The organism is Mucilaginibacter sp. MD40 (genome assembly GCF_002288635.1).
Taxonomy (GTDB): Bacteria; Bacteroidota; Bacteroidia; order Sphingobacteriales; family Sphingobacteriaceae; genus Mucilaginibacter.
Map to the genome: position 1 here is coordinate 746383 of NZ_NRSW01000001.1, position 115343 is coordinate 861725.

Genomic DNA, 115343 nt, shown 5'->3' on the forward strand with positions numbered 1-115343 from the left:
TTAAACTACGTAGCATCGCCTAACCAGAACCCCATAAGCAACCTATTTGATACGCGTGACGATTACCGCATCAGCAAAACCATTGTTGACCGCCTATTCGCCCTCAACGATCCGCGTTTACCGGTATATGCCAGCAAAACAAAGGATGCCACCGCGCAAACCTATGTGGGTATTCCGAATGGGCTATTAGTGGGCGATGCCAGCAACCTCGGTTTTACCAAAACCTCTAAACCGGGCACCTATTTCCTGGCGCCAACAGCGCCCGCGGTAATACTAAGCTATTCGGAATTATTGTTTGACAGGGCCGAGGCCGCCGCACGCGGTTTTACTACTGATAATGCTGCCGACCTGTATAAGCAGGCCATTACGGCGTCTCTTAAACAATATGGTATTGCCGATAACGATATTAACACCTACCTGGCCCAGGCCGCGGTACAATACGATGCCGGTAACTATAAAAAAGCGATAGGCAACCAAAAATGGCTGGCCTTGTTTGGTCAAGGTCTGGAAGCTTTCGCGGAGTGGCGCCGGCTGGATTATCCGCAATTGCAGCCCGCGGTTGCCGGTACGCTTGGCGGCAAGCTGCCACAACGGTTCATATACCCCGGTACAGAACAATCACTCAACGGGACTAATTACCAAGCGGCAGTAGCCAGCCAGGGGCCCGATGTGTTAACCACCAAACTCTGGTTTGATGTTAATTAAACCAAACAACAATGGCCGCTAATTGCGGCCATTGTTGTTATCATACATCACGTCCATATGCTAAACTCCCGCAGGCAGGCTAAAGCCAAAGGTACTGCCTTCGCCAATGGCGCTTTTTACCCATATGCGGCCGTTCTGGGCCTCAATAAAATCTTTAGAGATAGCCAGGCCCAGGCCCGATCCCGATTTGTTCTGCCCGTCTGTAGGCACCTGGAAGTAGCGGTCAAACAGGCGTTTCTGGTATTGCTCGTCAATACCTTTACCCGTATCTTTTACCAAAAACTCCACACTGTTGCCTTTATTTAAGATACTGATAGTAACTTTTGATTTTTCGGCGCTGTAACGTAAGGCGTTCGACAAGAAGTTTACCAGCACCCAGGCAGTTTTTTCCACATCGGCATTAACACCGGGTAATTTTTCGTCTTTAACCAATTCCAGCTTTACCCCTTTTTGTTCGGCCTGGAAATTCACCGCAGCTATAGCATAATCAACGATCTTTTGCGGCTCAACAGGCACAAAATTAAGTTGTATGTTACCGGTTTCTACCTGCGAGAGCTCCAGTAACTCGCTGGTGATCTTTAGCAGACGATCGCTGTCATCATTAATGTGTTCCAACAGTTGCTGCTGCTCCGCGTTCATTTCGCCTACACGCTTATCTTTCATAAGTTTAAGGCTCATCTTTATAGATGAAATAGGCGTTTTCAACTCATGCGATATGGTGGCAATAAAGTTGGTTTTGGCCTCATCACGCTCTTTAAACTCGGTAATATTGCGCAGGATATATACCTTACCTGCCGATTTTTTAGCGATACTAATAGCTTGCGTTTGTCCCGGCGATAAATTAGGCACATTGATCTCCCTGCTTTCTAACTCAAAGAAGGAGTCTTTACCATCTATCACTATCTTAAAAGGTTTACCGGTACGGCTATCGTGAATGATGGATTTAAACAGATCGTTATTTTTAGCTACATCTTCAACCAAACAGCCTTCAACCTTGCTGTTACCCAGATTAAGCACATTTTTAGCCGTAGTGTTAATGAATAGTATTTCCTGCTTCTCGTTAACACCCACAATAGCATCGTGCATTTGCTCAATAATAGTTTCAATGCGTAGCTTGTCAGACATGATCTTGGAGATATTGCTGTTCTCCCACTCATTTAGCCTGTCGGCCATTTCATTAAAGGCGTTGGCTACCTCGGCAAATTCATCGCTCTGCGTAAACTCAATATGCTGGTTATAATTTCTGGGGCCAATGGTACGTATTCCTGTAAGTAAAGCTTTAAGCGGGTTAAAAATAATGCCGGGGAAATTAACACTGAAACTAAACAACACCAAAAAGGTGAACGCGCCAACCAAACCCAGCAACACCAATGATCTGTCTACCGCTTTACGGGCAGCATCATTCTTATGTACAATGGCCTGCATGTTCAGCTTCTCAATACTTAGCAGGTGGCGCCGTATCTGCCGTTCCAGGTCCTGTTCTTCCTCAGCCGTATGTTTTCCCTGCATTTGGTCAAAAGTGTTCTTTAAAGCGGCTACCGCCTGGGCCTCACCACGCTCGGTGATGTTTTTTTCTTCTTTGGTTAGTTGCGCGTTAAACGCCTCCATAGCGCCGGAGTTGAGCGGCAGGGTATTCTCATCCAATATGCTACGCATATCCCGGCAGTAACTCAGGCTCTCGTAGTTATCTTTCAGGATTATTTTGGCGCTGTTGGCTATACGGTTCATATACAGCACGCAGGTAGCGCCAAAAAACAGCACCACTATAAATAAAAAGCCGAAGCCTATGCGCAGTTTATTTTTTACTTTCATGATAATATCACTAAATCTGTTTGTTTCGCCGCTATATTTTTAAGCAATTCGTTAAATACGGTTGTCCGCAAAATAACCTGGAAGAGGCTCAAATGCGGCTTACCAATACAAATAGTAGTTATTTCGCGCTCGTCGGCCACCTGCATAATGGTTTGGGTGATCTTATCGCTTTTCAGCTTTATCACCTCGGCACCAAGCTCTGTGGCCAGTTTAAAATTATTAATTAAGTGGCGTTGTTTATCGAGTTTGATGCGCTCCATGCTTTCGTCACTGCTTTGCACATACAACACAATCCAGGGCGAACGGTAGTAGGACGCCAGCCTGGCCGTTTTTCGTATCACGATCTTGGCCGTTTCCGCATTGGATGATATGCAGGCCAGGAAACGCTCGGGCCGCAGCTTAATTTGCTTGGGTACCTCAATATCAATCTTACGCTCCAGGTGATGGGCCACTTCTTTCAGCGCTATCTCGCGCAGTTGTAATATCTTATCGTTCTGGAAAAAGTTTTGCAGGGCCCGCTCTATTTTTGCTTTCTCATATATCTTGCCTTCCTTTAGCCGGTCAATAAGCTCGTCGGCAGTCAAGTCGATATTCACCACCTCATCTGCCATCTGCAAAATTTTATCGGGTATTCTTTCTGTTATGCTGATACCGGTTATTTCTTCTATCTCTTCGTTTAGGCTTTCCAGGTGCTGGATGTTTACGGCGGTGATCACGCTGATACCGGCTTCCAGTATATCTACCACATCCTGCCAGCGCTTGGCATTCTTGCTCCCTTCAATATTGCTGTGGGCAAGTTCATCCACAATTACCACCTCGGGGTGGCGGTTAAGAATAGCTTGCAGGTCCATTTCTTCTAATTCCTTGCCCTTATAAAAGATATGGCGCCTTGGGATAACGGGTAAGCCTGCTAGTAAAGCATGTGTTTCCGCCCGGTTATGCGTTTCAATATACCCTATCTGTATACCAATGCCGTTACGCATCAGCGCATGCGCTTCCTGTAGCATACGGTAGCTTTTACCCACCCCGGCGCTCATGCCTATATAAATTTTAAGCTTACCACGGCGCGAGCGTTTTACCAGGTCGATAAAATCTTTTACAGAATTACCACTACTTGCGTCTTCGGGCATATCTTTTATTTTTTAAACTGTAAGATCCGGGAAGTTTGTTCACCGCCCGGATCAATTAAATTAAAAAGAAACAGCAAAACTCGCGGTAACCAACGGACTGTTGTTGGTGAAACCTGTCTGTTTTTGAAATATCTTGTCTTTACTATCGTAAACTTTTCCTTCCAGGCGTATCAGCGCGTTCTTAATCGGGGCGTAATCCACGTTCAGCGAATACCCTTTAGTATCAAAGCCGTGAGGCGTACCGGTGGCAATAAACACACCGTTTTTATCCTGGTAGTACTCAAACCTGCCGGCCATTGCCCACTTTTCCGCAAGCTGATAACGGGCTATGGCTACCGGCGATATAATGTGGTTATAATCGCTGCTTCCCTTCGCCTTTTGCTGTACACCGTAATCAAACCCGGCGGTTAAGCCAAATTTATCAGTTAATTGGAATATGCCATAAAAGTTATGGTATACACGGCGCACCTGCACCGAGTCGGGCCCTTCGGCGCCAATATAATTACTGTAGTTTAACGTAATATTATCAATCAGTTTATAAGCCACCTGTAAACCGCCGGCGGGCTTGCTGTTGCCATCCTGCCGGTTAATGCGCTGCCAGCCGTTCAGGTACAGGCCGCTTAAAGTGAGCTTACCGTCATCGGTGGTGTAAGTAAGCTTGGCGCCTGTTTCATAATAAGGTGTATTTTCTGAGGCGATATTACGGGTAAGTACCCAGCAATCTTTTGAAATAGCGCTTTCAAAGCCTATATGTGAGGCGAAGATACCGGCATCAAACCAAAGGTTGGCGCTTTTGGATAGCTTGACACCCGCGTTGGCCTCAAAAACGTTCTTGAATACACCCTGTTCTGATGCCAGATTGGCGTTAGCGTAAGTACCTGCCATTAGCGCCAGGTTTGCCCTTATATTCCCGTTATCATAATTGGCTTTTATAAAGCCCAGGTTAAGGTTAACCTCATTATGGCGGTTATGCGAATACACAAAAGACGGACGGGTGTTGTTAGCAGGGCGGTTAAAATCAAACCCGTAATACAATTCGGCATAGCCGCTGATGGTTAAATTGCCGCTATTTTTAAGGCTATCCTGAGCGAATAATGGTTTACCGCAAAGGATAAGGAGATATATGATTAAAAGTTTTTTCATTTTGAGTATCTAACAGGTGCCGGCCGGTAATAAAGCATGGGCATAAATTACATTCACTATCGGATAGTAAATACCGGCCGGCACTCGTATTATTTAAGTTCGTCTAAAGCCACATTCAATTTCAACACATTCACTTTTTCGGGGCCAAAAAGCGGTTTTTCGGTATGTTCCTTTACCAGCACGGCAACCTTCTGCTCATCAAGCTTGCGAAATTGCGCTACGCGTTTTACCTGTATCTGAGCGCCTGCCGGAGAAATATCCGGATCAAGGCCACTGCCTGAAGCGGTTACCATATCAGCAGGGATATCCGAGCGTTTAAGATAAGGGTGGTATTTCAGCAAGGTATCTATACGGCTGTTTACCTCTTTCAGGTAATCCGGGTTGCTTGGGCCTTTATTAGAGCCCGCTGAACCGGCCGCGTTATAACCCACAGCCGACGGGCGGCTCCAGAAGTACTGCGGTTTATCAAACTTTTGCCCTTCATTGGCATAGCCAACTATCTTACCATTAAGGGTAATGGTTTCCCCATTACCTTTTCCTTTAGAGAATTTACCTGCAAAGGAAATTACAACGGGATATATGATGCATAACAATACGGTTAATACTATGGTTAACCTGATAGATTGTATGAGCGTTTTCATGATTTTTACTTGTTAATATTTAGCAGCTTATATAAAGTAGGCTATTAAAAGGTCAATTAATTTTATACCAATGAACGGTGCAATTACGCCACCTATACCATAAATAAGCAGGTTGCGGCGCAGCAGCGCGCTGGCACCTATAGGTTTATATTCCACACCCTTTAATGCCAGCGGTATCAGCATTGGGATAATAATGGCGTTGAATATCACTGCTGACAGGATAGCGCTCTCGGGGCTGTGCAGGTGCATGATATTGATAGATTGCAAAGCCGGTATAGAAGCGATAAACAGCGCCGGAACAATAGCGAAATACTTAGCCACGTCATTAGCGATGGAAAAGGTGGTAAGCGTACCACGTGTAATGAGCAACTGCTTACCAATTTCAACAATCTCTATGAGTTTGGTTGGGTCGTTATCCAGGTCAACCATGTTACCGGCTTCTTTTGCAGCTTGTGTACCGCTATTCATGGCAACGCCTACATCAGCCTGGGCAAGTGCAGGGGCATCGTTGGTACCATCGCCCATCATGGCAACCAGTTTACCCGCAGCCTGCTCATGTTTTATGTATTTCATTTTATCTTCCGGGCGTGCTTCGGCAATAAAGTCGTCCACACCTGCTTTATCGGCAATAAACTTGGCGGTAAGCGGGTTATCACCGGTTACCATTACCGTTTTGATACCCATTTTGCGCAGGCGTTCAAAACGTTCAGCTATGCCGGGTTTAATAATATCCTGTAATTCTATTACGCCTATCACCTTTTCGTTTTGAGATACTACTAATGGGGTACCGCCATTTGACGATATAGCCTTTACCCTATCTTCTATCGCGGTATCAAACTGGTTACCGGCATTAATGGTAAGGTTGCGGATAGCATCAAACGCGCCTTTACGGATGCGTTTGCCATCGGGCGTATTGATACCGCTGGCACGGGTTTCGGCAGTGAACTTAATAAACTCTGAACCATCCGGAGCGGTTGAAGAGATACGGGTATTACCTTGCTGTGCCAGCTCGATGATCGATTTCCCTTCAGGGGTTTCATCCGCAAGTGAAGCCAGCACGCAGGCTTTTACCAATTCGTCTTCGCTTACGCCTTCGGCAGGGTAAAACCGGGTTGCCTTACGGTTACCGATGGTAATGGTACCTGTCTTGTCCAGCAGTAATACGTCGATATCGCCCGCGGTTTCAACCGCCTTGCCCGATTTGGTGATCACGTTGGCACGCAGGGCCCTGTCCATACCGGCAATACCAATGGCCGATAGCAAGCCACCGATGGTGGTGGGTATTAAACATACAAACAGGGATATAAGCGCGGCTATAGTAATAGGGGTGTTGGCATAATCAGCAAACGGCTTCAGCGTTACGCATACAATGATAAACACCAGCGTAAAACTTGCCAATAATATGGTAAGGGCTATCTCGTTAGGGGTTTTCTGGCGGGCAGCTCCTTCAACCAAAGCGATCATCTTATCCAGGAAGCTTTCACCCGGTTGGGTAGTTACCACTACCTTGATACGGTCTGACAGTACTTTTGTACCGCCGGTAACAGATGATTTATCGCCGCCAGCCTCGCGGATAACCGGGGCTGACTCGCCGGTAATAGCCGACTCATCAATGGTAGCCAAACCTTCAATGATCTCGCCGTCGGTAGGGATAGTGTCGCCGGTTTCGCAGATAAACACATCGCCCTTCAGCAACTGGTTTGATGAGCGGGTTACTATTGAGCCATCTTCCAGCACTACATTAGCAGGGGTATCTTCCCTGGTTTTGCGCAAGCTATCGGCCTGGGCCTTGCCTCTCGCTTCGGCTATTGCCTCGGCAAAGTTGGCAAACAATAAGGTTAACAGCAGGATAGCGAATATCCAGCAGTTATAAGCGAATGAACCCTGGCCGGCATGCGTAAAACTGTATACCGTAACATATAACATTACCGCGGTACCAATCTCCACCGTGAACATCACGGGGTTGCGCATCATGGTTTTAGGGTTCAGTTTGATGAACGACTCCTTAAGCGCGGTTTGCACTAAAGCGGGTTCAAATAATTTATTTGATCTATTGCTCATTTCTTTATTCTTTATCTCTCGTTACAGAGCCTGTACTATTATTTAAGCATTGAAAAATATTCGGCTATCGGGCCCAGGGCCAAAGCGGGGAAGTATGACAATGCGTTGAGCACCATGATAACAGCAAACGTCATGATACCGAAGGTTACCGTATCTATTTTTAACGTACCTGCAGATTCGGGCACGAATTTCTTTTTGGCCAGTAAACCTGCAATGGCAACAGGGCCAATGATAGGCAGGAACCTTCCAATGAGGATCTCCAGACCGGTGATCACATTCCAGAAAATATTGTTATCGCCAAGGCCTTCAAAGCCCGACCCGTTATTGGCATTAGCCGAGGTGTTCTCATACAGCATTTCAGAAAAACCGTGATAGCCGGGGTTATTTAACCAGGATGATGGTTTAACTGCCCAGTTCGCGCTGCCATAATTATTGAACACATAGCTGGAAATAGCTGTTCCGGCAAGTATCAGGAAAGGGCTTAGCAGGGTGATGAGCGCGGCGATCTTTACTTCACGCGCCTCCACTTTATGGCCCATAAACTCAGGCGTACGCCCAACCATAAGGCCTGATATAAATACCGCGATGATGAGGTATATGAGGTAGTTAAGTATACCTACACCGCAACCGCCAAAAAAGGAGTTGATCATCATGCCGAGCAATTGCCATAAGCCTGTTAGCGGCATGGTACTATCATGCATACCATTTACGGAACCGGTTGATACAATAGTGGTCAACGTACTCCAGTAAGCGGTAGCCATTGGGCCTATTCGCACCTCTTTGCCCTCCATAGCACCTGTTGCCTGGCTAACGCCCATTTTAGCTATGGCAGGGTTACCACCAAGCTCACTGCTGATGGTTGGTATCATGAGCATGAACATACCCACCGCCATAACACCAAAAATTACCCAGCCCAGTTTTTTACGGCGGATGAAGTAGCCAAACGCCAGGATCATGGCCATAGGCACAATCATTTGCGCAACCACCTCGGTAATATTGGTTACATAGTTAGGATTTTCCAAAGGGTGGGCAGAGTTGGCGCCAAACCAGCCGCCGCCATTAGTGCCCAAATGCTTTATAGCGATAAACTGGGCGGCTGGGCCGCGCGATACATTAACGGTATCGCCTTGCAGCGAGATAAATTTATCCTTGCCGGCATAACTTGCAGGTGTGCCGTTAAAGGTAAGGATAAGGGCCACAACAACAGATAACGGCAATAACAACCGGGTGATAGACTTTACAAAGTATACCCAAAAGTTACCTACATCAGCAGTGGTTTTATCGCGCAGGGCTTTAAATACCGCAACCGCGCAGGCTATACCGGTAGCAGCGCTGGTAAACTGCAGAAACATGAATATAAAGTGCTGTATCAGATAGGTAGCACCTGTTTCGCCGCTGTAATGCTGCAGGTTACAGTTGGCAACAAAGCTGATAATGGTATTAAAAGCCAGGTCGGGTGTCATGCCGGGGTTGCCGTCGGGGTTAAGGGGCAATTTATCCTGGTACATTAATACGAAGAAGCCGTATACCAACCATAGCGAATTGATCACCATCATGGCTTTTAAGAACTGTTTCCAGTCCATTGGCTGGTTAGGGCTGATGCCTGATAATTTATATATGCCGTTTTCGATCGGCTTCATAAAATCCGTCCATACTTTTTCGCCAGCGAACATTTTGGCCAGGTATTTACCCAGCGGGATGCCTATGAGCAGCGTTATAGCGAACGAAACTAAAATTCCAGATAGTTCGGGGTTCATGTGTTAAAATTTTTCGGGTTTAAGCAGGACATACACCATGTATGCAAACACTGCAATGGAAATAATGAATAATGCGATCATGATATCTTCAGATTTTCTCGAACCAGTCGATGGATTTAAAAAATAACCAGCAGCAAATCACAAGCGCCAGTAATAAAATGGTTATAAGCATTTCTATTTGTTTTTCACGTGATGGTCAAGCGAAATGCCAAATACCTGAAATATATTTAATTCACTGTTATTCAGATATTTAAAATATTACAGAAATTGATTAAACAAAAAAACCCTTCCAAAATGGAAGGGTCCTGTTATCATTATGAAAAAGATCAGTTGATCTTATACTCGTCTATTTTACGATAAAGGGTAGTAAGGCCGATGCCCAAAAGCCGGGCAGTTTCGGTTTTATTGCCGTTGGTGCGGTCCAGTATACGTTTGATGTGCTGCCGCTCCACGCTGGCCAGATCAACCGCGTTGGCATCATCGGTTTCATAGTTAAACTCAGGCGGCAAAAGATCCGGGGTGAGTATACCCCCATCAGCCAGGATGGCTACACGTTCCATAACATTTTTAAGTTCTCGTATATTTCCCTTCCACTGGTGGCGGTTAAGCATGGTCAGAAAACCTGCATCCATTTTAGGTAAAAGTTTTCCGTGTTGCGCAAAAAACTCTTTAAGATAATAGTTGGACAGTAGCTCTATATCGTTAGGCCGTTCGTTTAATGATGGTAACGATATGGTGAATACCGACAGGCGGTAGTACAAATCAAGACGGAAGCGGCCCGCTTCGGCTTCTTTTTTCAGGTCGCGGTTGGTCGCGGCAATAATGCGGATATTAACTTTGGTGGTTTGCGTATCGCCTACCTTAATAAAGGTTTTACTTTCTAATACACGCAGCAGCTTAGCCTGCAGGTCCAGGTTCATTTCACCGATCTCATCCAAAAAAACAGTACCGTGTTTGGCTTCTTCCAGCAAGCCCTTTTTGTCTTTAACGGCACCAGTAAAAGCCCCGGCCTTATAACCGAATAATTCGCTTTCTAATAACTCGGCTGAAAAACTGCTGCAATTGATGGCTACAAATGGCATTTGGCGGCGTTCGCTCTCGTGATGGATGGCCGAGGCAAAAACCTCTTTACCGGTACCAGTTTCGCCCAATAGCAGTACCGTAGTATCTGTAACCGCTACTTTGCGGGCGAGAGATACGGCATCCTGTATCAGTTTTGAGTTGCCTATTATATTAGCGAAGCTGAATTTACCGGTTACCTTGCGCTGTTGTTCAAAAATACGTTGCTGCTGTATAGCCTTATCCATGGCCTGGTTTACCAGCGGGATGATCTTGTCGTTGTCATCACCTTTGGTGATGTAATTAAACGCGCCGTTTTGTATGGAGCGCACCCCATCGGCAATGGTACCGTAAGCCGTAAGATTAATTACCTCAACGTAGGGTTTTTTCTCTTTGATGGTTTTCACCAGATCAACGCCGTTAACATCGGGTAGCTTAACATCGCTCAATACCAATAAAACGTCTTCCTGCTGTAACAGCTTAAGGCCTTCTTTTCCTGTAAATGCCTGCAAAACAATAAAACCCTCAAGCCTGATGATCCGCGACAGCAGATCATTCAGCTTGGTTTCGTCGTCTATGATGAGTATAGATTGCGGCATGAGAAATAAAATGCAATACTATGGATTTTTTTGCTGCATTCTCAAGCGTTCAAATAATGAGGGGATGCGAAAGGGTTGTCTGTGTAGCTACAAAACTATTGCTGCCCTGCTTTTTCAACCCTTAGGCCCACATCTGTAACTTCGTGCAATGGGTTATCGCGCATGTTCTGCTCCAGCTCGAAATGCCATTTTCCACTTGCCGGAAACTTAAACCCTTTACGGAAAGGTATTTGATAACTGTACATATTACCGCTGCCACTGCCCAGCCACTCCCCGTCGGGGTTAGCTAATTTCAGTTCGTACCGTGTAACCAGGGTACGCTTACCGGGCGAGGTCATCCTCACCAGTATAAACATGTTTGAATAACGATAGCTGCCGGTAACCCTTAAATTAAAATAAAGGTTGTATGGTATGTTATTATCTGTGATATCCGCATCATATTTAACACGGTTAACGTAAGCCCAGTTATGATTGGCAATGGCGGTACTATCATCCATAACCCGCGATGCGTCGGTACAGCCCTGCAGCATAAGCCCCATTACGCATGCCAATATGAAAAACGATTGTTTAAAGCGTTTCATGGTTATTCCGGCCGGCTTGGGTTATTGTCGTTTCTCTGCTGCTGATCGCCTCTATTGCGGTTACGGTTATTGCGCCTGTTACGATTGCGATTATTGTTACCTCCCTCTGCCTTAAGCTGTCCATCCTGTGCCCCTTCGGCGCGCTCGGCTTGCGGCTGTGGTTTAGCCTGTGGCCTGTTGCCCGGTTGCTTATTAGGATTATCGCCCGGCTTACCATCAGGCCGGTTAGGCTTTTGCTGCTGGCGGTTATTGCCATCATTACGTTGTGCCTGCTGTTCGCCCCCAGGTCGGTTTTTATTCTTGTTTTTTTGCTTGTTTTTATTTTTGCGCTGCTCGTCCAACCGGGTAAGGCTATCCTGCCCAACTACGTTCTCATAGTCAAGCACCTTTACCGGTTTCGATTCCACTTCCACAATTTCGCCCAGGCTTTCAACCAACACACCTTCGCGGTTCATCTGCTGTATCTCTTTCACACGCTTAATAGGCAAAGGCACCCATGATTCTTCTCCGGGGTAGCTAAACCACATTACCCGTTTAAAAATGTCTGTTTTTTGCAGGCGCGCATCACCCTTTTCGGTCTTTAATACATTCACATTATCCGGAATATATTTCAGCGCGTCCATATAGGTATCCAGCTCGTAGTTAAGGCAGCATTTTAACTTACCGCACTGCCCCGCAAGCTTAAGTGTATTTAAAGAAAGGTTTTGATAACGCGCAGCAGCTGTTGACACCGTTTTAAAATCGGTAAGCCAGGTGCTGCAGCAAAGCTCACGCCCGCATGAGCCAATACCACCCAGACGGCTCGCCTCCTGGCGCATACCTATTTGGCGCATCTCGATACGGATGCGGAACGCCTCAGCCATTTTTTTGATCAGTTCTCTGAAATCCACACGGCCTTCGGCGGTATAATAAAATGTCGCCTTGGTTTTATCGCCCTGATAATCCACGTCGCTTATCTTCATGGATAAGTTGAGGTTTAACGCCAGCGTGCGCGATTTATGCATGGTTTCCCACTCAAGGTCTTTAGCAGCCTTCCATTTATCCACATCGGCAGGCGTAGCACGGCGATAGATCTTCTTCACCACATCTGCCTCTTTTACATGGCGCTTATGCATTTGCATGCGTACCAGTTCGCCTGTTATAGAAACATGGCCTATATCGTAGCCGCCAGTGTTGGTTTCCACAGCCACCAGGTCGCCTGCTTCCAGGTAAATATTATCGTTATTGTGGTAAAACTCCTTTCTCGAACCCTTAAATTTTACTTCAACTATCGAAAAAGGCTTATAATTTGTTGGCATGTCCATATGCGACAGCCAGTCGTGTACATCAAGTTTGGCGCAACCGTTTGTAAGGCATGAGCCGTTACTTTTGCACCCTGCCGGCGTACATCCGCCGGATGAGCAACTTCCGCATCCCATAATTAGTTCGGTATATAGTGATTCCCCTCAGGGACAATTTTCAAATGTAATATTTTTATAATCTGCAAAGATACGTCTAAAAACAAGATTTTAGGGTTTGCATTCCGCTCTATGTGATAATGGGCCTTTTCCAGCTCACTTATCACCGCTTCCGCCATCGCAAAGCTGATTACCTCTGCCATTTTTTTGGCGGTTTCGAGTTCATTTGCCGGCAACTTTACTATCCGGCCCACGCCAGCCCTTAGCAGGCAGCATTCGCGTAAAAAGCTGATACCATACCGAACGAAATTTTTCTGGTTTTCGCGCCCCATCTTGGCCACCTGTTCCACAAAATTCATTACCTCGAGGCCTTTGTTACCTACGCATAGTCTTAGCCACTGCACAAATAGCTCGTGGTAGTTTTTGCTATCCTGCTGCAGCATGGCTAATGCCTCTGTCATGTTACCATTGGCCAGGTAGGCAATTTCCGCTGCCGCGGTTTCGGTTTGGTGGTGGCGCGTAAGCATCTCTGTTTTTATATCCTCGTAATCTAAACAAGGGATCTTTACCAGTTGTGTACGCGAAAGAATGGTATTCAGTATTTGATCCTGGTTTTGCGCTACCAGTAAAAACAAAGTATTGGGCTGTGGCTCTTCAATTACCTTAAGCAGAGCGTTACCCTCTTTGTCCAGATATTCGGGCAACCATAGTATCAATATCTTGTAAGCAGACTCGAACGGTTTAAAGCTGAGTTTTTTGATGATCTGGTGGCACTCGGCAATGTTGATATTGGCTTGTTTATTTTCGGCATCCAGGTAGTTCCGCCAGATGTCCAGACTTAAATATGGGTTGGCGGTAAAAGCCTCGCGCCACTGCTCAATAAAAGTAAGCGCGTTATCGTCTTTATGCTTGGCAAAAAATGGATAGGAAAAGTGCAGGTCGGGGTGCATCAGTTTCTGGTATTTGCGGCACGATGCACAAACTCCGCAAGAATCACCTGGCTGCTTGTCCTCACATGAAACATATTGCGCATAGGCCACAGCCAAGGCCAAAGCCCCCGAACCCTCCGAGCCTAAAAACAGTTGCGCATGGCTTACCCTGTTCTCAATTACCGAATTAATAAGCCTTTGCTTAACCTCCTGCTGCCCTATGATCTCTTTAAACTGCATTTGGTGCAAAATAACGAATTGATTTTAGATGTACGATTTTAGATATTAGATTTAACACTGAACGCTCAATTGGTTTTAGATGTACGATTTTAGATATTAGATTTTAATCCCGGGCACTAAGGCAAATAATCCGACCTTTGCAGCTATTCATAGCATAGCCTGGCTTCAATCTAAAATCGCACATCTGAAATCTAATATCATCTGCATGCTTCAATCTAAAATCGTACATCTAAAATCTAATATCATCTGCATGCTTCAATTCAAAATCGTACATCTAAAATCTAATATCATCTGCATGCTTCAATCCAAAATCGTACATCTAAAATCTAAAATCCAATGAGAGTTATGGCTTTCGATTATGGCACCAAGCGTATCGGCATTGCCGTAACGGACCCTATGCAGATCATCGCGACCGGGCTGGATACCGTACACCCTATGCATATTATTGATTACCTGAAAAAGTATTTACAAACCGAAGCCGTGGAGCGCTTTATTGTAGGCGAGCCCAAGCAAATGGATAATACGCCTTCCCAATCGGCCATACATGTAAAGGGTTTTGTGAACCTGCTGAAAAAGAACTTTCCGGAGATACCCGTTGAAATGCTGGATGAGCGGTTTACTTCAAAAATGGCCTCTGCGGCCATAGCCCAAAGCGGCATGAATAAAAAAGCAAGGCAAAACAAGGAGCTAGTGGATACGGTATCGGCAGTGATACTGCTGCAAAGCTGGATGGAAAAGATCTGATCATCTGTTAAAATTTGTTAAGTTCCTGTGAAAGCGGTTTTTAAATAAATAGCTTTGGTGTAAGCTGTTTATAACGATGAAAAACCTTATCGCCTTGGCATATCTGCTAATAATATCCGTACCCCTATTTGCCCAATCGCAGGCAACGGATATTACTTATAATTTTGGCTTTGAAAATAACACTGAGGGTAAAGAATTACCTGATAAATGGATAGACCTCTTTCCAACAGAAAACTACACGGTAAAATCTGTTGGCGATGAAAGGCACAGTGGGAAGAGCGCTGCATTTATAGAACAAGTTAAACCGGGCACCACCCGTTCTTTCGGAAGTATTTCTCAAAAAATACCGGCAAAGTTTCTTGGTAAAACAATTGAATTTAAGGCCTGGATGAAAATGTCTAATGTTACCGGGTATGCTATGCTTACCGTTAGGATAGACAATGCCATACCACGCGTATCTGAATATAAAAATCTTTTTGGCCAAAACATTAAGGGAACCAGGGATTGGGCTGAATATACCTTGAAGGTTAACATCCCTATTGATGCACAAACTATGTATGTATCTGCGGTTTTAAACGGACCCGGTAAACTCTGGGTTGATGATGCTCAGATCTTGATTGACGGACAGGATATATCAACGGCAAAACTTAATCCTGACTACGACCCTAATGCGATAGCTTACGGTTATAACACTAAGGCATCGGGCAAAGTTAAACTGAAGGACGCCACACTTTATTATGAAACTTATGGACAGGGTGAACCGCTGCTATTATTACATGGCAATGGACACGAGATATACGCCTATAACTTCCAGATAAAGGATCTTGCTAAGAAGTTTAAAGTAATAGCAGTTGATACCCGCGGGCACGGTAAAAGTACAGATGAATCTGCCGGGCCGCTTACCTATGACCTTTTTGCTGAAGACATGAGGCAACTAATGGATTCATTACATATAAAAAGGACAAATATTTTAGGGTGGAGCGATGGCGGTAATACCGGGTTAATTATGGCTGTAAAATATCCGCAGTATGTAAATAAGCTTGCCATAATGGGTGCAAACCTTTTCCCGACAACTGATGCCTTGCCCGATACTGTACTTAACGAGGTTAAGCAAAGAATTGCGTATTACAAAACTAAAACCGATAAAGCATCGCAATTTAAACTACGCCTAAGCACGTTATTATTACAAGAACCGCATTTAACCTTTGATGAAATTCACAAAATCAAATCGCCGGTGTTGGTAATGGCTGGCGAACACGATCTTATCCTGGAAAAACATACCCGTGCTATTGCTCAAAACATACCCAAAAGCAAACTTATAATATTTAAAGGCGCATCGCATTATGCACCGTTTGAAATTCCCAAAGTTTTTACAGAGACCGTAATAGCGTTCATGAAGTAAAGTACCTCAATGACGCGTTTGGACGCCTAAAATCCATTAAAAATAAATTCCTTACCTTTGCCGCCATGGAAATTCTTGACGCGGCCCTGCAAGGCTACCTTGATAACCATTGCGACCCAGAGCCGTTAGGGTTGCAAAAGATAAACCGGGACACCCATCTGAAGATGCTAAAAGCTAACATGCTATCAGGACATTATCAGGGCCGGGTACTGAGCATGCTCAGTAAAATGATGCAGCCTAAACTTATTTTAGAAATAGGAACTTTTACCGGTTACTCTGCCATTTGCCTGGCCGAGGGATTGGTTGAGGGTGGCATTTTGCACACCATTGAGGTGAATGCAGAATATGAGGAAATGCTTAATTCACACTTTGAATCAACAAATGTGGATAAAAAAATCAAGCTACATATTGGCCCCGCAGAGGCCGTAATAGCTGATTTACAGGAAAATGATTTCGACATCGTGTTTATTGATGCGGATAAAAGAAATAATTTTAATTACTTTGAGTTAGTAATTAATAAAGTAAGGCCCGGAGGGTTGATAATAATTGATAATGTTTTGTGGAAGGGAAAAGTGTATGACGGCAACCAAAAAGACGCCGACACTGAAAGCTTTCGCAAACTAAATGAACAAATAGCTGTTAACACACAGGTTGAAAAACTCATACTACCTGTACGCGACGGACTGTTGCTCATCAGAAAAAAGTAAATTATGAAGAAACTCTTAATTATTGCTCTTCTTTCAGTTTCAGCATTAATTGCATCAACATCAGCCGTTTCGGCTCAAAGCGCTTCACAATCTTATATCGATAAGTTCAAAGATAATGCCATTCGCATTATGCATGAAACCGGCGTTCCTGCCAGTATTATCCTGGGAGTGGCTATGCATGAAAGCGGAAGCGGTAAAAGCGCTATAGCTAAAAATTTAAACAACCAATTTGGTGTAAAAGGCGGCGGCGGCGCGGTGTACTATAAAGGCAACAAAAAGGTGCGTACATCATACAAAAAGTACGACAGTGTATTGGATTCATTCAAAGATTTTGCCCGCATCATGACAGAGCGTAAGCAGTTTAGTCATCTGGCCGACAAGTTTACCCAGTATGATTATAAAGGCTGGGCAAAAGGCATCCAACGCAGCGGTTACTGCAGCAGTAAAAAATGGGCTGCACAGGTAATGGGCATCATTAAACACTACGGCCTTAATGAGTTTGACAGTGAAGAAGCCGTCAAAGATACCGCCTCTGCTAAAAAACCCGAACTGGCCAGCAACAATTAATATTATTGATTTTTAAACCTTAGGTTTGGCTCATCTATAAGCTAACTCATGCGTAAACTGGTCATCCTATTAATTGCTGCATTCTTCGTTACTTCCTGCGCGGCCAAAAAAGGCACTATCAGCAGCAGCAAAGCACGCAAAAACAACAAGGCCATACAAAAGCTTAACCGCGCAAGCATTGCTGCCCATAAAGACCTTACTTCCCTTGAGTATATCGAACGTTTTAAGGACATTGCCATACAGGAAATGAACACCTATGGTATACCTGCCAGCATTACCCTTGCACAGGGGTTATTTGAAAGCGGTGCAGGGAATAGCGACCTGGCAAAATTCGCCAACAACCATTTCGGCATCAAATGTGGCAGCACCTGGACTGGCGAAAGTTATTACAAGAACGATGATAACGAGAACGACTGCTTCAGGGTTTACGCTAACCCCGAAGAATCATTTCGCGACCACTCCGAGTTTTTGAAGAAAAAGAACTATGCCCGCCTCTTTGAGCTGGACAGGAACGATTATAACGGCTGGGCTTACGGCCTTAAGGCGTGCGGCTATGCAACCAACCCCAAATACCCGCAGCTGCTTATTAACCTCATCACCAAATACCAGCTTGACCAGTATGACCGCCCGGAAGGAGAGATAGCCAAAATTAAACGCGAGGACCGCGTATTGGGCGAAATAAACCAGAAAGTAAATACGCCCCAGCAGGATAGCATCACCAAAACCCCGCCTGATGATAAAATTTACACCGTTAAACAGGGCGATACACTATACAGCATTTCCAGGCGTTTTGGTATCACCGTTGACGACTTGCGTGAGCTGAATAAACTGCCTGATAACGGTATTAAAATTGGCCAGAAGCTGGTTGTAGTGAAATAGTGTTAAAGATTGTTAAAGTATAAATTACCCCGCTGCAAAGCCATAACTTTAAACTCTGTAATGAAGTTTTGGCTTACACTTTTTTTATTGGTATCCTGCTGTTCCGCGTTTGCCCAAGCGCCGGTAACTGGGATAGTATTTGACAAGAATAGCAGCGAGCGCATAGCCAAAGTTAATATTACCAACCTCAACAGCGGCAAAACCGCTTATAATGACCTCAAGGGTGAATTTAGCATAACCGCCAAAATTGGCGATCAGCTCGTATTTTCAAAACCCGATCACTTTAGTGATACCGTAAGCATTTCCAGTTACACGCCTTTGGCTATATATTTAAAGCCGGTGGCTATACAATTAAAAGAAGTAACCATCAAGGGAAAAAATCTTACACCCGAGCAGCAATTAGTCAACACTAAGCGCGAATACGCTAAAATTTATAGTCCATCCAGTAATCCCGATCTGCTTAATATGGGTAATGGCGGCGTGGGCCTCGGTATTGATGCTTTATATAATTTATTCAGCAAAAGCGGCCGTAATGCTGAAAAGTTAAGAGGGATAATTGACGACGAACAAAAGCAAAAAGTGATTGACTACCGGTTTAATAAAACGTTTGTACAGGGCGTTACCCATCTGGAAGAACCACGTCTTACCGATTTTATGCAGAAATACCGTCCGGGCTACTACCTCGTAACAACCGCCGGCGATTATGAGTTTATCGCTTACATCCGCACGAACCTTAAGCGTTATCTGCGGCATTCAAAAGCGCATGAGCTTCCGGCACTGCCAAAGGTTAAAGTAGACAACAATTGATCATCGTATTCCCATACATGCGCGTAGCCGGGATGGCTTTATTTCCATTTATCCTGGTGAAAAATGCTGCATTTAAAGCCGATGCCATACTCATTAACCACGAGCGCATCCATCTCCGGCAGCAGGCCGAGTTACTTATCCTTCCTTTTTATATACTTTACCTGTTAAATTACGTTATTAACATGTTGCGCTATAGAGCACATTATCCGGCTTACCGGAATATTGTGTTTGAGAAAGAAGCATATGACCATGAGGCGGATATGAATTATCTCGCTACGCGTAAATGGTACCGCTTCATGACCTATTTTTAATTAATACGATGAAATAACAGATTTTTACTTTTTATTTGTGTACATGTTTAAAACGGGTATTAAGCTTATCTTCCTGCTGGCACTCATCTACAGTGCAACGGCTTACGGGCAAACCACCGACACCCTTAAAAAGGACACTGTAAAAATTGACACGGCTTTACTGAATAAATACCGGATAAATTCCAGGAGAAATGCTATCCCTGTGCCACCGGCGCCCTTACAAATAAGGCAGGAACTTATACCGGTAACCATGCTGGATTATAAAGTAAGTTACTGGCGTAAATCCATCACTTTCGGCTTAAACTTTAACCAGTCTGCGTTTACAAATAATTATTCAGCGGGTGGTGTATCTTCAATAGCAATCGGCTCGAATTTTATTTATCATACCGAATACAATAAGGCACCTTTCAGCTATGTATCGGAACTCAACCTGCAATACGGTAAATCAAAAAGCAAAGGTTTAGGCTCACGAAAAACCAACGACCGTATTTTTTGGGATAATAAACTGGCCACGCAAATGGCCAAACACTGGTTTTTCTTTGGCGCGTTAAGCTTTGAATCGCAATTTGATAAAGGCTACACTTACGACCCTAATAATGTACTGCCACCAACGTTGATCTCAAATTTTATGGCGCCGGGTTACTTAACAGAATCTATCGGTTTTGAGTATAAACCTGCTTCGTATTTTGACCTGCGCTTGGGTACTGGTACCGCCCGCCAGACCTTTGTGCTGGACGATGCCATTTTCGCACCCGGACAAACCGACGCCTTTGGCGTAAAAAGAGGCAGAACCACCCGTACGGATATCGCCTTTCAGGCAGTAGCCATATTGGATAAGGATATTGCCAAAAACATGCACCTTAACGCCCGTTATGAAATGTTTGTACCTTACGGGCAACCTTTAAGTTATACCCGCCACCGTTTAGACGCAGTGCTGGCGGCCAAGGTAAACCGCTTGGTAAATGTATCATTAAACGGCACACTCCTGTTTGATAAAAACACCGGCATAAACGATATTCAGGGCACCGAAGGGTTGGCACTGGGTGTGTTGTATAAATTCCCCTGATCTTTAGTCAGCAGTTTGCGCTAAAGCGCTTACTTGCCCTTCCTTATTCCGTTGGCTGAAGCCAACGGCAATGATTTTGTCTTTTTAATCATTGCCGTCCCATACATGGGACGGGTAACAGGTATGTACAACATGTCTCTTGTTCAAATATCATCCGGCAATGATTTCTTCTTTCTATCATTGCCGTCCCATTCATGGGACGGATAACAAGCTTGAATGAACGGCTTCCTTCATTACCGTCTCATTCATGAGACGGAGAACTTGCATTTAAAAAATCAAAAGCTATATTTGCGCAATAAAATTCTCAAGGGGTGCCTTGCTTTGAGTAAAATCAAACTGAAAGACAGGCTGAGATCATACCCATGATCCCCCGGAACTCTGAATGGGAGCAATAAAACTCTAAAGTCGACTTAGGGTTATTCTGCTCCCCCTTTAGGGGGCCGGGGGGCGACACCTGATCCGGGTAATGCCGGCGTAGGGAGAGGTAAATAGTTAAGTATACTGCGGCTTTACCCTGGCGCGCAGCAAGTTTAACTCGTTATTGTTCATAAAATCTTGAAAAACCTATTCATGGCCATTATGGCCCTGCTGTTGCCCGTTGTTGCATCAGCCCAGTTTTCCATCAGCGGAAAAATCACCGATCAATCCGGCCAGGTTTTGGCCGGAGCTACCGTTTCCATCACTAATCCTGATGTAAGCGCGCAAACCAATAATCGCGGCGCGTACAGTCTTACCGGTTTATCCGCAGGCACTTACACGGTAAAAGCCAGTTACGTTGGTTTTACGCCGGTAACACGTAGCATCACAGTTAATGCTAACCAAACAGTAAATTTCACACTTACCAGTAATTTATTTACTACCGAAGAAGTAACCGTAACCGCTACACGCGCCAATAAAACGTCACCAACGGCGTTTACCAACCTGAGCAAAAAAGACATCCAGAAAAACAACTTCGGGCAGGATCTGCCTTATCTGCTTAACCAAACCCCGTCTGTGGTTACCACATCAGATGCCGGAGCGGGCGTGGGTTATACCGGTATCCGCATCCGCGGGAGCGATGCTACACGCATTAACGTAACCATCAATGGCATCCCTTATAACGATTCGGAAAGCCAGGGCTCGTACTTTGTAGACCTGCCTGACATCGCCTCATCTATCAACAATATACAGGTGCAGCGTGGGGTAGGTACATCAACCAATGGCGCAGGTGCTTTTGGGGGCAGTATCAACATACAAACCACTACCCGCCGCGATACCGGCTATGCCGACATCAGCAGCTCGGCTGGTTCTTATAACACCTTTAAAAATACCATTAACCTGGGTACGGGTTTATTGGGAGGTAAGTTTTCTGTAGATGGCCGCCTTTCGCAGATCACCTCTGACGGATACATTGATGCCGCCTCATCAGACCTTAAATCGTACTTTGTAAGCGGTGCTTATTACGGTAAAAACAGTACGCTACGGGCTAATATATTTTCAGGCAAGGAGCGTACTTTCCAGGCATGGAATGGTATACCTGATTATATTATCAGCGATAACTCGTTGCCCAATCACCGCACCTACAATGAGCTCGGCCTGATGCCAAACGGCCAGCGCTACCGCGACCAGGTAGATGATTACCTGCAAAACCATTACCAGTTATTATATGACCAAAAGGTATCGGACAAGTTATCATTCAGCGGGGCTTTACATTACACCCGAGGTAAAGGTTATTATGAAGAATACAAAGCCGGAGCGGCCGTTACTGATTACGGTTTAACACCGGTACATTATGGTACCGACACTATAAAAACCACTGATCTGGCACGCCGCCGCTGGCTGGATAATTATTTTTATGGCGTAACCTACGCCCTAAAGTATAACCCGCAAAGCAATCTTAATTTTACGCTTGGCGGTGCATACAACCAATATAAGGGAGCGCACTACGGGAATATTATTTATACAGAGCAAAGCGCGGGCATCCCGCCTAATTACCAGTACTACCGGGATGATGCAAAGAAGAATGACTTTAATATTTTTACCCGTGCTGAATGGCGCTTAGGCCAGGTGATCCTGAATGCGGATATGCAATACCGCCGCATTTATTACTCCTTCCTCGGTTTTGACCGCAACCTGAACAATGTGCAACAGGACGCTACCTTAAACTTCTTTAACCCCAAAGCTGGTATTACTTATCTGTTTAATGAAAATAACAACGTTTACTTCTCTTACGCGGTAGGTAATCACGAACCCAACCGCGATGATTATACCAACTCTACACCGGCAAGCCGTCCTAAGCCCGAGACACTGCATGATTTCGAGGCCGGATATCGCACGTCAGGCGATGTATTTAAAGGTGGCATCAACCTTTTTTACATGCTGTATAAAAACCAGCTGATCCTGACCGGCGCGCTTAATGATGTTGGGTCGCCCACCCGCGTAAACGTAGACAGGAGTTACCGTGCAGGTATTGAGTTTGACGGCAAAGTGCAGGCCACTAAACAATTAAGCATAGGGGCAACAGCTACTTTGAGTACCAATAAAATAGATAACTATACCCAATATTTAAGCAATACCAATGACAATACATTGGTGCCTATATACCTGCCTAAAACAGATATCGCTTACTCGCCTTCGTTCATTGCTTCGGGTGAGATAGCTTACAGCCCCGTTAAAGGTGGCGAGATCGCCTTGCTTAACAAATACATCAGCCAGCAATTCCTGGATAATACCATGAACACTAACCCGGCGGGCTTTCCGGCAACAGGTAACAACCGGTTTGTACGCGACAGGATGTTAAAGGGTTATTACGTTAGCGATGTGCGTTTGCGCTATAATTTCGCGGTTAAGCATGTAAAGAACATTGCTATAGGCTTACAGGTGAATAACATTTTCAATAGGGAGTACGAAGCAAACGGCGCTACGTACCCTGATATTGAAGGTGGCCAGGTAGTCAATTACAACTACTTTTTCGCGCAGGCTAAGCGCAACTTCATGTCATCGGTAACTATAAGCTTTTAACATGCAAAGCTGGGCACACCTATTTATTGAACAGGTTAGGGCCACTTCGCTGTTGGAGTGGCTGGCTGTGTTGTTAAGTGTTGCCGAGGTACTGCTGGCACGAGCCAATAAAGTGTGGCTATACCCCACAGGTATAGCCTCCACTTTAATTTCAGTTTATCTTTTACTAAATGTACATCTTTTTGCCGAAAGTTTGTTGAACGTATATTATGTGGTAATGAGCGTTTACGGATGGTATCACTGGGTAAAAAAGCGGCGCCTGACGCCTGTAAAAGTTAGCTTTGCCACACGTCGGGAATGGGTAATTACTTTATTGATCGTTTTTGCGGGCTGGGGAATACTTTATTGGCTGCTGGCCAGATTTACACCATCAACTGTTCCGCTATGGGATGCCTGGGTATCATCAACAGCCTGGGCGGGTATGTGGCTGCTGGCCCGCCGAAAGGTAGAGAATTGGCTACTGCTTAATGTAAGTAACCTGTTTGCTGTTCCGCTGCTGTTTCATAAAAACCTGGCGATGTTCGCGGTGTTAACGGCGTTTTTATTTATTGTAGCCATTTTCGGATATCTCGACTGGCGCAAAATAGCAAAAGAAGGTAAAGCATGAGCCAAATTCACCATCCATCAGAGATATTGCTGCCTGCGTGGGTTGAAACCATCAGAAAATACGCCGGCGAAGCAGAACAATCAGGCCGCCTGCACCCCAAACAGCTCGAACTGATCTACGAGCAGGAATGGTTTAATCTTTTAGCCCCGCAAATATATGGCGGGTTGCAAAAGAGCTTACCCGAAATTATCAGGACAGAAGAGGCCTTAAGCTGGGCCGATGGTAGTCTGGGATGGGTGGTTACCCTTTGCAGTGGAGCGGGCTTTTTTGGCGGCTATATTTCACCGGCTATTGCCCCCGGCATATTCGCAGACAAAGAAGTATGTTTAGCTGGCAGCGGCGCCGATACTGGTACAGCTAAAAGACACAAAGATGGCTATATCATTAATGGCAGCTGGAAGTATGCCAGCGGTGTGCACCACGCCACTTATATTACCATTAACTGCCGCATAATGGATAAAAGTGGGAATGAACTCTTAAAAGAAGGGATGCCGCTTATCCGGTCGTTTATCATCGACAGGGCCGACGTGCAACTACAACCCGGATGGAAGTACGTAGGAATGATCGCAACGGGCAGCGACGCATATAAAATTGAGAACATTTATGTGCCTGAAGACCGTTGCTTTGAGATTGCGCCACAGTCGGCGGTTGTTAAAGATCGACTATACCATTATCCTTTTTTGCAACTGGCAGAAGCTACGCTCGCGGCAAACCTATCTGGCATGGCGGTTAACTTTACAGATCTTTGCGGCGATGCCTTTGCTTATAAGGCCACTAACCTGCGCCGGGTAAGTTCAAAGAACGCCGATCTAATGATGGAGGAAAGGCAATACGCCGTTAATTTGTTAAACGACGCCCGGTTGGTTTTTCATGAGGCCGTTAACCTTTCATGGGGAGATATAGAGAATAAAGATTATTTAAAAGCCGTAAGCAGCGCCAGCCGCGTACTGGCCCGCATTGCCCGCGAAACGGTTGATGAGCTTTACCCTTACTGCGGCTTACTCGCCGCATCGCCAGATACGGAAATTAACCGTGTTTGGCGCGATATACATACCGCAAGCCAGCATTCCCTCCTTACCTTTCTCGAACTGTAACGTTAATCTTCTAAAAACGCTTTCAAGCTTTCCAGGGTATCTGCTTCCTCTTTAGGCTTGTCATGCCGCCAGCGTAGTATCCGTGGGAAACGAAGCGCTATGCCCGATTTATGCCTTGTTGACCTGTTGATGCCTTCGAAACCTATTTCAAATACCAGCTCAGGCTTAACCGTACGTACCGGACCAAATTTTTCGAGCGTGTTGCGCTTAACAAAGTAATCAACTTTATTGATTTCCGCATCAGTAAGGCCTGAATAAGCTTTGGCAAAAGGCACCAGTTTATCTCCATCCCACACAGCAAAGGTGTAATCCGTATACAGGTCGGCACGGCGGCCGTGGCCTTTTTGGGCGTATATCATTACCGCATCTACCGATAGCGGGTCTATCTTCCATTTCCACCAGTCGCCCCGGCGCCTGCCTACCTGGTAGGTGGCGCTTTTGCGCTTAAGCATAATACCTTCCGCTATCATCGCTCTTGATTGCTCCCTTATGCTCTCAAGCTTCTCCCAACTATTAAAATCTATCAGGGTAGATAACCTGAACACTTCCTGATAAGCAGAATTACCTTGAAGCCCCTCTAACAAACTCCGACGCTCAGCCTGTGTTTTGCTACGTATGTCTTCGCCCTCATATTCCAGGCAATCATAAACAATGGTAGCGACAGGGCTATCGGTTAAAATTTTCTTACTTAGATTTTTTCGGCCTATACGGGTTTGCAATACATTAAAAGGCAGCGGTTTTCCATCCCTGAAACTCAATATCTCTCCGTCAAGCACTGTACCATCGGGTAAGGCCTGTAGAAAGGAATGCAATTCAGGAAATTTTTCGGTAGCCAGATCTTCGCCACGGCTCCATATAAATATTTCTCCGCCGCGCTTGATCATCTGAGCACGTATACCATCCCATTTCCACTCTGCCTGCCATTGCTCCGCGTCGCCAAGCGAGGCTTCAACATCGGCCGCTGATTTTTGTCTTTCTGATGTTTCCTGTATGGGATATGCCAGGAAAAACGGGTAGGGCCTCGAAATATCGTCCGAAGCGGTTTGCTCCTGCACCAGTTGGTCAAACGTGTAATTCTCAGGCATCCATTTACCCATAATGCGATGGGTTAATGCCGGTGCCTCAATACCTGTGACATCGGCCAGTGCTTTTACCACCAGGTTTTGTGATACGCCTATACGGAAACTGCCGGTAAGTAATTTGTTAAATACAAACCGCTCCTGGCTATCCAGCATAGCCCATGAGGTCAACAGCCAGTCCTTCTTCTCCGCCTCGGTCTTATCCGCCAGGGCATTGATCTCGGCAATCCATTCGGTTAAGGTTTTACTGCTGCTGCTTTCATTTTCCGGCATCAGTAATGACATGGTTTCGGCCAGGTCACCAACTACATGATAGCTTTCCTCAAACAGCCAGGCCGGGATATTTGATGCCTCAATAGCCCAATGCCTGATGAGCGTAGCATTGATCTGGCGTTTGGGCCTGCGGCCGGTAAAAAGAGCCAGCATGTGCATTTTATCTGTATCCGGCACAGTAGCAAAGTAATTCTTTAAAACCTTTACCTTTTCGTTGGTTTTGTTGGTTTCGTCCAGAGAAAGAAAAAGTTGTGCAAATGCTTTCATTAAACCATCTCCTTTCTATCAGTTAGTTCCGCTGTTTCTTCCTTCTCCTCCTTTTCGGTAATGGTAGCGTCCTCTTCCTCTCCGCCGTAAAGGGTATGTACTTCCCGGGCGTTAAAACCGATCTCGTTGAGGTAACGTGTAAAAGAAGCGGTGTAGCCATGCGTAAGATATACGCATTCGCAGCCGGTGGCATCAATGGCACTAACCAGGCCATCCCAATCGGCATGGTCAGACATGATGAAACCTCTATCAGCAGCGCGCCTGCGCTTTGCCCCCCGCAGGGCCATCCACCCGCTGCAATAACCAAAACTATAAGGCCCAAACTTGCGCATCCATGGCGTACCAACTGCCGATGGCGGCGCCAGTATAATCCCTTTACGCACATCTTCTTTTACCGAAGCTTGTGTAATACGCTCTGTGGAGTTTAACACAACGCCATTGCGCCTTAACGCTTCGTTCGTATTCTCGATAACACCATGGGTGTATACTTTTCCAATATCCAGATCGAGGTTTTGTAATATACGCTGCGCTTTACCCAGCGAGTAACCGACAATGATGGTGGCGACACCATTTTCCTTATTGGTTTGCCACCAGTTATTAATATCCCTGAATAATTGCTGCTGCGGCTTCCAGGTGTACACCGGCATCCCAAAAGTACATTCGGAAATAAAATGATGGCACTTTACCGGTTCAAAAGGTGTGGATATGCCATCATCTTCAGTCTTATAATCGCCGGAAACCACCCACACCTGCCCTTTATATTCTATACGGATCTGCGCCGAACCAATCACGTGCCCCGCCGGGTGTAGGGATATTTGTACGCCATTTTTTACAACTGTTTCGCCATAACCAATGGTTTGCAGATTGATGTCGCCCAGGCGATATAACATCACCTCTCGTGAGAGATGATGTGCCAAATAGTTTTTATGCCCAAAATAAGCATGATCTGCATGGGCATGGGTAATCACGGCATCATCTACCGGCTTCCAAGGGTCGATATAAAACCTACCCTGCTCACAATAAATGCCTCTGTCTGTAAATTCCAGCAATGGTTTGGCCATAGTTTAGATAACCTACAGGAATTGAATAAGTTTTAAACAGGATATATCCTGCCGATAACAAGCATTTTTATACAAAACGGGCCACTGCATCAGCGGCCCGTTTTGTATAAATTTATAGTGAATTCTATTTCAGCACTTCGCCAATAGCGGTGCCTATATTGCCGCTCGGCGCCTGTATATGCAGCAATTCTGCAACGGTAGGGGCAATATCGGTCATATGGGTTTCGCGGGTAAGGCTGCCATGTTTTATACCCCAACCCATAAATACCAATGGTATGTGCGCGTCATAAGGGTTCCAGGTGCCGTGGGTTGTACCTGTTTGGCCATGGCCGCTGTACCAGCCGGGCTTCAACACAATTTGTATAGTGCCGCTATGTTCGGGGCTATAGCCATTTTGTATGCGCTCACGCAGTGCTGATGGTATGTTGGCTTCCTGCACACGCTGCATATCTACCGCGTAAGCTATTGCAGGCTGTGTCATCAGGTATTGTATGCAATCAAACTTCAGTGCTTCTTCGCTTACTTTCTGCTTTCTTATCTCGGCATAATTAAAGTTAACCTGGTAGTTATTAAAGCTCAACACGGCCCTTTTTAAGTTGTATTTTTCTTCCAATACTTTGTTAAGGCTGGTCAGGGCCACACCATCATTCCAGATACCGCCGGGTATGCGATGATCTTGCAGGAATGTAGCATTGTGCGCCGCGCCATGATCGGCAGTTAGGAAAACAGTATAATTACCTTTACCCAGTTTACCATCAAGGTAGGTAAAAAACGCGGCCAGGTCTTTGTCTAAACGCAGGTAAGTGTCCTCAGCCTCTACCGAATTAGGGCCAAACTGGTGGCCTACATAATCGGTAGATGACAAGCTAACCGCCAGGAAATCTGTAACGGTATTGGTACCAAGCTTTTCACCTTCAACCGCGGCACGGGCAAGGTCGAGCGTTAAACTGTTACCGAAAGGTGTAGAACGAATCATGCCCACATTGCCCTTATACAGCGTGGAGGTTTTAATAGGAAAAACGGGAGCATCCGTTCCGCTGAACTTTCCTTCATACGCAGGGCTGTTATCCGGCGCGCTTTGTACGTAGCTATTAACGGGATACAAAGTGTTCCAATCCTGGTTCAGGTACTTTTCCGCAGGCTTGCCGGCATTAAAGGATTTTACCCAGGCAGGCAGGTCGGTCATGTAATAAGTGCTGCTTATCCAGTTGCCAGTAGCATCATCAAACCAGTAAGCAGCATTTGCGGCGTGCCCGGCAGGTAATATCCCGCCACGGTCTTTCAACGCTATACCAATAACTTTTGAGCGGAAATTGGTTGCCAGCTTAAGCTCATCGGTAACCGTGCTGGCCAGCAAATTACGGGGTGACATTTTACCCGCTTTTGAGGTACTGCCAACCGCGGTAACGGTGCTGTCATCTGTGCAATAGATGGTTTTGCCGGTAGCCTGTATAATAAAATCGTTCCCGGCAATACCATGAATAGATGGTACTGACCCGGTGTAAATACATGTATGCCCGGCGGCTGTTACCGTAGGTATATATGGGATCAGTGTATTTTCGCAGGTAAAACCTTCGTTAAGCAGGCGTTTAAAGCCGCCGGTTTGGTAGCGATCATAATACCGGTACAAATAATCCCAGCGCATTTGGTCAACCACTACACCCACTACCAACTTAGGACGAGGCAGAGCAGCCTGAGCCGCGGTAAATTTTTTATTCTGGGCGGATGCGGTAAATACCACAGCCGCAAAACTCAATGAAAGCAGAAAAGATCTCTTCATGATACGTTTGCTGTAATAAAGGGCAAATATCATACTTTACATATGTAAACAATGTGATATTTATGTTATAAAGCCGTTACATAACCAGCTATTACAGCTTAAATTTCCCTTTTAAGGCGGCAAGCTTTAAGGCCATATCTGTTTCAGGTTCGGCTTTTTGCTGAGGCCTCGTGTTAAAATTCTTACCGGCAGGGCGGTTTTCTTTAGGGCGATTATTACTATTTGCAGCCTGCTCGCGCTTCTCCGTTTCCTTCATACTTAACGAAATACGCTTACGGTTAACATCAACTTCGGTAACGGTTACTTCCACGCGCTGATGAACTTTCAGGACCTCGTTGGGGTCTTTGATGAAACGATTGGTGATCTGGCTCAAATGCACCAAACCATCCTGGTGAACGCCTATATCCACAAAAGCTCCAAAGTTGGTAATGTTAGTGACGATGCCGGGCAGTTTCATCCCTACTTTAAGATCGCTAATGGCATTAACACCTTCGGTAAAGCTAAACGCCTCAAATTGCTCACGCGGGTCGCGACCAGGCTTGGCCAGCTCGGCCATAATATCGTTAAGGGTTGGTAAGCCCACGGTATCAGAAATATATTTCTGCAATGGGATGGAAGCACGCAGCTTTTGATCACGCATCAGATCGCGGACGCTGCATTTCAGGTCGGCAGCCATTTGTTCTACCAGGGCATAACGCTCCGGGTGAACGGCACTTTCGTCAAGCGGGTTCTCCGCTCCACGGATGCGAAGGAAACCGGCTGCCTGCTCAAAGGCTTTATCGCCAAGGCGCGCCACTTTCTTCAATTGGCTACGCTGCTTAAAGGCACCGTTCTGGTTACGATAGTCCACAATATTCTGTGCCAGTTGCGGACCAAGTCCTGATATATATGACAGTATTTGTTTTGATGCCGTGTTCAATTCAACACCTACGGCGTTCACACAACTGATAACGGTATCATCCAGCGATGTTTGCAGTTTATTCTGGTCTACATCGTGCTGGTATTGGCCAACACCGATAGATTTTGGGTCTATCTTAACCAATTCCGCAAGCGGGTCCATCAAACGGCGACCGATCGACACCGCACCCCGCACGGTAACATCTTGGTCCGGGAATTCTTCACGGGCCACTTCAGATGCCGAGTAGATGGATGCGCCGCTCTCGTTTACCATCACAATGGTAGTACCCGGTAGGTTTAGCTTACGAACAAAAACCTCTGTTTCGCGGCCTGCAGTACCATTACCAATGGCAATAGCTTCTATATCGTATTTTTTAAACAGGTGCTCAATTGTCTTTTCTGCTTCGCGTGCCTGGCCGACTCCGGTATGCGGAAAAATGGCGGTATACTCTAACAGCTTACCCTGCTCATCCAGGCAAACCACTTTGCAACCCGTACGGAACCCGGGGTCGATAGCCATCATGCGTTTCTGCCCAAGCGGGGCACTTAACAACAGCTGACGAGCATTCTCCGCAAATACGCGGATGGCTTCTTCATCCGCGTTCTTTTTAGTGAGCAGGCGTATCTCAGTTTCCATCGATGGCTTGAGCAAGCGCTTATAGCCATCAGCAATAGCCAGTTTCATTTGCGCAGCTGCTGCGTTGTTAGCAGTGATAAACTCGCGCTCTAACAGGTCAATGGCATCCTCTTCGGCCGGTTTGATATCCAACCACAGTATTTCTTCCTTTTCGCCGCGGCGCATGGCCAGCACGCGGTGCGATGGCGCGGATTTAACCGGCTCTGTCCAGTCGAAATAGTCTTTATATTTAATGCCTGTTTCCTCCTTGCCGGGAATAACCTTCGACTCAAATACGCCTTTTTCGGTAAATAACTGGCGCATCATAGCACGGGTTTCGGCATTTTCACTAATGTATTCGGCTATGATATCACGAGCACCGGCTAACGCCTCAGCAGTGTCTTTCACTCCTTTTTCTTCGCCGATGTATTTGGCCGCTTCGCCGTCTACGTCAAAAGTTTTTTGCGCAAGAATGGCATCTGCTAAGGGCTGCAAGCCCTTTTCGCGGGCTGCAGTCGCGCGGGTTTTGCGCTTTGGGCGGTAAGGCAGGTAAATATCCTCTAAGGCTACCATGGTTTCAGCCGCGTTGACCTGCTGCTGCAGATCGTCTGTTAACTTACCCATATCACTTAACGATTTCAGGATAGCTTCGCGGCGTTTATCCAGGTCGCGCAGTTGTTGTACACGGTCGCGGATGGCGGCTACCTGCACCTCATCTAAACTGCCGGTAAGCTCTTTTCGGTAACGCGATATAAAGGGAACGGTTGCGCCTTCATCAAGCAGGGCAATAGTTGCCGCCACCTGTTTGCTGCCAACAGAAAGTTCCTGTGCTATTTTAATATTGTATTCCATGGTTGTGTGATTTCACCGATTATTTAAGGATTGCTCCGATGTTGATTTTGTAATTCACTGAGGCAATTCAAAAATAACAGGATTGCGAAGTTGAGGGTAATTGAGAAGAAAAGCAATTGAAAAATTAAGGCAGAGCTGTCATGAACTCTGCCTTAAAGGATTATTTTTCGATTACAATATATTAATGCGCTTCCAGCCAATTTGATCCCGTGCCTATCTCAACCATAATCGGCACCTCTGTTTTGATGGCGTTCTTCATGTTCTCGGTGATGATCGGTTTGATAATGTCGAGCTCGCTTTTCACTACATCAAACACCAACTCGTCATGCACCTGCATGGTCATTTTTGACTGCAGGTTTTTGGCTTTCATTTCACGGTGAATGTTGATCATGGCAATCTTGATCATATCCGCAGCTGAACCCTGTATAGGCGCGTTGATGGCATTTCGCTCGGCAAAGCCGCGCACGGTTGCGTTGGCCGAATTGATATCGCGCAGATAACGGCGGCGGCCCATCAGCGTAGTCACATAACCGTTCTCGCGGGCAAAGTTCATGGTATCGCTCATGTATTGCTTAATGCCCGGGTACTGTGCAAAATATTGCTCTATAATATCTGCAGCTTCTTTGCGTGGTATGCCCAGGTTTTGTGATAGCCCGAATGCTGACTGCCCGTAAATGATACCGAAGTTAACCGCCTTTGCATTGCGGCGCTGTGTACCATCCACTTCCCCTAAAGCCACGCCATAAACTTTGGCAGCAGTAGCGGTATGGATGTCAACATTATCAATAAAGGCCTGGCACATGTTGGGGTCTTTACTTATCTCGGCGATGATGCGCAACTCGATCTGCGAATAATCCGCCGAAACGATGATGTGGTTTTCATCCCTTGGAATAAACGCTTTGCGCACTTCACGGCCGCGCTCTGTACGGATAGGGATATTCTGCAGGTTAGGGTTGGTTGAACTTAAACGGCCCGTTGCCGCTACCGCCTGGTTATATGAGGTATGTACACGACCTGTTTTGACATTCACCATGGTTGGCAGGGCATCTACGTAGGTAGATTTTAGTTTCTGCAACTGGCGAAAATCCAGTATATCACGCACAATGTCGCTCTTGGCAGCCAACGCCATCAACACATCCTCGCCGGTTTGGTACTGGCCGGTTTTGGTTTTTTTAGCTTTAGGGTCGAGCATTAGCTTTTCAAACAACACCTCGCCTAATTGCTTTGGCGATGCAATGTTAAAACGCACGCCGGCCTTTTCATAAACTGTTTTTTCCAGTTTGGCTATATCGGTTTCCAGTTCTTTGGAAAACTCACGCAGCGTATCGTTATCTATTCGAACGCCTTCGTGTTCAATATCGGCCAATACATATATCAGCGGATTCTCTATCTCGTGCAGTAATTTCTCTGCCTCTACTTCTTTTATTTTGGGCTCAAAAACAGTGCGAAGCTGCAGGGTTACGTCAGCATCTTCTGCTGCGTAATCTTTTATTTTCTCTATCTCTACATCGCGCATGTTGCCCTGGTTTTTACCTTTAGGGCCAATGAGCTCGGTGATAGAAACAGGTTTATAGTTTAAGTAGTTTTCAGAAAGGATATCCATGTTGTGGCGGGTATCCGGGTCGATCACATAATGCGCCATCATGGTATCAAACAAGTCGCCTTTCATTTCCACATCGTACCACTTCAACATCAGGATGTCGAATTTCAGGTTTTGGCCTGTTTTACCGATGGCAGGATCCTCAAAGACAGGTTTAAACTCCGCTACTATCTTCTTTGCCTCTGCTTCATCGGCAGGGACAGGTACATACCAGCCGTGGTGATGCTTAACAGCAAACGACAAGCCCACCAATTCGCAAAAGTTAGCATCAGTACCTGTAGTTTCCGTATCAAAGCAAATGTGTTTTTGCGCTTTTAATACGCTGATCAGTTCCGCGCGTTTTTCAAAAGTATCTGCCAGGATATACTCGTGCTCAATGGTATTGATATTCTTGATCTCTACCGGAGCGGGTGGCTCATAAATATCCTCAACATCAACCGTAAGTGTGGTACGGCCGCCTGCAACCGGGTTACCAAAAAGATCGGTTTGTACAGTCACCGCCCGTGTTTCGGTGATGCTGAAATCATCGCCGAATACCCTTCGGCCCAGCGTACGGAACTCCAACTCGGCAAATAGCGGCTCCAGCAAGTCTTTACTTGGCGCGCACATCTCCAAACCGGCCTCATCCAGTTCAACCGGAACATCTAACAGAATTGTAGCCAGTTTTTTGGAAAGCAAGCCCTGCTCGGCATATTTCTCCACATTCTCCCTCATTTTGCCCTTTAACTCGTGGCTGTGGGCAATAATGTTTTCCATGGAGCCATACTGTTTAATAAGCGCCTTGGCTGTTTTTTCGCCAATGCCCGGGATGCCGGGGATATTGTCCACCGCATCACCCCAAAGGCCCAATATATCAATCACCTGTTCAACATGTTCCACTTCCCACTTTTTGCAAACCTCTTCAACACCCAAGATCTCCATATCATTACCCATGCGGGCTGGTTTGTAAATCTTGATGTTTTCAGACACCAGTTGTGCAAAATCCTTATCGGGGGTCATGCAATATACCTGATAACCTTTCTTTTCAGCCTTTTTAGCAAGGGTACCGATAATGTCATCAGCCTCGTAGCCATCTGATGTGATGAGTGGTATGTTGAACCCAAGCACTACTTTAAAAATATAGGGCAGTGCCTTAGACAGGTCCTCGGGCATAGCCTCGCGATGGGCTTTGTAATGTTCGTAATCGGTATGGCGCTCGGTTGGGGCATCAGTGTCAAATACCACCGCCATGTGGGTTGGCTTCTCCTTTTTAAGCACATCAAGCAGGGTATTGGTAAAACCCATTACCGCAGAGGTGTTTAAACCACCCGATGTAAAGCGCGGACTTTTACTTAATGCAAAATGAGCCCGGTATATCAGGGCCATACCATCTAAAAGGAAGAGCTTCTTCATATTTATTGATGATTACACTGATTATTGATGCGATGTCACCGATTGCAGTGTCATGGCACCTAACTCAATGCGATTGTTCAGATTACTATGTTTTCAAAAATACGATTTATGGTTGATGAGTAACTAATCGGTGAAATCATTTTCAAGTCGGTGAAATCTTCTATCTGAAAGAGCACTCCGGCACATGATCATTCACCATACCCACCGCCTGCATAAAGGCATAACATATTGTAGTGCCGAAAAACTTAAAACCCCGCTTTTTCATATCCTTACTAATGGCATCAGACTCTGCAGTACTTACCAACGGACCATGGTAAGCCGTGATGGGTTTCTCGTTGGGCATAAAGCTGTACAGGTAATTATTAAAGGAGCCAAACTCTTTCTGCACATCTATAAATAATTGCGCGTTACGGATAGCCGAATCGATCTTTAAGCGGTTACGGATAATGCCTGCATCATTAAGCAAACGTTCTTTGTCCGCCTCCGTAAAGGCGGCTACCTTTTTCACAGCAAAATTGGCAAAGGCTTTGGCATAGTTTTCCCTCCGGCGCAAGATGGTTATCCAGCTAAGGCCTGCCTGTGCCGCTTCAAGCGTTAAAAACTCAAACAAAACCTTATCGTCATGAGTGGTTTTGCCCCATTCCTTATCATGGTATTCCATATACAGCGGGTCGGTACCGCACCAGAAGCAGCGGGTAAGTTCAGTTGGCAGTTTTGAGTTGGCAGTTGGCATAGTTCAATATTAATGTTGTCATTGTGAGGAGGGAAGCGACGTGGCAATATCAGAGGACATGTGGACATACTGAGATTATTGATGTATATACTTTAAGAATATTTGTATCAATGAGCTCCCTTCGGTCGGTTGTCCACGCTATCGGTCGCAATGACATGGTGAAGATTATAAATCGTTTAACTCATCCCAATATTCTACGGCACGGCGATAATGCGGAATAACAATAGAGCCGCCCACCAGGTTAGCTATCATAAATACCTCGTTCATTTCATCGTGGTTTACACCGGCTTCGTGGCATTTGCCAAGGTGGTATTTGATGCAGTCGTCGCAGCGTAGCACCATGGATGCTACCAGGCCAAGCATTTCTTTGGTTTTTACATCCAGCGCACCATCGGCGTAAGTGGTGGCATCCAGCGCAAAAAAGCGTTTTATGTTGGTGTTGGCGGTTTCCATTATCCTGTCGTTCATTTTTGTACGATAGGCTTCAAAGTCGTTTATCAGTTGTCCCATGAGATTTATTTTAGCGTCTCTAAAATGGGTTCTTTTTTGTTAATTAGCGCAAAATTTAATCAACCTTTACGCTCACATGAAATTTTTCAGCTCCTTGTTTGTTTTTAGCTTCCTTTTTATAACGAGTGTATTTTCTCAAAGTAATTTTAAGCCAGGTTATTTCTTAACTACTCAAAATGATACCGTAAAAGGATTTATCAACTACCGCGAGTGGGACCAAAACCCTAAACAGGTTATTTTTAAACCGGCCTTAAATTCGCCTTCGCAGAATATAACATTAAATAACGCGAACGGATTTGGAGTAAACGGATTTGAATACTACACCAAAGCAATTGTAAAGGTAAGCACAAGCCTGGAGAGCTTGGCCGAATTACCGCGGGATGTAGATACTACCTACCGTGTTGATACCGCCTTCCTTAAAATTGTTGTAAACGGCAGTAAACTCATATTTTATACCTACAACACGAATATAAAACCTGTTTACTATGTAGGCAACAGAAGCACAGGAGAAATTACACCACTGAAAAGGTATGTGTACCTTGATGAGAATGGAACTATAAAAAACTTAGATATTTTCAGGAGCCAGCTTATAGGTCTGGCTATGCTTAACCAGCCCGGTAACCAAAAGCTTCAGGATATAATTGCCAGCGTTAAATATGATGAGTATCAGCTGGCCAATATTGTAGCGTTAATTAATGGTTATCCTAAAACAAAAAAAGTAATAATCAATAACGGTGCAACACGTTTTTTTGCCGGGGCTGGTGTTGGGTTTTCAACGCTCAAGTTTAGCGGTGATGTAGCTCCATTTTCAAATGGTGCATCGGCGCGTTCAGTAACGCCAATCGTATCCGCCGGCTTAGATTTTTTAGTAAATAAGCAAACCGAAAAGCTAATCATAAGATTTGAGTTGACTGCCACAGGAAAGCATTTTTCAATTACAGAAATACCTCAGGAAAACAGGTCGAACAGCCTTGACTTTAAATATCTGAACCTCGGCTTTATCCCTCAATTGATGTACAATATTTATTCAACAGATAAATTAAAAGTATTCTTAAACGCGGGTTTAGGGTTTAATCTTAATACATACAATAAATATGCTTACGAATTAAATTTTCGTGGAGATATTACCCGAATGAATAAATTCCCGGAATTTGAAGGATTTGTTTTTACTATACCCATTAAAGCCGGGGTGCAGATTAACAAGCATGTACAAATCTATGGAGGCTATTCGCTACCTTCTGCTATAACAAGTTACAGTGCGTGGGATGCAAGCGTAGCTACGGTTAGCGGCGGCGTCAACTATTTATTTAAATAATGATCACCTTTACACGTGTCGACCATTTCCATATCTGCGTACCGCCGGAAAAACTGGAAGAAGCGAAAGCGTTTTATATTGAGATTGTTGGCCTTGGATTGATAGAGCGTCCGGATCACCTGTTTTCGTCCGCAGGTTATTGGTTTAACATCGGCAATGTACAGTTACACATTGGCGTTGAGCCGGCCCTGCCGCGCAGTATAAGGCATACTGCTTTTGAAGTGGAGGATGTTGATGCAGCGCGACAATTGCTACAGGAAAACAGCATTGAAATTATTGAAGAACCTGTGATACCGGGCAGGCGCCGTTTTGCCTTTATTGATCCGTTTGGCAACCGCATGGAATTATTACAACTTATATAACTATTCCGGTTGGTTGGCCCAGTTTATGTTTTTTCGCATAATAAAACGCGAATAATGAAACTGATATCTCCCAATCTGCATGGCATTATAGATTATTTTCTGATCATTTTTTTATTCCTTTCGCCCATAGTGTTTAATATGACCACCGATACAGGTGCGCAGATTTACACACTGGCTGTTGTACAACTAGTACTTACTGTTGCCACGAACTATAGTTTTGGCATATTTAGGGCTATTCCTTTAAAGGTACATGGCATTATAGAACTGTTGCTAAGCGCCGGTATGGTTGTGGCATCGTTCACCATACTGCAATACGATGAGCGTTCGAGAGGATTTTATGCTGGAGTGGGCATATTTTGGTTTATTGTGGTAGTATTTACCAATTACGATAAAAGCAAAGATGGCATTAAAGCGCCAATTCTATAGCCGGATCCCAAAACACGGCTTTAAAGTTTTGTACCTGGTTATCGGCAACCTCTATACCTTCGATTTCCAGCAACTGCTGCATCGTATTACCGCCGAAATGAAATTTGCCCGTAAGCAACCCGTGCCGGTTTACAACTCGATGTGCAGGTACTGGAGGGTTTGCTGTCCCCGCTACCTGCATGGCATACCCTACCACCCTTGATGATCTCTTAGCACCCAGGTACGCGGCCACAGAGCCATAGGAAGTAACCCTTCCCCTGGGTACCTGGCGTACTACGTCGTACACATTATCAAAAAAGTTGTAATCGGCCATTGCTTATCTTAAAACGAGAATTTAAGATAGTTAATGTTTTTGTTATCTGCCAGGTACTTTTTCTCATAATAAGTTTTTATAGCTAATACCTCGGTCACGTAAGGGGAATGATATAGGTCCTCTGTACGGATATGCAAGTGTAAACCGAGCTCCGCAATTTTTTCGGCGGTGTAGGCATGCAAGCCATCATTGTCTGTCTTAAGGTTTACATACCCACCTGGCTTTAACAGCTCTTTATATTTCTGCAGGAAACGCGGAGAGGTAAGTCGCTTCTTTTCTCGGCTAAGCTGTGGTTGCGGGTCGGGGAAGGTGATCCAGATCTCGTCAACTTCTCCTGGAGCAAAATAGTCCAGCAGGTTTTCTATCTGTATGCGTAAAAAGCCTACATTATTTACCCCTTCTTCCAGTGCGGTTTTAGCACCACGCCAAATACGGTTACCCTTATAATCAATACCTATAAAATTCTTATCGGGAAACATTTTAGCAAGGTTTACACTGTATTCGCCTTTTCCGCAGGCCAGTTCTAAAACCACGGGGTTGCCGTTTTCAAAGAAACCTTGCGACCAATTACCTTTTAATGGTTTGCCGGCATCTAATTGTAACACGTTACTAAAAGTCTCTATCTCAGCAAAGCGCCTTAACTTATCTTTTCCCATAAGGCTGCAAAAGTACAAAAAATCAGAGAGGGATAAACGCGCCGCGCTTATCCCTCTCTTTTACCATTTTTTGCAATAAGATATACTTTAATGCATATGTTTAAGCAACGGAGACTCCTCTACAACTTCCACCTTCACCTTAACCGGTTTCTCTTTTTTCTTAAAAAGACCATCAAAAAGGCCTTTAGCTTTGTGCCATACACTACTTACCGAATCTTCACTGATGTAAGATGATGCTTTTTGAGATAGCACACCCACAATAGTTTTTATAAGGAAGTTCGATTTTCTGAATAAGGTTTTATTAAGTGTGATGGGTAATACAAACCTTGATAGCAATCCTAAAAAGTCCTGTTTAAAAAATCCGGCATGTTTAATACCATCTACAGTGGCAGACCCGGGGAATAAAGAAAGCACGGTTGAAAATATAGCAGCAGGCCCACTAAACCGGGCTTTTAACGCCACAGACTGTTGTGCCTCTAATCCTTTTAACCTGGCTATTTCGGCGCGCAGATCAGTAATGTTATTTACAGGTAATTCCATTTTATTTAAAAAGCTTTTTAATCATGATGTTTATTAAAGGCCTTTGAACACCGCGCTTGGCAACCATCATAACAACGGCTATAAGTGCATAGAATACCGTAACACAACCAAAGCCCTGCCAGTATGAGTGTAACAGGCTGCCCACCCATAATGCAAGTGTGAAACTGAGAAATAAAAAGGCGAGCAAACACAACACTATGATTATTATGTCTGTAATAATATCTGCTATTATTGACGAACCCCGTTCAATCGCTTCATATTTAAATAGCTTAAGGCGCGTTTCAGCATACTCCTTAAGCTGTTCAATTATTGGGCGCACGGGCTGTTGTTCTGGTTCTTTTTCTTTTCCAGGTTCCATTGGTAGATGTTTAACACCGGGTTATCGGTAGAAGGAAACTATTTTTAAGCATGCTCAAGGTCGTCCTGATATTCTTCTTCAGCGCCTTTTACTTTATTTTTTATATTCTCAACAACCTTGTCCTTTAGGCCAACCAGTTTATCAATTTCTGCAGCGGCAGTTTCTTTGATAGAATCGCCAAGGTTGTTTAATGATTCGGTTAGTTTATCTCTTGTTTCTGAACCTTTATCAGGAGCAAATAATATTCCTAACGCCGCGCCTGCTGCTAATCCTGCCAGTAGGGCAACTACCACTTTTGTGTTATCGTTCATAGTTATATAAATTTTTAAGTTGGATAATTGTTTGCTTTATTATTAAATAAGTTGTGGCTTATGCTTCAATCAGGTGCTATTATACTAAAATTTACGGAGTTTCCGGACCTGTTCGCACGCGCTCAAGGCGGTCCTCAGCCATCCTGTTGGTTTCATATATTTCCAGCAGCAGCAGGAAATACGATAATAATACCGGCCCGAAAACGAGGCCCAATATACCAAACATCGGCAACCCAATAAATACACCTATAACGGTAATAATAGGATGTGTATTACCTACTCGCCGGTTAATGATCATGCGCAGTACGTTATCTACATTGCCTATAAACAGTATGCCATAAAGTAAAAGTATAACCCCCTGCACCTTATCACCGTTAGCGTATAATATAATACTGGCCGGTATACAAAGTGTTGGTGCGCCAACTACAGGCAGGAACGATATAAACGCGCCTATTACCCCCCAAAATATAGGGTCGGGGATGTTAAATATCCAAAACCCGTTAGCCAGTAAAGCGCCTTGTGTAATGGCAATTATACCTTGCCCAAGTACATTGGAGTAGGTTGAATTACGCAGCTCAGTAGCAAACTTCAAAGCATGCTGCTCACGAAATGGGGCATATTTTAAAAGCGTTTGCTCAAATTCGCGCCTTTGCACAAACATAAAATAGAGTAAAAAGTACATCACCAAAAGGGTGAGCACAATATTTGCCGCGCTGCTGAGTAAAGACGGAAACAGATCGGCTACGTAGGCGCCGAGTTTTTGCAGGGTACTTTCAGCAAACTTTGGCTGCCCCAGGTTGGCGGCGGTAAAATCATCTATTTTTTGCGTCCACTTATCAATTTGTAGCGACTCCCGGTTGATGTTGGATATCTTACCGATCACCATGATACTGATAAAAAGGAAGGGAATTACAATGACAATAAGTGATATAAAGATAATGATCATCGTAGCGAAGGATTGGTTAAACCCACGCTTTTCTACCATCCAGAGGTAAAACGGCCGAAAAATGGTAAACAAAACAATAGCGCCCAATATAGAGCTAAACAGATCACTTAAAGCATACAGCAAAAAGCAGCCAAGCACAATAATGCTTACCAGAATAATATTATTACGCTGTTTAATATTAAAAATGGACATAGGCTATGGCATGCGAACAATTATTTATTGTAAAGCGCCAAATAGCTAAAAAGTTTGGTGCTTTGTTTTAAGGTTTTGTAAAATCATTCAGCATAAGGTCAATGGCTTTTGCCGATTGTTCCAGGCTGCTGATGTACAAGGCCAGATCTTCGCTGGTATCTGCCTGGCATTCAAACTTTAAGCCCGCAATGGCCAGTTGTATGTTTGACAACTGGTTCTTAATATCATGCCTTAAGCGCAGAAAAGCAGTTGTGGATATGTTGCTGTTAACATCGCTGCTTTCCATACTATTATTTAAGGTTAATGGCCTTCATTTTATTATACAGCGTTTTGCGGTCGATATTTAGTATCTCGGCGGCTTTGGTCTTGTTAAAATTAACCTCGCGTAAAACCCTTAATATGGTTTCATGTTCAGCGCCCAGGGCCGCGTTTTTCAAGTCGTGCTTAGCTTCTTTCTGCTCGTTATTAGCGGCAGATGGTGATGATTCGAAGGCTGACACCCTGTAATTAGAAATTTCCAGTGGAAGGGTTTTCATGGTTATCTCATTGCCCTCGGTTAATAGTGTAGCGCGCCTTACCACATTTTTTAACTCGCGGATATTACCCTGCCAGCGGTAGTTCATAAAACACTCTACCACATCGGGCGAAAAGCTGGTAACATTCCGGTCAAGTTCCTGGTTGGCTACTTTAAGGAAGTGCTCGGCCAGCATCATAATATCATTCCCGCGTTCGCGCAGGGGCGGCATAAATATACTAAACTCATTAAAGCGATGGTAAAGGTCTTCCCGGAAACGGCCTTTGTTGATACCGTCCTGCAGGTTTTCGTTCGTCGCTATAATAATGCGTACATCCAGGTCGATTTCTTTAGTACTGCCAATACGTTTTACCTTGCGCTCCTGTACTGTTCGCAACAGTGCCGCCTGTATCTCATAAGATAAGTTTCCTACCTCATCCAGGAAAAGTGTACCCCCGTTAGCCATTTCAAAATGGCCAATTTTTGTGTATAGCGCGCCCGTAAATGAACCTTTTTCGTGACCAAAAAATTCACTTGCAGCAAGCTCTTTGGTTAAGGAACCACAATCCATAGCCACAAATGGCTCATTGGCCCGCGGGCTGTTCATGTGTATGCTCTTCGCAACTGATTCTTTACCGGTGCCGCTTTCTCCCAATATAATTACGCTGTAGTTGGTTGGCGCAACCAGTTCTATTTGGCGGTATAATTCTTTTGAGGCCTTGCTGGTACCTACAACAAACTCAGCTGTGAGCACTTGCTTCTTGTTTTCTTTTGAGCTGGCAGGTTTAGTGCTACTATAGTCGCTTCCCGCGCTTTCCTGCAGGGCGTATTGCGTTTCTATAGCCTTATTAATGGTATTTAATATCTCATCCGGATACAGCGGTTTGGTGATATAGTCATACGCCCCCATCTTGATGAGTTCAACCGCCATCTTTATATCCGAGTAACCTGTAATAATAATAACACCGGTTTTAGGATAGAGCGCCTTAATGTTCTTGAGCATTTCCCGGCCATCCGTGTCCTCCAGCCTGAAATCGCAAAGCACCAGGTCGTATTCCTCCTTTTTTAGGCATTCCATACCTGCACTGCCGTTGGCGGCGGTGGTTATTTCGAACCCGTTGCGCGTTAAAAACTTTGAGAGTAATAACCCAACGTTAACTTCATCGTCAATGATGAGGATTTTCTTCATATCACCAAATAGTATACAGGGTAAATGTAGTATTCGTATTAATATACAAATAATCGCTAAGTTATCAGAATAATTATTAATTAAGGGTAAAAATTAAAGTACAAAGCATAAAAAAAGGAGGCAATGCCTCCTTTTTCAATTGTTGAGTTTTGGTAAATGTTCTTAGAAACCGTAAGCTAAACGTAAACCTACAAATTTCACTTTGCTGTCAATGTTAGTAACGTAGTTTGAGGTTGACTCGTAACGGATACCGGCATCAATAAAGTTACCGCTTGCGCTAACAGGGAACTGTACACCAATTTGCGGAGCCCATACAAAAGCTGTTGACTTGTCGTTGTAGGTATCAGCTTTGTTTAATAAGAAAGCTGCACCTGCTTCACCCTGGATGTAGAAATTAGCAACCGGGAAGAATTTTAAACCTGCTTTAACCGGCAACAACTGTACATTAGGTAATTTTACATCTGCAACAGTTTTACCAAAGAAATTGTTAAAACCAGCGTTAACAGTAGCAAATAACTGGCTTGCAACCGGGATATCTGCCTGTACCGAACCACCAAGGTTCCATTTGTGGCTGTCTTTAAAGTTACTTACAGGTACACCAGTTTCTACACCAATGCTGTAGCGTATGCCGCTTGGGGTAGTTGTTGAAGTAGATGTAGGGGTTGTTTGAGCTTTAGCTGAGTATGATAAACCTGCAAATGCTAAAACTAATGCTGCGATTTTTAATGTGCTTTTCATGATTTTAAAAATTTAGATCGTGTGCTTTTTTCTTTTGCACGGCACAAAGTAAAGCACGAAAAAGCATTGGATTTTTCATCCAAAAGTCACAATTATTTAATCGTTTGATTAACAATAATTTAAATTTGACCATTTGGGTAATTTGGTCAACACACTGTCAATTATTGATGAAATTAAAATGAAAAAAGGCCCAATACGCATAGTACAGCGCCTTTTTGCTTATTTATCAAAGGATATTAACGGGACAGTTTTTATTTATTTGACCGAAAATTTGGTTGCCGTTTTTCCATAAATGCCGCTACCCCTTCTTTGAAATCAGCGGTGCTAAAACATTTTCCAAACTCATCTATTTCGGTGATATATCCTGAGCGGCTACCCTCTGTACCAGTATTAACAGCACGTATAGCCGCGGCTATAGCAAGAGGAGAGCGCGTCAGTATCTTATTCATTATTTCCTCTGCTTTGGGCAAAAGATCATCCTGGAAAACTACATGGTTAACCAGGCCAATTTGCAGTGCTTCAGCAGCGGTGATCATATCGGCAGTCATGATCAGCTCCAGCGCTTTACCGCGGCCTACCAATTGCGTAAGCCTTTGCGTGCCGCCATAGCCCGGTATTAAACCCAAAGTGACTTCGGGCAGGCCCATTTTGGCATTATCAGATGCGACGCGGATGTGGCAGGCCATAGCCAGTTCTAATCCGCCGCCCAGGGCAAAGCCATTTACAGCTGCAATTACCGGTTTAGTACTATTGGCGATCATATCAAAAACGGTAGTCTGTCCCCTTTCTGCAAGTGCGCGGCCACCTCCGTAATCCAACCCTTCAAATTCGGCTATATCTGCGCCGGCAACAAAGGCTTTTTTCCCTGTGCCGGTTATAATAATGCCCCCTATAGCCGCATTTTCCAATGCTACCGTAAGTGCTTCATGCAATTCGGCAAGTGTAAAGCGGTTAAGCGCGTTCAGTTTCTTTTCGCGATCAATAGTAATATATTGGATAAGGCCTTTTACCTCTACTTTTATATGCTCGTACTCCATAGCCCTTTCTGCATTAAAAATTACGGTGGGTATGCACCCAATTGGTTATATAACTTACAATATCATGTGTGCTGGTTCCGGGCGGAAATAATTCTCCGGCGCCCATGGCCTTAAGTTCGGCCATATCGTCGGCCGGGATAATACCGCCTCCTGTAAGCAAAACGTCGTTCATTTGCTTTTCTTTTAATAAGGCCAACACTTTTGGAAAAACTGTCATATGCGCGCCCGATAGTATACTGATGCCAATAGCGTCAACATCTTCCTGCAGGGCTGTGTTTACCACCATTTCGGGTGTTTGGCGTAAGCCGGTATAAATTACCTCCATGCCGGCATCACGCAGGCTGGTAGCAATAATACGGGCGCCACGGTCATGCCCGTCGAGGCCTACTTTTGCTACTAATACACGTATGGGGCGGTTAAATTGGCTGGCACTCATAGCTCGGTTTGCTTTTGGTAAATGTAGGAAATTTTCTCTATGGCGTAATTGCGAGGATAGCGCTATGAGACTTTATGGCCCGCAGAGAGTATAAAGTCTTTCTATTGTATTTCAACTTGTTATACAATAACATCTTTTAAAGTAAAGAATAGTAAATAAAAGTAAAATTTAGCCAAATTCAGTACTTTTACACCCTGTTTTAATATCATGAGCGAAGAAAGATCACTTAATTTTATAGAAGAAATTGTTGAAGCGGATATAGCCGCCGGCAAACATGACGGCAGGGTGCTTACCCGTTTCCCGCCTGAACCTAATGGCTACCTGCACATCGGCCACGCTAAATCCATTTGCCTTAATTTTGGCCTCGCCCAAAAATATAATGGTAAAACCAACCTGCGTTTTGATGATACCAACCCCGTAAAAGAGGATGTTGAGTATGTGGATAGCATTAAGGAAGATGTAAAATGGCTCGGCTTTGAGTGGGCCAATGAGTTCTACGCCTCAGACTATTTTGACAAATTATACGATTTTGCCGTCGAGCTCATTAAAAAAGGATTCGCCTATGTTGATGACAGTAACGCCGAAGAAATAGCCGCACAAAAAGGTACGCCAACAGAGCCGGGAACCGGTAACGAGTACCGCAATCGTAGCGTTGAAGAGAACCTGCGCCTGTTTGCCGAAATGAAAGATGGCAAGTACCCGGATGGTGCTAAAGTTTTGCGTGCCAAGATTGACCTGGCATCGCCCAATATGTTACTGCGCGACCCGCTGATGTACCGTATTAAGCACGCGCATCACCACCGTACAGGAGATAAATGGTGTATTTACCCGATGTATGATTTCGCCCACGGCCAGAGCGACGCCATAGAAGAAATCACGCATAGTATATGTACGCTGGAGTTTGTGCCCCACCGCGCGCTGTATGATCTTTTTATAGAGCGCCTTAACCTGTTCCCGAGTAAACAGTATGAGTTTGCCCGCCTTAACCTCAACTACACGGTAATGAGCAAACGTAAACTGCTGCAACTGGTTGAAGATGGCTTTGTTGATGGTTGGGATGACCCGCGCATGCCTACCATTAGCGGCTTACGCCGCCGTGGTTACACACCTGCCAGTATCCGCGAGTTTTGCGAGCGCATAGGGGTGGCTAAACGCGAAAACATGATAGATGTAGGTTTGCTGGAATTTTGCATACGCGAGGACCTCAACAAAACTGCGTGGCGCCGTATGGCCGTGCTTGATCCGGTGAAACTGATCATCGACAATTACCCTGAAGGACAAACCGATATTTTTAGCGGCGAAAACAACCCGGAGGTTGAAGGCGGCGATGGCAGCAGGGAGTTCCCATTTGGCCGTGAACTTTGGATTGAGCGCGACGACTTCATGGAAGAGCCTACTAAAAAATATTTCAGGCTGGGTATAGGCTTAATGGTAAGGCTGAAAAACGCCTACATTATTAAAGGTGAAAGCATTGTGAAAGACGCGGAAGGTAACATTACCGAGATCCATTGCTCTTACATACCCGAATCAAAAAGCGGGAACGACACCAGCGGTATCAACGTAAAAGGCACTATCCACTGGGTGAGTGTCGAGCATGCCAAAACCGCCGAAGTTAGGCTGTACGACCGCCTGTTTAAGGTAGAAGACCCAAGCAACGAGGATGGCGACTTTAAGGATTACATTAACCCTGATAGCCTGCAGGTAATTAAAACGGCTTACATTGAGCCAGACTTGGTTAACGCCGTTGCCGGCATACCAGTACAGTTCATGCGTAAGGGCTATTTTACGCTGGATAAAAATGCCACATCCGATAAACTGGTGTTTAACCGTACTGTTACCCTTAAAGATGGCTGGGTGAAGAAATAAACCCAATTTCTATAAAAAGAAACGCAAGGCTTTTAGCAGCCTGGCGTTTCTTTTTTAGGTACTAACTATACAAAATCCATCGCTCTGAAACCGGAGTTAAGCACTGTGCTGTTATTCACATTCAGCCACTTATCCAATAAGGTGGCATATATATTCCTGAAATCGATCTCGTATTTCAGGTCGCCGTTGTCTAACTGGGTCAAATCGGGCGCGTTGTTATAAATGCCTTGCTTGTTTAGCTTACCACCAAAAAGCATCACATTATTAGCCGTACCATGGTCTGTGCCGTCGCTGGCATTTTGCTCAACCCGGCGGCCAAACTCGGAGAAGGTCATTACTAAGGTATCATCCAGCCTGCCGGTTTGTTTAAGGTCTTTAATAAATGCCGCTACACCCTCACCGTATACTTTTAACTGGCGGCCCTGCTGGTTTATTTGAGTAGTATGCGTATCAAACCCGCTTAAAGAAACATAATATACCCGTGTTTTTAAACCCGAATTAATAAACTTAGCTACGCTTTTTAACTGGTTAGCAAACCCGGTTTGCGGATATTCTGCTTTTGTTTGATAGGTTTTTGATGTTTGCTGTATGTAATCGGCTGATGAATAGGTTTCAATCATGGTTTTATACAGGTAACCCAGGTTGTCTTCGTTCAAATTATCGTTGTGCTCGTTAACCAGTTCCTTAAAAAACGGTTCACGGGTGTTGCTGTATAATTTACCGGGGTTTTGCACGGCTATTCCCTTCATTTTAGAACCCTTAAGGGCCAGCGACAAGGTATCATCCACCTCGACAGCGGTATAAGGGTTTTTATTCACGGCGCAATTAGCGTCAAGATAGCGGCCTATCCAGCCGGTGGTAAGAAATTGGTCTGACGCGCTGGCGGTTTGCCATATATCCATAGAGCGAAAATGCGACCGGTCGGGATTAGGGTAACCCACGGAGTTAATGATACTCATCCAGCCCTGGTCGTAAAGTTCCTTAAGCGCAGCCAGGTTAGGGTTAAGCGCCTGCAAGTCATTTAACTTGATCAGATCAGGCTGTTTGATAGCTATGGTTTTTCGTTTCTGATAGTAAACATCATTACCGTAGGGTACAATAGTATTTAAGCCATCGTTACCACCAGACAGCTGTATGATCACCAGGTTTTTAAACCCGCTTAGCTCGTTTGATGCCATCGCCTCGAACGGTTTCAGGAATGATGGTATCAGAAACACGCCAGATGCCAGCGCGCTGCTTTTTAAAAAATCGCGTCTTTTCATAACTAACACAATTGATATTCCGGCGTAGATACCAGCTCTACCACCATTGATTTAATACTGCCCGATTGCACAATCACTGATTTTAAATTGCTGTTTACCTCCGGCGATAATAATACCTCAGCCACTTGTTCTTTAGTAGCCCCTTTAGGTATACCGGCCAAAAACTTATCCCAATCTGCGGTGGATTGTGCCTGGGTTTTTACCTGTTTACGGTTAGGCATACCTGCCAGCAGCGCTTCATCTTCGGGATCGGCTTTGCCGTGGAAATCTATGATGCCGTTGTTAAGTACAGTAGAAGGTATTTTTAAACGGTACATAAGCGATGAGCTGTCTATCCAGTTTTTACCACCCGGCCAACCGGCTACATTTGGCGGATAAAACAGCACCTGCCCAAGCGCCCGTTCGAACTGCATCATTACTTCGGGGTTGTTATAGGTAATGTAAAACTGGCGGTTGAGGCCTACAATGAGATCGATAGGTGATTTGATAAGGTTGCCCACATTGGCCGGGGCGTAAAACCAATCGGCTGTAAAAATATATTTCAGCACCGGGCTAAGCTCATAATTGCCGTTGTAAAGCAAATCAGCCATGGCGTTAACATGCGTTTTGTCAGGCGTATCATTCACCAGGTACCGGTATAACTTGGTACAGATAAATACAGCAGTTTGCTTTTTTTGCAACAAGATATCAATAATATCTTCTCCCTTGAAGTTCCCGCTCTGGCCCATAAAGGTTTTGCTGCCTTCATCGTGCTGGCCCGCACGCATCACAAACTCTCCATTATTATTGAAACCCCATCCGGTAAACGCCCTTGCCGATTCTTTAATATCCTGCTCAGTATAATTACCCCGGCCAATGGTAAAAAGCTCCATCAACTCGCGGGCGAAGTTCTCATTAGGATGGCCTTTTCTGTTTTGCTGGTTGTTGAGAAATTGCAGCATAGCCGGCGATTGCGACACCTGCAACAGCAGGGTTTTGAAATTTCCAAGCGCGTTATCGCGTTGTATATTGTTTAGCTGCTGCGCATACCACGGGTTTTGTGTACGGCAAGCAAAATGATTGTGCCAAAACAACACCATCTTCTCACGTAAAACGGCTTCAGTACTGCTCATCTGGTTCAGCCAGGCAAGGTTAAGGTCCTTTTCCTGCTGCCGCTGCTCCTGCAGGAACATTTTACGTGTAAGGGTATCTGTTTTATCTGCCCTATCGGCCATTTGGTACGTTTGGTTAGCCGTTAGTAAGCTAAGGGGCTGCGAAAAATCTGACGACTTAAACAGTTCATCAACAGCATGTTTAACCGATAGCTTCTGGTATTGCGCCAGCTTATCTACATTTAGCCCGAAACCCGCACGGGCATATAAATGCTTAATCTTTGCTAAACTATTCATTATCAAATAAGACAAGCCCCGCAGCAAGTGGTTTAGCGTGCAGGAAACTTTTTTTACCCTTACGGGCAATTTGATTTATGTGTACTACTACCTTACAATTAAATAACCATGTTATACCGGCTGCAAAGTATACCGAAATGCAGCAGTATATGGATAACATTGCCAAGGCACAAAATAAAAAGCTGGTGATACGCAAGAAGGCATAACTTTGCCTTTGATGATATACCGGCTTGATGAACGTTTGTTATTTCCCGACCCGGCGCTGGCCGATGACGACGGACTACTGGCCATAGGCGGCGACCTCTCTGTTGAGCGGTTGCTGCTGGCCTATCACAACGGCATTTTTCCCTGGTTCAGCGAAGACGACCCTATTCTGTGGTATTCGCCGCACGAACGGTTTGTACTTTATCCGCATGAAATAATGATTTCCAAATCCATGCGGAAAATAATGAACAGCAATATCTTTGAGATTACTGTAAACCAATGTTTTGATGAGGTGGTTAGTCACTGTTCAACAATAAACCGGCAGGGACAAACCGGCACCTGGATAACCTCCGGGATGAAAGAGGCATACTCCGCCCTGCACCAGCTGGGCCACGCCCATTCTGTAGAGGTTTGGAAAGATGGCCATTTAGCAGGAGGGCTTTACGGCGTAAATGCCGATAAGGTATTCTGTGGCGAGAGCATGTTTAGCCTGGTAAACAATGCTTCTAAAGCTGCACTCATCTGGCTCTGCCATAACAGCAACTACACCCTTATTGACTGCCAGGTATACACCGAACATTTACAAAGTATGGGTGCACGTACCATAGACAGAGCCGAATATTTGGATATACTGCATAATAAAGCCCTTTAAACAGTAGCTTTGCAACAGATGGAGCAGGCAAATGTAAAAGAACGCGTTATTTTAGGTATAGACCCCGGCACGGCTGTTATGGGGTATGGCTTAATACTCGAAAAAGGGAACCACATCCAGCTTATCAGCCTTGGAGTGGTTAAACTGGACAAGCTCGACGATCATATGCTTAAACTGCAGCGTATCTTTGAAAAAACGGTTGCTTTGATTGATCAATATAACCCCGATTGCCTGGCCATAGAAGCTCCCTTTTACGGAAAGAACATACAAGTGATGTTAAAATTGGGGCGGGCACAGGGAATTTGTATGGCTGCAGCACTTTCCCGTAGTATTGATATTACGGAATATTCTCCACGTAAAATAAAGCAATCTATAACTGGCAATGGCAGCGCGACTAAAGAGCAAGTAGCCGCAATGCTGCAAACCCTGCTAAAATTTACCGAAACGCCCGATTTTTTAGACGCCACAGACGGGCTTGCTGTAGCTGTATGCCATTCATTCCAGAAAATAAGCACCAAAGCCCCCAAAAGCGGCAAAAGCAAAAAAGCCTATTCAGGCTGGGAAACCTTCATTAAAGACAATGCCGACAGGGTGGTAAAAAAACCCACCTAAATATCAGTCGCCTACGGTTCCTGCAATATCTCAACCTCGGCTACCGGGCTAAAAAGGTAAATACGTTTAGTGCTCACCTCTACACATTTATAACGCTTACGCAGCTTTTCCTGCATACGGAAAACACGGCCGTCCTTCAGTTTAAAAACAGCGTTGGCAGGGAGTTTTTCCACGGTATGTACCGCCTCTTTCGGCGCGTCGTATTTCCGGAGCGAGCGATATAAATTAAGGTCGGAGCAGCTTGAAGCAGCGGGATTGTCAAGGTAATTCATGATCGCCGCTTTTACATCGGCCGGAAAAACATCCTTTTCAAAAAAAGGTTGCATCATTTTCTTAAAATTATTCTTCCATTCGGTGCCGTGTGGTTTAGCGCGCTGCTTGTGCTCGTTCCAGGTGTGTAAATGCGCAAACTCATGTACCGTTGTTACCAGGAAAGCGTAGGGATTAAGATCGTAGTTTACAGATATCCGGTGCCCCTTGCCACCAAAAGGTGCCCGGTAATCGCCAAATTTACTGTTGCGGTTACGCGATATTTTAAACTCGCACTTAAAGTAATCTATCCAGCGGCCAATAAGTGGTGCCGCGTCAGGCGGGAGATACTTTTCTAATACTTTTACTTTATCCAATTTCTACCTCTGTATCAAAGATAAGGGATTTGTTAATGGATATAATATCGAACACTGAATTTTGAATATAGAATGATGAAGTCTTACTTCGACGTTCATTATTTCCTATTAGATGTTAGCTATTAGATATTATTTCAGCAGGTGATATGCCAAAAACGCCATGGTGTAGGCAAGCACCGTCATATAGGCAAATTGCGCGGCAGGCCAGCGCCAGTTTTTAGTTTCGCGGTAAACTACGGCTACCGTACTGGCGCACTGCATGGCAAAAGCGTAAAACATCATGAGCGAGAAAGCCACAGCGAGCGTAAAAGCCGGCTGGCCTGTATTGGGGTTGCGTGCTTTGCGCATTTTATCCTGTACGGAGTCGATGCGGTCAGCATCGCCCTCTACGCTATAAATGGTGGCCATAGTGCCCACAAATACCTCGCGGGCGGCAAATGAGGTGATGAGCGCGATACCTATCTTCCAGTCGAAGCCGAGGGGTTTAATAACGGGTTCTATCACATGGCCCAGTACGCCTGCGTAAGAGTTCTCCAGTTTCTCGGTAGAGATAACCCTCTTGAGGCTGTCAGCCGTCATGCTTTGGGTAAATTGTGGCTGACTGTATTTCTGTTCTATCTTTTCAAAACGCTTGCCCGGACCATAGCTGGATAATACCCACAAAATAACTGATACGGCAATAATTACCTTGCCTGCCTGCAAAACAAATGTTTTAGAACGTTCAAACATAGACAGACCCACATTGCGCCAGCGTGGCATACGGTATACCGGCAGTTCCATAATAAAGTATCCGCGTTCACGGGCCTTTAGCACAAACTTCATAACAAAAGCTACCAACACGGCCGAAACTAAACTGAGCACATACATACCCGTAAGCGCCAGTCCCTGCAGGTTAAATATCCACCAGATGTTTTTGTTGGGTACCACCAGCGCAATAAGCAGTGTGTACACCGGCAACCTGGCAGAGCAAGCCACCAGTGGGGTTACCATAATGGTAATCATGCGGTCCTTCCAGTTCTCAATGGTGCGGGTACTCATAATAGAGGGTACAGCACAGGCAAAGCCACCTATCAACGGAACTACAGACTTGCCGTTTAAACCTACCTTACGCATGATCTTATCCATCATAAACGTAACGCGCGACATATAGCCGGTATCTTCCAGTATGGATATAAAAGCAAACAGGATAGCTATCTGTGGAATAAACACCAGTACCCCGCTTAAGCCGGCAACCACACCATCAACCAGCAGATCGGCCACCGGGCCAGGCGGCAGTATATCACGTAAAGCTCCCTCAGCCCAAACAAAACTGTTCTCAATCAACGACATAGGGTAGGCAGACCATGCAAATATGGACTGGAACATGAACAGCAGTACCATCATGAAGATGATAAACCCGAATACCTTGTGGGTAAGGATATGGTCTATACGGTTGCTCAGGCTTTCTTCATGTGCTGTTTGCGGTGTTTGTACGGTATCATACAACACATCATTAATATAATTATAGCGGGCTATAGTTTCGGCAGCCTGCGCTTTTTGCGAATGGAAGGAATGTTTCTTTTCCAGTTCCTCAATTCGGTTGCTCTGTTCTGTAGTCAGAAATTTAAGATGCTCGTGCTGGTGTGCCAGTTGTAAAGCAAAATAGGGGCTCGAGGCACCAATCTCTTCGGTAATATCATCTATTAAAGCAGGAGCCAGCGCATTCACATAAATACTATCCGTTTGTAGCGGAATTTGATTGGCGTAAGCGATCAGCTTTTTAAGGTCGTCAATACCTTGTTCCTTCCTGGCCGAAATAGGCACAACAGGTACACCTAACCTTTTAGCCAGCAGGTTAACATCTATATCTATCCCTGCCTTCCTGGCCATATCCATCATGTTTAGGGCGATGATAATGGGTATTTTCAAGTCGGCCACCTGAGTATATAATAGCAGGTTCCGTTTAAGGTTAGTAGCATCCAGTATTACTACTACGAGGTCGGGCGATAGATCTGACCCTTTTTCGGCCAGTACAGAAAATACGATAGACTCATCTTTACTTTTAGGGTAAAGGCTGTAAGTTCCGGGAAGGTCAATGATCTCGGCACGGCGGCCATCAGGAAGCGGGCAAAAGCCTGTTTTCTTATCAACAGTTACACCCGGAAAGTTTCCGATCTTTTGGTTTAAACCGGTAAGGGCATTAAAAAGGGTTGATTTACCGGTATTGGGGTTTCCTACAAGCGCAACTCTTATTTCAGCTTTCAATGATCAAATTATTGCAGTACAATAGTTGAGGCCTCAAAACGGCGCAGACTAAGCTGGTAGCCGGAAACATGTATAGCTATTGGGTCGCCAAGCGGCGCTACACGCGAAACTTTTATAGCCTCACCGGGAAGGCATCCCATCTCCATTAATTTAACAGACATTTCCAGATCGGTAAATTCCTTTACTATGCCTGTTTCTCCAACTTCGAGCTGCTCAAGTGTCATACCAGTAGTATTTTCTCAGGCACAAATTTAGCTTTATTTATAACAAATCCAAATAAGAATAGCCGTTGGTGATACTTTTTGACGAAAAAAAGAGAATTAAACGTAGCGGGTAGGCTTACTTGCAGAGGCAGACTTTCCAAAATGCGGACAGCCGCAATCTTTTTTAAATATTCCGCATGAGGTTGAACCGGCCAACAATATGATAAAGGCGCACAAATACTTTACTTTTTTCATTTATTACTGTTTATAGCATTTCCGGTAACGAGGACGGCAAATATGCCCATGCTGGCGCCAATGGTATCGGCAAGCAGATCGTGCCAGTCGCCAGTGCGCCACGTAAAAATACGTGATTGCAGCACTTCTATCAGTGCGCCGTAGCTCAGCAACACAATCGTATTTTTCATGGCTATTTCTATGCGGATATTACGGGTGTGCCATTTTCTGATACTACCGGTGCAGTATAAAACGGATAGCACGAAAAAAAAGATGCAATGCACCATCTTGTCAAAGCCGGCAAAGAACAATCCTTCTCCTTCTCTAACAGAAATGGGTATGGCGCATAATATTAAAACAAAGAGGGCCCACAATATTGCAGGCCCGTAATATTTAAAAGTACTTTTCATTAGTGCCCAATAACACCTTTGTACGCATCGGCGTCTAAAAGGTTGTCGGCATCAGCCGGGTTCTTAATGCTGATCTTCACCATCCAGCCTTCGCCGTATGGGTCTGAGTTTACCAGTTCAGGTTCGCTATCCAATTTGCTATTCACTTCCAATACAGTGCCATCAACCGGCATAAACAGGTCAGATACAGTCTTAACAGCTTCTACGGTGCCAAAGACAGCTTCTTTAGAAACTTCCTGACCCACGGTATTGATATCGATGTAAACGATATCACCTAACTCGCCCTGTGCAAATTCGGTTATACCTATGTAAGCTTCGTTACCTTCAATTCTGATCCACTCGTGATCGCTGGTGTACTTTAATTCTGCCGGAAAATTCATAACGTTTGTTTTGTGTGCCCAAAAATAGCAAAAGTTTAAACTATATAGAAGGCATTTTACAGCTGCCTGTTTATTAAAACTAAATGGCCAGCAGTTTGTTAGAAACAGTACAAAAACTAAAAATATCTATCAAAATGAAAAAGTTAAGCTTAGCAGCAATGATAGCCGTTGCGGCATTATCATTCCAGGCATGTAACAATGCCGCAAAAGACAGCAAAGAAACAGCTGACAGTGTAAACGCAGTAAAAGACACCACTACCAATGGTTCTACAGGTATTGCTGTAGATGAAAAAGACGCAAAATTCGCTACTGACGCCGCCAATGCGGGTATGGCCGAAGTTGCTGCCGGTAAAGTAGCCGCAGAAAAAGCTACTAATGCGCAAGTAAAAGAGTTCGCTAACATGATGGTAACCGACCATACCAAGGTTAACGAAGAGCTAATGGAAATTGCTAAAAAGAAAAATATTACTCTGCCTACAGCTCCTGATGAAGATCACCAAAAAATGCTGAGCGATCTATCTGCAAAATCTGGTAAAGATTTCGACAAAGCTTATGTTGACGCGATGGTAGATGGCCACAAAAAAGTTGAATCAATGTTAGAAGATGCTTCTAAAAATTGCAAAGATGCTGACCTGATGGCATTTGCTACTAAAACTTTGCCTGCTGTAAAAATGCACCTGGCAAAAATCGAAGCTATTCAGAAATCAATGAAATAAAATCAATAAAATTGATCTTTGAAAGGGAAGGGTATAATGCTCTTCCCTTTTTTGTTGCAGATAATTTGGCCAAATGCGGCATTAACTCATAAATTTACCACCATGTCAGCACCAATAGTTACAGGCCTGATGGCTTACGGTATGTCGGGCAGGATATTTCATGCACCGTTCATTCACACTAATCCGCACTTTACTTTAAAGGGAATTGTAGAACGGCATGAGAAAAAAGCATCAAAGCTTTATCCGGACATTACCGAATATAATTCGATAGAAGAATTGCTGAATGATAGCGAGGTAGAATTGGTAATTGTAAATACGCCCAGCAACCTGCATTTTGAGCATGCTATGATGGCCATGAAGGCAGGCAAGCATGTCCTGTTAGAGAAACCCGCCGCCGCAACTTCTGAAGAAGTAAAAACGCTCTTCGATACTGCAAAAGAGCTTAACCGGCACTTGATGGTTTATCAAAATCGCCGTTATGATAGCGGTTTTCTTTCTACCAAAGAGGTAATTGAAAGCGGCCGCTTGGGGCAACTAATAGAGGTAACCTTTCGGATGGACCGTTACAAGGCGGCCATAGGGGTTAAATCATTTAAGGAAACAAAGGGGGTGCCTGCAGGCGGCCTGGTTTACGATTTGGGCGCGCACCTGCTGGATAATGCCATTGCCTTATTTGGCCGGCCGTTATCCTTCCATAAAACCACCGGTATATATCGCGATGGCTCGGAAGTGCCGGATTATTTCCATTATCATTTACTATACCCTAATCAGCTAAATGTTTACCTTACATCGGGCTTGCAGATTGCCGGAGAAACGCCGGGGTTTTGGGTTAATGGAACGTTGGGCAGTTTTATTAAGAACCGTACAGATGTGCAGGAAGCGCAACTGGATAAAGGTATGCTGCCGACTGAAGATGCTTATGGGGTTGAACCGGCAGGGAATGAGGGTAAACTCACCATTGTGAATTTTGATAATGAGAAATGTACAGAAACAGTGCCATCGGTAAATGGCGATTATAACCAAATATTTGAGGCGGCCTATCATACCATACGCGAAAATGCGTTATTCCCTGTAACCGAAGAACAAATTGCCTGGCAGATAGAAATGCTGGAAGCTTAACTATCATACATAAATGACCCTGAATAAAATGAAAAGACTTGCTTTTGTACTATTGTTATTGGTGGGTGGCTTTGCCTGTACACAGGCGCAAACCATGCCTGCAACCATCGCGCCTTTCAAGATCCTCACCACAAAGGATCAAAACCTTACCCCGGCCGATCTGCCTAAAAACAAACCTGTGGTATTGATTTATTTTGCGCCAGACTGCCCGCATTGCCAAAAACTCATCAGAGAGTTGAAGCCTGATATGGATAAACTTAAGAAGTTTGAAGTGGTGATGATCACTTTTACCGATATCCGCATGGTAAAAACCTTCGAGAACGATTACGGGCTTGATAAATATCCTAATTTTATTTTAGGCACCGAGGGTTATACCTACACCGTGCAACGTTATTATCAGTTAAAACATACGCCTTTTGTAGCCATATATGGCAAAAATGGCCAGCTACAACAGTACTTTGATAAAGCACCTGAAGGTAAAGATGTGATAGCGGCTTTAAAGAAAGTATAATTCTACCCAAAGCGCTAAAAAATAAGGCCCGAATGTGATCTACATTCGGGCCTTATTTTTATAATATCTGCTCTTATTTAGCCATTACCGCTGTGATCATGGGTATGCTCTTCGCGGAAAAGCTTGGCGCTAAAGAAATCGTTATTCATACGGCTGATATTCATCAGCGTGATCTCTTTAGGGCATTCTGCCTCGCAGGCACCGGTATTGGTACAGTTACCAAAACCTTCTTTATCCATTTGCTTTACCATGGCCTGTACGCGGCTCCAGCGCTCAGGCTGGCCTTGCGGCAATAAGCCCAGTTGCGTGATCTTAGCCGAGGTGAATAACATGGCCGAAGCATTTTTACAAGCCGCTACACAAGCGCCGCAACCAATACAGGTGGCAGAGTTAAAGGCTTCATCAGCCACAACTTTAGGAATAGGTGTCGAGTTAGCATCAGGCACGCCGCCGGTGTTTACTGAAATAAAACCACCAGCCTGCTGTATACGATCAAACGCTGAACGGTCTGTAGCCAAATCCTTAATTACAGGGAAGGCTGCAGAGCGCCAAGGCTCAATGGTAACCGTGTCGCCATCGTTAAAGCTGCGCATATGCAACTGGCAGGTAGTAATAGCACGCTTAGGACCATGCGGCCTGCCGTTGATGTATAATGAACAGCTACCGCAGATACCCTCGCGGCAGTCGTGGTCAAAGTGGATAGGGTCTTCCTGTTTTTTGATCAGACTTTCATTCACCACGTCAAGCATTTCCAAGAACGACATATCCGGCGATATCCCTTCAGCTTTATAGGTCACAAACTTACCTGGAGTTTGTGTGTTTTTTTGGCGCCATACTTTAAGCGTCAAGTTCATATTTTCGTGACTCATACTTTAGTGAGTTGTGAGTGGAGCGTAGTGATTGGTTAACGCGGTGTATCTATTCACCACTAACCACTCACTACTCACCATCTTATTTATAAGACCTTTGTGTTAACTTAACATTTTCAAATACCAGCTCTTCTTTATGCAGCTCTTCTTCCTGGTTTTCACCTTTAAATTCCCATGCTGCAACAAACGCGTAGTTCTCGTCATCGCGAAGTGCTTCACCTTCTTCCGTTTGCGATTCGATACGGAAGTGGCCACCACATGATTCATTTCTCATCAACGCGTCGGTCACCATCAATTCGCCCAGCTCTATGAAATCCGCTACACGGCCTGCACGCTCAAGAGAAAGGTTCAACTCTTCGTTCTCACCTACCACTACGGCGTTTTTCCAGAAATCAGCTTTCAGCTCTTTTATCATCGCTTTAGCTTTGGTTAAGCCTTCTTTTGAACGGGCCATACCACAATACTCCCACATAATATGGCCAAGCTCGCGGTGGTACTCAACAACAGTTTTGTTTCCTTTAAGAGATAACAGTTTGTTCACGTTATCCAAAACATCCTGTTTGGTTTGCGCAAAGGCCGGGTGGTTTTTATCAACCGGTTTTGGACCAATGGTAGCCAGGTAATCGCCTAAAGTGTAAGGGATAACAAAGTATCCATCAGATAATCCCTGCATCAGCGCAGAGGCACCCAAACGGTTTGCACCATGGTCGCTAAAGTTACACTCGCCCAAAGCATATAAGCCCGGTACGTTGGTGCTCAGGTTATAATCAACCCAAAGGCCACCCATGGTATAGTGTACCGCCGGGTAAATACGCATTGGCTGTTTGTATGGGTTTTCATCAGTGATCTGATAGTACATGTCAAACAGGTTACCGTATTTGGCACGCACGGTATCTTCACCCATACGGCTAATGGCATCTGCAAAGTCCAGATAAACGGCAAAGCCTGATGTACCTACACCGCGGCCTTCATCAGCCATATCCTTAGCATTACGTGATGCCACATCGCGCGGAACAAGGTTACCGAAAGATGGATATTTACGCTCTAAGAAATAATCGCGATCTTCTTCCTTAACCTGTGATGCGGTGATCTCTTTGTTACGAAGTTTCTTAGCGATCTCTACGGTTTTAGGAGCCCATACACGGCCATCATTACGTAATGATTCAGACATCAGCGTAAGCTTGCTCTGGTGGTCGCCGGTAACCGGGATACAGGTTGGGTGAATTTGTGTGTAGCATGGATTAGCAAAGTAAGCACCACGTTTGTGTGCTCTCCATGCTGCTGTTACGTTTGAGCCAATGGCGTTGGTTGACAGGTAGAATACGTTACCGTAACCACCCGTACATAACAATACGGCATGTGCGGCATGCGTATCAATTGCACCTGTAACCAGGTTACGGGTAACAATACCTTTTGCATGGCCGTCTATCATCACCACGTCAAGCATCTCGTGACGAGTGTACATTTTTACCTTGCCCAGGTTGATCTGGCGGTTAAGCGCCGAATAAGCACCTAAAAGCAATTGCTGTCCGGTTTGGCCGCGGGCATAGAAGGTACGTGATACCTGCGCGCCACCAAATGAACGGTTATCCAACAAACCACCGTACTCACGGGCAAAAGGTACACCCTGTGCAACGCACTGGTCAATAATATTTACCGAGTTTTCTGCCAAACGGTGAACGTTGGCTTCGCGTGCACGGTAGTCGCCACCTTTAATGGTGTCGTAAAATAAACGGTAAACGCTGTCACCATCATTCTGATAGTTTTTAGCGGCGTTGATACCACCCTGTGCAGCAATTGAGTGTGCACGGCGTGGACTATCCTGAAAACAGAAAGCGGTTACGTTGTAACCCAATTCGGCCAATGAAGCAGCAGCTGATGCGCCTGCCAAACCGGTACCAACCACAATAACGTTGTATTTACGCTTGTTGGCAGGGTTAACCAGCTTTAAGTTAAATTTATGCTTGCTCCATTTTTCGGCTAATGGCCCTTGCGGAATGTTAGCATTTAAACTCATTTCTTTGTATTTAGAGCGGATATTCAAGATAGACTTGTTTCGTCTATATTGAACTATCCTTTTGTTTCTATTTAGTTTACTAAGTCTTGGTCCCTGATTCTTATATCCTGAATCTATTTACCCAAACTTTGGAAATAATAAACAATTGGCATCAAGGCAAACAGCAACGGTATGATAACCGCGAAAAGCCACGTACCGATAAATGATACAATGCCATCATATTTCTTGTGCACCCAGCCCAGCGTTTTAAACGCGCTTTGGAAACCATGCAGTAAGTGGAATGATACAGCAAACATGGCAATTACATAAAATACCACATACCATAAATGGCTAAAGCTCCATTGTATACGTGAGTGCAGGTCTTTTACGCGAACAATCTCCACGTTGTTCTCAACCGAGATCGAGCGTTCAAATGTTGGGACTTCCGGCTTGTATTCAGAAACTGTTGTTTCGTTAGTTGCCAGGTTGGTTCGGTACTCTTTAAAAGGAAGGATATCCTTGTATTTGTACGTGAACCAAAAATCGCCCATGTGAATAACGATGAACAATAAAAGAATTGAACCCAACAAGCCCATGTTTTTTGACGACCATGAGGTTGGAGATTTTGTAGTTACAGCATAACCCACCGGCCTCGCCCTGCGATTTTTAATAGTAAGCACCAATGCATACACAGAGTGCAGGATGATAAAGAAATAGAGGATGTATGCAATAACCTCTATCGGCGGGAAATGCGTTAAGAAGTTAGCATAGCTGTTAAATGCAAAACCATCATCGTGTTTAAACAACAGCAGGTTACCACCCACGTGTACGATGAGGAAGGTACATAAAAACAAGCCTGTTAAAGCCATAATCAGCTTTTTTCCCAGTGAGGAGTTAAAGGTTTGTTTAAATTCGCTCATTATTATTTGATTTATATTTTTCGCAAAAGTATCTATTAAAAGCCAAAAGATATAAATGGTTTCGGCTTAAAGGAGGGATAATAACTATTTAGAAACAATCTAATTTAGTCATACAAGAGTAAGTAAAGGTTATTTATCAACACATCTATTAATATTTATTAATTTCGGTCGTCCTTTCACAATGTATTATATATGAAACGTATTTTACCCTTTTTAGCAGGCCTTTTATTAGCATCGTGCAACAGCAATCCAAAGCTTAGCCTAAGCCTGAGCAACAGCGATATCAGTAGTGGAAAGATGATGCTTACACAGTATAACGAAACCGTGCTCACACAACCTGTTAAAGATGGCAAGGCCAGCATTGAGCAACCATTGCAGAGCCCGGGCTATTACGATATAGTGCTTATTGATGATACCAAACCGTTAAACAGCCAAAAGAAGTTTACACTGTACCTTGAGAATACGAATTACCTGATAGAGCCGCAAAACAACAACTACCCAAAAGTGATGAGCGGTTCTAAAACACAGCAGCAACTTACCGACTATTACCAGTTACAAAACCAGATGGCCGGGAAACTGGATGCAAAAATAGACTCGATGACTAAATACCTGGAAAGCCAGGAAGTAAAAAACATGCCGCCTAAACAGCGTGCCGCATTGTATGAAAAAACAAGAAAGCTGCAAACAGAACGGCGTAAACTGGAGCCAGAGATACTAACCAATTATTTAGAAGCCCACCCAAACAGCCTTGCCGCATCGCACATACTTGCAGAGCAGTATCTGGATGAATATGCCAGTCAGTACGCTGCTGTTTACGCCCGGCTTAGCGACTCTGCCAAAAACACCGACGATGGCATTAAAGTAGGCAATAAAGTTGCGGTACTTGTAAAACTGCTGCCGGGAGCTACCGCGGCAGATATAAAGGGGCAAACTCCTGATGGCAAAGCTTTTAACCACCATGATATAAAAGCCAAAGTAATATTGGTTGAGTTTTGGAAAAGCGGCAGCGTGGTGGCTAACCAAAACCATGCTAAAATGTCTAACGGGCTCATTATAACCCCTCGCGACAGGGAGCAATTTGCTACTGTTAGTGTTTCGTTGGATACCGATAAAGCTACCTGGTTAAAAAATGCGCCAAAAAGCACGGCAAAATGGATACAGGTTACGGATCTGAAAGGAAACGCATCGCCCAATGTAGCTAACTGGAAAATAAAAGCGGTGCCTACCTACTTTTTGCTTGATGGTAACTGGAAGCTATTACAAGCCAACATTAACCTGATTGATGTGGACCAGGCTGTGCATGATTATTTGAATAAGAAGTAGGGTCTGTATACCCGTAAACAACGGTTACTTATAATCAGCTATACTCAGTGTATTTGCACAAAAGCTGTATTCATGCTGTTGGTTCGAGCAAATAATGGTAAGGCGGCCTGCGCTGTATTGTTCAATTAAGCCCAGGTACCAGTCAATCCCCTGGTTATCCAGGTTGGCTGTGGGTTCGTCAAGCATCAGAATGGGGGTGTCGGCACAAAAAGCAAGCGCCAGCTTAAGGCGTTGTTTCATTCCGGAAGAGAAATAGCGGATAGCCTTATTGCGGCTGCCCTGTAAGTTCAGAATACCGGCCACGGCTTCTTTATCCATCCCCTGGCGATAGGGCTTAAACCTGAAATGAAAATCAATCATTTCATTCAGCGTAAAATCTTCTATTACTTCCAAATAAGGCGCGGCAAGGCTGAGGTAATTAAATATATCGCCCGGATCAATGTTTACAGTGCCGTTTGTATACTTAATTGTACCGGCAGATGGCACTAAGCTACCGTTGAGCACCTGTAGCAATGTAGATTTACCCGAACCATTTGCCCCCAGTACCGCGTAACTGCCCGTCTTATCAAAAGTATAATCAATACCCCTGAATATCCATTCGCGGTTAAATCGCCGGCCTATGTTTTGGAGAGAAATCTGCATTTTTTGACCATGTACCATGGACTATAGACCATGGTCATGTTTTAATTATACCGTGCTGAAACCTTTCATGATACCTCGTTGTGAGTTCTGCACGAAATTCACAATCTCGTCACGCTCAACGGTTGGGTTAAACTGGGCCTCAATAATATCAAGAGCTTTGGTGATATTGTATTTTTTAAGGAAAATGATACGGTATATTTCTTGTATCTCGTTAATGGTTTCCGCGGAAAACCCTCTTCGGCGCAGCCCTACAGAGTTGATACCAATGTAAGATAAGGGTTCGCGGCCGGCCTTGGTGAACGGTGGAACATCCTTACGCACCAGAGAACCGCCGGAAATCATGCTGTGCGCGCCAATTTCGACAAACTGATGTACTGCCGAGGTGCCGCCGATAAAAGCATAATCATACACGTTGATATGGCCTGCCAACTGCACAGAATTGGCAATAATCACATTATCGCCTATTACACAATCGTGCGCTACGTGTACATAGGCCATTAACAAGCAATTGCTGCCAATGGTGGTGGTATTTTTATCCAGCGCGGTACCACGGTTTAGCGTTACGCACTCACGAATGACCGTATTGTCGCCAATAGTTACGGTGCTGGGCTCACCCTTATACTTAAGGTCTTGCGGCGGAGCTGAAACTACGGCACCAGGAAATATGCGGCAGTTCTTACCAATACGCGCCCCATCCATAATTACCGAGTTTGACCCTATCCAGGTACCTTCACCCACTTCTACATCTTTATGGATGGTTACAAAGGGCTCAATCACTACGTTATCCGCGATTTTGGCCTGTGGGTGTATATAAGCTAAAGGCTGTATCATATTTACTTGTATTTAACTATTTGTGCCATTAGCTCGGCTTCAACCACAATTTTCTCACCTACCATACCAATACCTTTCATTTGGGCAATACCCCTTCTGATAGGCGCGATCAGGTCACAACGGAATATTAACGTATCTCCCGGCAAAACCTTATCCTTAAACCTTGCATTTTCTATCTTAAGGAAAAGCGTCAACCAGTTTTCGGGGTCGGGTACGGTATTCAGCACCAGTATGCCACCGGTTTGGGCCATGGCCTCAATCTGCAAAACGCCCGGCATTACCGGTGCGCCCGGGAAGTGGCCAACAAAGAATGGCTCGTTCATGGTAACGGCTTTTAAACCAACCACATGCGTTTTTGTGAGTTCCAATATCTTGTCAACCAACAATAACGGCGGGCGGTGCGGTAATATTTCCATTATCTGCACCGTATCGTAAACCGGTTTCATGTTTGGGTCATAAACCTTAACATGCTTGCGGCTACGCTCTTTCTTGATGAGCGCTTTTATCTTTTTAGCAAACGCCACGTTGGCTGCGTGGCCGGGCCGGGCCGCCATAATGTGGCCTTTTAACGGAACACCAACCAATGCCAGGTCGCCTATCATATCCAGCAATTTATGGCGTGCAGGCTCGTTCTGGTGGCGCAACTCAATATTATTCAGGATACCCTGCGGCGCAACGTTGATGTCTTTGCGGTTAAATAATTTGGCCAGGTGGCTCAATTCTTCCTGGTCAACGTCTTTATCCACCACAACAATGGCATTGTTCAGGTCTCCACCTTTGATCAGATCGTGCTTAACCAGCATTTCCAGTTCATGTAAAAAGCAAAAAGTACGGCTTGACGCGATCTCTTTTTTAAACTCTTTAAGAGAAGATATGGTCGCGTGCTGACTGCCTAATACCTGCGAGTTATAATCAACCATACAGGTAAAACGATAATCATCGTCTAAAGGCATGGCCACCATGTCAACCTTGCGGTCAGGTTCAGAGTAATGAATATTATAAGGAATATGATAGTATTCGCGGTCGGCGTCCTGCTCAACTGTACCGGTTTCTTCTATTGCGGTAATAAACTGTATAGAACTGCCATCCATAATGGGCGTTTCCTGTGCATCCATATCAATCAGCACATTATCTATCTCCAAACCCACCAAAGCTGCTAATACGTGCTCAACCGTGCTCACGCTGGCACCATTTTGAGTAAGCGTAGTGCCGCGCGACGTGTCAGTCACGTTATCACAGTCGGCATCAATTACCGGTTGGCCGGGGAGGTCAACCCGGCGAAATTTGTACCCATGCTTTTCCGGTGCGGGGTTAAAGGTCATGGTGACATTTTGGCCGGTATGCAGTCCAACACCGGAAATAGATACCGGCGCTTTGATAGTTCTCTGTTTTACGTTCATTTTATATTGCTCATTCGTTCATTGGTTCATTACATTATCGGTGTAAATACCGGTAAGCCTGAATCACTGAACATCCTTTTTTAAGTCTTTTATAATATTTTCCAGTTCACGTACGCGCTGCTCCAATTCAGGCAGTCGCCTTACATTAACATGGGCGCGAAGGTAATCTTTATAAGGCAGATGCGGAGAGCCTCCCCATTGTTTATCAATAACTTTAATAGAGCTATTAACCCCGGTTTGCGCACCAAACTGGCTGCCATCGGCTATGTTCAGGTGTCCTGCGAAACCTACCTGGCCACCAATAACTACCCTTGAACCAATTTTAGTGCTGCCGGAAATACCCGATTGCGCTGCCATCACCGTATGGCTGCCTATTTCAACATTATGGGCAATCATAACCAGGTTATCTATCTTGGCCCCTTTACGGATAACGGTTGAACCCATCGTGGCCCGGTCAACAGTAGTGTTTGAGCCTATCTCCACGTTATCTTCGATAATTACATTACCAATTTGGGCAATTTTGGTGTAGCTACCATCTGGGTTGGGGGCAAACCCAAAGCCATCGCTGCCAATAACCGCACCCGAATGGATGGTAACATTATTGCCAATAACACAATCAAAATATACTACAACACCAGGGAATAAGGTAACATTATCGCCAAGCGTAACGTTATCCGCTATATAACAATTAGGATATATCTTACAGTTTTTACCGGCTTTAACATCCTGGCCTATGTAAGCGAACGCGCCAATGTAGGCATTGTCACCAATCTGTGCAGTTTTATGTATAAAACTGGGCTGCTCGATGCCTTCCTTGTATAATTTAAAGGTGTTATATTTTTCAAGCAGGAGCGTGAAGGCGCTGTATGCATTCTCTACCCGTATGAGGGTAGCTTTTACAGGAGCGGTTAACTGCTGGCTGTTATTTACAATAACAATAGAGGCATCTGTAGTATACAGATATTGCTCGTATTTCAGGTTCGCTAAAAAAGAAAGTGAACCATTTTGGGCCTCCTCTATTTTCGCCAGCTGATTTACGGCAACTGTTTCGTCGCCCTCAACTGTCCCGTTTAGCAGCATGGCTATATCCTTGGCAGTAAATTGCATCGTACAAAGTTATATGTTAATACTAAAGCAACAAATTATTAAGTTTTAGCCTTTATACGTTCAAAGCCAGTTCTTTGGTGTAACAGAGTATATGTTTTTTTACGGTTTTTGACAAAGCTTCCAAATTGGAGTTATCGCTTGCGAGCGTAATATCAATTACACTACCGTCTTTTTTTAAGATATGTATGCTGCCGTCGCCTTTATTGTAGGCGTTATTTCTGATACTGTCAGTAAATACAAAGTAAGAGGCATCATGCTCATTAAGGCCATATTGCTGCTGTGCTTTATGCTTAAGTTCCTCTACCCATACGCTGTCTGGGTTTTCGGACGTAATGTCTACATGGTACAGCCTGCGATTAATAAAATTATGGCAAAGCGTAGCCAGCACCCAGTCGGTACTACCAGCCCATATTTTTACGGCGGCCATCACATCCGTATCATCAAGCAGCGCAAAAACCTTTAAATGCTCCGGGTTAGCCATAAACTCCTTGCGATCAATCTCGGTATTCAGGAAATAAGCCAGGGCAGGGGTAAGCGGAAAGCGTGTACCAGCCAGCGCCAGTTCACGCGCCCGGCAAAATATTTTACATAACAATTGCTCGGCGGCTATAACCGTTTTATGAAGATATACCTGCCAGTACATTAAACGGCGGGCGATAAGGAATTTCTCTATAGAATATATGCCCTTTTCTTCTACAACCACCATATCGTTCTTAACCGTCAGCATCTTAATGATACGGTCTGAGCTGATGACACCTTCAGATACGCCGGTAAAAAAACTGTCGCGGTTAAGGTAATCCATCCTGTCCATATCCAACTGACTGCTTACCAGTTGGTGCAGAAACTTTTTATGATACTCGCCCCTGAAAATGCTAATGGCCAGATCAAGTTTGCCATTAAACTCCTGGTTGAGCTTATCCATCAGCATTATGGAAATATCCTCATGGCTTATCTCTTCTACAATAGTATGTTCCAGCGCATGCGAAAATGGCCCGTGGCCTATATCGTGCAGTAATATGGCTATGATCAACCCTTCTTTTTCTTCAGGGCTGATATCTGTGCCTTTGTTGCATAGGGTTTCAATAGCCAGGCCCATCAAGTGCATGGCACCGAGGGCATGATGAAAACGCGTATGTAAAGCACCTGGATAAACTAAATGGGTCATGCCCACCTGTTTAATATAGCGTAAACGCTGGAAGTATGGATGATCTATCAGGTCGTAAACCAGTTCTGTCGGGATGCTGATGAACCCGTAAACCGGGTCATTTATGATTTTCTTCTTATTCAAAAGCAATACGTATTCTACCTGCAAAGGTGCCTAAATATGACAAAACAAGCACGTAGTATTTGTTAATAAATGTTAATGCTTTGTATATTTTTACAACAAAACATACAACCTAAAAGTTATTAGGGGATAAAAATAGAGATAATATGCAGGATACCACAATTCTTTGGGCCGATGACGAAATAGATCTGCTTAAACCACATATATTGTTTCTGGGCGAAAAAGGATATAAAGTAACTACCGTTACCAATGGTAACGACGCGATAGAGGAATTTAAGAACCACTACTTCGACCTGGTTTTTTTGGATGAGAACATGCCCGGACTAACCGGACTGGAAACACTATCACAAATTAAAAGCATTAATAATGATGTACCGATAGTGCTCATCACCAAAAATGAGGAAGAATACCTGATGGAAGATGCCATTGGCTCCAAGATTGACGACTACCTGATTAAGCCGGTACATCCCAAGCAGATACTGCTTACGATAAAGAAGCTTACGGAGAATAAACGACTGGTGACAGAAAAGACCACCATGGCTTATCAGCAGGATTTCCGTACGCTGGGCATGACCCTTAATGACCACCTGAGTTACCAGGAGTGGGTAGAGGTTTATAAAAAACTGATATACTGGGAGCTTGAACTGGAAGCCCTGCAAGACAGCGGCATGCATGAGATCTTAACCTTACAAAAAGCCGAGGCTAACGTACAGTTCTGCAAGTTTGTTGAGAAAAACTATATCAACTGGCTTAAAAACCCTGATAACGCGCCGGTGAATTCCCCGCAGCTTTTCAAGAAAAAAGTATTCCCCAAACTGGATAATAATAACGTACCGGTATTTTTTATCCTGATAGATAACCTCCGTTATGACCAGTTCCGTATCATCAACCCGCTGATATCAGAATATTTCAGGCTGGAAGAGGAAGACACCTATTACAGTATCTTACCTACAGCTACGCAATATGCGCGCAACGCCATTTTTTCGGGGCTTATGCCATTGGAAATGGAAAGCCGCTACCCGCAAATGTGGCAAAACGATGAGGACGAAGGCGGCAAAAACCTGTATGAGGCAAATTTCCTGGCAGATCACCTGAAGCGTGTATTACGCCGCGATGTGAAACACTCCTACAATAAGATACTAAACATAGATGAAGGGCGCGCACTTAATGAGTCAGTAAATAACCTCATGAATAATGAGCTGAATGTAGTGGTATATAATTTTGTGGATATGCTTAGCCATGCGCGTACAGACATGCATATGATACGTGAACTCGCGAGCGACGACGCAGCTTACCGCTCGTTAACGCTATCCTGGTTTGAGCACTCACCTTTATATGACCTGCTTAAATACCTTTCACAAAAACAGGTGAAGGTAATTATCACTACAGACCACGGCACTATCCGGGTAAAAAGCCCCAGCAAGATCATTGGCGACCGTAATACCAACACCAACCTGCGCTACAAACAGGGTAAGAACCTTAATTTTAATCCGAAAGAGGTATTCCATATCCGCAATCCGCATGATGCCCAGTTGCCTAAGCTACATGTAAGCTCAAGCTTTGTTTTTGCTAAAAGCGATAGTTACTTTGTGTACCCGAATAATTATAACCACTTTGTTAACTTCTATAATGAAACCTTCCAACACGGAGGTATATCATTAGAAGAAATGATTATTCCTATCGTAACTTATACTTCAAGGTAAGATATTTGGCATTTAAATTTTAACACTTTAAATGGATATACATACCACATCTCTGGCCGACCTGTCTGCGGCGGCCAGAAAGGTTCTGGAGGCTGGGGGCAGCAATCGCATATACCTGTTCTATGGCGAAATGGGGGCGGGTAAAACTACTTTGATAAAGGCCATTTGTAAAGAGCTCAGGATAACTGACGAGGTAACCAGCCCAACTTTCTCTATTGTTAACGAATATGAAGGAACAGACGGGCCGGTTTACCATTTTGATTTTTACCGCCTCAAACAACACAGCGAGGCGCTGGATATGGGCTATGAAGAATATTTTTACTCGGGCAATTATTGCTTTATTGAATGGCCCGAAAAAATAGCCGATCTGGTACCCGATAGCTATGCCGGCGTACGCATACATATACAGGATAACCAATCGCGGCTTATTACCGTTGAAAACTTTTAGCAACGCTGCTGTATTTTTACTATCTTCAACAGCCGGAAAAACTAACATACCATGAGCGCAGGGAAATACAGTGGGTTTACAAGCGTTGCCAGACAGGCCATGATGCAGCCGCAGGAATCAATGCTTGAAGTTAAAAGCAATAAAAAAAAGCTTTTCATAGGCATACCCAAAGAAACCTCTTTTCAGGAAAACCGTATCGCGTTAACTCCTCTTTCAGTAGCCTTGCTCATTAACAACGGGCACGATGTTTACCTGGAAAGCAATGCCGGGCAGGCTGCTAACTTTACTGATAATAATTACAGCGAGCAGGGCGCCCAGATTGTTTACGACACCAAAAAAGTATACGAAGCCGATATTATCATCAAGATAGCCCCGCCTACGCTGGAAGAGATCGAGATGATGAAACCAGGCCAGTTGCTTATATCAACACTACAGCTGGCCACCCTGAAAGCCGAAAGCCTGCATGCACTCATCAAAAAGAAAATTACGGCTGTTTGCTTCGAGCATCTGGAGGATGAAGGCGGCTCGCTTACCGTGGTACGGGCAATGAGCGAGATAGTAGGTGCTACATCGGTATTGATCGCTGCGGAATACCTCAGTAACATTTTTGAAGGTAAAGGCCTTATGCTTGGAGGTATTACTGGTGTACCACCTACCGAGATCGTTATTCTTGGGGCAGGTACTGTTGGTGAGTACGCCGCCCGCACCGCTATCTCTTTGGGTGCCGAGGTAAAGGTGTTCGACCCATCCATTTACAAGCTCCGTCGTTTACAAAATAATATAGGTGCAAGGGTATTTACCTCAGTAGTACAACCCATTGTATTGGAAAAAGCCATCACTACCTGCGATGTTGCTATTGGCGCCATGCGTGCCGAAGATGGCCGCAGCCCTTGCATTGTTTCTGAAGCTACCGTTAGTCGCATGAAGCCTAATTCGGTTATAATTGATGTAAGTATTGATCAGGGGGGCTGTTTTGAAACATCTGAAGTTACCAACCATACCCACCCCGTATTTCGCAAGTACGATGTAATACATTACTGCGTACCTAACATTGCCTCACGTGTAGCCCGTACAGCAACCTATGCGCTTACCAATATATTCGCGCCTATCTTATTAGACATTGGTGAACAGGGAAGCCTTAAAAATGTGATATGGCAAAAAGCAGGTATACGCAAAGCGGTATACATTTACCAGGGGCACCTTACCAACAAGCACATAGGTGAGCGTTTTAATATCCCAAGCAAAGACCTTGATTTGTTAGTGGTTTCAAATCATTGATATTGCTTAAAACAGCTTGTCATTTAAATGACGTAAGGACAATATATTAGCCTTAATAATTCGTAAACGGCCTTACGTTCTCAGGGTGGCTGATCTCGGGGAGATATTTTTCCGGTATATCATTCTCATGATGTTTTTGGCCGTAATAATCCAGATCAAGCTCAACATCCCCGTTTTCTTTTGCAGTCACTTTATATATAATATCGTAATCCTGCTCGCTTACCGCCGGGAATGGTGTATCTGCTCCAAGAGCACTCAACATAGGCATCAAAGTGTTGGCGTTACCAATAATGAGCACGTTGTTACCCTGGAAGTTTTTGATCAGCGCCTTGGCAAACTTCTTCAAACTGGTTGAATCGGTTTCATAAACCCGCGGTAGTATACGGGCCTTAACGGCTAATGGGCGGGCAGTAGCGCCGCTCCGTTTATCTTTAGTAACATATATGGCCTTAATGTGCTTCCCCTTTAGCAGTTTTGCCAGGTCATCAGCCCTTTGCTGGCCTGCATTGCTCAACGCGGGGTCGTCCGAATGGGGCATGGCAACTATTGTTTCGGCATGCCTTACAATATAAATCGTTGTTTTTTGAGCAAAGGCATTAAAATTGCTTACAAAACAACAGATAATAAGCAAAACGAAAATCTTTACCGGTTTTACTACATTTTTCATAATGGGCTGTTATCTGATAATAAAGGTACTTAACAAATATATTTCATTTTTGATATGAAGCTTTTTAGCAAAGAATATTTTAAGCGACTATGGAAGGTAATATTGGCTACATTCAGCGGTTTTTCTGATGATAATGGCCTTAAACTAAGTGCATCGCTGGCATACTATACTATATTTTCACTGGCGCCACTACTCTTGCTTATACTCTCATTGGCCGGTATTTTTTTAAAAGACCAAAGCTATAGGCAGGATTTTTATGACCAAGTACAGCAGTATATTGGTAAAGCCGGAACTCTACAAATACAAAGCACCATACAATCGCAGGATATTACTGGCAAAAGCGGCATTGGGTTGGCTATTAGTATTGTTACTTTATTACTTGGTGCCAGCAGTATATTCGTTGAGATACAAGATTCTCTTAACACCATTTGGCGCGTAAAGGCAAAGCCTAAAAAAGGATGGGTAAAGATGTTAAAGAACAGGTTTTTGTCTTTCTCACTTATTGTTAGCCTTGGTTTTTTGCTGTTAGCGTCGCTTTTAGTGAACATTATTATTAGCGCATTAAGTGATAAGTTGGTAGCTTATTTACCGCGCCTGCTGGGTAAAGATATAGCCGGTGTTGTTGGCGAAACCTTTATATTTTCGGTTAACCTGGCTATTACGCTGCTCGTTATCTCCGTGCTATTTTCTATTATATTTAAGGTTCTGCCAGATGTAAAGATCAAATGGAGCGATGTGCGGTCGGGGGCTATATTTACCGCCATATTGTTTATACTGGGCCAGTATGTGATTAGTTTATATATTCAGTATACTGCGCAAGGCTCAGCCTACGGTACGGCTGGTTCTATCATTGTAATTTTGGTCTGGATCTATTACACGGCAGCCATATTATACATAGGTGCCGAATTTACACAGGTTTATGCTGAGGCCAAAGGCAGCCATATTGAGCCGGCTGAATATGCGGTAGTCATACAACAAACCGAAGTTGAACGAAAGCTGCACACCGTACCCCTACAAAACCCTGAGCTGCATGGGGTGCTGAAGTGCGATGGTGATGATGACAAGAAAAGTAATTCGTAACAGGGTTAACGCGGATAAAGAAAATACCATAAATTTAGCTTAACCAATTTTAAGCTTTTGTTTTCTTTAGCCCGCAAATGTATTGTTATGAGGCATATATGGCTTTGCGCCATATTTTGTCTTTACGGCCTGTATGCCAATGGTCAGTTCTTTAGCCTGAAAGACAATCGCAAAAGCGTTGATATCCCTTTTAAGTTTCTGCGGAACCTGGTTATTATTCAACTGAACATCAACAATAAAGGGCCATATAACTTTGTATTGGATACAGGGGTGGGCCTAATGATCATTACAGACTCCTCGCTGGCCGACTCTATTAACATTGCAGGCACGCGCAAAATAAAACTTATCGGGCTGGGCGACGATGAAGAAGCTTCGGAAGCAATTGTTACACCCGCGCTAAATGTGGATATCCATGGGCTGATAAGCAACGGCGTTTCAGCGGCTATTCTTAAAACAGACATTTTTAATCTTTCGGGCTACACCGGGGTGCCCGTACATGGCCTTATTGGTTACGACTTTTTTAATAGCCTTGCTGTGAAGATAAATTTTAACGATAGTATTTTAACCGTCTATCCGCCCGGCAAAGCTAAACTGTTTAAAAAGAGCCAGCGGGTGCCTATTACTATTGAAGATAATAAACCGTATTTGCAGGCTTACATTACCATGCCTGATGGCAGCCGGGTGCTGAATAAATTAATTGTTGATCTGGGCGCCGGGCATCCCGTTTCCCTGGAAAGCAGCGCTAAAAAGTATGGAAATCTGCTGAACAAGATACCTGCGAATTTAGGTATCGCGCTCAATGGCCCTATATTCGGGTATATTGGCCGGATAAAAGAAGTGGAGATAGGCAAATATAAACTCAAGGATGTGATCGCTTCTTTCCCTGATGAAAATTACGAACAACGTACCAACATCCCTCGCGACGGAAACATTGGCGCAGGCATCCTTAAAAAATTTAACCTGCTGTTTGATTACAGCAATAATGCCCTTTATCTTAAACCTAATAATAATTTCAAGGCGCCGTTTGAACATGACATGAGCGGCATTGAGTATTATCTTACAGGAAATGATTTGTCTCACATGATCATCACCCGCGTTGCGCCTGATTCTCCTGCCGACGAGATAGGCCTTTTGCGGGGAGACGAAATTGTATCCATCAATTTTAAACCCATAGCTAAAATGACAGCCGGTGAAATTGATAATATATTTAAAACGCCTGGGCGCAGTTTACTTTTAGAAATATTTCATGACGGCAAGCATGAGCGCGTGGTAATAAATTTGCGACGAAGGATTTGATTAACCAAGAAGCGCCTAATAATTACTATATTCCCGCAATATTTACATTTAAACTCTAATTAATTAACTAATGATAACATCTCTACGGATGAAGGCGTGCGTACAAGCCACAGCGCTCGCTACCGCGGTGTTGCTGGCCAGCTCATGTGCCACTAAAAAAGAAGCAGCCCGCACAGTATCACTCAAAACCACTACTACACCTGGCGGTACAGCTACAGCAACCGCCACATTGGGCCCTCAAAAAAAAGAAGGTATTAAAAAGTTTAGCGATCTGGTGGGTAAAACCAAAGGCGATACCGGACTTTTTACCACTTATAAAGTTGACGGCAAATATTACTTTGAAATACCCGACAGCTTGCTGGACAGGGAAATGCTGGTGGTAACGCGCTTTGTAAAAACCCCCGTTGGTTTAAAATCTTTTGGCCAGCAATATGGTGGCGAAGAGGTGAACAACCAGGTTTGGAAATGGCAAAGGCACGATAAACAGGTATTTGTACGCGTACCCAGCTATTCTGTACGAGCCGATAGTACATCAGATATGTACCAGTCGGTTAAGAACTCTAACCTCGATGCCATATTAGCCTCCTTTGAGATCAAGGCTTATAATAAAGACACTACCGGCGTGCTGGTTGACGTGACCGACTTTTACAACGGCGACGTTGCTGCCATAAGCGCTCCTGACAATATTAAAAAGCAATATAAACTTGCCGGCATTGATAATAGCCGCTCTTATATTGATACCATAAAAAGCTTCCCTATAAATGTGGAAGTTAGGACATTAAAAACTTTCCGTGCAGGTGAGTCGCCTACGGATAACAGCAACGCGGCATTAACTTTTGAGTTTAACACCTCCATGCTGTTGCTGCCTAAAACACCTATGAAAGCACGCCTTAACGACTCCCGGGTTGGCTTTTTTGGTCAGCGCCAGGTAGATTATGGTACCGATGCTCAAAAAGCGGAAGTAACCGGCTATATCCACCGCTGGAGGCTGGAGCCGAAAGACGAAGCGGCGTATGCCCGCGGCGAACTGGTTGAGCCTAAAAAGCAAATTGTATATTACATAGATCCCGCCACACCAAAAAAATGGGTTCCGTACCTTATTGCCGGTATTAACGACTGGAACAAAGCCTTTGAAGCCGCAGGCTTTAAAAACGCTATTGTAGGTAAGGAGGCTCCCTCTAAAAAGGAAGACCCGGAATTTAGTACTGAAGACGCCCGCTACAGTGTGATACGCTATTTCGCGTCAGATGTACAGAATGCCTATGGCCCGCATATCTCAGACCCCCGCACAGGCGAAATACTGGAAAGCCACGTTGGCTGGTACCACAATGTAATGAGTCTATTACGCAACTGGTACTTTATACAAACCGCGGCGGTTAACCCGAACGTTCGTATAGCTAAGTTTACAGACGCTCAAATGGGCGAGCTTATCCGTTTCGTGTCTTCGCACGAAGTAGGCCACACCCTGGGCTTACCGCACAACTTTGGCTCAAGCTATGCCTACCCGGTTGATTCGTTAAGGTCAAAAACATTTACTGCCAAACATGGTACCGCGCCATCTATTATGGACTATGCCCGCTTTAACTACATTGCACAACCGGGCGACGGCGTAACACACCTTTACCCGCAAATAGGCGAGTATGACCTTTGGGCAGTAAAATGGGGCTACAGCTATTTCCCTGGCAACAAAACCGCGCAGCAGGAAAAAGAAACCCTTGATGTATGGACCAAAGAAAGAGCCGGTAACCCGCTTTACTACTATGGCCGCCAGGGTACGTCTATTGACCCTCGTCTGCAAAATGAGGACCTGGGCGATAACGCCATGAAGGCAAGTAATTATGGTATTGCCAACCTTAAAAGGATATTGCCTAACATAGAAAAATGGACCTACCAGAAAGGAGAGGATTATGATGATGTTGAAACCCTGTACAATGAGGTGTTGGGCCAATACAACCGCTATATCGGGCATGTTACCATGAATATTGGCGGTATGAACGAGAACTTTAAAACCTACGACCAAAAAGGCCCTGTTTATGGTTTTGTTAATAAAAACCTTCAGCACGATGCCGCTGTGTTTTTAAACCAGCAGGTGTTTACGACACCTACCTGGTTAATTAACCGTACTGAATTAAGCAAATTTGACAACGGTGTAACTCTTGGCCGCATTAAGTCGGTGCAGGTAAATGCAGTAGCAAATGTGTTAAACGCTTCGCGCTTGGCACGTATGTATGATAATCAGTCGAAAAACGGAGCTGCGGCTTATACGGTAAATAACCTGTTTGATGATTTGCGTGCTGGTATTTTTAGCAAAGGAAAGCCTGACGAGTTTAAACGTAACCTGCAACGCGGTTACATTGATAACCTGAAAGCATTGTTAAATGATGATGCTAGCAGGAGCTTCCCTGGAGTATCTCCTTCGCAATTGGCCGGCATGGGTTTAACCCCTATCAATATCGCTTTATCTGACATAAGGCCGATGGTAAGGCTTGAGCTGAACAAGATCAGCAAGAGCCTGCCTGCGGGTGGCGACGCGCTTACTGCCGCGCATTACGCCGACCTGCGTTTACGCATTAAAGAAGCTTTAAACCCAACACGCCCTGTTGTAAACATGAGCATCGGCATGATGGGCCGCGGATTAATTGATAACACTACAGAGCAGAAAAACAACTGCTGGCCAGCTACAACCTGGTAATGATAAAATACCCAATTCAACAAAAGCCGGGGCAATTGTCCCGGCTTTTTTGCGTAAAAGCACTGCCTCTATAATCACATACTATCCAATTTGTACCAAGGTTGAGCATGGAGGGGCGGAATTAATATTAATTTTAAATAACACCCAGGCTTTGTTTTTCATCTCAACTCCAGAATCTGCCGATAATATTGCGAAGTAAAATCCGCCTGAAGAGGCGGCATATCATACAGGCAATAATGGCAGCAGTTGTACCTCAAATTCACAGATCAGTTAAGTTTTTTAAATTTTTGCTTATTCCTGCGATGCTGCATTGCACAACAGCGGCAAAGGCTCAGGACAATTATGAGATACAGGTTTATGGTTCTGAAACCGTTGAAAAAGGACGAACAATGCTTGAACTCCATAGCAATTATACTATAAGCGGCAGTAAGGATGATGTTGCGGGCCAACTGCATACCAACCATGTGGAGCATGAAACCATTGAAATAACTCACGGCTGGACGCCATGGTTCGAAACCGGATTTTATTTTTTTAACGCTATTGGAAGCGGTGGGCGCACAGCCTACGTAGGTTCGCATATAAGGCCACGCGTAGCGGCTCCTACAAGCTGGAACTGGCCGGTCGGTGTGAGTATTTCAACCGAATTTGGCTTCCAGAAAAGTGCTTTTTCTGCCAATACCAGCACCCTGGAAATAAGACCTATTGTAGATAAAAAATGGCATAAGCTTTATATATCGCTCAACCCCACGCTTGAAAAGAGCTTTAAAGGGCCTGATGTTAATCAGGGCTTCACTTTTTCGCCTAATATTAAAGGTAGCTATGATGTTACCAAAGCCGTTGCCCTTGGGCTTGAGTACTATGGCAGTACCGGTCCTTTTTTCCATTATTACCCCTTTAAACAACAGGATCACCAGTTATTTTTAGCTACCGACCTGGATGTTGACCCGCGATGGGAACTTAACGCCGGCATTGGTTACGGCTTTACAGCCATTGCAGATAGGGCAATTGCAAAATTAATTGTTGGCCGCAGGTTTTAACCCCAAATATGCTTTATCACATATATTTGTAGGATAAAGCATACCCACATGAACAGTATAGCTCAATTTAAGGAGTCGCTGAGCCAAAGCATGCCTCCGCAGGATATTCCCGCGCCGTTAAAAAGCCTTTGGTACGATGCAAAAGGCGATTGGCACAAAGCGCATGCTGTGGTTGATCAACTACCTGGGGTAGAAGCAGCACATGTACATGCCTATTTACACCGCAAAGAAGGTGATATCTGGAATGCCGATTACTGGTATAGCAGGGCTAAGCAACAACGGCCGAATATAACGCTTGACGAAGAATGGGAAAAACTACTCTCTTTCTTTATTAAACGTGCCATTTAAGTGTGCTATAAAACATCCGCTACTTAAAATTTAAAAGCTAAACTTCTTTTTCATATATTCATAACATTAACCGGCTTACCTTGTTAATTGCCTGATATGAACGATCCTGCCAAAACCCGATCAATTGATTTAGAGCAGTTCTTTTACACAGCAAGGGATCTATTCTGTATAGCAGGATTTGACGGCTATTTTAAGCAAGTAAACCCTGCCGTAGTAGAAACACTTGGTTACACAGAAGAGGAGCTTTTTTCCCGGCCTATTAACTCATTTATTTATCACGAAGACCAGGCTATTACCGAGCAACGTCGTAATGATCTTCGAGAGGCTAAAGCTTTAAATAACTTTGAGAACAGATACGTCACCAAAACCGGCGAACTGGTGTGGCTTTCATGGACGTCCGTACCCGACCCCGGTCAGCAACTGGTGTTTGCGGTGGCTAAAAACGTTACACCTAAAAAAACAGCAGAAACTGAGCGTGAAAAAGCGCTGATGGATCTTAATCAATCGCAACTGGAACTAAAAGAATTGGTTTACACAGCCCTGCATGATCTGCGTTCGCCGGTTTCCAACATGATATCCATCTTTGATATCTGTGACGAGCTTAATTCACCGGCCGAACCGTATGAAGAATCTCTTAGAATCTTAAAAAACTCCATTGGAGAGCTTAAGGTTAAAATGGATTTTTTCCTTGACCGGGTTGTGAAGAATAAGGAAAAGGCTTCGCCTGCTATTGAAACAGCGTTTAAGTTGTCACTTATGCGGGTACTACAAACATTATCGGGGCAGGTCAATGAGGCAGGCGCAATCATCCGTCATGATTTCTCTAACTGTCAGGTTGTATGCTTTGATGAAACCTATCTGGATAGTATTTTTCTGAACCTTATTTCAAACAGCATCAAATATGCCGTGCCTCATGTATCGCCGGTAATTGATATAGTAAGTAGTATACAGGGCGATTATATTCAACTTGTATTTAAAGACAATGGGCAAGGGTTTGATATGGAAGCTTTAAACGGGCGGATATTTCAGGCACAGCAGCGCTTCCATAATGGAACCGATGGGAAAGGTCTGGGTTTATACCTGGTGAAAAGCCATCTGGTTAATTCGGGCGGCCATATCAAGCTTCATAGCCGTCCTGGTGAGGGCGCAACATTTACACTTTATTTTAAAAGATCATAAAGCACAAAACCCGGTTTAGAGCCGGGTTTTGTGCTTTATGAAATATACCAATACTACTAAAAGAATTTAAAGCCCACGCTTAGTGCCCAAAGGTTCTGGCGCTGCCCAAAATTCTGATTGATTTTAGTGAGCCCGCCTTCATACCTAAAATCAGCCGTAATATGGCCCACATCAATACCGGCACCAGCCTGAAAACCCAGCGTACTTTTCTTGTAATCGCCAAAATCGTTATAAGCACCGCTCACATTATCACTAAAGCTTTGGTTTTTATCAAGCACGTAACTGTAAATTGGTCCGGCCATTACCCTAAAATTAAGGTTATCACCACCAAAGCCCTTTCCTAAAAGCAAAGGAAGGTTAAGGGTGGTAAATGTTACCTTGCCATTGGTAGTAACCGTGCTATTATTATTGTTAAAATCAAATTTACCACCGCTGCTGCCAAGGTAAAGTTCGGGCTGCAAATACAGGCTACTGCCAAACCGTGCAAAAGCACCCACCTGGTAACCTGTTACCGATGACTCGTTCACATTATCGGCATTGATCTTCGAGAAATTGACCCCCGCTTTGGCGCCAAGGGAAAACTGTGCCTTAGCGCTAAAAACTGCCGCTAAAACAATGGCAAAACTTAAAAGATACTTTTTCATAGTTATTGTTGTTAGTTTAATTTTTACACGATGAAAGGTTTTTTTTCTCCTTATCGTTTTTATTTTGAACTTTTTTGATGCTTTTAGCTTGTTAAAGTTTAACCGGCCAAAACACATTAAACGTTCGCGGCCATGTATTTTTTATATTTTTGTTCAAATAATTTGTTTTATGGCAGAAGTAACAATAAGCAACAAGGATTGGCCGCGTGTTAAAATTAAATTGCAGCGAAAATACAACCATCTCACCGATCAGGAACTTCAATATAACGAGGGGCAGGAGGGCGCCTTAATTGAGAAATTAGCGGAGCTGGTAAACCGCGACAGGAACTATGTGGTTTTTACGCTAAAAAAAGCGTTAGTAAATATTGATAATAACCGGCTGTAATTAAAGTTATTTAAATACCGGGGCATTAGTATATTTACAGTTAAAGGCAAGCCTATGAATGATGGATGGAAAATAAACAAGCTTAGAAAACCTGCTATTATAGTAGGTGGTTTGGCCCTGTCTATTGGCTTGTGGAGTTTCCAGGACGATCTTTTCCAGATATCAAAGAACCTTGATGTTTTTGCCTCGGTTTACAAAGAAGTTAACATTAACTATGTTGATGATATTAACTCTGCCAAACTGATTAAAACCGGCGTAGATGCCATGCTTGACGGGCTTGACCCTTACACGGAGTTTGTTCCCGAGTCTGAAGTGGAAAATTATAAGCTGCACTACATTAGTACCCAGTATGGGGGCATTGGTGCAGGCATATTCCTGCGCAACGGCAAAGTTTATATATCTGATGTTTTTGATGGTTTCCCCGCGCAAAAGGCAGATATACGCCAGGGCGATCAGTTATTAAAGATAAACGACATTAGTCTCGATGGCAAATCTAACGACCAGGTAAGCAATTTACTCAAGGGCTCTAAAGGTGCCGCTATTAAATTATTGCTGAAGCGCGACGATGCCGAACCTGTTGTAAAAAACCTGGTACGCGATGAGATTAAACAGCCCAACGTGGCCTATTACGGCATGGTAGATGGCAACATGGGCTATATTAAACTCAACAAGTTTCTTGAAAATTCCGCAGCAGAGGTTACTGAAGCTGTAACAGCTTTAAAGAAGAATAACCCCAACGGTATTATTCTTGATCTCCGTTCAAACGGAGGCGGCATTTTGCAGGAAGCCGTTAAAATTGTTAATCTTTTTGTTCAAAAAGATGTAATGGTGGTATCGCAAAAAGGCAAGATCAAAGAAAAGAACTTTAGTTATAGTACTGTTTCTACTCCTGTTGAGCCAAATCTACCTTTGGTTGTTTTGGTAAACAGCCGTTCGGCTTCGGCCTCGGAGATCACTGCAGGCGCTTTGCAAGATCTGGACAGGGCTATTGTTATTGGCCAGCGCAGTTACGGCAAAGGCCTGGTACAGCAAACATTTAACCTGCCATACAACAGCCTGGTTAAAATAACAGTGGCCAAGTATTTTATCCCTTCAGGGCGCTGCGTGCAGGCGCTTGACTACACCCACCGTAAGGACGACGGCAGTGTGATTAAGGTGGCTGATTCGTCTATACATGAGTTTAAAACCCGAAACGGGCGATCGGTTTACGATGGCAGCGGGATATATCCCGATATCGCTGTTAAGCAGGAAAGGTTTGCCAATGTAACAGCTACGCTCATTAGCAAGCTATATATTTTTGATTACGCCACCAAATACCGCAATACCCACCCGGAACCGGTTAACCCCAAAACATTTAAATTGTCTGAAGCCGACTATACCGACTTCACCAAATATCTTGCAGGGAAAAATTATACCTATACCACTGTATCTGAAAAAATGCTGAGTAGCCTTAAAACAGAAGCCACTAAGGAAAAGCAATTTGGCCAGATAGAGGTAGAATATAATGCACTAAAAGCCAAACTGGATAACAGCAAGCAAAACGACCTGCAAATACACCGCGATGAAATAAAGCAAGTGCTTGAAAACGAAATAGTGGCGCGCTACACTTATGAAAAAGGCCGCTACGAGGCCAACTTTAAATATGATAAGGAACTGGCCCAGGCTATAAAAACCATGCAGGATAAAAACCAGCTTGCAGCCATACTAAAAGGCGAGGGTAATTTTAAAACCATCGGAAAACCGGTTTTAGCAATGGCCGGTAAAAAAGATCGCGACGATAACGATTAAACCCATAACCCGCATAAATTTCATTTTAAGGCGAAGCAAGGTGCTTCGCCTTTTTTGTTGCAGCAAATGTTGTAACAAGCCCGCTACAGAACTAAACCGTTAGCATTTAGCGCCGTCATACCTGCAAAACTTAACAAAACATGAAAAAGATAATTATAGCAGCCGCGGTATTTATAGGCGGTATTATATATCAGCACGAGGCAAAAGCCCAGATACGTTTAAATATTAATATTGGCAGTCAGCCCGACTGGGGCCCTGTAGGATACGATCATGTGGATTATTACTACCTGCCCGATGTGGGAGCATACTATGATGTACCTGCCCATGAATATGTATATCTGGAAAATAACGCATGGGTTAGGCGTACTTATTTACCGTCAAGGTACAGTAATTACAATATATACAACGGCTACAAAGTAGTTATTAACGAGCGCCGACCATGGCTGCGCGACAATGTATACCGAACCGAATATGCGAATTACCGTGGTCGTACCGGGCAGGTGATCATCCGTGATAGCCGAGATGTGAAATATAAAGACCATTGGATGGATAAGTCTTATAAGAAACAATTAAAACGGGAAGAGAAAGAGCAACGTAAAGAAATGAAACGTTATGAGAAGGACCGTAAACACGGCTTTCGTGATGATGATTAAGGCTATTGATTATAGGGTATTACAACGCACGTTAATTATCATTAACTAACCATTGTTGAAAACTAAGTTGACATCAACTGTAACTATTCCCTCGTAATTTTCGTTAAAGAATACAAACCATTAACCTATGGATAACTCAAAGACTTCTATGCATGCCCGCGTGCATACCTGGATGGATGCAATAGGCTTCACGCTCAACGCGTCGCAAACAAGTTTAAAAAATAGGGTAACCACTAACCACTATTTTTTTGAAACTTTTAATTTCTTCGAAAGAAAAAAAGGCAACGATCATTCAAGAACAAAATTCCTCTGTTTTGATACTTACGGAGAAAAGATACAGGTACGCACCCTGCTTGATCTGCAAACAGCTTTTTTTGATAATATAAGCCAGTTAAAATAAATAGCGCTTTAGCATAACAGCCGTTTACTAAAAGTAAACGGCTGTTATGTTTTGATATTAAGACCATTTTTTAGACGAGATAATCTGTTCTGTAAGAGCCGTGCATCTACTACAACTTTATCTAACGATTTTTTTAATGGTTAAGCGCAAACTCTACAAACAAAAAACCCCGGAAAGCCGGGGTTAAAAAAAACAATAAATCTATAATCGGTTAGAACGGAAGGTCATCGGCATCGCTACGGTAGCCTTCAGTATCGCTGCTGCGATTACTTGCACGTGTAACGGTTTCGCCTTCAAAATCGGTTTTGCGGCCAAGCATGGTAAAATTTTCTGCAACCACTTCTGTGGTATATTTTTTAATACCCTCTTTATCCTCAAAAGAGCGGGTACGCAATTTTCCTTCTATATAAACCAGCTTCCCTTTTTGTAAATATTTAGCGGCAACATCGGCCAAGCCACGCCACATAACAATATTGTGCCACTCGGTTTGCTCAACCTTGCGGCCATCCTTGTTAAATGTTTCGGAGGTAGCCAATGGGAAACTCGCAACGGCAACGCCGCCTTCTAAATGCCTTACTTCAGGGTCTTTTCCCAGGTGACCTACAAGTATAACTTTATTAATTCCAGACATGCCATAAATTAACGGAGAATTATTTAGAAATTAAAAATATTTTTTATAAATATAATAATACTCTTGGGCATAGCCAGTTTCTCCAGGCTGCTGATGTCTGCATAAAACCAATTACCATGCAGTTCAGGGGGGAAATCTTTTAACATCATAAACCGGATAAACAAATGCTGATGAGTTAAAATATGCTTAACTACACCCGAATTATCTAACAAGGTAACGTTTTTGCCGAATATTTGCATTTCGGGCAAAGCCATTACTTGCACAGGCTCCAACAGTTCGTCAGTTTCAATCATGGGCAGGTCATACATGTTTGCCCATATATCATTATCCCCGCGCTTATTCATTAATATCTTGCCATCGCCATAAATTAACATATAGTTAAAATACCTTTTGCGAACTTTTACTTTTTTTACCTTAACGGGTAATAATTGTGTGGCATTACTTTTAAATGCGGCACAGCCTGTACGCACCGGGCATATCCCACATGCGGGGTTGCGTGGCTTACACAACAAGGCCCCAAACTCCATCATAGCCTGGTTATGTAGCGCGGGGTGTTTTACATCTAACACATCATCAGCTATTTGCTGAAATATCTTTTTACCCTTAGGGGTGTTAATAGGCTCATCAATGCCAAAATAGCGGGCCAGCACACGGTAAACATTACCATCTACAACTGCCCTGGCCTCATTAGCAGAGAAAGACGATATAGCCGCTGCAGTATATTCTCCTACACCTTTTAACTTAATAAGCTGATCATAATCAGTTGGAAAAACACCCTGATGTAACGCCTCAACTAATTGAGCAGTCTTAAGCATGTTACGGCCACGGGAGTAATATCCCAGTCCCTGCCATAATCTAAGCACCTCGTCTTCTGATGCCGTTGCAAAATCACGCACGGTTGGATACCGCTCCGCAAAACGGTAAAAATAGGGTAAGCCCTGTTCCACGCGGGTTTGCTGTAATATAATTTCAGATAGCCATATCATATAGGCATCGGTAGTATTTCGCCAGGGCAGGTCGCGTTTATTTTGCTCATACCAGGCAATCAGTTCGGCGCTAAAGTTCATTCTAGTACAAAATAACAGTATATCAGCGCTGTATCATAATTTGTTAGGTAAAATTGATGTTTAAGCAGCGCCCCAAAGAAAATGCAGCAATTATTTTAAACTTTAATTTTAAAGTGATACTTTTGCAACCCCAAAACAGTTAAGTATTTATACAATTAAATAAAGGAAAACAGGATATGACCAAGGCAGAAATTATAGCTGAAATCTCATCTAAAACAGGTATCGAAAAAGTTGATGTGCAGGAAACTGTTGAGGCGTTTTTTAAAGTAGTAAAAAACTCTATGGTTGGCGGCGAAAATGTTTATGTAAGAGGTTTCGGAAGCTTTGTAGTTAAAAAAAGAGCTAAAAAAACTGCTCGTAACATCTCTAAAAATACTGCCATTATTATCCCTGAGCATTTTGTACCCAGCTTTAAACCGGCTAAAACTTTTGTAGAGAAAGTAAAAACCGGCAACAAAACAGCTAAAGCAAGCAAATAATTAAGGTATGAGGAAGAAACAAATAGTTGTAACTATAGCTGTTGTAGCTATCATGGGCTATTTGTATTCGTTACCTGTTAAAGGTTTTTTAAAGCCTAAAGAAAATACACAGGCAAGTGCTAAAATACCTGCAGCAAAGCCTAAAGTAACACTTAGTGCTGATGCGGTATCAGCTATGGCGAGACAGGGTTTAAGTACTGCTCAGTTACAGCAAATAAACGTTCTTGAAAATAAGTTAAAATCGGCAAACGGTACAGATAAACCTGCGCTGCAAAAGCAATTGGCCGAAGCTTGGGACAATGCCAATCAGGCAGCTCCCGCAGGCTTCAATTATTTAGCCATTGCCCGTGAGAGTAATGCGTTTGCTGACTGGATTGCTGCCGGCAACCGTTTTAACACTGCTTACAAGTTAACGCAGGACACCTCGGCACAGAGCACTTACATAGCCAATGCTGTGGAGGCCTTTAGCCATGCAACACAACTACAGCCTGAAAACCTGGAAGCAAAAACTGGTTTAGGAGTAGCTTATGTTAATGGTGGAGCCATGCCTATGCAAGGTATAGCACTGCTGCTTGATGTTGTTAAGAAAGACCCGAAAAACCATGAGGCATTACTAAACTTAGGAATGTTCTCCATGAAGAGCGGCCAGTTCGAGAAAGCTGTAGAAAGGTTTAAAACCCTCATAGCGCAAAAAGAAGAGGTAGAACCATACTTCTACCTGGCAGAAAGTTATAAGCAGCTTGGCAAAAAAGAAGAAGCCATTGCCGCTTATGAGCGATGCAAAGAGTTAATGGGCGACCCGGTTGCCGGCCAGCGCATTGATGAGTATATAAAGGAATTAAAAAAATAAGTTAATCACATTTAAAAATTATTACTATGCCAAGCGGTAAAAAACGTAAGAGACATAAAATGGCTACTCACAAACGCAAAAAGCGTTTAAGAAAAAACAGACATAAAAAGAAATAAGCTTTCTTAAAGGAATGCTTTATCCCGCCCTTGTGCGGGATTTTTCTGTGTGTTTTATCCACTTAATCACTGCGGTGCGTTTTACACGCGCCGCTTAAGAAATGGAGTAGCAATTGATAAAAGAATTAATTATCGATTCATCCCCCAACGGGGCTACTATTGCATTATTACAGGATAAACAACTTGTAGAACTCCATAAAGAGCAGATCACCAATAATTATACTGTTGGAGATATTTATTTGGGCCGCATTAAAAAAATTATGCCGAGCCTGAACGCTGCTTTTGTGGACGTAGGCTATGAGAAGGACGCCTTTTTGCATTACCTTGATTTGGGGCCACAGGTGCAAAGCCTGATAAAGCTTACCAAGCAAGTACGTAGCGGTGGGTATCAATCGAAGCTTTTAGATAACTTTAAGCTTGAGGCCGATATTAACAAGGCTGGCAAGATCTCTGAAGTGTTATCTAAAGGAATGCTTTTACCTGTACAAATAGCCAAAGAACCTATTTCAACAAAGGGGCCAAGGCTAAGTTCCGACCTGTCAATAGCAGGGCGGTATGTTGTACTGGTGCCTTTTTCTGAGGTAATATCTATCTCCAAAAAAATCAAAAGCAACACGGAGCGTAACCGCCTGCGTAAGGTGGTTGAAAGCATAAAGCCCAAACATTTCGGTGTAATTATTCGCACTGTATCTGAAGGGAAAGGCGTACAGGAATTGCAAAAGGACCTGTTAGACCTCATCTCTAAATGGGAGACCTTTGTAACCAAACTGCATGGCACCGAGCCTTCTAAAAAGGTATTGGGCGAAATTGGCCGTACATCAACTATCCTAAGGGATATTTTAAATCCCGACTTCCAGCATATTTATGTGAATGAGCAAAGTATGTTTGAAGAGGTGAAATCTTATATACATGAGATATCGCCTGATCTGGAGAATATTGTACGCCTGCACAAGGGAAAAGAGGTGATTTTTGAGCACCACGGCATTGAAAAACAGATAAAATCAGCCTTTGGCAAAACGGTTAATCTGGCAGGTGGCGCTTACCTGGTTATTGAGCATACCGAAGCACTGCACGTTATTGACGTAAACAGCGGCAACCGTACAGCCAACAAAGAGAACCAGGAGGAAAATGCGTTCCAGGTGAACAAAGAGGCTGCCCGTGAAATTGCACGCCAGCTACGCCTGCGCGATATGGGCGGCATTGTGGTGGTTGATTTTATTGACATGCACAAGCCCACCAACCGTAAAGAGCTTTTTGATTATTTGAAGGCCGAAATGAGCCATGACAGGGCCAAACACACCATTTTGCCACCAAGCAAATTTGGGTTGGTGCAGATAACGCGCCAGCGCGTGCGCCCCGAAATGAATATTGTTACAACCGAGGTTTGCCCTACTTGTAACGGTACAGGCACCATAAGGCCAACCATTTTGCTATTAGATGATATTGAAAACAATTTCAATTACATTCTGGAAGAGCAGAACGAGAAAAATATTACCCTTTGTGTACACCCGTACATTGAGGCTTACATTAAAAAAGGCTTATTCAACCGCCAGATGAAATGGTATTTCAAATATGGCCAATGGATAAAGGTAAAAAGTAACCCTGCCTACCAGATCACCGAGTTCAGGTTTTTCTCTGGTAAGGACGAAGAAATAAAGCTATAGTATTGATATGCAATTTGCCGCCAGGCAGATGCGCAGATGAAGGAAAGAGCAGCTATTTTAGAAATAGCTGCTCTTTTTTATATTAGATTATGTTCAACACCAAACTCAAATCGTCAATTAATGAAATTATTACGAAGGCCTCTTTATTCGGCCTTCCTCAGAAGGACGTTGATATAGCCTATGAATACATTAATTATAATGAACATGGACTTGCTATTAAACATATTGCAGATCAATTATTTGAGTTTGACATTAAGATAGATGAGCCTTTTTATCATTCCATTATTTCTATAGCTGATAAAATGACAATGGAGAAAATCCAATTGGATTTTCTTAAAAATTTGGTCGAAGAATAATTATCCAAGAAACATCACCGTTCCGTCACGCCGAATTTATTTCGCCATGACAGACGGTTTAATTAGTATGTTAGACCGTTGCCTGCACTACCTCGCGTATAAAGAGAATAAACTAACCTAAAGCCCCGCTCTGTTTTTTTGAAAACGCGAAAGTAAAAGCTAATTATGTAGAAAAACTGAAATCGGACAACCATTCTATCAAAAAAATCAATTCATAATTTGTCTAATTATCAATACCTTATGCCAAAAACATATGCTTTGTTTTCCGGTATTTAAGCTATGTCATTGAAAAAAACGAGAACGGATAAGAGCGATGCTCAATATGTATTACAAAAGGTTCAACCGGCCTTATTGGGCCTTATGGATGGATCTGTATCAACCCTGGCCCCGCTATTTGCGGCGGCTGGTCTTACACACCAGGCGCATAAGGCTTTCTTTGTAGGCCTTGCCGCATCACTTGGTGCCGGCATCAGCATGGGCTTAGCCGAAGCTTTGTCTGACGATGGAAAAGTTACCGGGCGCGGAAGTCCCGTATCGAGGGGTATTATTACCGGAGTTGCCACCACTATTGGTGGCATGTTACACACCTTACCTTTTTTGATAAGCGACATCAGTTCTGCATTGCATTTGGCTTACGGGGTGGTAGCTATCGAATTAGTAGTAATTGCAATGATCCGGTATAAGTTTATGAAGTCGCCTTTGTGGTCAACCATTTTACAAGTTATAGTTGGTGGGGCTATTGTTTTCTTCTTAGGTGTATGGTTAGGCAAATTAGGTATTAGCGATTAGATTAAACTTTTAATTTGGTGGCTTCTAAACCATAACTTCGTCAACTGATAAGTCCTTCAACATCTTGCATTTTATGAAGCCGAAAAAAATCAGACCCGCTAAAAAAAGTAAGTTCCTGAAATTTTTATCGATTTTGGGTCCCGGCCTCACTACGGGAGCGGCAGACGATGACCCTTCTGGTATAGCAACCTATTCGCAAACGGGCGCCCAGTTTGGGTACGGCCAGTTATGGACAGCGCTCTACATGCTGCCATTTATGATCGCGGTACAAGAAGCCTGCGCCAGAATAGGCCTGGTAACCGGGAAAGGGATATGCGCCGTTGTAAAAACGCATTATAGTAAAAGCGTGTTATACACAGTTGTAGGGCTGGTGGTTATTGCTAATGTTATTAACATTGGTGCAGATATTGGCGCTATGGCTTCAGCCGCGCAACTCTTGATCCCCGCCCCGTTCCTTTTACTAACGTTGGTTTTTACAGTCACTATTCTCCTGCTGGAAATATTTACCAGTTACCGGGTATACTCTAAAATATTAAAATGGCTTGCCGTTACATTATTGGCCTATCCTATTACTCTGTTTATTGTTCACCAACCCTGGGCAACTATACTTAAAGCGAGTGTTATTCCGCATTTTGAATTTAGCTTTACCTTTCTGTTTATTATTACAGGTGTATTTGGCACTACCATTTCACCTTATATGTTTTTTTGGGAAGCCTCCCAGGAGGTAGAAGAACAACGCGAAGAAGGCCGGATTTTTCATGGCAAACCTCAGGTAAGCTGGATCCATATAAAAAAGATGCGGTTAGATAACGGGTTCGGGATGATTTTTTCTGAATTTGCCACCTGGAGCATTATTGTAGTGGCCGGCACTGTTTTGCACAACAGTGGTGTAAAAGATGTAAAAACCGCGGCCGACGCAGCTAAGGCCTTAGAGCCGCTGGTAAATAGCTTCCCCAATGCAGGTTTCCTTGCCAAGCTTATATTTTCTGTTGGTATTATTGGTTTAGGGCTTCTTGCAGTGCCTGTCCTGTCCGGCTCTGCGGCATACGCGGTTTGCGAAGCTTTTCAATGGAAATCGGGGCTCAATTTAAAGTTCAAACGCGCTCCTGCATTTTACACAGTAATTTGTGTAGCCACTATTGTCGGGCTGCTCATTAACTTTATTGGCATTGACCCTGTAAAGGCCTTGGTTTATGCCGCGGTGTTAAATGGGGTAGCTGCAGTTCCGCTGTTGTTTTTGATCGTCAGGATCGCTAACAACGAGAAAATTATGGGGCAGTATAAAAATGGTTTGCTGGCTAAATTGCTGCTCTGGATCACCTTTTTTGTAATGGGCGGTGCGGCACTCGCCATGTTTTACACTATTTTAAAATAGCGCTGTTTCATTAAGTTATAGATTGTCAAATCTCTTGCGTAAGGGAGAAAATGCAAGCAGGCACCTTTCTGTTAAAAGGTGCTTGCTCGCGTTTCGCATTATTCTGCCTTGTTTTTTAACATCATTAGTAACGAATATGCCCCTTTGGTTACAAATCTGTCGCCGTCTGTATGCGACACATCTATCCTGCTGTATCCGTTTGGTAACTGCTCGTTTTTCACCTCAACCATTTCATAAGTTTTATCGCCGGCAACTTTAAATACATACGTTTTGCCTTCAAAATCAACAACAGCTTCTGCCGGCAGCGTATTGGCAACGATGTTTTTTACCTCTACTTCAGCATTCATATAAGTACCGGGAACGAGGGTTTTATCATAAGTTTCAAAATGACAATGTACATCGGCCGCACGATCTGCGGACAGGTCATGACCTATAAGAAGAATTTTACAATCATATTTTTTACCTGGATTATTGTTGGTATAAGCCAACACCTGTTGCCCCAATTGTAACTTACTCAAGTCTTTTTCAAATACCTTTAAAGCCAGGTGTATATCCGTAGGATTAACCAGTTCAAACAGTACGTCCGTAGGCGACACATATTTACCGATGTTAATGTTAACCTTTGATACGAAACCATCAATTGGAGAATGAATGTTTACGCTCCTTTCGATATGCCCTTCATTGATCCGCCCCGGATCGATCCCCGCAAGGCGTAGCTTTTCTGCCAAAGTGGTTACCAATATACGGTCGGCACGATAATCGCTTTCGGCCTGTTGGGTCACCTTATCACTGGCTGCCTGGCTGGCATTAAGTTCTTTCTGGCGCTGGTAGTCTTTTGCTAAAACACTCATTTTGGCTTTAGCCGTAAGATAATCCTGCTGGAGTTGGATATATTGCTGATCTTCGATCACAGCGATTGTTTCACCTTTTTTGACGTGCATACCCGGCAGCAGGTTGGTAGATTTCAGGTATCCACCCAATGGCACACTCACAGAAACCATATTTTGTGGCGGAACATCTATCTTTCCGCTTAACTTAAGCGTTCCAGAGATCTCTCTTTGCACCATGTCGCCGGTTTCAATACCTGCATTGCGCAGTTGTGCTTCTGTTAGCTTAACCGTGTTTTGATTTACAGCACCGGATGGGGTCTTTTCATCCGCAGTCTGTTTTTTATCGCCGCAGGCACCTAGTAAAAAAACTGCAGCGATTATAAATATATTGGCTTTCATGTACTTTCAAATTAATTATTAGTGATGTAGTTTAGTTGTATGGTAGCCTCGTTCAATTTTTTGAGCGCATCAGCATACTCATTACGTATATTAATTGCCTGGGTAGTAACCTGTACCCATTCCAGATAGTTAATGGTACCTGCGGCTAGCTGTTTGTTAGCGGTACTACTTATAAGGTCAGCATTTTTTAGATACTTTGACTCAAATGCCGCTACGTTATCTAATGCCGCCTGGTAACGTTCACGCGCCACAGCAAATTCTGTTTTAAAACTTTGCATACCGGTTTGGTAAGTTTCTGCCGCAATTTGGCGGTTAATACGTGCGGCATTTATACGGCCACGCTGCCCGCCGGAAAACAAAGGTATTCCTACTCCCACTAAAACCGAGTTAAAACGATAAGCCCCATTATAAAAACGATCATCAGCACCAAGCCCCTTAATACTGCTATTGGCATAACCAATAGACAGATCAGGCAGCAACTTGCTTTTTTCCAGTTTCCATGACGCATTTGCTGTCTCCTGCTGCTGGGCAAGCATTTGCAGCGCAGGGTGACGGATAACGCCCAGGGTATCGGCATCGGTTATTACGGGTGCGGTTATTTTTAATGCGCTATCAGGGCCGAAGGCTGTTTCGGTATTAAGCAGTAACTGAAATTGTAATTGTAATACTATCCTGTCTTGCTTAAGCTGGTTCTGCTGCATCTCAAGCTGCGCCAGTAATGCTTCTGCACTACTTTTTTCCAACACATTAGTTTCGCCTTTACTCAGGCGTAACTGCGCACGGTTATAAAAAGCCCGGTATAAACTATCTGTATAATTTAACAAACGCTGCTTTTGATTAAGGAATAGGAGCGCTGTATAGACCTGCCCGACCTGTCTTTTTAATTCGGTTTCTTTTACAGCCGTGTTTAAAACAGCAGTTTTCCATTCCTGCTTAAGTAAATCCTTTTGCCTTGCGTATACGGTAGGGAAAGCGAAAGATTGATTAATGGAAAGACGCGTATCCGTGTAAGCGCTGTTGATCTGCCCAATATCTGCCGATACATTGGTTTGCGGCAAAGTAGCTCCGCTTTTGATCAACAATTGCTGATATTTTGCCTTTAACTGCTCATTTTTTATCTGGCGGTTGTTTTTGAGCGCCGTGTCTGTAGCTGCCTTTAAACTGATAGGTACCTGTGCTGAAGCATTATTACCAATGGCGGTAAACCCTACAATCAAAAAAAGTGCAATTGTTCCTGGCGCTTTAGCCTTGATACCTTTTTCAAAAATCACATATAACACAGGGAGCACAAACAGCGTCAAAAATGTAGCAATCAACAAGCCACCAATCACTACTGTAGCCAAAGGCCGCTGCACTTCGGCACCGGCGCCGTTACTTACGGCCATTGGTAAAAACCCGAGTGACGCCACAAACGCGGTCATCAACACCGGTCGTAGCCGTACTTTGGTTCCCATTAATACAACGCGTTTCAGGTCATTCATTCCCGATTTTCTGAGTTGATTAAACTCAGCAATTAGTACAATACCGTTAAGCACCGCCACACCAAATAAGGCAATAAACCCAACACCGGCACTGATACTAAACGGCATTCCGCGCAAAGCCAAAAATAAAATACCGCCAATAGCGGATAGCGGGATAGCCGAATAGATGAGCAAACCTTGCTTAACGGAGTTGAATGCAAAATATAACAACACAAAGATGAGCAGCAACGATACCGGCACAGCTATCATAAGCCGCTGCTTAGCCGCGTTAAGATTTTCAAATGCACCGCCATAGGTAACATAATAGCCTGTAGGAAGCTTCAATTCCCGGTCGGCCTTAGCCTTTAATTCTTGTACAATGCTTTCCACATCACGCCCCCGTACATTAAACCCTACTACAATACGCCTTTTAGCATCCTCACGCTGGATTTGGTTAGGCCCGTTCTGTATTGCCACGTTAGCCAGCTGATATAGCGGCACCTGTATACCGGCGGGGGTTGCAATCAGTAAATTTTGTATATCTCTCAGATCTTTCTTTTGTTCGCCGCTTACACGTACCACCACATCAAAGCGCTTCTCGCCCTCGTACAACATACCGGCCCTTTGCCCGGCCAGTGCTGTATTGATGGTTTTGTTTACCTCATCAATGTTTAACCCATATTGAGCAATGGCATTACGGTTATAATCTACCACAACCTGCGGTACACCGCCAACGGCTTCCACATAAAGGTTTTTAGCGCCATTTACCGTACTGATGATCTTGCCTAAGCGGTTAGCATAGTGGGCCAGTGTATCCATGTCCTCGCCAAATATTTTGCAAACCACATCCTGGCGTGCGCCGGTCATCAGCTCATTAAAGCGCATTTGTACAGGGAATTGAAACCCGGCTGTAATCCCCGGAATGGCTTCAAGCGCAGTCCCCATTTTTTGTGACAGCTCAGTAAACGTCTTGGCAGAGGTCCATTGTGCCTTTGGTTTCAAAATAACCATCATATCGCTGGCATCCATCGGCATAGGGTCTGTCGGTACTTCGCCGCTGCCTATCTTGGTCACTACTTTTTCCACTTCAGGAAATTTTACCTTTAGCAAATGCGCGGCTTTCTGTGTATTGGCTATCGTAGTATTAAGGTTGCTACCGGTTAGCACCCGGGTATCTACAGCAAAATCTCCTTCCTCAAGTGCCGGAATAAACTCACCGCCCAAGGTAGTTAGCACCATCACGGCAGCAATAAACAGCCCGGCTACCACCATTACTACTGTTTTAGGAAACCCCAATACTTTTTGCAACGCATGCTGGTAAGCATGTTCTATTTTAGCCATCACACGGTCAGATAAGTTGGGAGCGTGTTTGATTTTCTTACTTAAAAAAACGGCGCTCATCATGGGTATGTAGGTTAGCGATAGTAAAAAAGCCCCGAGTAAGGCAAAGGCAACCGTTTGGGCCATGGGTTTGAACATTTTACCTTCGATACCCTGTAAAGTGAAAATGGGCAGATAAACCACCAGAATAATGATCTGCCCAAAAACCGCGCTGTTCATCATTTTCCCGGCCGATTCTTTTACCTCCGCATCCATTTGCGACTGCTCCAACTTATTGATGGTTGCAAAATGCTTGCTATGGCTAAGTTTATGCATAACTGCCTCTACAATGATGACTGCACCATCTACTATCAGCCCGAAATCAAGGGCCCCAAGGCTCATGAGGTTACCACTTACGCCAAACAGGTTCATCATAATAACAGCAAACAGCATTGCCAGCGGGATAACGGATGCGACTAACAGACCTGCGCGCAGGTTACCCAAAAAGATCACCAGTACAAAGATGACTATCAGGGCGCCTTCCATCAGGTTATGCTCTACGGTGCCAATGGCGTTGTTCACCATTTTTGTCCGGTCCAGAAAAGGCTCGATCATTATACCTTCCGGCAACGTCTTTTGTATCAACGCAACCCTGTCTTTTACATTTTTAATTACTTCGCTGCTGTTAGCGCCTTTTAGCATCATTACTATAGCGCCGGCAACTTCGCCCTGGTCATTATAGCACATAGCTCCATAGCGGGTGGCATATCCAGTGCGCACTTCGGCAACATCGCGAATAAATAATGGCTGCCCGCCGGTAATCGGTTTGATGATGGTATTACTGATGTCATCGACAGACTTGAATAGTCCTTGTGTGCGTATATACAGTACAGTTGGCCCCTTTTCAATGTAAGCCCCGCCTGTGTTATTGTTGTTACGCTCTACAGCGTTAAATACATCGCTGATAGTAAGACCGTGCGATTGCAGGATACCCGGATTTACTTCAACACTGTATTGTTTAAGTTTACCGCCAAAACTGCTTACTTCGGCTACGCCCTTTACCCCAAGCAATTGCCGTCGTACAATCCAGTCCTGAATTGTGCGCAGCTGCATAGCGTTGTATTTATTTTCATAGCCAGGTTTAGGCCTCACTACATATTGGTAGATCTCGCCCAGCCCAGTACTTACAGGGCCAAGTTCCGGGATGCCTACCCCTTGCGGGATATCTGCCTGCACTTTTTGGAGGCGTTCGGCAACCTGCTGCCGGGCCCAATAAATATCCGTGCCATCGTCAAATACAATAGTAACCAGCGACAGGCCGAAGCGCGAAAAACTCCGGATCTCTTTCATGCCGGGGATGTTGGTATTGGCTTGTTCTATGGGATAGGTAACCAGGCGCTCAATGTCGGTAGCGCCGAATGATGGCGCAAGCGTAATTACCTGTACCTGGTTATTGGTAATATCAGGCACGGCATCAATAGGTAAACGGTTGAGTTGGAAAATGCCGAACCCGATAAGTGCTATGAGAAAAAGCCCCACAATGAGCTTATTCCTCACAGAAAATTCAATAATTCTGTTAAGCATAATAAAATTTTAAAAAAATGAGAGAAACCGCCTATGAAATCCACAGACATTAGGAGCAAGACAAATGTCTTGTTCAATCAAAAATTAACAGATTAGCTTAACAAAATTTGGGAGGTTGCCAAACACCGGAATGGTAGCCGCTGTCGAAAAAACAGACATTGTAAATATTATTTACTTCGGTTCGAATCTCAAGGGGCTTAATCACCTTTGTAAATAATACAGGCAGTAAAAATATAGTAGGTTGCCCGGACTGACATTTATCAGCTGTTTTAAATGGAAGCTTCATATCCTCTTCATAGTCGCGGTCTTTGGGGCTGCCATGCATATAATGCAAATCCAGAAATGCAAAAAAAGATAGATGCGTGTTTTGCCGCTGGTGTTCGGCAAAATGAGTAAAAACATAGGGAATCCTCAACAACTGATGAGCCTCAGTTGAAGAAAATATAAATATCGTGAGGAACAATATGGCTATGTACCTTTTCAATATTGCAAAGTTAACAAATCTCTTAATTTGAAAAAGCCAAACATCATCGCTTCATTGTAAATATGTCTCTCCAAAGTTCAAGCTAAGTAAATAACTTAACCAGTTGAAAAAGCGAAACAGCTGTCACTACTGTTAAAACCATATACCGGAAAATTATTTCAGATGCATACTTTAAAATAACTTTCCCCAGATAACTTCCCACAATACTAATGGCGATCAAAAAAGGAATCAATACCAAATATTTACGATCAAAATAACCATTACTGACGTAAATTACCGCCCTACTGGTGTCAACGCCGAGATCGATAAATGCCGAGGTAGCTATGAATACTACTTTGGGCAATTGAAATGCTGCCAAAGTAATACCCCTTACCGCACCACCGGTTCCTGCTACGCCGGCCAAAAACCCAGAGGCTGCCCCTCCGACAAATAAATTTCCATTTGATTGTTGTATAGTGCGGTTGAAATTGAGCATCAAATAAATAGATAAACCAATCAGACCTATACTCATGATGGCTTCCAGCGGCTTTGCGGGTAGATAAGTGGTTAGCCATGCCCCTAATAATACAAATGCTATCGCCGGTAAACCCAATCTCCATGCTATAGTCTTGTTGATCCCCTGCCTAAAGAGGTAGATCTTGGCTAAATTGCTGAATACATGAAATACAGCTGTAATGCCCAAAACTGATTTAAAATCGAAGAAGAGGGAGGCCACGGGCACAAACAAAATGGAAGAACCAAAACCAGAAACTGTCCCGATGATCTCTGACAATAGCGCAAGAGCAACAAATGAGTAATAGTTATCCATATCACTCAAAATTACAAATAGTTAAGCTTGAATTGGCATCATTTTCCTGCACCCAAACAGTGCGGATCATAAATATAAACGGTTCGGATATCCTCTGATATAGCCTCCGACTAAAGTTGTTTTTAAACAAAAAAACTTGTGAGTCGCTGGATGGATTATAAATGCTGAAGTGTTTTGCGATTTTTGAGCATAAAAAAAGCGCTTAGAAGTTTAATCTAAGCGCTTTTGAGGGTTTAGCACCCTTTTGCGGAATGGACGGGACTGTCCAACCGTATGAAGTAGTCTCATTTAGAGATATATAAAGTTATATTTGATCAAGGTTACCCGATTTGGCACCCGAGATAGAAACTTCTATTAAATGGTCTTAGAAAGAACGTTTTGTTTATTCAAATCTACGAAATCGCTTTAAGAAAAACAAAGTCGATGACTTATTGTATGTTATGGAGATGTTGACCNAGCTAGTGTCACAGTTGTTGCAAAAGTATGCCTGGCCGTGTGGGTGGTCAATTCCTTTTTAATGCCACAGATATCAGCTATTTCTTTTAAATAAGCGTTGTATTTCTGGTTGCTGTTAATGGGGAGCAGCACATTGTGCTTAATACAATAGGGATCATTTTCGTATTTGGCGATTATTTCCTTAGCTATCGGCAATAATGGTACGTTCTCACTACAGATTGTGGTTGTTACCTTATCTCTGTTTTTAACTACCCAATCATCACCATCAAAATATGTAATTATATTGTCCCTAGTCAATAGGCTCGCATCTTTATAAGCGAAACCAGTAAAACACATAAATAAGTATGCATTTTTTACATTCTCCAGCCGTTCCACGGGCATTTTCTTGTGAAAAAGGATTAAAATTTCACTATCGTTAAGAATATCCTTTTCTGGCTCAATGTAGGCGCACTGATATGTTTTTAGTGGATTATTTGCTACCCAACCACTATCCACTGCTTTAGTTACAACCCCTCTGATTGTTTTAAGATATTTATTAGCCGTATTGCTTTTAATATTTTGCTCCAGCATAAGATAATCCACAAATTCTTCGGCAAATGATGGGGTCAGCTTATTAAGTGGAAGATCATCTTGTTCATAAGCATACTTAACGTAGGTAAAAGCTTTATCCCTTGTTGTATTCCATTTGGTAAGAGTACTGGGTGCACGAAGCTTTTTCTCTACTTTTACTTTAATCTTCGCAACTGCTAAATCAATTACTTCAATCAGACCTTTACATCTTTCCTTTTCGGAAGCCGTCCCTTTGTAAGCATCTTTTATCATTTGGGCCGAGACGAAGGCGTTGGTCAGTTTTAGGGCATCATAGTGCCGCCGTATGGCGATCTTAGCAGTGTCAATTGCATTGTTTATCAACCGTGCTTCCTGGGAATTTCCTTCAACACGCCCTCCGGCTTGATTCCACATCTTTTCAGTTACCTTTTGCCCCAATGAAATTTCACGGCGCTGGCCTTCGATTGTCAGACGAATAATGATTGGTGCTTTTCCGTCTTTGGTCATTTTTGGTTTTTCGAGCAGCACCAGTAAAGAAAGCTCTTCATTTACTTTCATAATACATTTGTTTAAGTGAACGATTAAATTTTTCGTTCAGTCCAAAACCCTTACTGGAAGCATCTTTCAACTTCAAGGGTACCCAAATGTGAGAAAAAAAACAGGGCACCCGAATAGGCACCCAATTAGTAAACGATGATCAATTAAACTAAACTAAAGATTTTTCGAAAATCCGCTGAAGCCAGCGTATTAAACGAAAAAAGCCTCACTAAGTGAGGCTCTTCGCGGACCGGACGGGTCTCTTAGCGGAATGGACGGGACTCGAACCCGCGACCCCATGCGTGACAGGCATGTATTCTAACCAGCTGAACTACCACTCCGTTTGGGACTGCAAATATACGCTTCGTTTTTTATTTCACAATTTTTTTTCAAAAATATCATTTTATCCTTTTTTCGGCTTTGTGGCCGTCAAAAACACAGTTTTTAAAAAATTAACTTAAATTCGTTTCCCGATACCCAATTATTAACCACGTCATCGCACATCTAATTTTATACCCATGCTGCTTTTAGGCATCGATATTGGTACGTCTTCTGTAAAGGTTAGCATTATTGATGCTCATAACCAAAGCGTTATCGCCTCTGCCCAATATCCCGATATCGAAGCGCCAATCATTGCGCTACAATCCGGCTGGGCCGAACAATCGCCTGATGACTGGTGGCTGCAAACACAGCAGGCACTTGCCCGCTGCCATAAAACCGGCAAATACAATCCAAAAGATATTGCCGCTATTGGTATAGCTTACCAGATGCACGGATTGGTTTTAGTGGATAAAAACCGAAACTTACTCCGCAACAGCATTATCTGGTGCGATAGTCGCGCGGTAGCCTTGGGCGACAGTGCATTTGAAACTATTGGCAAAGAGCAATGCCTAACGCATATGCTTAATTCGCCGGGTAACTTTACCGCCGCCAAGCTGGCCTGGGTAAAACAAAACGAGCCTGATATTTATGATAGGATAGACAAAGTGATGCTTCCGGGCGATTACATTGCGCTTAAGCTTACCGGAGAGGTTACTACATCGCCATCGGCTTTGTCTGAAGGTATCTTCTACGATTTTAAGGAGAATGATATCTCAAGCGATGTGCTAAACCATTTTGGGTTTGAAAAAAAGTTTTTCCCAGAGATAAAACCCGTATTTGCAGATCATGGTCGAGTATCAAAACAAGCCGCAGATCTGCTGGGTATAACCCCAGGTATACCGGTTGCCTACAAAGCGGGCGACCAGCCCAACAACGCCTTATCGTTAAATGTGCTTAACCCGGGCGAGGTGGCGGCCAACGCAGGTACCTCCGGCGTTATTTATGGCGTTAGCGACCAATTAAAGGCCGATAAACAATCGAGGGTAAACACCTTTGCGCATGTCAATCATCAAGACGATGAAAAGCGTTTGGGCGTACTACTTTGTATTAATGGCACCGGAAGCTTTTACCGCTGGATAAAGAATATGTTTGGCCAGTCGCTCTCCTACCAGCAGATGAATGCCGCAGCTGCAAAAAGCCCTGTAGGAAGTAATGGTTTGCTTATGCTTCCGTTTGGCAACGGTGCCGAGCGCATGCTAAACAACAAACAGATAGGTGCGCATATCCAGCATATAGATCTTAACCTTCATACGCCTGCAGATATCTTGCGAGCGGCACAGGAAGGTATAGCCTGTGCATTTAGGTATGGTTTTGATATTATGCGTGAAACAGGGATGAACCCAACTGTGATACGTGCAGGTAAAGCCAATATGTTTTTGAGCGATATTTTCACACAATCGTTTGTTGATGCTACGGGCGTACCAGTTGAGCTTTATGAAAATGACGGCAGCCTGGGAGCCGCCTTAGGTGCAGGTATCGGTGCGGGCATATTCGCCAGCCCTAAAGAAGCTTTCGGCGCTCAAAAGAAGCTTGCTACGATAGAACCACAAAATACACAAGGCATGGAGAAAGTTTACCAACATTGGAAAAGCCAGCTCAAAACCCATTTAGATAAAATTTAACATTTAATAACCACAAACATCGATATGAAAGTAGTAACAGGTAATAAAGAATATTTTAAAGGCATCAGCCAGGTCAAATACGAAGGTGTTGAAAGCCATAACCCACTGGCATTCCGGTGGTATGATGAGAACCGGATAATCGCCGGCAAAACCATGAAAGAGCATTTGCGTTTTGCCTGTGCTTACTGGCATTCGTTCTGTGGCAACGGTGCCGATCCGTTTGGCGCACCTACGCATCAGTTTCCGTGGGATGTAAACAGCGATGCGGTTGCTCGGGCAAAGGACAAGATGGATGCCGCCTTTGAGTTCATCACCAAAATGAACCTGCCTTACTACTGTTTCCATGATGTGGATGTGGTTGATTTTACAAACGATGTAAACGAGAACGAGCGTCGCCTACAGGTAATGGTTGAATACGCTAAGCAAAAACAAGCCGAAAGCGGTGTAAAGCTGCTTTGGGGCACATCAAACCTGTTTAGCAACAGCAGGTATATGAATGGCGCGGCTACCAACCCCGATTTTCATGTGCTTGCGCATGCAGGCGCACAGGTTAAGGCAGCTATTGATGCAACCATAGCCCTTGGAGGCGAAAATTACGTTTTCTGGGGAGGCCGTGAAGGTTATATGTCGCTGCTGAATACCGATATGGGCCGCGAGCAGGACCATCTTGCCCGTTTTCTGTATACGGCTAAAGATTATGCACGTAAACAAGGCTTTAAAGGTACCTTCTTTATCGAGCCTAAACCTTGCGAACCAACCAAACATCAGTATGATTACGATGCGGCAACCGTGTTGAGCTTTCTGCGCAAATACGACTTGCTGAATGACTTTAAATTGAACCTTGAAGTTAACCACGCAACCCTTGCCGGCCACACCTTTCAGCACGAGTTGCAGGTGGCTGCTGATGCCGGTTTATTAGGCTCGATTGATGCCAACCGTGGCGATATGCAAAATGGCTGGGATACAGACCAGTTCCCTAATGACATTACTGAGGTTACAGAGTACATGCTTATCATTCTGCAAGCAGGTGGTTTTGCAGGTGGCGGTATTAACTTTGATGCTAAGATCCGTCGCAATTCTACTGATCCAGCAGACCTGTTCTATGCTCACATTGGTGGTATGGACACCTTCGCGCGCGCTTTGGTAACGGCCGATAACATTTTGCAGAATTCAGATTATAAAAAGATCCGCCAGGAAAGGTATGCTTCTTTTGACAGCGGTAAAGGTAAAGATTTTGAAGCCGGAAACCTGTCATTAGAAGACCTGCGCCAGTTTGCCATAGATAACGGCGAGCCTGCGGTAACAAGCGGCAAACAGGAGTATTTAGAAAACCTGATAAACCGTTACATTTAATAAACCAGTAAAACCAAAATTATAGATGAAGACCTTATCAAACGGCGACTACATTGTATTCCTAATATACTTTGTGGTGGTAGCCGCTTACGGCTATTGGATATACATGCGCAAGCACAATGCCGATGCCACTTCCAAAGATTACTTTTTAGCCGAGGGATCGCTTACCTGGTGGGCTATCGGCGCATCGCTTATCGCATCCAACATCTCGGCAGAGCAGTTCATAGGCACCAGTGGTTCGGCTTTTAAAATGGGGCTTGCCATATCTACCTACGAGTGGATGGCAGCGGCCACGCTTATTGTGGTAGCCATATTTTTCATACCGATATATCTGCGCAATAAGATATTTACCATGCCGCAGTTTCTGCATCAGCGTTACAATGGCACCGTGGCTATGGTGATGGCTATATTCTGGTTGCTGTTGTACATTGTGGTAAACCTTATGTCTATCCTTTACCTTGGGGCATTGGCTATCAGTGGGATATCCGGCATAAATATCATCTGGTGCATCATTGCTTTAGCCGTATTCGCGGTTATCATTACCCTTGGTGGTATGAAGGTGATAGGTTATACAGATGTGATACAGGTATTTGTATTGATACTTGGCGGATTGGTTGCTACTTATCTTGCGCTTAACCTTATCAGCGAAAAATCGGGCACCACCGGTATGTGGAACGGTCTCAACATCATGCGCGCGGAGGCCAGCGATCACTTCCACATGATATTTGATAAGAGTAACCCCAACTACATGGATATGCCTGGCTTATCCGTTTTAATAGGTGGTATGATCATCGTTAACCTTAACTATTGGGGCTGTAACCAGTACATTACGCAAAGGGCTTTGGGCGCCAATCTAAAAACAGCAAGGGGAGGTATCCTGTTCGCGGCCTTTCTGAAATTACTGATGCCGATCATTGTAGTGCTGCCGGGTATTGCAGTTTACCTGCTTTATCAAAAAGGCATGTTCCACCAGGAGATGCTAAGTTCATCAGGCGTTAATGACCCTAATAAGGCTTACCCATCGCTATTAAACCTGCTACCTACCGGTTTAAAGGGATTATCGTTTGCGGCGCTTACAGCAGCCATTGTGGCCTCGTTAGCGGGCAAGGCAAATAGTATTGCTACCATATTTACACTGGACATTTACAAGAAAGCTATTAATCCTGCTGCTAATGACAGGCAGTTGGTTAACCTTGGTAAAATATCTGTTGCAGTAGCTATGGGTTTAGGTGTTGTGATGTCGTTACTCATAGGCGAACAGTTAATGGGCGAGGGTAAACAAGGCTTCCAGTACATCCAGGAATACACAGGCTTTGTATCGCCGGGCATATTTGCTATGTTCATTTTGGGTTTCTTTTGGAAAAAGGCCACCTCAAACGCGGCGTTATTCGCTACCATAGGCGGTTTTATCTTTTCGTGCATTTTCAAATTCCTGCCTCAGATAGCCGATCTTTCATTCCTGGCGCCATTTGGCTTTTCTAAAGACAATGGCAAAGGCGTTTACGAGATCCCCTTTATCGATAGGATGGGCTTCGTGTTTATCCTTTGCGTAATGGGTATGTACATTATATCCAAAATAGACCAGGCAAAAGGTGTTAAAACCAACGGCCTGGAGGTTGATGCCTCAATGTTTAAAACCTCACGTGCGTTTACAGCCGGTGCCGTTATTGTGGGCGGTATTATTGTAGCGCTGTATTCCTTCTTCTGGTAGTTTCACTCTTTATAAAAGCCAAAAGGCGGCCTAAATTAATTAGGCCGCCTTTTTTATTCATCTTATCCAGGGAAGCTGCGCTCTATGGCGACATAAACTTTTAGATAAGGAAATGTAAGCACTAATACTTCTGTTGTGTGCTGAATATCATGGGCTATGGTAGCATTTTGTAAGCTATAAACTTTGGGCAAACGGTAGTCAAAGAAATTTATTTTACTCCGAAGCAGTTTTTTTGAAACTTAATAAAAACTGCCGCCGTACAAAACACTCACACAAAAAATTCACACAATTACTTAGACACTTACAATAACACATGAAAAAACCAAAACTATTACTTACAGCTATAGCTTTATGCTTTTTGAGTTTAGGGGCATGTAAAAAATCTACTACCCCCGGGCCTCAGGGTCCAAAGGGCGATACCGGAGCCACCGGCGCTACCGGGCCACAAGGCCCGCAGGGACCACAGGGGGCTACTGGAGCTACTGGCGCAACAGGCGCCACGGGAGCTACCGGTCCACAGGGACCTCAAGGACCTAAAGGTGACACAGGGGCCGCTGGTGCAAATGGCGCTACTGGTGCCACAGGCGCTACCGGAGCAACAGGTGCTACTGGTCCACAGGGCCCGCAAGGACCAAAAGGTGATACAGGTGCCACGGGAGCCACGGGAGCTACCGGAGCCACAGGTGCTGCCGGTGCCGACGGAAAAGACGGCAATGCCAATATACAAAGCTTTTTACTTACCAACCAGGGCGTAACTTTAACTGGCTTTACCAGGCTGAATGTTCCGGCTATTACACAAGATGTTGTTGACAAGGGGCTTGTACTGGTATATTTCAGGGTAACAGGGCAAACGACCAACTACTTCTCATTGCCTTACAACGAAAGTGACCGCTCTCTTAGCGTTTCAAACTACGGGGTAGGCTATGTAGATATCAAAGCTAACTTTACTGCCGCATCGGGGCTTGATTTCCGTGTGGTAGTTATCCCGGGCACATCATTAAGTACGTTATCCGTTACCCATCCGGGGCTTAATGTGCGCAACTTTAGCCAGGTTGCATCTGTGTTCGGATTGAGGAATTAAGTATACTAAAAACAACAGTAATAAATCATCATAACCCCGCTATTGCGGGGTTTTTTGCTGCTATTTGTAACAATCATATGTATGAAATATTATAATATGTAACAATGATATGATTTTCAAAATATTGATATCAATAAAATGAACATTTGCACGGAAAATGTTATTTGCCCTTAAGTTACCTCTACATACAATTTTATGAAATACTTTTATTTAATATGGATACTGGTTGGTGTATCAGCATTTAACGCCAACGCGCAAAGCGGAAGATCACTGAACGGGTCGGTTGTGGACTCCACTAAACTTAGTTTACCCGGAAGCAGCGTTAAATATAAGAGCGAACTGGGCGACAGCTCGGTAACCAGCACAGATATAAACGGAAAGTTTAATTTTCAGGGTGTAAAGGGAACCAAAATAACGCTTACGATAAGTTCCATTGGCTTCGATGGCTTAATAAAACACTATACATTACAGCCGGGCACCAATCCCGTAACGCTTGACCCCATAGTACTAAAATCAGCAACAAGGCAATTGGGTGCGGTGACCATTGTTGGCGTTAACCCGGTTGTGTTTAAAGAAGATACCGTACAATATAGCGTAAGCGCCTACAAAGTGCGGGAGAACGCTCCTGTGGAGGATGTGCTGAAGAAAATACCGGGTATTGATGTGGATAAAGATGGCAATGTTACCGCTCAGGGTAAACAGGTAACCAAAGTACGTGTAAACGGTAAAGACTTTTTTGGCGGAGATGTACAAAGCGCAACCAAAAACCTGCCAGCCGATGTAATTGAAAGCGTACAGGTAATTGATGATTACGGCGATCAGGCAAACCTTACCGGAATTAAAACCGGCGAACCTAACAAAATACTGAACTTTACCATACGCAAGGATAAAAACTATGGCTACTTTGGCCAGGCTACCGCAGGCGATGGCCGCGACCTTTTGCCCAAACAAGCCGATGCCGATATCGAAAACAACAACAGGTACATTGGTTTGCTCAATTTCTTTAAGTTTAAGGGCGACCAACAAATATCAGTTCTGGGTAGTATTAATAATACCAATGTTAATACTTTTAGTTATGGTTCGCCTACCAGCGGCGGCGGTGGTGGTGGAGGCTTTGGCGGCGGCGGTGGCCGTGGCAACGCGCTTCGTGGTAGCAGCAGCTCAACAACCAACGCCAACGGTGTAACCAATGCGCACTCCATCGGTTTCAATTATCGTGACCAATGGGGCAAAACCTTGTCGGTATACGGTAGCTACAGCTTTAGCGACAATACTACATTTACCAATTCTACCGTCATACAAAAGAACAGTTCGCTGCAACAAAGTACCAGCAACCAGCAAAGCCAAACCACAGCGAACCCGGTAAACCACCGCTTTAATTTTAACCTGGAGTGGAAGCCCGATACCCTTAATTATTTAAAGGTAACACCTACTTTTAATTACGCGGGTAGTGATGTAAGCAGTTTTGAAAACTCGGTATCTCAACGTTCAAACGTTACCAACCTGGCCTATACCTCACAATCAACTTCTAACTCAACATCGCCCAGCTATGGTGTTTCCGGCTTTTTCAACAGAAGGTTTAAACATAGCAAACGCAACTTAAACATTGGTTTTAACGCTAACATTAGCCAAACCAACCAGTTTGATAATCCTATATATACCTACACTGCAGGAGCAGGCACAGCCCCGGCCAACCAGGTCACCTATACCGATAGCAAGAACAATACGGTAGGCATTAACGGTTCGTACCAGGAGCCTGTTGGCAAGGTATCCTTCCTGGAACTTAACTACGCTTTTAACCGGTCGTTCACATCAAGCGATAAAGAGGCCGATACCGTTTATGCATACAACCCAACCCGTTACCACAGGTATGACCTCTTAAGCAACCAATACCAGTATACTTTTATTACTAACCGGTTCGGTTTAAACTACCGCATCATCGAAAAAAAATACAACTTAACCCTGGGCGTGGGTGGCCAGCCATCACAACTGGATGGTGTTAACCTGTTAACCAATGTAAGAACAAGTGTTAATACCTTTAACATTATACCGGCTGCCAGCTTTAATTATATTTTCTCGCGCAGCCAGGCTTTCAGGTTCAATTATAACGGCAGTAATAACCAGCCAAGTTTTGATCAATTACAGCCGGTAATAGACTTTACTAACGCGCTTTACCCTGTACAGGGTAATCCTAACCTTAAGCCCGAGTTTACCAATAACCTTTCGGCAAGGTATAACGCGTTTAGTTTCCAAACCGGTAATATCTTCCTGATAGGGGCTAATTACACACAAACAGATCATAAGATAGTGCAAAACGTGGTATTTTATCCGGCCAGGTTCCTGCCTTCTGTACTGGCGGCTAACCCCGACCTGAAAAAATATCAGAACACCAACCTGGTGCAGTACCTCAATGCCGACGGCTATTATACCTATGGCGGTAACTTCCTGTATTCAAAACCTTGGAAAGAACGTAAATACACTCTGATCTTTGGTGGCCAGGTAAGTTACACCAACAACATTGGTTATACCCAAACTGTGGACTCGCTAAATAATGTTTCGGCAATGGCCAAAAACATCGCCAAGACACTCACCTTCGCACCGCAGTTACGTTTCAGGGTTAATGTGAATGATATTATTGATGCAGAGGCATTTTCAAGAATGTCTTTAAATAAAATAAGTAATAGCATTACCACCAACGGTAATCAAAACACCAACATCAGATCGTTTGACCTGGGTATAAATGGCAAAAACTATGTATGGAAAGACTGGACCTTTAGCTACGATTACACCAAAACCCTAAACTATGGGTACGATGCCAAGTTACAGGTGAAAAATCCCAACATATTTAATGCCTATGTAGAGCGCCGTTTCCTGAAGGATCACCGCGGCACGTTACGTTTAGCGGCATATGATATATTTAACGAGAATACCGGCTTTTCGGTAACCAACACCGGTAGTATACAAACAGAGACCAATGTAAATAAGCTGGGGCGCTATTTCCTGCTTAGCTTTACCTTTAGGCTGCAGAAATTTGCCGGCAAGGCTCCATCAAGTCCTGACAGGTTTATGCGTGGCGACAGGGGGCCTGGCGCCGGTGGTCCGCCACCTCCGCCACCAGGCGGCGGTATGTAGCCTCAATAGCATAGCTTAAATAAAAAGAGCGAACCTGTATGGGTTCGCTCTTTTTGTATATGTGGCTAAGTGTTTTAACCAAATATCTGGTTAAGTAAACCTGCAAGTCTTACCCCGCCTTTCAGTAACTGATTGTTAAGCGTTGCAATGTGGTCAAAGTTGTAACGGTATACATTTACTTTGTCGCCATCTTTAACACCGGCATAAATTTGAGCTGCAAGGTTGTTCGATTCAAATAACCACTGGCTCATGGGTGCCTTTTGCCACTCGGCGCGCTGCGCGATAGTGGTGTGATTGATCCATGTTGCATATTCGGTATAGCTCAACTGCTGGAAATCTATCAGCTGGCTATCCCATATCGAGTGCAGGTTAGTTGGCTCATTAAACCAGGTAAGCTTAATATCATTTCCGCCTTTGTCTGAAAAATGGCCGGTATGCATTGGCTGGTGCACATCCTCAACAATATGGATAAGCATGCGCAGCGCAAGCAGTTTTTTCTTTTGCGGCAAGTCCTTCTTCTTTAGCTCACCTACCAGGTAGTTCATTTTGGTGTAAGCATCAGCAACCGTATCCATTTTCAGGTATTCCTGCATTTCTGGGTAGGTTAACTGCTTTTCAATATTAATGAAATGCCAGTTGTACAGGTATTTGTATTCCGGGTCTGATTTTATAAAATCGGCCCAGTTGCTACTCATGGCGATAGATTCATTACCCAGTATAGCCTGTACCGCTTTACGGGCTTTGGGTGTAAGGTAGTTATCAGCGATTTGTCCGCATATACGGTGCCCGTTGGTACCCCAAGCCATAGCTTGTACCGGTAAATAAATAATAGCTAAACCCAAAATGAGTTTTTTTACTAACGATATTTTCATGTTTTTATAGTGGTTTTGGATTACAAGCAATTCTTTTTATCAATCGCAGATCAACCGGCAACACCCCGGAAGTAGGGCTGAGCGAGATCAGCGAATCGGTCTTTTTCTTTACTTTAAAATACTCTTCATAAACACCGGAGCGCAGGCAACCAGTTGGGTCCTTGTAGCTGTAATCGGCGTTACAAAACAGGCCGCGAACGTGCAGTGTATCATTTTTCTGTTCATAAACACCCTTTGCATACTCGGCCCAATGCCCGCTGCGTGTGCAGCTATCAGCGCCGGTATTTACTTTGCTAAAGGTATTTATCCGCACAAAAAACGAATCGCAGGTAAACTTAAGGTTATATAAAGAATAACTAACCAGTTGTTGCTGCATTGTTACACTATCCTGCTTCCACTCACCCTGCAGATATGCTTGCCCCGGAGTTTGCACATCGGGATTAAATTTGCAGGCACTGAAGCTTAAAGCAAAAAGCAGAAAGCAAAAAGGCAAGAAAAATATAAGCGATGATCTCTGCATAAACAAAAAAGCCCCTCTCCTTGTGGAGAGGGGTTATTAGGATGATTTTATTTTAAACTACCTATCATGTTCTCAGGCCGTACCCACTCATCAAATTGCTCATTGGTAAGCAAGCCCAGGCCAATGGCAGCTTCGCGTAGCGATGTACCTTCCTTAAGCGCTGTTTTGGCTATTTTGGCGGCGTTATCATAACCAATATGCGGGTTAAGGGCGGTAACCAACATCAGGGAATTTTCCAGATGCTTTTTAATACCCTCATAGTTTGGCTCTATGCCCACAGCACAATGATCATTGAAAGATACGCAGGCATCGCCAATTAAACGGGCCGACTGCAGGAAATTTGCAGCCATAACCGGTTTAAACACGTTAAGCTCGTAATGCCCGTTTGAGCCCCCTATTGAAATAGCCACGTCATTACCCATTACTTGTGCGGCCACCATGGTTACGGCCTCGTTTTGGGTAGGATTTACTTTACCCGGCATAATAGACGATCCCGGTTCGTTATCAGGTATGTGTATCTCGCCGATGCCTGAACGCGGGCCAGATGCCAGCATACGAATATCGTTAGCGATCTTCATTAATGATACCGCTATTTGCTTTAAAGCACCGTGACTTTCTACAATAGCATCATGGGCGGCAAGCGCTTCAAATTTATTTTCGGCGGTTATAAATGGCAGGTTGGTAAATTTAGCGATGTACTCCGCTACCTTAACATCATAACCATTCGGCGTATTGATACCTGTACCTACCGCCGTACCGCCGAGCGCAAGCTCGCTCAGGTGATCCAGGGTATTACGCAGGGCCTTAAGGCCGTGGTTAAGTTGCGATACATAACCCGAAAACTCCTGGCCAAGTGTAAGCGGAGTGGCATCCATTAAGTGTGTACGCCCTATTTTTACTACCGATTTAAAAGCTTCCGCTTTAGCGTGCAAGGTATCCCGTAGCTTTTCTATACCCGGTATGGTAACATCGATCAGTATTTTATATGCCGCAATGTGCATAGCGGTTGGGTAGGTATCGTTTGATGATTGCGACTTGTTCACATCATCATTGGGGTGAATGTATGTTTTTCCTTCGCCCAGTTTATTGCCCTGTAAAACATGCGCACGGTTGGCAACCACCTCGTTCACATTCATGTTTGATTGTGTACCCGAACCAGTTTGCCAAATTACCAGCGGAAACTCGGTATCCAACTGACCGGCCAGTATTTCATCACAAACCTGTGCTATCAGGTCGCGCTTGTCGGCAGGCAGTACGCCCAGATCTGTATTAGTATAAGCAGCCGCTTTTTTTAAGTAAGCGAAGGCTTCAATGATTTCCTTCGGCATAGATGCTTCCGGGCCAATTTTAAAGTTATTACGCGAGCGTTCTGTTTGCGCTCCCCAGTATTTGTCGGCCGGTACCTGCACCGCACCCATGGTATCATGTTCGGTTCTGAAACTCATAACGATAGTATGTTTTAGGGCAGCAAATTTAGGCTTTTATACCGAGTAAGCTAATACCATTTGGTTAATCTTTTCAGTATCACCGGAGAGGGTGTTAAACATTTTTACCTGTTAGAAAAGTTAGGTATTGGTTTGCCGGATAATAGAAGTGGTAAACTCATCTGTACAGTTAAAAGAGTAACCATTACTCCGCGCCCATAAAATAAAGTCCTTTAAACGGTGCAGCAATGCCTTACCGGAATTCCGGGTAATATATCCGGGCAGGCCCAATTCAGGCATCTTACTAATTTCCGCGAATTCCCAGGGATGGAAGTAGAGATTAAGATACCCGTCTTTCTTCAAGGCGGCGGCGCACAAGCGCTTAATTAACGCGAGTGGCAAGTTATGAAAGCTTAACCAAAACAATGGGATGCGCATCAGCGGAGATACAGAAGCTGGTAATTGCAGCACATCATCTTTATAAAACCAGGTGCGTGGTTCTTTAAGATGATTATACCTGCCGGGCAGCCATGTTGGGTTGAGCGAAGAGTTATATAAATAGCCTGCTTTTTTTATTTCCTTTTCATCAACAGGCATCATGCGGGCCATCCGGAAACCGGTAACTTTTTCGCCGGATATTTCTTCGAGCTTTATCCTCGATTGCAGGAGGTGTGCAGTATTAAAATCAGAATGGTAATATCCGTGCGAAGCGATTTCATGCCCATCAGCAACAATCTGTTTAATCATCCCGGGCCGGTTAACCGCATAGTTGGCTGTGCAATAGAAAGTAACCTTAACCGATAGCGCCTTTAGCAAATCAAGTACCGCTTGCGCACCAATAGTTGAAATAGCCAGTTGCTCCTCAAAATCGAGCTGCTTACCCAGTTCAAGCGGCAGATCAAACTCCTCCAGGTCGAAACCTAATAAAATCATTAATTAACGTTAATGTTGCTGCTCTCTTTAATATGGATGAGATTTGTTGAGCGGATAATATAATTTGGCCGACCTTTCGACTGCATAAAAATTTTACCTACATAAACCCCAATAATGCTCAGAAGCGCCAACTGCAAGCCGCCAAAAAAGTCGATAGTAGCCATAATTGAGGCCCATCCCGGTACGGCGTAACCTTCCATATAGCTAATAAGGATATATGGGAAATATAATATAGCCAACGCCGATAAACTTAAGCCAATCCCCGCGGCAATATATAAAGGGCGGGCGCTAAAGGCCATTATATTACCAATGGCAAATTTAAGCAGTTTGATAAATGAATAGCTGGCCGTACCCGCGTGGCGCTTGGCCGGCGTGTAAGGAATACCTATTTGCTTGTAGCCCACCCATTTTACAATACCTCTAAAAAATATCTCATACTCATCAAGGCTGCGCAACTGGTTCACTACTTTGGCATCTATCAGGCGGTAATCGGCAATGCCGTTTTCCAGTTTGATATCAGAAAGGGCGTTAATTACGCGGTAAAAAAGCTTTGAGGTAAACCGCTGGTAAAAACGTGCATGGCGGTTAACCTCCTCGCGATAGGTATAAACAATATCAAACCCATCTTCCCAATAATTAAGCATTTTTTTAATTAAGTGCGGGGGATGCTGCATATCGGCATCTATGGTGATCACAGCATCGCCTTTTGCAAGGCTTATGCCTGCTTTAAGCGCGTAATCTTTACCAAAGTTGCGGGCCAGTTCAATGTAATATACGTTGCTGTTAATTTGCGCGTTAAGCTTTATTTCGTTAAGGGTATTATCTTCACTGCCGTCGTCAACAAAAATAAGCTCGCACACATAGGGAGTGTTCCTGAAAATCTCGTTTATATGATCTGTTAATACAGTAATATTCCCTTCCTCGTTATGTGCGGGAACTATAACAGATACAAGCTTTTTGAGGGGCATTACAATGTAAAATTTAAATCAATCAGGGTCTAATACGATTATTTTGAACCGGATGTAACAGCCTGAGCCATATTTAGCTACAACTCAAAAATGTAACACCAATGTTACAAATATAAGTAAAAAACTAATCCATACACGCTGGACGAAATATTATATACCCGCCTTAATAAAAATTACTTTATTATGATAACTGTGGCTGCTTATTTTCTTCTACAGCAAAGTCGCGTGTGAACATTTCATAAATAATTTTAAGCCATATGATAAAGCAAGGAAGTGATTTGAGCTTATATGGCTGAATGTATTTAAGGTTAATGGCTTGGGGGAATAGATCAGATGGAGAGAAACTGGTAATGACAATGGCAAATACGAGCAGGAATATATCAAAACCGCTTACCGGGCGCCTCAGCGTCATGAACCAGATGCCCACACCTGGCAAAGCGATAATGTAAGTTGGCGACTCTGCTGAACTGCTGAATATAACTGTAAAAATGAGTACCGACGCCAATAGCAATAACCGGAAATTGCTATAACGATAGTTATTGATTTTAAGATAGGGTAGCGCGAATAACATTAACGCAGGTATTAATATATAAATATTATTCCACTTATTATTAAACACCCTGTGTATCATACCTAAAACAGAAATATCCTGCATCTTGGCATTCAGGTTTTCGGCGTTTTTGGCGATCAGATCATAATACCAGTTATGATAGGTTTGTAAGATAAAGCTTGGTGAAGAATACAGCATAGGTATTACCAACAACACCGCGAACCAAAAAATAAGGCTAAGGATAAGCTTGGGTTTATTTGCAGAGAAAAAGAAAAATGCCAGCCCCACAATGCCGTAAAGCTTAGTCATAGTTCCAAAAGCGATCATTAAAGCGGCCCAAAAATCTTTTTTATTTACAATAAAATAAAAGCTTAAAATAATAAAGGCAGCAATGCTCGGATTAAACTGGAAATACATAGATGAACCTACCAGCTCATTTGCGCATAAAAGAATAATGAGGTTGGACTGATTGGTTTTTATCGGTAAGCTTTTAATAGCGGCGAAAAGTATGGCGGCGTTAAACATTACCCATAAAATTACCCCTACACTATCAGGCATAAGGGCGAATGGCGCAATAATGAGTGAGAATATGGGTCCGTAATGGTTGCGGTCGTAATAATACTCAGGCTGTGGTGTGTAGAGGTCAAGTTGATGAAGAACATTTAAAAAGTTGTGCTTAAAAATCAGGTAATTGTTAAGCGACTGGTGCGATGTAACTGTTTTGGCTACAAAAAAAAGACTAAGCCCAAACCACAGGAAGTAAATAAAGTATTTGCCTGCGGCGACTTTAGTAAAAGTTTGTTTCATTTAATAAGGGGTATTATTTTAGGTAAGGTGTACCTTATCTATCATTTACAGAGGATTTACTGTCAATCTTTTTTAAAATATCGCAAATGGAGGTATCCATTATTGCGTTTGATGGCCCATCGTGATAGTAAAAGTCGTCCATCTTCCTTTTGATGGTATCGCTATCAGCCCTCCCTCGTTTTATTTTTTCCTGGTACTCATCAAGT

Annotated in this window: 106 protein-coding genes, 1 tRNA gene and 1 pseudogene (2 of these 108 only partly in view); 47 read left to right on the top strand and 61 right to left on the bottom strand. The window is 44.0% G+C overall.

Going from position 1 to position 115343, the window contains the following annotated elements; all coding sequences use genetic code 11:
* Nucleotides 1–705 carry the final stretch of a SusD/RagB family nutrient-binding outer membrane lipoprotein gene (locus CKK33_RS03330; protein WP_095702748.1) on the top strand. Its footprint begins 735 nt before the window's first position, so the window shows 705 of its 1440 coding nt (coding positions 736–1440); its start codon lies beyond the left edge, outside the window; it ends in the stop codon at nt 703–705.
* A gap of 60 nt (nt 706–765) precedes the next feature.
* Here the strand turns inward: CKK33_RS03330 and CKK33_RS03335 are convergent, their stop codons facing one another.
* The 11 genes from CKK33_RS03335 to CKK33_RS03385 form a co-directional block, all read right to left on the bottom strand.
* Complete coding sequence (locus tag CKK33_RS03335; protein ID WP_095702749.1) at nt 766–2517, bottom strand: ATP-binding protein; 1752 nt, start codon at nt 2515–2517, stop codon at nt 766–768.
* Complete coding sequence (locus CKK33_RS03340) at nt 2514–3647, bottom strand: sensor protein KdpD (RefSeq protein WP_095702750.1); 1134 nt, start codon at nt 3645–3647, stop codon at nt 2514–2516. The genes CKK33_RS03335 and CKK33_RS03340 overlap by 4 nt, the downstream gene beginning before the upstream one ends.
* 60 nt (nt 3648–3707) lie before the next feature.
* Entirely contained in the window at nt 3708–4790 is a 1083-nt protein-coding gene (locus CKK33_RS03345) for a porin (RefSeq protein WP_095702751.1), read from the bottom strand.
* Nucleotides 4791–4879: 89 nt separating this feature from the next.
* Nucleotides 4880–5434, bottom strand: coding sequence for a K(+)-transporting ATPase subunit C (locus CKK33_RS03350; RefSeq protein WP_198952515.1), 555 nt, complete (start codon nt 5432–5434; stop codon nt 4880–4882).
* A 24-nt stretch (nt 5435–5458) separates the two neighbouring features.
* Complete coding sequence (kdpB, locus tag CKK33_RS03355; RefSeq protein ID WP_095702753.1) at nt 5459–7492, bottom strand: potassium-transporting ATPase subunit KdpB; 2034 nt, start codon at nt 7490–7492, stop codon at nt 5459–5461.
* A gap of 38 nt (nt 7493–7530) precedes the next feature.
* Nucleotides 7531–9249 (bottom strand): potassium-transporting ATPase subunit KdpA, encoded by a 1719-nt coding sequence (gene kdpA, locus CKK33_RS03360; protein ID WP_095702754.1) that lies wholly within the window; start codon nt 9247–9249, stop codon nt 7531–7533.
* 3 nt (nt 9250–9252) lie between these two features.
* Nucleotides 9253–9330: a K(+)-transporting ATPase subunit F gene (gene kdpF, locus CKK33_RS19870; protein ID WP_095705731.1), complete on the bottom strand. Its 78-nt coding sequence runs from the start codon at nt 9328–9330 to the stop codon at nt 9253–9255.
* Between the two features lie 245 nt (nt 9331–9575).
* Nucleotides 9576–10907 (bottom strand): sigma-54 dependent transcriptional regulator, encoded by a 1332-nt coding sequence (locus CKK33_RS03370; RefSeq protein WP_095702755.1) that lies wholly within the window; start codon nt 10905–10907, stop codon nt 9576–9578.
* A gap of 95 nt (nt 10908–11002) precedes the next feature.
* A complete protein-coding gene (locus CKK33_RS03375) occupies nt 11003–11488 on the bottom strand; it encodes a gliding motility lipoprotein GldH (protein WP_095702756.1) in 486 nt (161 codons plus the stop codon).
* A gap of 2 nt (nt 11489–11490) precedes the next feature.
* Nucleotides 11491–12906, bottom strand: a complete 1416-nt coding sequence (ricT, locus tag CKK33_RS03380; RefSeq protein WP_095702757.1) for a regulatory iron-sulfur-containing complex subunit RicT — start codon at nt 12904–12906, stop codon at nt 11491–11493.
* Nucleotides 12907–12908: 2 nt separating this feature from the next.
* On the bottom strand, nt 12909–14054 hold the full coding sequence (locus tag CKK33_RS03385) for a hypothetical protein (protein WP_095702758.1): 1146 nt from the start codon (nt 14052–14054) through the stop codon (nt 12909–12911).
* 336 nt (nt 14055–14390) lie between these two features.
* Between CKK33_RS03385 and ruvX the strand changes: the two genes are divergently transcribed.
* The 11 genes from ruvX (at nt 14391) to CKK33_RS03440 (ending at nt 25238) form a co-directional block, all read left to right on the top strand.
* Complete coding sequence (ruvX, locus tag CKK33_RS03390; RefSeq protein WP_095702759.1) at nt 14391–14798, top strand: Holliday junction resolvase RuvX; 408 nt, start codon at nt 14391–14393, stop codon at nt 14796–14798.
* Between the two features lie 76 nt (nt 14799–14874).
* On the top strand, nt 14875–16200 hold the full coding sequence (locus CKK33_RS03395) for an alpha/beta fold hydrolase (protein ID WP_095702760.1): 1326 nt from the start codon (nt 14875–14877) through the stop codon (nt 16198–16200).
* A gap of 65 nt (nt 16201–16265) precedes the next feature.
* A complete protein-coding gene (locus CKK33_RS03400; RefSeq protein WP_095702761.1) occupies nt 16266–16907 on the top strand; it encodes an O-methyltransferase in 642 nt (213 codons plus the stop codon).
* A 3-nt stretch (nt 16908–16910) separates the two neighbouring features.
* Nucleotides 16911–17474: a glycoside hydrolase family 73 protein gene (locus CKK33_RS03405; protein ID WP_095702762.1), complete on the top strand. Its 564-nt coding sequence runs from the start codon at nt 16911–16913 to the stop codon at nt 17472–17474.
* Nucleotides 17475–17522: 48 nt separating this feature from the next.
* A complete protein-coding gene (locus CKK33_RS03410; protein ID WP_095702763.1) occupies nt 17523–18353 on the top strand; it encodes a glucosaminidase domain-containing protein in 831 nt (276 codons plus the stop codon).
* 60 nt (nt 18354–18413) lie between these two features.
* Entirely contained in the window at nt 18414–19160 is a 747-nt protein-coding gene (locus CKK33_RS03415; protein WP_095702764.1) for a hypothetical protein, read from the top strand.
* Nucleotides 19157–19471, top strand: a complete 315-nt coding sequence (locus CKK33_RS03420) for a hypothetical protein (RefSeq protein ID WP_233138138.1) — start codon at nt 19157–19159, stop codon at nt 19469–19471. Before CKK33_RS03415 ends, CKK33_RS03420 begins: the two co-directional genes overlap by 4 nt.
* A gap of 43 nt (nt 19472–19514) precedes the next feature.
* The gene (locus tag CKK33_RS03425; RefSeq protein WP_095702766.1) at nt 19515–20537 is read left to right on the top strand and encodes a DUF3078 domain-containing protein; all 1023 of its coding nucleotides are present in this window, start codon (nt 19515–19517) and stop codon (nt 20535–20537) included.
* A 555-nt stretch (nt 20538–21092) separates the two neighbouring features.
* Nucleotides 21093–23537 carry a TonB-dependent receptor gene (locus tag CKK33_RS03430; protein ID WP_369803529.1) on the top strand — a complete coding sequence of 815 codons (2445 nt, stop codon included), beginning with the start codon at nt 21093–21095 and terminating at the stop codon, nt 23535–23537.
* A 1-nt stretch (nt 23538) separates the two neighbouring features.
* A complete protein-coding gene (gene pnuC / locus CKK33_RS03435) occupies nt 23539–24144 on the top strand; it encodes a nicotinamide riboside transporter PnuC (RefSeq protein ID WP_095702767.1) in 606 nt (201 codons plus the stop codon).
* Nucleotides 24141–25238, top strand: coding sequence for an acyl-CoA dehydrogenase (locus CKK33_RS03440; protein ID WP_095702768.1), 1098 nt, complete (start codon nt 24141–24143; stop codon nt 25236–25238). The genes pnuC and CKK33_RS03440 overlap by 4 nt, the downstream gene beginning before the upstream one ends.
* A gap of 2 nt (nt 25239–25240) precedes the next feature.
* Here CKK33_RS03440 and CKK33_RS03445 read toward each other — a convergent pair whose 3' ends face one another.
* The 7 genes from CKK33_RS03445 to CKK33_RS03475 all read right to left on the bottom strand — a co-directional run bounded on the left by CKK33_RS03445 (nt 25241) and on the right by CKK33_RS03475 (nt 36298).
* Nucleotides 25241–26857: an ATP-dependent DNA ligase gene (locus CKK33_RS03445; RefSeq protein WP_095702769.1), complete on the bottom strand. Its 1617-nt coding sequence runs from the start codon at nt 26855–26857 to the stop codon at nt 25241–25243.
* A complete protein-coding gene (locus CKK33_RS03450; protein ID WP_095702770.1) occupies nt 26857–27918 on the bottom strand; it encodes a ligase-associated DNA damage response exonuclease in 1062 nt (353 codons plus the stop codon). The genes CKK33_RS03445 and CKK33_RS03450 overlap by 1 nt, the downstream gene beginning before the upstream one ends.
* Before the next feature lie 124 nt (nt 27919–28042).
* Nucleotides 28043–29698 (bottom strand): alkaline phosphatase PafA, encoded by a 1656-nt coding sequence (gene pafA, locus CKK33_RS03455; RefSeq protein WP_095705733.1) that lies wholly within the window; start codon nt 29696–29698, stop codon nt 28043–28045.
* A gap of 91 nt (nt 29699–29789) precedes the next feature.
* Nucleotides 29790–32063 (bottom strand): Tex family protein, encoded by a 2274-nt coding sequence (locus CKK33_RS03460; RefSeq protein WP_095702771.1) that lies wholly within the window; start codon nt 32061–32063, stop codon nt 29790–29792.
* Nucleotides 32064–32244: 181 nt separating this feature from the next.
* On the bottom strand, nt 32245–35055 hold the full coding sequence (gene polA / locus CKK33_RS03465; RefSeq protein WP_095702772.1) for a DNA polymerase I: 2811 nt from the start codon (nt 35053–35055) through the stop codon (nt 32245–32247).
* Nucleotides 35056–35215: 160 nt separating this feature from the next.
* Nucleotides 35216–35788: a DNA-3-methyladenine glycosylase I gene (locus CKK33_RS03470; protein ID WP_198952435.1), complete on the bottom strand. Its 573-nt coding sequence runs from the start codon at nt 35786–35788 to the stop codon at nt 35216–35218.
* A gap of 165 nt (nt 35789–35953) precedes the next feature.
* Nucleotides 35954–36298 carry a carboxymuconolactone decarboxylase family protein gene (locus tag CKK33_RS03475; RefSeq protein ID WP_095702773.1) on the bottom strand — a complete coding sequence of 115 codons (345 nt, stop codon included), beginning with the start codon at nt 36296–36298 and terminating at the stop codon, nt 35954–35956.
* 76 nt (nt 36299–36374) lie between these two features.
* Here CKK33_RS03475 and CKK33_RS03480 point away from each other — a divergent pair, with 76 nt between their 5' ends.
* From CKK33_RS03480 to CKK33_RS03490, 3 genes are read left to right on the top strand one after another with little or no spacing between them, the layout of a single operon-like run.
* Nucleotides 36375–37613, top strand: coding sequence for a hypothetical protein (locus tag CKK33_RS03480; protein WP_095702774.1), 1239 nt, complete (start codon nt 36375–36377; stop codon nt 37611–37613).
* Nucleotides 37613–37975: a VOC family protein gene (locus CKK33_RS03485; RefSeq protein ID WP_095702775.1), complete on the top strand. Its 363-nt coding sequence runs from the start codon at nt 37613–37615 to the stop codon at nt 37973–37975. The genes CKK33_RS03480 and CKK33_RS03485 overlap by 1 nt, the downstream gene beginning before the upstream one ends.
* A 54-nt stretch (nt 37976–38029) precedes the next feature.
* Complete coding sequence (locus CKK33_RS03490) at nt 38030–38401, top strand: hypothetical protein (protein WP_095702776.1); 372 nt, start codon at nt 38030–38032, stop codon at nt 38399–38401.
* Here the strand turns inward: CKK33_RS03490 and CKK33_RS03495 are convergent.
* From CKK33_RS03495 to CKK33_RS03545, 11 genes are all read right to left on the bottom strand, one after another.
* Nucleotides 38382–38714, bottom strand: coding sequence for an MGMT family protein (locus tag CKK33_RS03495; protein WP_095702777.1), 333 nt, complete (start codon nt 38712–38714; stop codon nt 38382–38384). The two genes, CKK33_RS03490 and CKK33_RS03495, sit on opposite strands and share 20 nt — an antisense overlap.
* Before the next feature lie 8 nt (nt 38715–38722).
* Entirely contained in the window at nt 38723–39370 is a 648-nt protein-coding gene (gene trmB, locus CKK33_RS03500; protein WP_095702778.1) for a tRNA (guanosine(46)-N7)-methyltransferase TrmB, read from the bottom strand.
* A gap of 87 nt (nt 39371–39457) precedes the next feature.
* Entirely contained in the window at nt 39458–39910 is a 453-nt protein-coding gene (locus tag CKK33_RS03505) for a hypothetical protein (protein WP_095702779.1), read from the bottom strand.
* A gap of 1 nt (nt 39911) precedes the next feature.
* Entirely contained in the window at nt 39912–40268 is a 357-nt protein-coding gene (locus CKK33_RS03510) for a phage holin family protein (protein WP_095702780.1), read from the bottom strand.
* Nucleotides 40269–40312: 44 nt separating this feature from the next.
* Entirely contained in the window at nt 40313–40579 is a 267-nt protein-coding gene (locus tag CKK33_RS03515; protein WP_095702781.1) for a YtxH domain-containing protein, read from the bottom strand.
* Nucleotides 40580–40670: 91 nt separating this feature from the next.
* A complete protein-coding gene (locus CKK33_RS03520; RefSeq protein ID WP_095702782.1) occupies nt 40671–41717 on the bottom strand; it encodes an AI-2E family transporter in 1047 nt (348 codons plus the stop codon).
* A 67-nt stretch (nt 41718–41784) separates the two neighbouring features.
* Nucleotides 41785–42003 carry a hypothetical protein gene (locus CKK33_RS03525; protein ID WP_095702783.1) on the bottom strand — a complete coding sequence of 73 codons (219 nt, stop codon included), beginning with the start codon at nt 42001–42003 and terminating at the stop codon, nt 41785–41787.
* 4 nt (nt 42004–42007) lie between these two features.
* Nucleotides 42008–43420: a sigma-54 dependent transcriptional regulator gene (locus CKK33_RS03530; RefSeq protein ID WP_095702784.1), complete on the bottom strand. Its 1413-nt coding sequence runs from the start codon at nt 43418–43420 to the stop codon at nt 42008–42010.
* A gap of 162 nt (nt 43421–43582) precedes the next feature.
* Nucleotides 43583–44158 (bottom strand): outer membrane beta-barrel protein, encoded by a 576-nt coding sequence (locus CKK33_RS03535; protein ID WP_095702785.1) that lies wholly within the window; start codon nt 44156–44158, stop codon nt 43583–43585.
* 251 nt (nt 44159–44409) lie between these two features.
* Nucleotides 44410–45195, bottom strand: coding sequence for an enoyl-CoA hydratase/isomerase family protein (locus tag CKK33_RS03540; protein WP_095702786.1), 786 nt, complete (start codon nt 45193–45195; stop codon nt 44410–44412).
* A gap of 13 nt (nt 45196–45208) precedes the next feature.
* Nucleotides 45209–45631, bottom strand: coding sequence for a cobalamin B12-binding domain-containing protein (locus CKK33_RS03545; RefSeq protein WP_095702787.1), 423 nt, complete (start codon nt 45629–45631; stop codon nt 45209–45211).
* 207 nt (nt 45632–45838) lie between these two features.
* Here CKK33_RS03545 and CKK33_RS03550 point away from each other — a divergent pair, with 207 nt between their 5' ends.
* Nucleotides 45839–47497 (top strand): glutamine--tRNA ligase/YqeY domain fusion protein, encoded by a 1659-nt coding sequence (locus CKK33_RS03550; protein WP_198952436.1) that lies wholly within the window; start codon nt 45839–45841, stop codon nt 47495–47497.
* A gap of 65 nt (nt 47498–47562) precedes the next feature.
* Here CKK33_RS03550 and CKK33_RS03555 read toward each other — a convergent pair whose 3' ends face one another.
* Together CKK33_RS03555 and CKK33_RS03560 are read right to left on the bottom strand one after the other, a co-directional pair.
* On the bottom strand, nt 47563–48759 hold the full coding sequence (locus tag CKK33_RS03555; RefSeq protein WP_095702789.1) for a DUF1501 domain-containing protein: 1197 nt from the start codon (nt 48757–48759) through the stop codon (nt 47563–47565).
* A gap of 2 nt (nt 48760–48761) precedes the next feature.
* Nucleotides 48762–50147: a DUF1800 family protein gene (locus CKK33_RS03560; RefSeq protein WP_095702790.1), complete on the bottom strand. Its 1386-nt coding sequence runs from the start codon at nt 50145–50147 to the stop codon at nt 48762–48764.
* 77 nt (nt 50148–50224) lie between these two features.
* On the opposite strand from CKK33_RS03560, the gene CKK33_RS19800 reads away from it, so the two are divergent.
* The 3 genes from CKK33_RS19800 to ruvC are packed head-to-tail and all read left to right on the top strand — an operon-like array spanning nt 50225 to nt 51615.
* Complete coding sequence (locus CKK33_RS19800; protein WP_255404594.1) at nt 50225–50353, top strand: hypothetical protein; 129 nt, start codon at nt 50225–50227, stop codon at nt 50351–50353.
* Between the two features lie 11 nt (nt 50354–50364).
* Nucleotides 50365–51003 (top strand): leucyl/phenylalanyl-tRNA--protein transferase, encoded by a 639-nt coding sequence (gene aat, locus CKK33_RS03565; RefSeq protein ID WP_095702791.1) that lies wholly within the window; start codon nt 50365–50367, stop codon nt 51001–51003.
* Between the two features lie 18 nt (nt 51004–51021).
* Nucleotides 51022–51615 carry a crossover junction endodeoxyribonuclease RuvC gene (ruvC, locus tag CKK33_RS03570; RefSeq protein WP_095702792.1) on the top strand — a complete coding sequence of 198 codons (594 nt, stop codon included), beginning with the start codon at nt 51022–51024 and terminating at the stop codon, nt 51613–51615.
* A gap of 11 nt (nt 51616–51626) precedes the next feature.
* On the opposite strand, the gene CKK33_RS03575 is transcribed toward ruvC, so the two are convergent.
* From CKK33_RS03575 to gcvH, 5 genes are all read right to left on the bottom strand, one after another.
* Nucleotides 51627–52241, bottom strand: a complete 615-nt coding sequence (locus CKK33_RS03575) for a SprT-like domain-containing protein (protein WP_095702793.1) — start codon at nt 52239–52241, stop codon at nt 51627–51629.
* Between the two features lie 129 nt (nt 52242–52370).
* Entirely contained in the window at nt 52371–54485 is a 2115-nt protein-coding gene (gene feoB, locus CKK33_RS03580; protein WP_095702794.1) for a ferrous iron transport protein B, read from the bottom strand.
* A gap of 8 nt (nt 54486–54493) precedes the next feature.
* A complete protein-coding gene (locus CKK33_RS03585) occupies nt 54494–54709 on the bottom strand; it encodes a ferrous iron transport protein A (protein ID WP_095702795.1) in 216 nt (71 codons plus the stop codon).
* 230 nt (nt 54710–54939) lie between these two features.
* Complete coding sequence (locus CKK33_RS03590; protein WP_095702796.1) at nt 54940–55332, bottom strand: VanZ family protein; 393 nt, start codon at nt 55330–55332, stop codon at nt 54940–54942.
* Nucleotides 55332–55712 carry a glycine cleavage system protein GcvH gene (gcvH, locus tag CKK33_RS03595; RefSeq protein WP_095702797.1) on the bottom strand — a complete coding sequence of 127 codons (381 nt, stop codon included), beginning with the start codon at nt 55710–55712 and terminating at the stop codon, nt 55332–55334. Before gcvH ends, CKK33_RS03590 begins: the two co-directional genes overlap by 1 nt.
* Nucleotides 55713–55846: 134 nt before the next feature.
* Here gcvH and CKK33_RS03600 point away from each other — a divergent pair, with 134 nt between their 5' ends.
* The 3 genes from CKK33_RS03600 (at nt 55847) to CKK33_RS03610 (ending at nt 58058) form a co-directional block, all read left to right on the top strand.
* Complete coding sequence (locus CKK33_RS03600; protein WP_095705735.1) at nt 55847–56428, top strand: DUF4142 domain-containing protein; 582 nt, start codon at nt 55847–55849, stop codon at nt 56426–56428.
* Between the two features lie 102 nt (nt 56429–56530).
* Entirely contained in the window at nt 56531–57547 is a 1017-nt protein-coding gene (locus CKK33_RS03605) for a Gfo/Idh/MocA family oxidoreductase (RefSeq protein ID WP_095705736.1), read from the top strand.
* Nucleotides 57548–57560: 13 nt separating this feature from the next.
* Nucleotides 57561–58058: a thioredoxin-like domain-containing protein gene (locus tag CKK33_RS03610; protein ID WP_095702798.1), complete on the top strand. Its 498-nt coding sequence runs from the start codon at nt 57561–57563 to the stop codon at nt 58056–58058.
* A gap of 77 nt (nt 58059–58135) precedes the next feature.
* On the opposite strand, the gene CKK33_RS03615 is transcribed toward CKK33_RS03610, so the two are convergent.
* From CKK33_RS03615 to CKK33_RS03625, 3 genes are all read right to left on the bottom strand, one after another.
* Nucleotides 58136–58927, bottom strand: coding sequence for a succinate dehydrogenase/fumarate reductase iron-sulfur subunit (locus CKK33_RS03615; protein WP_095702799.1), 792 nt, complete (start codon nt 58925–58927; stop codon nt 58136–58138).
* A gap of 82 nt (nt 58928–59009) precedes the next feature.
* The gene (locus tag CKK33_RS03620; protein WP_095702800.1) at nt 59010–60944 is read right to left on the bottom strand and encodes a fumarate reductase/succinate dehydrogenase flavoprotein subunit; all 1935 of its coding nucleotides are present in this window, start codon (nt 60942–60944) and stop codon (nt 59010–59012) included.
* A 113-nt stretch (nt 60945–61057) separates the two neighbouring features.
* Nucleotides 61058–61843: a succinate dehydrogenase cytochrome b subunit gene (locus tag CKK33_RS03625; protein WP_095702801.1), complete on the bottom strand. Its 786-nt coding sequence runs from the start codon at nt 61841–61843 to the stop codon at nt 61058–61060.
* Between the two features lie 192 nt (nt 61844–62035).
* Between CKK33_RS03625 and CKK33_RS03630 the strand changes: the two genes are divergently transcribed.
* The gene (locus CKK33_RS03630) at nt 62036–63166 is read left to right on the top strand and encodes a DUF4369 domain-containing protein (protein WP_095702802.1); all 1131 of its coding nucleotides are present in this window, start codon (nt 62036–62038) and stop codon (nt 63164–63166) included.
* Between the two features lie 24 nt (nt 63167–63190).
* On the opposite strand, the gene CKK33_RS03635 is transcribed toward CKK33_RS03630, so the two are convergent.
* The 5 genes from CKK33_RS03635 to CKK33_RS03655 form a co-directional block, all read right to left on the bottom strand.
* Nucleotides 63191–63808 carry an ATP-binding cassette domain-containing protein gene (locus tag CKK33_RS03635; RefSeq protein WP_095705737.1) on the bottom strand — a complete coding sequence of 206 codons (618 nt, stop codon included), beginning with the start codon at nt 63806–63808 and terminating at the stop codon, nt 63191–63193.
* A gap of 45 nt (nt 63809–63853) precedes the next feature.
* The gene (gene lpxA / locus CKK33_RS03640) at nt 63854–64639 is read right to left on the bottom strand and encodes an acyl-ACP--UDP-N-acetylglucosamine O-acyltransferase (protein WP_095702803.1); all 786 of its coding nucleotides are present in this window, start codon (nt 64637–64639) and stop codon (nt 63854–63856) included.
* Between the two features lie 2 nt (nt 64640–64641).
* Nucleotides 64642–66039 (bottom strand): bifunctional UDP-3-O-[3-hydroxymyristoyl] N-acetylglucosamine deacetylase/3-hydroxyacyl-ACP dehydratase, encoded by a 1398-nt coding sequence (locus tag CKK33_RS03645; protein ID WP_095702804.1) that lies wholly within the window; start codon nt 66037–66039, stop codon nt 64642–64644.
* Between the two features lie 63 nt (nt 66040–66102).
* Nucleotides 66103–67146: a UDP-3-O-(3-hydroxymyristoyl)glucosamine N-acyltransferase gene (lpxD, locus tag CKK33_RS03650; RefSeq protein WP_095702805.1), complete on the bottom strand. Its 1044-nt coding sequence runs from the start codon at nt 67144–67146 to the stop codon at nt 66103–66105.
* A 52-nt stretch (nt 67147–67198) separates the two neighbouring features.
* Nucleotides 67199–68434 (bottom strand): HD domain-containing protein, encoded by a 1236-nt coding sequence (locus CKK33_RS03655; protein WP_095705738.1) that lies wholly within the window; start codon nt 68432–68434, stop codon nt 67199–67201.
* A gap of 143 nt (nt 68435–68577) precedes the next feature.
* On the opposite strand from CKK33_RS03655, the gene CKK33_RS03660 reads away from it, so the two are divergent.
* Genes CKK33_RS03660 through CKK33_RS03670 form a run of 3 tightly spaced genes read left to right on the top strand, consistent with a single transcriptional unit; the run spans nt 68578 to nt 71860 of the window.
* Nucleotides 68578–70134: a bifunctional response regulator/alkaline phosphatase family protein gene (locus CKK33_RS03660; RefSeq protein WP_095702806.1), complete on the top strand. Its 1557-nt coding sequence runs from the start codon at nt 68578–68580 to the stop codon at nt 70132–70134.
* 31 nt (nt 70135–70165) lie between these two features.
* Nucleotides 70166–70582 carry a tRNA (adenosine(37)-N6)-threonylcarbamoyltransferase complex ATPase subunit type 1 TsaE gene (gene tsaE, locus CKK33_RS03665; RefSeq protein WP_095702807.1) on the top strand — a complete coding sequence of 139 codons (417 nt, stop codon included), beginning with the start codon at nt 70166–70168 and terminating at the stop codon, nt 70580–70582.
* Nucleotides 70583–70633: 51 nt separating this feature from the next.
* Nucleotides 70634–71860 carry an alanine dehydrogenase gene (locus CKK33_RS03670; RefSeq protein ID WP_095702808.1) on the top strand — a complete coding sequence of 409 codons (1227 nt, stop codon included), beginning with the start codon at nt 70634–70636 and terminating at the stop codon, nt 71858–71860.
* 52 nt (nt 71861–71912) lie between these two features.
* Here CKK33_RS03670 and CKK33_RS03675 read toward each other — a convergent pair whose 3' ends face one another.
* Nucleotides 71913–72527, bottom strand: coding sequence for a phosphoglycerate mutase family protein (locus tag CKK33_RS03675; RefSeq protein ID WP_095702809.1), 615 nt, complete (start codon nt 72525–72527; stop codon nt 71913–71915).
* 54 nt (nt 72528–72581) lie between these two features.
* Here CKK33_RS03675 and CKK33_RS03680 point away from each other — a divergent pair, with 54 nt between their 5' ends.
* From CKK33_RS03680 to CKK33_RS03705, 6 genes are all read left to right on the top strand, one after another.
* Nucleotides 72582–73607: a YihY/virulence factor BrkB family protein gene (locus tag CKK33_RS03680; protein WP_095702810.1), complete on the top strand. Its 1026-nt coding sequence runs from the start codon at nt 72582–72584 to the stop codon at nt 73605–73607.
* An 87-nt stretch (nt 73608–73694) separates the two neighbouring features.
* Nucleotides 73695–74903 carry an aspartyl protease family protein gene (locus CKK33_RS03685; RefSeq protein WP_095702811.1) on the top strand — a complete coding sequence of 403 codons (1209 nt, stop codon included), beginning with the start codon at nt 73695–73697 and terminating at the stop codon, nt 74901–74903.
* Nucleotides 74904–74973: 70 nt separating this feature from the next.
* A complete protein-coding gene (locus tag CKK33_RS03690; protein ID WP_233138139.1) occupies nt 74974–77595 on the top strand; it encodes a zinc-dependent metalloprotease in 2622 nt (873 codons plus the stop codon).
* Nucleotides 77596–77831: 236 nt separating this feature from the next.
* Nucleotides 77832–78632: a hypothetical protein gene (locus CKK33_RS03695; RefSeq protein ID WP_233138140.1), complete on the top strand. Its 801-nt coding sequence runs from the start codon at nt 77832–77834 to the stop codon at nt 78630–78632.
* A 48-nt stretch (nt 78633–78680) separates the two neighbouring features.
* Complete coding sequence (locus CKK33_RS03700; protein ID WP_095702814.1) at nt 78681–78980, top strand: hypothetical protein; 300 nt, start codon at nt 78681–78683, stop codon at nt 78978–78980.
* 96 nt (nt 78981–79076) lie between these two features.
* Nucleotides 79077–80159, top strand: a complete 1083-nt coding sequence (locus CKK33_RS03705; RefSeq protein WP_095702815.1) for an ATP-binding protein — start codon at nt 79077–79079, stop codon at nt 80157–80159.
* A 56-nt stretch (nt 80160–80215) separates the two neighbouring features.
* Here the strand turns inward: CKK33_RS03705 and CKK33_RS03710 are convergent, their stop codons facing one another.
* Complete coding sequence (locus CKK33_RS03710) at nt 80216–80803, bottom strand: porin family protein (RefSeq protein ID WP_095705739.1); 588 nt, start codon at nt 80801–80803, stop codon at nt 80216–80218.
* A 169-nt stretch (nt 80804–80972) separates the two neighbouring features.
* Here CKK33_RS03710 and CKK33_RS03715 point away from each other — a divergent pair, with 169 nt between their 5' ends.
* From CKK33_RS03715 to CKK33_RS03730, 4 genes are all read left to right on the top strand, one after another.
* On the top strand, nt 80973–81188 hold the full coding sequence (locus CKK33_RS03715; RefSeq protein WP_095702816.1) for a hypothetical protein: 216 nt from the start codon (nt 80973–80975) through the stop codon (nt 81186–81188).
* Between the two features lie 54 nt (nt 81189–81242).
* The gene (locus CKK33_RS03720) at nt 81243–82976 is read left to right on the top strand and encodes a S41 family peptidase (RefSeq protein ID WP_095702817.1); all 1734 of its coding nucleotides are present in this window, start codon (nt 81243–81245) and stop codon (nt 82974–82976) included.
* Between the two features lie 140 nt (nt 82977–83116).
* Nucleotides 83117–83629 carry a hypothetical protein gene (locus tag CKK33_RS03725; protein ID WP_095702818.1) on the top strand — a complete coding sequence of 171 codons (513 nt, stop codon included), beginning with the start codon at nt 83117–83119 and terminating at the stop codon, nt 83627–83629.
* Nucleotides 83630–83756: 127 nt separating this feature from the next.
* On the top strand, nt 83757–84029 hold the full coding sequence (locus CKK33_RS03730; protein WP_143822893.1) for a hypothetical protein: 273 nt from the start codon (nt 83757–83759) through the stop codon (nt 84027–84029).
* Nucleotides 84030–84240: 211 nt separating this feature from the next.
* On the opposite strand, the gene CKK33_RS03735 is transcribed toward CKK33_RS03730, so the two are convergent.
* Together CKK33_RS03735 and mutY are read right to left on the bottom strand one after the other, a co-directional pair.
* Entirely contained in the window at nt 84241–84660 is a 420-nt protein-coding gene (locus CKK33_RS03735; protein WP_233138141.1) for a single-stranded DNA-binding protein, read from the bottom strand.
* A 23-nt stretch (nt 84661–84683) separates the two neighbouring features.
* Complete coding sequence (gene mutY, locus CKK33_RS03740; protein ID WP_095702820.1) at nt 84684–85727, bottom strand: A/G-specific adenine glycosylase; 1044 nt, start codon at nt 85725–85727, stop codon at nt 84684–84686.
* Nucleotides 85728–85903: 176 nt separating this feature from the next.
* On the opposite strand from mutY, the gene CKK33_RS03745 reads away from it, so the two are divergent.
* The 6 genes from CKK33_RS03745 to CKK33_RS03770 all read left to right on the top strand — a co-directional run bounded on the left by CKK33_RS03745 (nt 85904) and on the right by CKK33_RS03770 (nt 91356).
* Complete coding sequence (locus tag CKK33_RS03745) at nt 85904–86206, top strand: HU family DNA-binding protein (RefSeq protein WP_095702821.1); 303 nt, start codon at nt 85904–85906, stop codon at nt 86204–86206.
* A 7-nt stretch (nt 86207–86213) separates the two neighbouring features.
* Entirely contained in the window at nt 86214–87056 is an 843-nt protein-coding gene (locus CKK33_RS03750; protein ID WP_095702822.1) for a M48 family metallopeptidase, read from the top strand.
* A 229-nt stretch (nt 87057–87285) separates the two neighbouring features.
* Nucleotides 87286–88836: an Rne/Rng family ribonuclease gene (locus tag CKK33_RS03755; protein WP_095702823.1), complete on the top strand. Its 1551-nt coding sequence runs from the start codon at nt 87286–87288 to the stop codon at nt 88834–88836.
* 89 nt (nt 88837–88925) lie between these two features.
* On the top strand, nt 88926–89192 hold the full coding sequence (locus CKK33_RS03760) for a MafI family immunity protein (RefSeq protein ID WP_095702824.1): 267 nt from the start codon (nt 88926–88928) through the stop codon (nt 89190–89192).
* 279 nt (nt 89193–89471) lie between these two features.
* Nucleotides 89472–89981: a VIT1/CCC1 transporter family protein gene (locus tag CKK33_RS03765; protein ID WP_095702825.1), complete on the top strand. Its 510-nt coding sequence runs from the start codon at nt 89472–89474 to the stop codon at nt 89979–89981.
* 73 nt (nt 89982–90054) lie between these two features.
* Nucleotides 90055–91356, top strand: coding sequence for an NRAMP family divalent metal transporter (locus tag CKK33_RS03770; protein ID WP_095702826.1), 1302 nt, complete (start codon nt 90055–90057; stop codon nt 91354–91356).
* A gap of 98 nt (nt 91357–91454) precedes the next feature.
* Here CKK33_RS03770 and CKK33_RS03775 read toward each other — a convergent pair whose 3' ends face one another.
* The 6 genes and pseudogenes from CKK33_RS03775 to CKK33_RS03800 form a co-directional block, all read right to left on the bottom strand.
* Nucleotides 91455–92585 (bottom strand): efflux RND transporter periplasmic adaptor subunit, encoded by a 1131-nt coding sequence (locus CKK33_RS03775; RefSeq protein ID WP_095702827.1) that lies wholly within the window; start codon nt 92583–92585, stop codon nt 91455–91457.
* Between the two features lie 11 nt (nt 92586–92596).
* Complete coding sequence (locus CKK33_RS03780) at nt 92597–96949, bottom strand: CusA/CzcA family heavy metal efflux RND transporter (RefSeq protein WP_095702828.1); 4353 nt, start codon at nt 96947–96949, stop codon at nt 92597–92599.
* Nucleotides 96950–97046: 97 nt separating this feature from the next.
* Nucleotides 97047–97433 carry a hypothetical protein gene (locus CKK33_RS19385; protein ID WP_143822894.1) on the bottom strand — a complete coding sequence of 129 codons (387 nt, stop codon included), beginning with the start codon at nt 97431–97433 and terminating at the stop codon, nt 97047–97049.
* A gap of 82 nt (nt 97434–97515) precedes the next feature.
* Nucleotides 97516–98241, bottom strand: a complete 726-nt coding sequence (locus CKK33_RS03790; protein ID WP_095702830.1) for a sulfite exporter TauE/SafE family protein — start codon at nt 98239–98241, stop codon at nt 97516–97518.
* A gap of 456 nt (nt 98242–98697) precedes the next feature.
* Nucleotides 98698–99804, bottom strand: a pseudogene (locus CKK33_RS19875) (site-specific integrase); the annotation flags it as partial.
* Nucleotides 99805–100050: 246 nt separating this feature from the next.
* Nucleotides 100051–100124, bottom strand: a tRNA-Asp gene (locus CKK33_RS03800).
* Between the two features lie 177 nt (nt 100125–100301).
* Between CKK33_RS03800 and CKK33_RS03805 the strand changes: the two genes are divergently transcribed.
* The 5 genes from CKK33_RS03805 to CKK33_RS03825 all read left to right on the top strand — a co-directional run bounded on the left by CKK33_RS03805 (nt 100302) and on the right by CKK33_RS03825 (nt 109063).
* On the top strand, nt 100302–101786 hold the full coding sequence (locus CKK33_RS03805) for a xylulokinase (protein ID WP_095702832.1): 1485 nt from the start codon (nt 100302–100304) through the stop codon (nt 101784–101786).
* Between the two features lie 24 nt (nt 101787–101810).
* Nucleotides 101811–103139, top strand: coding sequence for a xylose isomerase (gene xylA, locus CKK33_RS03810; protein WP_095702833.1), 1329 nt, complete (start codon nt 101811–101813; stop codon nt 103137–103139).
* Between the two features lie 25 nt (nt 103140–103164).
* Nucleotides 103165–104850, top strand: coding sequence for a sodium/solute symporter (locus tag CKK33_RS03815; protein ID WP_095702834.1), 1686 nt, complete (start codon nt 103165–103167; stop codon nt 104848–104850).
* Between the two features lie 313 nt (nt 104851–105163).
* The gene (locus CKK33_RS19845) at nt 105164–105931 is read left to right on the top strand and encodes a hypothetical protein (protein ID WP_095702835.1); all 768 of its coding nucleotides are present in this window, start codon (nt 105164–105166) and stop codon (nt 105929–105931) included.
* A gap of 195 nt (nt 105932–106126) precedes the next feature.
* Nucleotides 106127–109063: an outer membrane beta-barrel protein gene (locus CKK33_RS03825; protein ID WP_095702836.1), complete on the top strand. Its 2937-nt coding sequence runs from the start codon at nt 106127–106129 to the stop codon at nt 109061–109063.
* Between the two features lie 74 nt (nt 109064–109137).
* On the opposite strand, the gene CKK33_RS03830 is transcribed toward CKK33_RS03825, so the two are convergent.
* The 7 genes from CKK33_RS03830 to CKK33_RS03860 all read right to left on the bottom strand — a co-directional run.
* Nucleotides 109138–109935 (bottom strand): S1/P1 nuclease, encoded by a 798-nt coding sequence (locus CKK33_RS03830; RefSeq protein ID WP_095702837.1) that lies wholly within the window; start codon nt 109933–109935, stop codon nt 109138–109140.
* Between the two features lie 4 nt (nt 109936–109939).
* On the bottom strand, nt 109940–110455 hold the full coding sequence (locus CKK33_RS03835) for a fumarate hydratase (protein ID WP_095702838.1): 516 nt from the start codon (nt 110453–110455) through the stop codon (nt 109940–109942).
* A 47-nt stretch (nt 110456–110502) separates the two neighbouring features.
* A complete protein-coding gene (gene fumC / locus CKK33_RS03840) occupies nt 110503–111900 on the bottom strand; it encodes a class II fumarate hydratase (protein ID WP_095702839.1) in 1398 nt (465 codons plus the stop codon).
* Nucleotides 111901–112020: 120 nt separating this feature from the next.
* Nucleotides 112021–112812, bottom strand: a complete 792-nt coding sequence (locus CKK33_RS03845; protein ID WP_095702840.1) for a polysaccharide deacetylase family protein — start codon at nt 112810–112812, stop codon at nt 112021–112023.
* Nucleotides 112812–113780 (bottom strand): glycosyltransferase family 2 protein, encoded by a 969-nt coding sequence (locus CKK33_RS03850; protein ID WP_095702841.1) that lies wholly within the window; start codon nt 113778–113780, stop codon nt 112812–112814. Before CKK33_RS03850 ends, CKK33_RS03845 begins: the two co-directional genes overlap by 1 nt.
* A gap of 181 nt (nt 113781–113961) precedes the next feature.
* Nucleotides 113962–115137, bottom strand: coding sequence for a glycosyltransferase family 87 protein (locus tag CKK33_RS03855; protein WP_095702842.1), 1176 nt, complete (start codon nt 115135–115137; stop codon nt 113962–113964).
* Between the two features lie 34 nt (nt 115138–115171).
* Nucleotides 115172–115343 carry the end of a glycosyltransferase family 92 protein gene (locus CKK33_RS03860; protein ID WP_095702843.1) on the bottom strand. 671 nt of this gene lie beyond the right edge of the window, so 172 of the gene's 843 nt are visible here — the last part of the coding sequence; its start codon lies off the right edge, out of view — the gene reads right to left on this strand; the stop codon is at nt 115172–115174.

What these genes read in the sequence shown, in the direction of transcription:
- CKK33_RS03335 (WP_095702749.1), bottom strand. Translation starts at nt 2,517, where the DNA reads ATGAAAGTAAAAAATAAACTGCGCATAGGCTTCGGCTTTTTATTTATA.
- CKK33_RS03340 (WP_095702750.1), bottom strand. Translation starts at nt 3,647, where the DNA reads ATGCCCGAAGACGCAAGTAGTGGTAATTCTGTAAAAGATTTTATCGAC.
- CKK33_RS03345 (WP_095702751.1), bottom strand. Translation starts at nt 4,790, where the DNA reads ATGAAAAAACTTTTAATCATATATCTCCTTATCCTTTGCGGTAAACCA.
- kdpB (WP_095702753.1), bottom strand. Translation starts at nt 7,492, where the DNA reads ATGAGCAATAGATCAAATAAATTATTTGAACCCGCTTTAGTGCAAACC.
- kdpA (WP_095702754.1), bottom strand. Translation starts at nt 9,249, where the DNA reads ATGAACCCCGAACTATCTGGAATTTTAGTTTCGTTCGCTATAACGCTG.
- kdpF (WP_095705731.1), bottom strand. Translation starts at nt 9,330, where the DNA reads ATGATCGCATTATTCATTATTTCCATTGCAGTGTTTGCATACATGGTG.
- CKK33_RS03370 (WP_095702755.1), bottom strand. Translation starts at nt 10,907, where the DNA reads ATGCCGCAATCTATACTCATCATAGACGACGAAACCAAGCTGAATGAT.
- CKK33_RS03375 (WP_095702756.1), bottom strand. Translation starts at nt 11,488, where the DNA reads ATGAAACGCTTTAAACAATCGTTTTTCATATTGGCATGCGTAATGGGG.
- ricT (WP_095702757.1), bottom strand. Translation starts at nt 12,906, where the DNA reads ATGGGATGCGGAAGTTGCTCATCCGGCGGATGTACGCCGGCAGGGTGC.
- CKK33_RS03385 (WP_095702758.1), bottom strand. Translation starts at nt 14,054, where the DNA reads ATGCAGTTTAAAGAGATCATAGGGCAGCAGGAGGTTAAGCAAAGGCTT.
- ruvX (WP_095702759.1), top strand. Translation starts at nt 14,391, where the DNA reads ATGAGAGTTATGGCTTTCGATTATGGCACCAAGCGTATCGGCATTGCC.
- CKK33_RS03395 (WP_095702760.1), top strand. Translation starts at nt 14,875, where the DNA reads ATGAAAAACCTTATCGCCTTGGCATATCTGCTAATAATATCCGTACCC.
- CKK33_RS03400 (WP_095702761.1), top strand. Translation starts at nt 16,266, where the DNA reads ATGGAAATTCTTGACGCGGCCCTGCAAGGCTACCTTGATAACCATTGC.
- CKK33_RS03405 (WP_095702762.1), top strand. Translation starts at nt 16,911, where the DNA reads ATGAAGAAACTCTTAATTATTGCTCTTCTTTCAGTTTCAGCATTAATT.
- CKK33_RS03410 (WP_095702763.1), top strand. Translation starts at nt 17,523, where the DNA reads ATGCGTAAACTGGTCATCCTATTAATTGCTGCATTCTTCGTTACTTCC.
- CKK33_RS03415 (WP_095702764.1), top strand. Translation starts at nt 18,414, where the DNA reads ATGAAGTTTTGGCTTACACTTTTTTTATTGGTATCCTGCTGTTCCGCG.
- CKK33_RS03425 (WP_095702766.1), top strand. Translation starts at nt 19,515, where the DNA reads ATGTTTAAAACGGGTATTAAGCTTATCTTCCTGCTGGCACTCATCTAC.
- pnuC (WP_095702767.1), top strand. Translation starts at nt 23,539, where the DNA reads ATGCAAAGCTGGGCACACCTATTTATTGAACAGGTTAGGGCCACTTCG.
- CKK33_RS03440 (WP_095702768.1), top strand. Translation starts at nt 24,141, where the DNA reads ATGAGCCAAATTCACCATCCATCAGAGATATTGCTGCCTGCGTGGGTT.
- CKK33_RS03445 (WP_095702769.1), bottom strand. Translation starts at nt 26,857, where the DNA reads ATGAAAGCATTTGCACAACTTTTTCTTTCTCTGGACGAAACCAACAAA.
- CKK33_RS03450 (WP_095702770.1), bottom strand. Translation starts at nt 27,918, where the DNA reads ATGGCCAAACCATTGCTGGAATTTACAGACAGAGGCATTTATTGTGAG.
- pafA (WP_095705733.1), bottom strand. Translation starts at nt 29,698, where the DNA reads ATGAAGAGATCTTTTCTGCTTTCATTGAGTTTTGCGGCTGTGGTATTT.
- CKK33_RS03460 (WP_095702771.1), bottom strand. Translation starts at nt 32,063, where the DNA reads ATGGAATACAATATTAAAATAGCACAGGAACTTTCTGTTGGCAGCAAA.
- polA (WP_095702772.1), bottom strand. Translation starts at nt 35,055, where the DNA reads ATGAAGAAGCTCTTCCTTTTAGATGGTATGGCCCTGATATACCGGGCT.
- CKK33_RS03470 (WP_198952435.1), bottom strand. Translation starts at nt 35,788, where the DNA reads ATGCCAACTGCCAACTCAAAACTGCCAACTGAACTTACCCGCTGCTTC.
- CKK33_RS03475 (WP_095702773.1), bottom strand. Translation starts at nt 36,298, where the DNA reads ATGGGACAACTGATAAACGACTTTGAAGCCTATCGTACAAAAATGAAC.
- CKK33_RS03480 (WP_095702774.1), top strand. Translation starts at nt 36,375, where the DNA reads ATGAAATTTTTCAGCTCCTTGTTTGTTTTTAGCTTCCTTTTTATAACG.
- CKK33_RS03485 (WP_095702775.1), top strand. Translation starts at nt 37,613, where the DNA reads ATGATCACCTTTACACGTGTCGACCATTTCCATATCTGCGTACCGCCG.
- CKK33_RS03490 (WP_095702776.1), top strand. Translation starts at nt 38,030, where the DNA reads ATGAAACTGATATCTCCCAATCTGCATGGCATTATAGATTATTTTCTG.
- CKK33_RS03495 (WP_095702777.1), bottom strand. Translation starts at nt 38,714, where the DNA reads ATGGCCGATTACAACTTTTTTGATAATGTGTACGACGTAGTACGCCAG.
- trmB (WP_095702778.1), bottom strand. Translation starts at nt 39,370, where the DNA reads ATGGGAAAAGATAAGTTAAGGCGCTTTGCTGAGATAGAGACTTTTAGT.
- CKK33_RS03505 (WP_095702779.1), bottom strand. Translation starts at nt 39,910, where the DNA reads ATGGAATTACCTGTAAATAACATTACTGATCTGCGCGCCGAAATAGCC.
- CKK33_RS03510 (WP_095702780.1), bottom strand. Translation starts at nt 40,268, where the DNA reads ATGGAACCTGGAAAAGAAAAAGAACCAGAACAACAGCCCGTGCGCCCA.
- CKK33_RS03515 (WP_095702781.1), bottom strand. Translation starts at nt 40,579, where the DNA reads ATGAACGATAACACAAAAGTGGTAGTTGCCCTACTGGCAGGATTAGCA.
- CKK33_RS03520 (WP_095702782.1), bottom strand. Translation starts at nt 41,717, where the DNA reads ATGTCCATTTTTAATATTAAACAGCGTAATAATATTATTCTGGTAAGC.
- CKK33_RS03525 (WP_095702783.1), bottom strand. Translation starts at nt 42,003, where the DNA reads ATGGAAAGCAGCGATGTTAACAGCAACATATCCACAACTGCTTTTCTG.
- CKK33_RS03530 (WP_095702784.1), bottom strand. Translation starts at nt 43,420, where the DNA reads ATGAAGAAAATCCTCATCATTGACGATGAAGTTAACGTTGGGTTATTA.
- CKK33_RS03535 (WP_095702785.1), bottom strand. Translation starts at nt 44,158, where the DNA reads ATGAAAAGCACATTAAAAATCGCAGCATTAGTTTTAGCATTTGCAGGT.
- CKK33_RS03540 (WP_095702786.1), bottom strand. Translation starts at nt 45,195, where the DNA reads ATGGAGTACGAGCATATAAAAGTAGAGGTAAAAGGCCTTATCCAATAT.
- CKK33_RS03545 (WP_095702787.1), bottom strand. Translation starts at nt 45,631, where the DNA reads ATGAGTGCCAGCCAATTTAACCGCCCCATACGTGTATTAGTAGCAAAA.
- CKK33_RS03550 (WP_198952436.1), top strand. Translation starts at nt 45,839, where the DNA reads ATGAGCGAAGAAAGATCACTTAATTTTATAGAAGAAATTGTTGAAGCG.
- CKK33_RS03555 (WP_095702789.1), bottom strand. Translation starts at nt 48,759, where the DNA reads ATGAAAAGACGCGATTTTTTAAAAAGCAGCGCGCTGGCATCTGGCGTG.
- CKK33_RS03560 (WP_095702790.1), bottom strand. Translation starts at nt 50,147, where the DNA reads ATGAATAGTTTAGCAAAGATTAAGCATTTATATGCCCGTGCGGGTTTC.
- CKK33_RS19800 (WP_255404594.1), top strand. Translation starts at nt 50,225, where the DNA reads ATGTGTACTACTACCTTACAATTAAATAACCATGTTATACCGGCTGCA.
- aat (WP_095702791.1), top strand. Translation starts at nt 50,365, where the DNA reads ATGATATACCGGCTTGATGAACGTTTGTTATTTCCCGACCCGGCGCTG.
- ruvC (WP_095702792.1), top strand. Translation starts at nt 51,022, where the DNA reads ATGGAGCAGGCAAATGTAAAAGAACGCGTTATTTTAGGTATAGACCCC.
- CKK33_RS03585 (WP_095702795.1), bottom strand. Translation starts at nt 54,709, where the DNA reads ATGACACTTGAGCAGCTCGAAGTTGGAGAAACAGGCATAGTAAAGGAA.
- CKK33_RS03590 (WP_095702796.1), bottom strand. Translation starts at nt 55,332, where the DNA reads ATGAAAAGTACTTTTAAATATTACGGGCCTGCAATATTGTGGGCCCTC.
- gcvH (WP_095702797.1), bottom strand. Translation starts at nt 55,712, where the DNA reads ATGAATTTTCCGGCAGAATTAAAGTACACCAGCGATCACGAGTGGATC.
- CKK33_RS03600 (WP_095705735.1), top strand. Translation starts at nt 55,847, where the DNA reads ATGAAAAAGTTAAGCTTAGCAGCAATGATAGCCGTTGCGGCATTATCA.
- CKK33_RS03605 (WP_095705736.1), top strand. Translation starts at nt 56,531, where the DNA reads ATGTCAGCACCAATAGTTACAGGCCTGATGGCTTACGGTATGTCGGGC.
- CKK33_RS03610 (WP_095702798.1), top strand. Translation starts at nt 57,561, where the DNA reads ATGACCCTGAATAAAATGAAAAGACTTGCTTTTGTACTATTGTTATTG.
- CKK33_RS03615 (WP_095702799.1), bottom strand. Translation starts at nt 58,927, where the DNA reads ATGAGTCACGAAAATATGAACTTGACGCTTAAAGTATGGCGCCAAAAA.
- CKK33_RS03620 (WP_095702800.1), bottom strand. Translation starts at nt 60,944, where the DNA reads ATGAGTTTAAATGCTAACATTCCGCAAGGGCCATTAGCCGAAAAATGG.
- CKK33_RS03625 (WP_095702801.1), bottom strand. Translation starts at nt 61,843, where the DNA reads ATGAGCGAATTTAAACAAACCTTTAACTCCTCACTGGGAAAAAAGCTG.
- CKK33_RS03630 (WP_095702802.1), top strand. Translation starts at nt 62,036, where the DNA reads ATGAAACGTATTTTACCCTTTTTAGCAGGCCTTTTATTAGCATCGTGC.
- CKK33_RS03635 (WP_095705737.1), bottom strand. Translation starts at nt 63,808, where the DNA reads ATGCAGATTTCTCTCCAAAACATAGGCCGGCGATTTAACCGCGAATGG.
- lpxA (WP_095702803.1), bottom strand. Translation starts at nt 64,639, where the DNA reads ATGATACAGCCTTTAGCTTATATACACCCACAGGCCAAAATCGCGGAT.
- CKK33_RS03645 (WP_095702804.1), bottom strand. Translation starts at nt 66,039, where the DNA reads ATGAACGTAAAACAGAGAACTATCAAAGCGCCGGTATCTATTTCCGGT.
- lpxD (WP_095702805.1), bottom strand. Translation starts at nt 67,146, where the DNA reads ATGCAATTTACTGCCAAGGATATAGCCATGCTGCTAAACGGGACAGTT.
- CKK33_RS03660 (WP_095702806.1), top strand. Translation starts at nt 68,578, where the DNA reads ATGCAGGATACCACAATTCTTTGGGCCGATGACGAAATAGATCTGCTT.
- tsaE (WP_095702807.1), top strand. Translation starts at nt 70,166, where the DNA reads ATGGATATACATACCACATCTCTGGCCGACCTGTCTGCGGCGGCCAGA.
- CKK33_RS03670 (WP_095702808.1), top strand. Translation starts at nt 70,634, where the DNA reads ATGAGCGCAGGGAAATACAGTGGGTTTACAAGCGTTGCCAGACAGGCC.
- CKK33_RS03675 (WP_095702809.1), bottom strand. Translation starts at nt 72,527, where the DNA reads ATGAAAAATGTAGTAAAACCGGTAAAGATTTTCGTTTTGCTTATTATC.
- CKK33_RS03680 (WP_095702810.1), top strand. Translation starts at nt 72,582, where the DNA reads ATGAAGCTTTTTAGCAAAGAATATTTTAAGCGACTATGGAAGGTAATA.
- CKK33_RS03685 (WP_095702811.1), top strand. Translation starts at nt 73,695, where the DNA reads ATGAGGCATATATGGCTTTGCGCCATATTTTGTCTTTACGGCCTGTAT.
- CKK33_RS03690 (WP_233138139.1), top strand. Translation starts at nt 74,974, where the DNA reads ATGATAACATCTCTACGGATGAAGGCGTGCGTACAAGCCACAGCGCTC.
- CKK33_RS03695 (WP_233138140.1), top strand. Translation starts at nt 77,832, where the DNA reads ATGGCAGCAGTTGTACCTCAAATTCACAGATCAGTTAAGTTTTTTAAA.
- CKK33_RS03700 (WP_095702814.1), top strand. Translation starts at nt 78,681, where the DNA reads ATGAACAGTATAGCTCAATTTAAGGAGTCGCTGAGCCAAAGCATGCCT.
- CKK33_RS03705 (WP_095702815.1), top strand. Translation starts at nt 79,077, where the DNA reads ATGAACGATCCTGCCAAAACCCGATCAATTGATTTAGAGCAGTTCTTT.
- CKK33_RS03710 (WP_095705739.1), bottom strand. Translation starts at nt 80,803, where the DNA reads ATGAAAAAGTATCTTTTAAGTTTTGCCATTGTTTTAGCGGCAGTTTTT.
- CKK33_RS03715 (WP_095702816.1), top strand. Translation starts at nt 80,973, where the DNA reads ATGGCAGAAGTAACAATAAGCAACAAGGATTGGCCGCGTGTTAAAATT.
- CKK33_RS03720 (WP_095702817.1), top strand. Translation starts at nt 81,243, where the DNA reads ATGAATGATGGATGGAAAATAAACAAGCTTAGAAAACCTGCTATTATA.
- CKK33_RS03725 (WP_095702818.1), top strand. Translation starts at nt 83,117, where the DNA reads ATGAAAAAGATAATTATAGCAGCCGCGGTATTTATAGGCGGTATTATA.
- CKK33_RS03730 (WP_143822893.1), top strand. Translation starts at nt 83,757, where the DNA reads ATGGATAACTCAAAGACTTCTATGCATGCCCGCGTGCATACCTGGATG.
- CKK33_RS03735 (WP_233138141.1), bottom strand. Translation starts at nt 84,660, where the DNA reads ATGTCTGGAATTAATAAAGTTATACTTGTAGGTCACCTGGGAAAAGAC.
- mutY (WP_095702820.1), bottom strand. Translation starts at nt 85,727, where the DNA reads ATGAACTTTAGCGCCGAACTGATTGCCTGGTATGAGCAAAATAAACGC.
- CKK33_RS03745 (WP_095702821.1), top strand. Translation starts at nt 85,904, where the DNA reads ATGACCAAGGCAGAAATTATAGCTGAAATCTCATCTAAAACAGGTATC.
- CKK33_RS03750 (WP_095702822.1), top strand. Translation starts at nt 86,214, where the DNA reads ATGAGGAAGAAACAAATAGTTGTAACTATAGCTGTTGTAGCTATCATG.
- CKK33_RS03760 (WP_095702824.1), top strand. Translation starts at nt 88,926, where the DNA reads ATGTTCAACACCAAACTCAAATCGTCAATTAATGAAATTATTACGAAG.
- CKK33_RS03765 (WP_095702825.1), top strand. Translation starts at nt 89,472, where the DNA reads ATGTCATTGAAAAAAACGAGAACGGATAAGAGCGATGCTCAATATGTA.
- CKK33_RS03770 (WP_095702826.1), top strand. Translation starts at nt 90,055, where the DNA reads ATGAAGCCGAAAAAAATCAGACCCGCTAAAAAAAGTAAGTTCCTGAAA.
- CKK33_RS03775 (WP_095702827.1), bottom strand. Translation starts at nt 92,585, where the DNA reads ATGAAAGCCAATATATTTATAATCGCTGCAGTTTTTTTACTAGGTGCC.
- CKK33_RS03780 (WP_095702828.1), bottom strand. Translation starts at nt 96,949, where the DNA reads ATGCTTAACAGAATTATTGAATTTTCTGTGAGGAATAAGCTCATTGTG.
- CKK33_RS03790 (WP_095702830.1), bottom strand. Translation starts at nt 98,241, where the DNA reads ATGGATAACTATTACTCATTTGTTGCTCTTGCGCTATTGTCAGAGATC.
- CKK33_RS03805 (WP_095702832.1), top strand. Translation starts at nt 100,302, where the DNA reads ATGCTGCTTTTAGGCATCGATATTGGTACGTCTTCTGTAAAGGTTAGC.
- xylA (WP_095702833.1), top strand. Translation starts at nt 101,811, where the DNA reads ATGAAAGTAGTAACAGGTAATAAAGAATATTTTAAAGGCATCAGCCAG.
- CKK33_RS03815 (WP_095702834.1), top strand. Translation starts at nt 103,165, where the DNA reads ATGAAGACCTTATCAAACGGCGACTACATTGTATTCCTAATATACTTT.
- CKK33_RS19845 (WP_095702835.1), top strand. Translation starts at nt 105,164, where the DNA reads ATGAAAAAACCAAAACTATTACTTACAGCTATAGCTTTATGCTTTTTG.
- CKK33_RS03825 (WP_095702836.1), top strand. Translation starts at nt 106,127, where the DNA reads ATGAAATACTTTTATTTAATATGGATACTGGTTGGTGTATCAGCATTT.
- CKK33_RS03830 (WP_095702837.1), bottom strand. Translation starts at nt 109,935, where the DNA reads ATGAAAATATCGTTAGTAAAAAAACTCATTTTGGGTTTAGCTATTATT.
- CKK33_RS03835 (WP_095702838.1), bottom strand. Translation starts at nt 110,455, where the DNA reads ATGCAGAGATCATCGCTTATATTTTTCTTGCCTTTTTGCTTTCTGCTT.
- fumC (WP_095702839.1), bottom strand. Translation starts at nt 111,900, where the DNA reads ATGAGTTTCAGAACCGAACATGATACCATGGGTGCGGTGCAGGTACCG.
- CKK33_RS03845 (WP_095702840.1), bottom strand. Translation starts at nt 112,812, where the DNA reads ATGATTTTATTAGGTTTCGACCTGGAGGAGTTTGATCTGCCGCTTGAA.
- CKK33_RS03850 (WP_095702841.1), bottom strand. Translation starts at nt 113,780, where the DNA reads ATGCCCCTCAAAAAGCTTGTATCTGTTATAGTTCCCGCACATAACGAG.
- CKK33_RS03855 (WP_095702842.1), bottom strand. Translation starts at nt 115,137, where the DNA reads ATGAAACAAACTTTTACTAAAGTCGCCGCAGGCAAATACTTTATTTAC.